The sequence below is a fragment of the Stenotrophomonas sp. 62841_Sma genome, from assembly GCF_056482945.1.
This window is the reverse complement of the sequence record NZ_CM151224.1, coordinates 2,394,027-2,507,742: the sequence shown is the minus strand read 5'-3', so window position 1 is coordinate 2,507,742 and position 113,716 is coordinate 2,394,027. Positions and strand designations below refer to the sequence as shown.

General features: G+C 65.5%; 96 protein-coding genes (1 of these 96 running past the window's edge). 41 read left to right on the top strand and 55 right to left on the bottom strand.

Annotated elements, in window-relative coordinates:
- Positions 1-111 precede the first annotated feature (111 nt).
- Both ACZK5G_RS11675 and ACZK5G_RS11670 read left to right on the top strand, forming a co-directional pair.
- A complete protein-coding gene (locus tag ACZK5G_RS11675) occupies positions 112-1,293 on the top strand; it encodes an efflux RND transporter periplasmic adaptor subunit (protein WP_478463376.1) in 1,182 nt (393 codons plus the stop codon).
- Positions 1,294-1,295: 2 nt separating this feature from the next.
- Complete coding sequence (locus tag ACZK5G_RS11670) at positions 1,296-3,239, top strand: MacB family efflux pump subunit (RefSeq protein WP_478463375.1); 1,944 nt, start codon at positions 1,296-1,298, stop codon at positions 3,237-3,239.
- Between the two features lie 77 nt (positions 3,240-3,316).
- On the opposite strand, the gene ACZK5G_RS11665 is transcribed toward ACZK5G_RS11670, so the two are convergent.
- A complete protein-coding gene (locus tag ACZK5G_RS11665) occupies positions 3,317-5,026 on the bottom strand; it encodes a sensor domain-containing diguanylate cyclase (protein WP_478463374.1) in 1,710 nt (569 codons plus the stop codon).
- 435 nt (positions 5,027-5,461) lie between these two features.
- Positions 5,462-6,103, bottom strand: coding sequence for a TetR/AcrR family transcriptional regulator (locus ACZK5G_RS11660; RefSeq protein ID WP_478463373.1), 642 nt, complete (start codon positions 6,101-6,103; stop codon positions 5,462-5,464).
- A gap of 123 nt (positions 6,104-6,226) precedes the next feature.
- Between ACZK5G_RS11660 and ACZK5G_RS11655 the strand changes: the two genes are divergently transcribed.
- Positions 6,227-8,515, top strand: coding sequence for a TonB-dependent receptor (locus tag ACZK5G_RS11655; RefSeq protein ID WP_478463372.1), 2,289 nt, complete (start codon positions 6,227-6,229; stop codon positions 8,513-8,515).
- Positions 8,516-8,532: 17 nt separating this feature from the next.
- Positions 8,533-9,429 (top strand): tyrosine-protein phosphatase, encoded by an 897-nt coding sequence (locus tag ACZK5G_RS11650; protein WP_478463371.1) that lies wholly within the window; start codon positions 8,533-8,535, stop codon positions 9,427-9,429.
- A gap of 54 nt (positions 9,430-9,483) precedes the next feature.
- Here ACZK5G_RS11650 and ACZK5G_RS11645 read toward each other — a convergent pair whose 3' ends face one another.
- From ACZK5G_RS11645 to ACZK5G_RS11630, 4 genes are all read right to left on the bottom strand, one after another.
- Entirely contained in the window at positions 9,484-11,148 is a 1,665-nt protein-coding gene (locus ACZK5G_RS11645) for a tyrosinase family protein (RefSeq protein WP_478463369.1), read from the bottom strand.
- Between the two features lie 276 nt (positions 11,149-11,424).
- Positions 11,425-11,682: a hypothetical protein gene (locus tag ACZK5G_RS11640; protein WP_032127215.1), complete on the bottom strand. Its 258-nt coding sequence runs from the start codon at positions 11,680-11,682 to the stop codon at positions 11,425-11,427.
- Entirely contained in the window at positions 11,679-13,031 is a 1,353-nt protein-coding gene (locus ACZK5G_RS11635; protein WP_049461047.1) for a membrane protein, read from the bottom strand. Before ACZK5G_RS11635 ends, ACZK5G_RS11640 begins: the two co-directional genes overlap by 4 nt.
- A gap of 21 nt (positions 13,032-13,052) precedes the next feature.
- The gene (locus tag ACZK5G_RS11630) at positions 13,053-14,192 is read right to left on the bottom strand and encodes an SPFH domain-containing protein (protein ID WP_478463368.1); all 1,140 of its coding nucleotides are present in this window, start codon (positions 14,190-14,192) and stop codon (positions 13,053-13,055) included.
- A gap of 183 nt (positions 14,193-14,375) precedes the next feature.
- Here ACZK5G_RS11630 and ACZK5G_RS11625 point away from each other — a divergent pair, with 183 nt between their 5' ends.
- A complete protein-coding gene (locus tag ACZK5G_RS11625; RefSeq protein ID WP_478463366.1) occupies positions 14,376-15,866 on the top strand; it encodes a hypothetical protein in 1,491 nt (496 codons plus the stop codon).
- A gap of 99 nt (positions 15,867-15,965) precedes the next feature.
- Here ACZK5G_RS11625 and ACZK5G_RS11620 read toward each other — a convergent pair whose 3' ends face one another.
- The 6 genes from ACZK5G_RS11620 to ACZK5G_RS11595 form a co-directional block, all read right to left on the bottom strand.
- Positions 15,966-17,258 carry a transporter gene (locus tag ACZK5G_RS11620; RefSeq protein ID WP_032127219.1) on the bottom strand — a complete coding sequence of 431 codons (1,293 nt, stop codon included), beginning with the start codon at positions 17,256-17,258 and terminating at the stop codon, positions 15,966-15,968.
- Between the two features lie 46 nt (positions 17,259-17,304).
- The gene (locus ACZK5G_RS11615) at positions 17,305-18,054 is read right to left on the bottom strand and encodes a hypothetical protein (protein ID WP_049461055.1); all 750 of its coding nucleotides are present in this window, start codon (positions 18,052-18,054) and stop codon (positions 17,305-17,307) included.
- A 13-nt stretch (positions 18,055-18,067) separates the two neighbouring features.
- Positions 18,068-18,772, bottom strand: a complete 705-nt coding sequence (locus ACZK5G_RS11610; RefSeq protein WP_478463364.1) for a C39 family peptidase — start codon at positions 18,770-18,772, stop codon at positions 18,068-18,070.
- A 99-nt stretch (positions 18,773-18,871) separates the two neighbouring features.
- The gene (locus ACZK5G_RS11605; RefSeq protein WP_012511147.1) at positions 18,872-20,188 is read right to left on the bottom strand and encodes a hypothetical protein; all 1,317 of its coding nucleotides are present in this window, start codon (positions 20,186-20,188) and stop codon (positions 18,872-18,874) included.
- A gap of 43 nt (positions 20,189-20,231) precedes the next feature.
- Entirely contained in the window at positions 20,232-20,849 is a 618-nt protein-coding gene (locus tag ACZK5G_RS11600) for a hypothetical protein (protein WP_180837205.1), read from the bottom strand.
- Positions 20,846-21,376 carry a hypothetical protein gene (locus ACZK5G_RS11595; protein ID WP_164079503.1) on the bottom strand — a complete coding sequence of 177 codons (531 nt, stop codon included), beginning with the start codon at positions 21,374-21,376 and terminating at the stop codon, positions 20,846-20,848. The genes ACZK5G_RS11600 and ACZK5G_RS11595 overlap by 4 nt, the downstream gene beginning before the upstream one ends.
- A gap of 396 nt (positions 21,377-21,772) precedes the next feature.
- Between ACZK5G_RS11595 and ACZK5G_RS11590 the strand changes: the two genes are divergently transcribed.
- Entirely contained in the window at positions 21,773-23,128 is a 1,356-nt protein-coding gene (locus ACZK5G_RS11590) for a sigma-54 interaction domain-containing protein (RefSeq protein ID WP_478463363.1), read from the top strand.
- Here the strand turns inward: ACZK5G_RS11590 and ACZK5G_RS11585 are convergent, their stop codons facing one another.
- The 4 genes from ACZK5G_RS11585 to ACZK5G_RS11570 all read right to left on the bottom strand — a co-directional run bounded on the left by ACZK5G_RS11585 (position 23,129) and on the right by ACZK5G_RS11570 (position 25,953).
- Positions 23,129-23,437 carry a DUF6958 family protein gene (locus ACZK5G_RS11585; protein WP_049401493.1) on the bottom strand — a complete coding sequence of 103 codons (309 nt, stop codon included), beginning with the start codon at positions 23,435-23,437 and terminating at the stop codon, positions 23,129-23,131.
- Entirely contained in the window at positions 23,430-23,972 is a 543-nt protein-coding gene (locus ACZK5G_RS11580; protein ID WP_478463361.1) for a GFA family protein, read from the bottom strand. The genes ACZK5G_RS11585 and ACZK5G_RS11580 overlap by 8 nt, the downstream gene beginning before the upstream one ends.
- Before the next feature lie 62 nt (positions 23,973-24,034).
- The gene (locus ACZK5G_RS11575; RefSeq protein WP_478463360.1) at positions 24,035-24,916 is read right to left on the bottom strand and encodes a TolB family protein; all 882 of its coding nucleotides are present in this window, start codon (positions 24,914-24,916) and stop codon (positions 24,035-24,037) included.
- Positions 24,913-25,953, bottom strand: coding sequence for a hypothetical protein (locus ACZK5G_RS11570; RefSeq protein WP_478463359.1), 1,041 nt, complete (start codon positions 25,951-25,953; stop codon positions 24,913-24,915). The genes ACZK5G_RS11575 and ACZK5G_RS11570 overlap by 4 nt, the downstream gene beginning before the upstream one ends.
- A 91-nt stretch (positions 25,954-26,044) precedes the next feature.
- Between ACZK5G_RS11570 and ACZK5G_RS11565 the strand changes: the two genes are divergently transcribed.
- From ACZK5G_RS11565 to ACZK5G_RS11550, 4 genes are read left to right on the top strand one after another with little or no spacing between them, the layout of a single operon-like run.
- Entirely contained in the window at positions 26,045-26,971 is a 927-nt protein-coding gene (locus ACZK5G_RS11565; RefSeq protein WP_329913428.1) for a LysR substrate-binding domain-containing protein, read from the top strand.
- A complete protein-coding gene (locus ACZK5G_RS11560) occupies positions 26,968-27,429 on the top strand; it encodes a helix-turn-helix domain-containing protein (protein ID WP_049401498.1) in 462 nt (153 codons plus the stop codon). The genes ACZK5G_RS11565 and ACZK5G_RS11560 overlap by 4 nt, the downstream gene beginning before the upstream one ends.
- Before the next feature lie 10 nt (positions 27,430-27,439).
- Positions 27,440-27,865: a VOC family protein gene (locus ACZK5G_RS11555; protein WP_478463358.1), complete on the top strand. Its 426-nt coding sequence runs from the start codon at positions 27,440-27,442 to the stop codon at positions 27,863-27,865.
- Entirely contained in the window at positions 27,862-28,092 is a 231-nt protein-coding gene (locus ACZK5G_RS11550) for a hypothetical protein (RefSeq protein WP_121503346.1), read from the top strand. The genes ACZK5G_RS11555 and ACZK5G_RS11550 overlap by 4 nt, the downstream gene beginning before the upstream one ends.
- 7 nt (positions 28,093-28,099) lie before the next feature.
- On the opposite strand, the gene ACZK5G_RS11545 is transcribed toward ACZK5G_RS11550, so the two are convergent.
- A complete protein-coding gene (locus ACZK5G_RS11545) occupies positions 28,100-28,795 on the bottom strand; it encodes an HAD family hydrolase (protein ID WP_478463357.1) in 696 nt (231 codons plus the stop codon).
- Between the two features lie 34 nt (positions 28,796-28,829).
- Entirely contained in the window at positions 28,830-29,759 is a 930-nt protein-coding gene (locus tag ACZK5G_RS11540) for a LysR family transcriptional regulator (RefSeq protein ID WP_478463356.1), read from the bottom strand.
- A gap of 116 nt (positions 29,760-29,875) precedes the next feature.
- On the opposite strand from ACZK5G_RS11540, the gene ACZK5G_RS11535 reads away from it, so the two are divergent.
- On the top strand, positions 29,876-30,913 hold the full coding sequence (locus tag ACZK5G_RS11535; protein ID WP_032127236.1) for a zinc-dependent alcohol dehydrogenase family protein: 1,038 nt from the start codon (positions 29,876-29,878) through the stop codon (positions 30,911-30,913).
- A 77-nt stretch (positions 30,914-30,990) separates the two neighbouring features.
- Here the strand turns inward: ACZK5G_RS11535 and ACZK5G_RS11530 are convergent, their stop codons facing one another.
- A complete protein-coding gene (locus ACZK5G_RS11530) occupies positions 30,991-31,731 on the bottom strand; it encodes a DNA/RNA non-specific endonuclease (RefSeq protein WP_478463355.1) in 741 nt (246 codons plus the stop codon).
- A gap of 289 nt (positions 31,732-32,020) precedes the next feature.
- Positions 32,021-33,325, bottom strand: a complete 1,305-nt coding sequence (locus ACZK5G_RS11525; protein ID WP_478463354.1) for a hypothetical protein — start codon at positions 33,323-33,325, stop codon at positions 32,021-32,023.
- Between the two features lie 152 nt (positions 33,326-33,477).
- Here ACZK5G_RS11525 and ACZK5G_RS11520 point away from each other — a divergent pair, with 152 nt between their 5' ends.
- The 3 genes from ACZK5G_RS11520 to ACZK5G_RS11510 all read left to right on the top strand — a co-directional run bounded on the left by ACZK5G_RS11520 (position 33,478) and on the right by ACZK5G_RS11510 (position 36,792).
- Positions 33,478-35,052 carry a S15 peptidase family protein gene (locus ACZK5G_RS11520; protein WP_478463353.1) on the top strand — a complete coding sequence of 525 codons (1,575 nt, stop codon included), beginning with the start codon at positions 33,478-33,480 and terminating at the stop codon, positions 35,050-35,052.
- A gap of 87 nt (positions 35,053-35,139) precedes the next feature.
- Positions 35,140-36,591 (top strand): S41 family peptidase, encoded by a 1,452-nt coding sequence (locus tag ACZK5G_RS11515; RefSeq protein WP_478463352.1) that lies wholly within the window; start codon positions 35,140-35,142, stop codon positions 36,589-36,591.
- 48 nt (positions 36,592-36,639) lie between these two features.
- Positions 36,640-36,792, top strand: a complete 153-nt coding sequence (locus tag ACZK5G_RS11510) for a hypothetical protein (RefSeq protein WP_478463351.1) — start codon at positions 36,640-36,642, stop codon at positions 36,790-36,792.
- Between the two features lie 12 nt (positions 36,793-36,804).
- Here the strand turns inward: ACZK5G_RS11510 and ACZK5G_RS11505 are convergent, their stop codons facing one another.
- The 6 genes from ACZK5G_RS11505 to ACZK5G_RS11480 are packed head-to-tail and all read right to left on the bottom strand — an operon-like array spanning position 36,805 to position 44,815.
- Positions 36,805-37,824, bottom strand: a complete 1,020-nt coding sequence (locus ACZK5G_RS11505; protein ID WP_478463349.1) for a sugar kinase — start codon at positions 37,822-37,824, stop codon at positions 36,805-36,807.
- Positions 37,825-37,834: 10 nt separating this feature from the next.
- Positions 37,835-39,022 carry a GDSL-type esterase/lipase family protein gene (locus ACZK5G_RS11500; protein WP_478463347.1) on the bottom strand — a complete coding sequence of 396 codons (1,188 nt, stop codon included), beginning with the start codon at positions 39,020-39,022 and terminating at the stop codon, positions 37,835-37,837.
- A gap of 14 nt (positions 39,023-39,036) precedes the next feature.
- A complete protein-coding gene (locus ACZK5G_RS11495; RefSeq protein ID WP_478463346.1) occupies positions 39,037-39,789 on the bottom strand; it encodes an SDR family NAD(P)-dependent oxidoreductase in 753 nt (250 codons plus the stop codon).
- Positions 39,790-39,849: 60 nt separating this feature from the next.
- Complete coding sequence (locus tag ACZK5G_RS11490) at positions 39,850-41,154, bottom strand: MFS transporter (RefSeq protein WP_478463344.1); 1,305 nt, start codon at positions 41,152-41,154, stop codon at positions 39,850-39,852.
- The gene (locus tag ACZK5G_RS11485; RefSeq protein ID WP_478463343.1) at positions 41,151-43,379 is read right to left on the bottom strand and encodes an oligoalginate lyase; all 2,229 of its coding nucleotides are present in this window, start codon (positions 43,377-43,379) and stop codon (positions 41,151-41,153) included. Before ACZK5G_RS11485 ends, ACZK5G_RS11490 begins: the two co-directional genes overlap by 4 nt.
- On the bottom strand, positions 43,376-44,815 hold the full coding sequence (locus ACZK5G_RS11480; protein WP_121503334.1) for a polysaccharide lyase 6 family protein: 1,440 nt from the start codon (positions 44,813-44,815) through the stop codon (positions 43,376-43,378). Before ACZK5G_RS11480 ends, ACZK5G_RS11485 begins: the two co-directional genes overlap by 4 nt.
- 241 nt (positions 44,816-45,056) lie before the next feature.
- Here ACZK5G_RS11480 and ACZK5G_RS11475 point away from each other — a divergent pair, with 241 nt between their 5' ends.
- The 3 genes from ACZK5G_RS11475 to ACZK5G_RS11465 all read left to right on the top strand — a co-directional run bounded on the left by ACZK5G_RS11475 (position 45,057) and on the right by ACZK5G_RS11465 (position 49,464).
- A complete protein-coding gene (locus ACZK5G_RS11475) occupies positions 45,057-47,948 on the top strand; it encodes a TonB-dependent receptor (RefSeq protein WP_279911831.1) in 2,892 nt (963 codons plus the stop codon).
- Positions 47,949-48,050: 102 nt separating this feature from the next.
- On the top strand, positions 48,051-48,794 hold the full coding sequence (locus ACZK5G_RS11470) for a FadR/GntR family transcriptional regulator (RefSeq protein WP_032127248.1): 744 nt from the start codon (positions 48,051-48,053) through the stop codon (positions 48,792-48,794).
- 178 nt (positions 48,795-48,972) lie between these two features.
- The gene (locus tag ACZK5G_RS11465; RefSeq protein WP_336683609.1) at positions 48,973-49,464 is read left to right on the top strand and encodes a hypothetical protein; all 492 of its coding nucleotides are present in this window, start codon (positions 48,973-48,975) and stop codon (positions 49,462-49,464) included.
- Positions 49,465-49,608: 144 nt separating this feature from the next.
- On the opposite strand, the gene ACZK5G_RS11460 is transcribed toward ACZK5G_RS11465, so the two are convergent.
- Positions 49,609-51,255 carry a fatty acid--CoA ligase gene (locus tag ACZK5G_RS11460; RefSeq protein WP_478463340.1) on the bottom strand — a complete coding sequence of 549 codons (1,647 nt, stop codon included), beginning with the start codon at positions 51,253-51,255 and terminating at the stop codon, positions 49,609-49,611.
- Positions 51,256-51,384: 129 nt separating this feature from the next.
- Between ACZK5G_RS11460 and ACZK5G_RS11455 the strand changes: the two genes are divergently transcribed.
- Complete coding sequence (locus ACZK5G_RS11455) at positions 51,385-52,059, top strand: response regulator transcription factor (RefSeq protein WP_032127250.1); 675 nt, start codon at positions 51,385-51,387, stop codon at positions 52,057-52,059.
- 4 nt (positions 52,060-52,063) lie between these two features.
- Here ACZK5G_RS11455 and ACZK5G_RS11450 read toward each other — a convergent pair whose 3' ends face one another.
- From ACZK5G_RS11450 to ACZK5G_RS11435, 4 genes are read right to left on the bottom strand one after another with little or no spacing between them, the layout of a single operon-like run.
- Positions 52,064-55,393, bottom strand: coding sequence for a hybrid sensor histidine kinase/response regulator (locus tag ACZK5G_RS11450; protein ID WP_478463338.1), 3,330 nt, complete (start codon positions 55,391-55,393; stop codon positions 52,064-52,066).
- Positions 55,394-55,429: 36 nt separating this feature from the next.
- Positions 55,430-55,906: a MaoC family dehydratase gene (locus tag ACZK5G_RS11445; protein WP_478463337.1), complete on the bottom strand. Its 477-nt coding sequence runs from the start codon at positions 55,904-55,906 to the stop codon at positions 55,430-55,432.
- On the bottom strand, positions 55,903-56,781 hold the full coding sequence (locus ACZK5G_RS11440; RefSeq protein WP_478463335.1) for an alpha/beta fold hydrolase: 879 nt from the start codon (positions 56,779-56,781) through the stop codon (positions 55,903-55,905). Before ACZK5G_RS11440 ends, ACZK5G_RS11445 begins: the two co-directional genes overlap by 4 nt.
- 32 nt (positions 56,782-56,813) lie before the next feature.
- Positions 56,814-58,976: a TonB-dependent receptor gene (locus ACZK5G_RS11435; RefSeq protein ID WP_478466516.1), complete on the bottom strand. Its 2,163-nt coding sequence runs from the start codon at positions 58,974-58,976 to the stop codon at positions 56,814-56,816.
- Between the two features lie 221 nt (positions 58,977-59,197).
- On the opposite strand from ACZK5G_RS11435, the gene ACZK5G_RS11430 reads away from it, so the two are divergent.
- From ACZK5G_RS11430 to ACZK5G_RS11410, 5 genes are all read left to right on the top strand, one after another.
- Positions 59,198-60,202, top strand: a complete 1,005-nt coding sequence (locus ACZK5G_RS11430; protein WP_478463333.1) for an extracellular catalytic domain type 1 short-chain-length polyhydroxyalkanoate depolymerase — start codon at positions 59,198-59,200, stop codon at positions 60,200-60,202.
- Between the two features lie 270 nt (positions 60,203-60,472).
- On the top strand, positions 60,473-61,270 hold the full coding sequence (locus ACZK5G_RS11425; protein WP_478463332.1) for a DUF4198 domain-containing protein: 798 nt from the start codon (positions 60,473-60,475) through the stop codon (positions 61,268-61,270).
- A 30-nt stretch (positions 61,271-61,300) separates the two neighbouring features.
- Positions 61,301-62,206, top strand: coding sequence for an EF-hand domain-containing protein (locus ACZK5G_RS11420; protein WP_478463330.1), 906 nt, complete (start codon positions 61,301-61,303; stop codon positions 62,204-62,206).
- Positions 62,207-62,239: 33 nt separating this feature from the next.
- Positions 62,240-63,691: a DUF2271 domain-containing protein gene (locus ACZK5G_RS11415; protein ID WP_478463329.1), complete on the top strand. Its 1,452-nt coding sequence runs from the start codon at positions 62,240-62,242 to the stop codon at positions 63,689-63,691.
- Between the two features lie 126 nt (positions 63,692-63,817).
- The gene (locus ACZK5G_RS11410; RefSeq protein ID WP_478463327.1) at positions 63,818-66,187 is read left to right on the top strand and encodes a TonB-dependent hemoglobin/transferrin/lactoferrin family receptor; all 2,370 of its coding nucleotides are present in this window, start codon (positions 63,818-63,820) and stop codon (positions 66,185-66,187) included.
- 192 nt (positions 66,188-66,379) lie between these two features.
- On the opposite strand, the gene ACZK5G_RS11405 is transcribed toward ACZK5G_RS11410, so the two are convergent.
- From ACZK5G_RS11405 to ACZK5G_RS11385, 5 genes are all read right to left on the bottom strand, one after another.
- A complete protein-coding gene (locus tag ACZK5G_RS11405; protein WP_110712403.1) occupies positions 66,380-66,754 on the bottom strand; it encodes a MerR family transcriptional regulator in 375 nt (124 codons plus the stop codon).
- Between the two features lie 56 nt (positions 66,755-66,810).
- Positions 66,811-67,302 carry a carboxymuconolactone decarboxylase family protein gene (locus ACZK5G_RS11400; protein WP_228756364.1) on the bottom strand — a complete coding sequence of 164 codons (492 nt, stop codon included), beginning with the start codon at positions 67,300-67,302 and terminating at the stop codon, positions 66,811-66,813.
- A 137-nt stretch (positions 67,303-67,439) separates the two neighbouring features.
- Positions 67,440-68,291: an AraC family transcriptional regulator gene (locus ACZK5G_RS11395; protein ID WP_239496461.1), complete on the bottom strand. Its 852-nt coding sequence runs from the start codon at positions 68,289-68,291 to the stop codon at positions 67,440-67,442.
- A gap of 15 nt (positions 68,292-68,306) precedes the next feature.
- Positions 68,307-68,696, bottom strand: a complete 390-nt coding sequence (locus tag ACZK5G_RS11390; protein ID WP_478463325.1) for a hypothetical protein — start codon at positions 68,694-68,696, stop codon at positions 68,307-68,309.
- Positions 68,697-68,941: 245 nt separating this feature from the next.
- Positions 68,942-69,868 carry a hypothetical protein gene (locus ACZK5G_RS11385; RefSeq protein ID WP_478463324.1) on the bottom strand — a complete coding sequence of 309 codons (927 nt, stop codon included), beginning with the start codon at positions 69,866-69,868 and terminating at the stop codon, positions 68,942-68,944.
- A gap of 205 nt (positions 69,869-70,073) precedes the next feature.
- On the opposite strand from ACZK5G_RS11385, the gene ACZK5G_RS11380 reads away from it, so the two are divergent.
- The 3 genes from ACZK5G_RS11380 (at position 70,074) to ACZK5G_RS11370 (ending at position 72,865) form a co-directional block, all read left to right on the top strand.
- Entirely contained in the window at positions 70,074-70,235 is a 162-nt protein-coding gene (locus ACZK5G_RS11380) for a hypothetical protein (RefSeq protein WP_012511114.1), read from the top strand.
- 75 nt (positions 70,236-70,310) lie between these two features.
- Positions 70,311-71,012: a lasso peptide biosynthesis B2 protein gene (locus tag ACZK5G_RS11375; RefSeq protein WP_478463322.1), complete on the top strand. Its 702-nt coding sequence runs from the start codon at positions 70,311-70,313 to the stop codon at positions 71,010-71,012.
- Positions 71,013-71,023: 11 nt separating this feature from the next.
- Entirely contained in the window at positions 71,024-72,865 is a 1,842-nt protein-coding gene (locus tag ACZK5G_RS11370) for an asparagine synthase-related protein (RefSeq protein ID WP_478463321.1), read from the top strand.
- Here ACZK5G_RS11370 and ACZK5G_RS11365 read toward each other — a convergent pair.
- Genes ACZK5G_RS11365 through ACZK5G_RS11350 form a run of 4 tightly spaced genes read right to left on the bottom strand, consistent with a single transcriptional unit; the run spans position 72,862 to position 78,797 of the window.
- A complete protein-coding gene (locus ACZK5G_RS11365; RefSeq protein WP_182266092.1) occupies positions 72,862-73,572 on the bottom strand; it encodes an ABC transporter ATP-binding protein in 711 nt (236 codons plus the stop codon). The two genes, ACZK5G_RS11370 and ACZK5G_RS11365, sit on opposite strands and share 4 nt — an antisense overlap.
- A gap of 12 nt (positions 73,573-73,584) precedes the next feature.
- On the bottom strand, positions 73,585-74,940 hold the full coding sequence (locus ACZK5G_RS11360; RefSeq protein ID WP_478463320.1) for an ABC transporter permease subunit: 1,356 nt from the start codon (positions 74,938-74,940) through the stop codon (positions 73,585-73,587).
- Positions 74,937-76,400 (bottom strand): DUF3526 domain-containing protein, encoded by a 1,464-nt coding sequence (locus ACZK5G_RS11355; RefSeq protein WP_478463319.1) that lies wholly within the window; start codon positions 76,398-76,400, stop codon positions 74,937-74,939. Before ACZK5G_RS11355 ends, ACZK5G_RS11360 begins: the two co-directional genes overlap by 4 nt.
- A gap of 6 nt (positions 76,401-76,406) precedes the next feature.
- A complete protein-coding gene (locus ACZK5G_RS11350) occupies positions 76,407-78,797 on the bottom strand; it encodes a TonB-dependent receptor plug domain-containing protein (RefSeq protein WP_478463317.1) in 2,391 nt (796 codons plus the stop codon).
- 113 nt (positions 78,798-78,910) lie between these two features.
- Between ACZK5G_RS11350 and ACZK5G_RS11345 the strand changes: the two genes are divergently transcribed.
- Together ACZK5G_RS11345 and ACZK5G_RS11340 are read left to right on the top strand one after the other, a co-directional pair.
- Entirely contained in the window at positions 78,911-80,557 is a 1,647-nt protein-coding gene (locus ACZK5G_RS11345; RefSeq protein ID WP_478463316.1) for an ABC transporter ATP-binding protein, read from the top strand.
- Between the two features lie 111 nt (positions 80,558-80,668).
- Entirely contained in the window at positions 80,669-81,820 is a 1,152-nt protein-coding gene (locus ACZK5G_RS11340) for a serine hydrolase domain-containing protein (protein ID WP_239669804.1), read from the top strand.
- Between the two features lie 26 nt (positions 81,821-81,846).
- On the opposite strand, the gene ACZK5G_RS11335 is transcribed toward ACZK5G_RS11340, so the two are convergent.
- Positions 81,847-83,094 (bottom strand): arsenic transporter, encoded by a 1,248-nt coding sequence (locus tag ACZK5G_RS11335; protein WP_478463314.1) that lies wholly within the window; start codon positions 83,092-83,094, stop codon positions 81,847-81,849.
- A 244-nt stretch (positions 83,095-83,338) separates the two neighbouring features.
- Here ACZK5G_RS11335 and ACZK5G_RS11330 point away from each other — a divergent pair, with 244 nt between their 5' ends.
- The 3 genes from ACZK5G_RS11330 to ACZK5G_RS11320 all read left to right on the top strand — a co-directional run bounded on the left by ACZK5G_RS11330 (position 83,339) and on the right by ACZK5G_RS11320 (position 85,241).
- Positions 83,339-83,551 carry a hypothetical protein gene (locus tag ACZK5G_RS11330; RefSeq protein ID WP_478463313.1) on the top strand — a complete coding sequence of 71 codons (213 nt, stop codon included), beginning with the start codon at positions 83,339-83,341 and terminating at the stop codon, positions 83,549-83,551.
- Between the two features lie 91 nt (positions 83,552-83,642).
- Positions 83,643-84,098 (top strand): hypothetical protein, encoded by a 456-nt coding sequence (locus ACZK5G_RS11325; RefSeq protein WP_478463312.1) that lies wholly within the window; start codon positions 83,643-83,645, stop codon positions 84,096-84,098.
- Positions 84,099-84,212: 114 nt separating this feature from the next.
- A complete protein-coding gene (locus ACZK5G_RS11320) occupies positions 84,213-85,241 on the top strand; it encodes an SEL1-like repeat protein (RefSeq protein ID WP_478466471.1) in 1,029 nt (342 codons plus the stop codon).
- A gap of 55 nt (positions 85,242-85,296) precedes the next feature.
- On the opposite strand, the gene ACZK5G_RS11315 is transcribed toward ACZK5G_RS11320, so the two are convergent.
- Genes ACZK5G_RS11315 through msuE form a run of 3 tightly spaced genes read right to left on the bottom strand, consistent with a single transcriptional unit; the run spans position 85,297 to position 87,987 of the window.
- Entirely contained in the window at positions 85,297-86,331 is a 1,035-nt protein-coding gene (locus tag ACZK5G_RS11315; protein WP_478466469.1) for a methionine synthase, read from the bottom strand.
- A 38-nt stretch (positions 86,332-86,369) separates the two neighbouring features.
- Positions 86,370-87,347 carry a DUF1852 domain-containing protein gene (locus ACZK5G_RS11310; protein ID WP_478466467.1) on the bottom strand — a complete coding sequence of 326 codons (978 nt, stop codon included), beginning with the start codon at positions 87,345-87,347 and terminating at the stop codon, positions 86,370-86,372.
- Between the two features lie 58 nt (positions 87,348-87,405).
- A complete protein-coding gene (gene msuE, locus ACZK5G_RS11305; RefSeq protein ID WP_134951244.1) occupies positions 87,406-87,987 on the bottom strand; it encodes an FMN reductase in 582 nt (193 codons plus the stop codon).
- A 175-nt stretch (positions 87,988-88,162) separates the two neighbouring features.
- Between msuE and ACZK5G_RS11300 the strand changes: the two genes are divergently transcribed.
- Positions 88,163-89,077, top strand: coding sequence for a LysR substrate-binding domain-containing protein (locus ACZK5G_RS11300; protein WP_121503309.1), 915 nt, complete (start codon positions 88,163-88,165; stop codon positions 89,075-89,077).
- On the top strand, positions 89,077-89,946 hold the full coding sequence (locus tag ACZK5G_RS11295; RefSeq protein ID WP_478466464.1) for a methylenetetrahydrofolate reductase: 870 nt from the start codon (positions 89,077-89,079) through the stop codon (positions 89,944-89,946). The genes ACZK5G_RS11300 and ACZK5G_RS11295 overlap by 1 nt, the downstream gene beginning before the upstream one ends.
- 31 nt (positions 89,947-89,977) lie before the next feature.
- Here ACZK5G_RS11295 and ACZK5G_RS11290 read toward each other — a convergent pair whose 3' ends face one another.
- Positions 89,978-90,256, bottom strand: a complete 279-nt coding sequence (locus ACZK5G_RS11290) for a hypothetical protein (RefSeq protein WP_459001106.1) — start codon at positions 90,254-90,256, stop codon at positions 89,978-89,980.
- A 190-nt stretch (positions 90,257-90,446) separates the two neighbouring features.
- Between ACZK5G_RS11290 and ACZK5G_RS11285 the strand changes: the two genes are divergently transcribed.
- Both ACZK5G_RS11285 and ACZK5G_RS11280 read left to right on the top strand, forming a co-directional pair.
- On the top strand, positions 90,447-91,280 hold the full coding sequence (locus ACZK5G_RS11285) for a S1 family peptidase (RefSeq protein ID WP_478466462.1): 834 nt from the start codon (positions 90,447-90,449) through the stop codon (positions 91,278-91,280).
- An 88-nt stretch (positions 91,281-91,368) separates the two neighbouring features.
- A complete protein-coding gene (locus ACZK5G_RS11280; protein WP_478466461.1) occupies positions 91,369-91,896 on the top strand; it encodes a DUF6622 family protein in 528 nt (175 codons plus the stop codon).
- A gap of 74 nt (positions 91,897-91,970) precedes the next feature.
- On the opposite strand, the gene ACZK5G_RS11275 is transcribed toward ACZK5G_RS11280, so the two are convergent.
- From ACZK5G_RS11275 to ptsP, 4 genes are all read right to left on the bottom strand, one after another.
- The gene (locus tag ACZK5G_RS11275; protein WP_478466459.1) at positions 91,971-93,224 is read right to left on the bottom strand and encodes a carbohydrate porin; all 1,254 of its coding nucleotides are present in this window, start codon (positions 93,222-93,224) and stop codon (positions 91,971-91,973) included.
- A 14-nt stretch (positions 93,225-93,238) separates the two neighbouring features.
- A complete protein-coding gene (locus tag ACZK5G_RS11270) occupies positions 93,239-94,945 on the bottom strand; it encodes a PTS fructose transporter subunit IIC (RefSeq protein WP_478466457.1) in 1,707 nt (568 codons plus the stop codon).
- Between the two features lie 74 nt (positions 94,946-95,019).
- A complete protein-coding gene (gene pfkB, locus ACZK5G_RS11265) occupies positions 95,020-95,976 on the bottom strand; it encodes a 1-phosphofructokinase (RefSeq protein WP_478466456.1) in 957 nt (318 codons plus the stop codon).
- The gene (ptsP, locus tag ACZK5G_RS11260) at positions 95,973-98,483 is read right to left on the bottom strand and encodes a phosphoenolpyruvate--protein phosphotransferase (RefSeq protein WP_478466454.1); all 2,511 of its coding nucleotides are present in this window, start codon (positions 98,481-98,483) and stop codon (positions 95,973-95,975) included. The genes pfkB and ptsP overlap by 4 nt, the downstream gene beginning before the upstream one ends.
- A gap of 156 nt (positions 98,484-98,639) precedes the next feature.
- Here ptsP and ACZK5G_RS11255 point away from each other — a divergent pair, with 156 nt between their 5' ends.
- A complete protein-coding gene (locus ACZK5G_RS11255; RefSeq protein ID WP_478466453.1) occupies positions 98,640-99,623 on the top strand; it encodes a LacI family DNA-binding transcriptional regulator in 984 nt (327 codons plus the stop codon).
- A gap of 145 nt (positions 99,624-99,768) precedes the next feature.
- Here ACZK5G_RS11255 and ACZK5G_RS11250 read toward each other — a convergent pair whose 3' ends face one another.
- Positions 99,769-101,331, bottom strand: a complete 1,563-nt coding sequence (locus ACZK5G_RS11250) for an MFS transporter (protein WP_478466452.1) — start codon at positions 101,329-101,331, stop codon at positions 99,769-99,771.
- Between the two features lie 151 nt (positions 101,332-101,482).
- Between ACZK5G_RS11250 and ACZK5G_RS11245 the strand changes: the two genes are divergently transcribed.
- Both ACZK5G_RS11245 and ACZK5G_RS11240 read left to right on the top strand, forming a co-directional pair.
- Positions 101,483-102,364 carry a LysR family transcriptional regulator gene (locus ACZK5G_RS11245; RefSeq protein WP_478466450.1) on the top strand — a complete coding sequence of 294 codons (882 nt, stop codon included), beginning with the start codon at positions 101,483-101,485 and terminating at the stop codon, positions 102,362-102,364.
- Between the two features lie 128 nt (positions 102,365-102,492).
- Positions 102,493-103,797, top strand: a complete 1,305-nt coding sequence (locus ACZK5G_RS11240; RefSeq protein WP_478466514.1) for an NADH-quinone oxidoreductase subunit D — start codon at positions 102,493-102,495, stop codon at positions 103,795-103,797.
- Between the two features lie 9 nt (positions 103,798-103,806).
- Here the strand turns inward: ACZK5G_RS11240 and ACZK5G_RS11235 are convergent, their stop codons facing one another.
- From ACZK5G_RS11235 to ACZK5G_RS11215, 5 genes are all read right to left on the bottom strand, one after another.
- A complete protein-coding gene (locus ACZK5G_RS11235) occupies positions 103,807-104,400 on the bottom strand; it encodes a TetR/AcrR family transcriptional regulator (RefSeq protein ID WP_478466449.1) in 594 nt (197 codons plus the stop codon).
- A 119-nt stretch (positions 104,401-104,519) separates the two neighbouring features.
- The gene (locus tag ACZK5G_RS11230; RefSeq protein WP_478466447.1) at positions 104,520-105,095 is read right to left on the bottom strand and encodes a TetR/AcrR family transcriptional regulator; all 576 of its coding nucleotides are present in this window, start codon (positions 105,093-105,095) and stop codon (positions 104,520-104,522) included.
- Between the two features lie 76 nt (positions 105,096-105,171).
- Positions 105,172-106,701, bottom strand: a complete 1,530-nt coding sequence (locus tag ACZK5G_RS11225; RefSeq protein WP_478466445.1) for a TolC family protein — start codon at positions 106,699-106,701, stop codon at positions 105,172-105,174.
- 2 nt (positions 106,702-106,703) lie between these two features.
- The gene (locus tag ACZK5G_RS11220) at positions 106,704-109,751 is read right to left on the bottom strand and encodes an efflux RND transporter permease subunit (RefSeq protein ID WP_049401549.1); all 3,048 of its coding nucleotides are present in this window, start codon (positions 109,749-109,751) and stop codon (positions 106,704-106,706) included.
- Positions 109,748-110,836: an efflux RND transporter periplasmic adaptor subunit gene (locus tag ACZK5G_RS11215; protein ID WP_223276796.1), complete on the bottom strand. Its 1,089-nt coding sequence runs from the start codon at positions 110,834-110,836 to the stop codon at positions 109,748-109,750. Before ACZK5G_RS11215 ends, ACZK5G_RS11220 begins: the two co-directional genes overlap by 4 nt.
- Positions 110,837-111,182: 346 nt before the next feature.
- On the opposite strand from ACZK5G_RS11215, the gene ACZK5G_RS11210 reads away from it, so the two are divergent.
- The 3 genes from ACZK5G_RS11210 to ACZK5G_RS11200 form a co-directional block, all read left to right on the top strand.
- Positions 111,183-112,301, top strand: coding sequence for an AraC family transcriptional regulator (locus tag ACZK5G_RS11210; protein ID WP_478466443.1), 1,119 nt, complete (start codon positions 111,183-111,185; stop codon positions 112,299-112,301).
- A 175-nt stretch (positions 112,302-112,476) separates the two neighbouring features.
- Positions 112,477-112,887 carry a hypothetical protein gene (locus ACZK5G_RS11205; RefSeq protein WP_012511082.1) on the top strand — a complete coding sequence of 137 codons (411 nt, stop codon included), beginning with the start codon at positions 112,477-112,479 and terminating at the stop codon, positions 112,885-112,887.
- Positions 112,888-113,152: 265 nt separating this feature from the next.
- Positions 113,153-113,716: the 5' portion of a DUF3313 family protein gene (locus ACZK5G_RS11200; RefSeq protein WP_478466441.1), read on the top strand. The gene runs 117 nt beyond the window's last position; the window shows 564 of its 681 coding nt (coding positions 1-564); it begins with the start codon at positions 113,153-113,155; its stop codon lies off the right edge, out of view.

The window sequence follows — 113,716 nt, the reverse complement described above, 5'->3', positions numbered from 1 at the left end:
TGCCGCGCCTCCATGCAATCTCCACAGTGGCTCCAAGAAACGTCCATCCGCGGCTTCCAGACTGCGGTTTCGGCGGTCGCACTGGGCGACTGCACGCAGCCGGGCGTTTCGATGAGCAACGGCAGGACCTGGATCATTGCCGCTACGGTGGCCACATTGGCCGCCGGCGCTGGATGGTGGGCGTTTGCCGGCGGCGATGATGCCGCGCTGATCACCGCACCGGCAAGGGTGGCGGATCTGGAGAAGACCGTACAGGCGGTCGGCCGGGTCCATCCCAAGGAGCTGGTGGCGGTGGGTGCGCAGGTGTCCGGCCAGGTCAAGCGCCTGCATGTGGTGCTGGGCCAGCGCGTACAGGCCGGTGACCTGATCGCCGAGGTCGATTCGCAGCCGCAGCGTATCGCGCTGCGCAGTGCCGAGGCGGCCACCAACACGCTGCGCGCCCAGCATGCCGCCAGCCAGGCCCGCTATGCGCAGGCCAGTCGTGCTTACCAGCGGCAGTCGCAGCTGGTGGCGTCGCGCCTGGTGTCACAGGAAGGTTTCGAAGCCGCACGCGTGGCGCGCGATGCGGCACGCTCAGAGGTGGCCGCGCTGCAGGCGCAGATCGACCAGGCCGTGACCCAGGTCGAAACCGCACGGATCAACCTGGGCTATACCCGCATTGTTTCGCCCAGCGACGGTTACATCGTGGCCATCGTCACCAAGGCCGGGCAGACGTTGAACTCGATGCAGACCACGCCGACCATCGTAATGCTGGCGCAGATGGATACGATGACCGTGCGCGCCGAGATCGCCGAGGCTGATGTCGAGCTGGTGGCACCGGGACAACCGCTGTGGTTCTCGACACTGGGGCCGAGCGGCCGCCGCTATGAATCCCACCTGCAGCAGCTGGAACCGGCGCCGTCCTCGATTGCCGACGTCGCCACCGGCAATGCGGGTGGCTCTGCGCAGACGCCGAAGGCGGTGTACTACGCCGGCCTGTTCGACGTGGCCAATCCCGGCCTGAAGCTGAAGCCCTCGATGACGGTGAAGGTGACCCTGCAGCTGGCACGGGTTGCCAACGCGCTGCAGGTGCCATTGACGGCGCTGGTCGATTCGGATGGCAAGGACGGCAGCCGTGGAACCGTGCGCGTGGTGGACACCAAGGGCCGCCCCCAGCAGCGTGCAGTGACGACCGGCCTGCGCACCGCCACCGCCGTGCAGATCCTGTCCGGCCTGCGCGAGGGCGAGAACGTGGTGGTCGGCCAGGCGCCCAGCGGCGCTGAGCCGGAAGCCGCCAGCCTGTTGGGGATGTGAGCATGGCCGACGCACTGCTGGAACTGCATGGCGTATCGCGCGCCTATCGCTCCGCCGCCGGTGAGGTGGTGGTGCTGAAGGATGTTTCGCTGCGCATCGATGCCGGCGAGTTCATCGCCATCATCGGCCCCTCGGGCTCGGGCAAGTCCACGCTGATGAACATCCTTGGCTGCCTGGACCGGCCGACCGAGGGCAGCTATCGGGTGAACGGCGAGGCCACCGAGCAGATGGCGCCGGACGCGCTGGCACGCCTGCGCCGCGAGCATTTCGGCTTCATCTTCCAGCGCTACAACCTGATGGAGAACCTGAGCGCCACCGAGAACGTGGCGCTGCCGGCAGTCTATGCCGGCGTGGAGGCGGACGTGCGCACTTCCCGTGCACGCACGCTGCTGGAAACGCTGGGGCTGGGCGAACGCATGGCGAACCTGCCGAGCCAGCTGTCCGGCGGCCAGCAGCAGCGCGTGTCCATTGCCCGTTCGCTGATGAACGGCGGCGCGATCGTGCTGGCCGATGAACCCACCGGCGCGCTCGATCACGCCAGTGGTCAGCAGGTGATGGCCGAGCTGAAGCGCCTGCATGCACAGGGCCACACGGTGATCCTGGTGACACACGATGCGGCGATTGCCGCCAACGCGGCGCGGGTGATCGAGATCGCCGACGGCCGGGTGGTGACCGACCGCGGCGAGCGGGGATCGCGTGCTGTGGCTGAAACACCCGGGACCGAACGCGGCGTGTCGCCGGTCACCGAGCGCCGCGCACGCATGGATGCGATTCGCGAAGCCGCGCGCATGGCCGTGCGCTCGATGCTGGCCCATCGCCTGCGCACGCTGCTGACCATGCTCGGGATCATCATCGGCGTAGCGGCCGTGGTGACCGTGGTTGCGCTGGGCAAGGGTGCACAGGCGCAGGTTGAATCACAGATCAACGAACTGGGCGCCAGTACGCTGGAGATCTTCCCAGGCTCGGATTTCGGTGACCCGCGCTCGGCGGAGATCGAGACGCTGGTGGTGGGCGATGCGGAATATCTTGCGGCGTTGAGTTACGTGGACAGCGTAAGCCCGAACCTGAGCGGATCGGTGGCAGCGCTGCAGGGCAACCGGCGTGCCAACACCCAGGTGCTGGGCGTGGGGGCCGACATGCCGCGCGCGCGTGGGCTGCGGCTGAAGGCCGGCCGCTTCTTCACCGACGCCGAAGTGGATGCGCACCGTGCCGTGGGCGTGGTCGACCAGAAGGCGGCCAAAGCGCTGTTCAGCGGCAGCCCGATCGGCAGCACGGTGCTGCTGGGCGGCATGCCGGTGGAGGTGATCGGTGTGGTCGGGGCCAATGCGTTCGCTGGCGGTGCAACCCCGACGGTCTACGTGCCGTATACCTCGGCGGCCTCGCGGCTGCTGGGCAGCGAGCGCCTGGAGAGCATCACGGTGCGTGTGCGCGACGACGTGCCCACCAACGCCGCCGAGGCCTCGCTGGGGGCCGAGCTGGAGCGGTTGCATGGCCGTCGTGACTTCTTTATCTACAACGCCGACCAGATCCGCAAGGCGGTGATGAAGTCCAGCCAGACCATGGCAGCGTTGGTTTCGGCCATCGCAGCAGTGGCGCTGGTGGTCGGCGGGGTGGGGGTGATGAACATCATGCTGGTCTCGGTGAAGGAGCGCGTGCGCGAGATCGGCGTGCGGCTGGCGGTGGGCGCGCGGCAGGGCGACATCCTGCGCCAGTTCCTGATCGAGGCCGTGCTGATCTGCCTGTTCGGTGGCGTGCTGGGGGTGCTGTTCGCATTCGGCGTGGGTGCGCTGTCCAGCCTGCTGTCGCTGGGTGTGCCGTTCCTGTTCACGGCGGGCCCTGTGCTTGCCGCGCTGGCATGCTCGTCTGCGATCGGGCTTGGCTTCGGCTACTTCCCGGCGCGCAGCGCGGCACAACTGGATCCGATCCAGGCGCTGGCAGCGGAGTAGGTGCAGGCCCGGTGCGGGCATTTGTGGAGCCGAAGGCAACGGCAGGAGCCGTTGCCTTTGGCTCCATAGGAGCAGCCTCAGGATGAGGGGCGCGGATGCGTGCGCACGCGTGCACGCTCGCGATACAGACGGCTGTCGGCGCGCTGCAGGGTGTCGGCCACCGTCTCGCCGGGTGCATGGTGGGTCGCGCCCAGCGAGAAGGGTGTGGGTGACTGCCCGGCATGCTGCGCATACCACTGCTCCAGCGCGGCCAGCCGTCCCGGTTCCGGTGCAGTCAGCACCACCATGAACTCGTCGCCACCCATACGCACTACGCTTTCCATTGACCCCAGTGGAGCGCGCAGGAAGGCGGCGAACTCGACCAGCACCGTGTCACCCCGTGCATGGCCCTGGGTGTCGTTTATCTGCTTGAAATGATCCAGATCGAACATCAGGCAGGCCCAAGGCTGGTCGATCAGTTCGTCCAGGCGGGGCAGGAAGCGGCGGTTGTAGCTCTGGGTGAGGGGATCCTTGAAGGACATCTCGCGCAACTGCTGTTCCTGCATCCGCAGTGCGGTGACGTCCTGAGCATGGCCGAGCACGTAGGGTGGGGTGGCCTCGTTGTCGAGCACGTTGTGATACGCCCAGAAATGCCGGGTACCATCGGCGGCGATCAGCTCGATGACGCCGGCATCGGTGTGGTTGACTGCGATGCGTTCCAGATACGCCTTGAACGCGGCCCGCTTCTCCGGCGGCATCAGGTCGCACAAGCTGCGCCCGATCATGTAGCTCTCATCGAAGCCCAGTGACTGCACGGCCGCTGGGTTCACCGAGGTCAGCACGCCCTCCAGCGTGTGGGTGCAGATCAGGCCAAGGCTGTAGTGGAACAGCCGCCGGTAGCGGGTTTCGCTGGCTTCCAGTGCATCCAGCGCGGCGCGCTCCTCGGTGATGTCCTGTATGGCCCCGACCAGCCGCGGCCGGCCATCGACCTGCTGCCGGCCTCTAACCACGCGGGTCCAGATGGCTCGTCCGTCGGCGGTGGTCATCGGCAGCTGCACCTCCCACGACGTGCCTTCATCGATGCAACGCTGCACCGCCGTGCGGATGATGTTTCGGCTGTCCTCGCGATAGAACGAGAGCGCAGTTTCGAGCGTCGGTTCGAAGTTGCTGCGCACGCCGTGGATCTGCTTGGTTTCGCGGGTCCAGCGGACCTCGTTGCTGACCAGGTCCATTTCCCAGCCACCCACCCGGGCCGCGCGGTTCGTGCGCTCCAGGAAGTCCTCGCTGCGCTTCAGCTCACGATGCAGGGCCTTGGCCTGGCCGACCTGGGCCATCAGCGTGCTGCGCTGCTCCAGCACCTGGGTGGTGACCCGGGCCAGATGCACCATCAATTCGCGCTGGGAGGGAGACAGAACGCCCGGCATCGGGTCGAGCAGGCACAGCGTTCCTATGCGCGCGCCATGCGCCGAGCCCAGCGAGATGCCCGCGTAGTGACGGATGCGCGGGCCGCCGGTCACCAGGGGATTGGTGGAGAAGCGAGGGTCCTGGCGCGCGTCCGGAATCTCGAACAGCGCGTCCTGCTGGATGGCATGCGTGCAGAAGGAAATCTCGCGCGCGGTTTCGCTGACACCTTCCAGCCCGATGTTTGCCTTGAACCACTGGCGCTCGTCGGCAACAACTGAAATCAGAGCCATGGTCATGCCGGTAGCGGCACGCGCGGCGGCGACGATCGCATCGAAAACAGGCTCTGGTGGCGTGTCGAGCAGGTGCAGGCGGTCGAGTTCAAGCAGTCGTTCGGCTTCGTCCATGGCGCTTTTCAGGGCAGGGTGGCGAGGGCGGCTTCGGCTGTCGGGCACTACGCTAGTGCGTGCCGCGTTATATATCGCCAGCGTCGGGTGATGCCGGTGTGACGCGTTGGCATCAGCGTTTCGGTGTGCCGCACGTGGGTCGAGCCAAAACGCGACGGCGGTCGCGGACATGCAGCGCGTGTCGAACGACGGGGTAACGACGGGGTAGTGCCGGCCGCTGGCCGGCAACCTCATGACATCCGGATCATTGCAGATGCCGGCCAGCGGCCGGCATTACCGGTCGATTGGCCGGCAGGCGACGCAACGCGCAACGCACGCATCACGGGGCGTTCCGCCAGCAGCCGCAATGGTGGGCCGCATAGGCTGGGTAGTGCCGGCCGCTGGCCGGCAACTTCGTGACGCCGGGGTACTGCAGATGCCGGCCAGCGGCCGGCACTACCCCATCACACGACCAATCGCATCGGCCAGCAGCGCCCGCACGCGTTCCGGAGGCAGGTCGGGATCGCGCACGGCGCGCATCGCCAGACCTTCCACCAGCAGTCGCAGCAGCAGGGTTCGGCTGGCAATACGCTCTTCGTCCACGGCGCGGCCCAGATTGACGTCACGCTGGCGCAGCCAGGCATGGATCGCGGCGCTGGTCTGTTTGTCATGAGTACGCAGCACCTCGGCCAGCATCGGGTCGCGATGCGCCTCGGCATTGATCTCTGCGTACAGGGCCACGCTGGCGATGGCATTGCCGTGGATCGGCAGCACCTCGCCGCGCGCCCATTGCTGGTAGCACTCCAGCAGCCCATCAATAAGATCGGACGCCACCGGCATCTCGCTGATCGAGGCCTGGTCGTGGCGCAGCTGGCGCTCGATCAGGGCCAGGATCAGGGCGCGCTTGTTGGCGAAATAGCGGTACATCAGGCCCTGGCTGATCTCGGCCTCGGCAGCGATATCGCCGATCGAACCGGCATGGAAACCACGGGTGATGAAGCACTTCTGGGCGGCGTCGAGGATGCGCCGGCGCTGGGCTTCGGCATGGGCGGCGGCAGGGGCGTCAGCGGGTGCAGCTACGGCGGTTTTCGGCGTCATTGCATGAAGTCGGGGCGTCCAGAGGCGGGATAGTACGTCACAAAAGGTGTGAATGAACGGTCATTCATTTGTAATTCCCGCCTCCCAGACTGCGCCGGCCTTCTCCTTCCGCGAATGAGTCCGATGCGCCACGCCCTGCTGCACCGCCCGCTGCTCACCCTCGCCATTGCCGCCGCACTGCCGGCGCTGGCCCAAGCCGAAGACAGTCCCAGCGCCGACGCCGAGGCATCCGCCGATGCCGCGCGCACCGTGGTCGCCCTTGACCAGGTGATGGTGACTGCGCAGAAACGCGCCACCAACCTGCAGGAGACCCCGATCTCGGTATCGGTGGTCGATGCCGAAGCGCTGAAGGACCGCAGCGCGATTTCGCTGGGCAGCTTGTCCGATGGCTCCATCCCATCACTGCGGGTCACGCCGTTCGCTACCCGCAGTTCTGCGCTGAACATCGGCATCCGTGGCATCGGTGCCTCCGGCGACGCCAACCAACCGGCCCGCGATGCCGGCGTCGGCATCTACGTCGACGGGGTGTTCATGGGCCGCGCGCAGGGCCTGGGCAGCATGCTCTACGACGTGGAGCGCATCGAAGTGCTGAAGGGGCCGCAGGGCACGCTGTTCGGCCGCAATACCGAAGGCGGCGCGGTGAGCATCGTCACCAAGGCGCCGACCGGCGAGTTTGGCGGCAACGTCAGCGCGGGCGTGTCCAACTTCAGCGGCTACAACAGTGCGCTGCACCTGGATCTGCCCAAGGTGGGCGATGTCAGCTTCAAGATCGACGCCGTGCAGGCCAAGCGTGGCGGCACCACCGACAATCCGATGCGCGGCGAGCGTGACTTCAACAGTTACGACAAGCGCGGCGCCCGCCTGAGTGCGCTGTGGCAGCCGAGCGATGACTTCTCTTTGTTGTACGCGTTCGATCGCTCCTATGATGCCACCACGCCATATCACACCCAGGTGCTGGTGCCAGGCGCCTACCTCAGCCCCCTGCAGAAGGCCGGCGCCAGCCAGGATCGCCGCGACAGCGCCATCCTGGGCGGGCCTCAGGAAGACAACATCGGACGGACCAGTGGCCATCTGTTGAACCTGTCGTGGACGCTGAACGACAACCTGGAGTTGAAGTCGATCAGTTCCTACCGTGAACTCACCCAGGGCCAGTTCGACATGGGCCTGGTCGATGCGATTTCCGCTTACGGTGGTGCAGGGACGCCGTTCGGTCGTTACAGCCTGGCGCAGGTCTACCAGCACCAGTACAGCCAGGAATTCCAGCTGATCGGCAATACCTCGCAGGTGCAGTTCCTCGGCGGAGCGTTCTACTACCACGAGACTGCCGGTGACAATGCGCAGACCCCGAACATGCTGGTCTGGGGGCCGGGTGGCAACAGCTACACCGTGAATCCGGCGACCAACCCGCTGGATCTCTCGCGGGTACGCATCGACCGCGCCAGCAAAGCGTGGACGGACAGCCTGGGCGTGTTCGGCCAGGCCACGTGGACGCCGGAAGCACTGCAGCGCCTGCACCTGACTGCCGGCGGTCGCTACACCCGTGACGACAAGAAGGGCAGTCTGTACACCGTCAACGGCGCGGCGACGAATCTCGCTTTCAAGGACCGCTGGAGCCGTTTCGACCCGATGGTCAACATCGCCTACGACCTCGGCGAGCACGCGATGGTCTACGCCAAGTACAGCACGGGCTTCAAGGCCGGCGGTGCCAATTCGCGCTCGACCAACTACACCGCGTTCGGTCCGGAAGAAGTGACCGCCTACGAGCTCGGCTACAAGTCGCAGTTCTGGGACAACCGCGCCCGCCTGAACCTGGCGGTGTTCGATTCGACCATCGCGCACAAACAAATGGACTTCTCGCTGCCGTTCGACCCGAACAGCGGCGAAACCCGCACCACCATGGTCACCACCAATGCACTGAGCGATGGCAAGTCCCGGGGTGCGGAGCTGGAGTTCAACGTGATGCCGGTTGACAACCTCACGCTCGGCCTCAACTACGCCTACACGAAGATCGATGCGCAGACAGCAACCGACCCGTTCGGTGCGGGCGTGCAGGTGACCGTGCAGCCGCTGCTGGCGCCGAAGAACGCCGGCAGCCTGTCGGTCGACTATCTGGTCCCATTCGCCAACTTCTCGGCGCTGAAATTCCATGTGGACGGCAACTGGTCCGATGGCTACTACACCAGCGAGTACGACCAGATGCTGACCGACAGCTCGTTCGTGGTGAACGCACGGGTGGCGCTGGTGGATGTGCCGGTCAACAGCACTGGCACCACCATGTCGTTCTCGTTGTGGGTACGCAACCTGCTCGATGAGCAGCACCTGTTCTACAAGATCAACAGCGCGGCGCTGGGCCAGAGCGGCATCTTCAACGACCCGCGTACCTTCGGCCTGGAAATGGCCGTCAACTTCTGATTCGAACGGAGAATTCCATGAAGCACCGCTCTACCGAACTTGTCCTGGCCCTGATGCTCAGCCTGCCGATGGCTGCGACGGCTGCTGCCGCTGATGCGCCGCAGGTCGCCGCCGCGAAGCCGACGGCCGTTGCGAACGTGAAGCCCGTCGCTGCCGATGCGCAGCGCGTGATCCCGCTGCAGGGCGCCTGGAACGTGCGTACCTTCGCCGGCCTGCAGGGCCGCCACGGTCCGATTCCGGCCGATGCGTTCGTGCGCACCGCAGACCTCGGCCGCCTTACCGATGCCGACCGTGATGCCCTGGCCGCGGCCGGCGTGAAGCTGGATATCGACCTGCGTACCGCCGATGAAGAGGCGCAGTCGCCGGACCTGCTGGCCAGGGATGATCGCTTCGCCTACCAGCGCATCTCGCTGATGGGCACCGAGAAGATGGACCTGCAGAAGATGATGACCAGTTTCCCGGATTCGCTGGGCGAAGCCTATGTGCAGTGGCTGGGCCACAGCCAGCCGCAGTTCAAGCAGGTGTTCCAGCGCATCGCCGCGCAGCAGGACGGTGCCGTGCTGTTCCATTGCACGGCCGGCAAGGACCGCACCGGCATCATCGCTGGCCTGCTGCTGGACCTGGCGGGCGTGCCGAAGGCCGAGATCGTGCACAACTACGCGATCTCCGCGCACTACCTGGAAGGGCAGCCGAAGGACAGCGCGATGAACGCGCAGATCATGGCGCTGGTCAAGCAGAACCCCGAGATCGCCCGCAAGATGGCCGGTATGGCCGGTACCGCACCGGACAACATGGAGCAGTTCCTGGCGGCACTGCACAGCCAGTACGGTGGTGCGGAAGGGTACCTGAAGTCGATCGGCGTCAGCGAACAGGAAATCCAGCAGTTGAAGGTGCGGTTGGGGCAGGCCGGCTGAATCCTGCCAGGCCGAGGGCAGGTGCCGGACAGCGCCGGCACCTGCCGTGCTTCATCACGGCTGCAGTGGTGCCACCAGGATGGCGGCGTCGAGCACCGGGAACGTCTGCGGTGCCTGGCCGGACGATGCGACCAGGCGGATCTCCAGCGTGGTCGTTCCGCCATCGGCCGCACTGAGTGCCTGCAGGGCCCCCAGTTTCTGCGGCAGTGGTACCGCGAATGTGGTGGGATGGCTGTGGTCCATCCCCGCCATGGTCGGCCCAAAGAACGATACCGTGCCGGCGTAGTACGGGCTGTCGGCAGCCACGGAGGTGGTGCCGGCCGGCGCGTTGATCAGCACGTCGAACTCACGCGTATTGTTCAAACCGCGTGGTCGCTCCAGGGTCACTTCGGCAATCAACTGGCGCGGGCCCGATGTGGTCAGGTGCGCGCGCACCGCCTCATTGGGGACAGCCACGCGGACGGCGCCATCGGAGCGTGTGCCGCGCACCAGCCGCACCGCGCCGGCAGCTGCCGGCAGCGTGACCGCCTCCAGCATGTCGTTGCGGCGCGCGTAGACGTAGTCGTAGTCGAAGGCCGTGGTGGAGAAGAACGCACTGGCCGGACGCTCGCCAACGGGCTTGCCCTGTGCATCGACGAAGAACCGGAACGGTTCGTTCATGAACTGACGCCGCTGGTCGACGTTGATGGGCATGATCGGCTTGCCGCGGGATTGCTGCAGCTGGTTCCACACATCCCACAGGCGGTCCATGTTGGCGTGGTGCAGGTAGAAGATCGGATCGAGTGGTGACAGGAAGTTGGTCATGTTGCCGTAGGGGCCGGGATCGACCGCGCCGACGCCACCGATGCAGTTGTGCACCTTGTTGTGCGGGAATCCTTCCAGTACCGAGAATTTCGTGGCGCCGTCAGGCTGCACCACGTGCGAGGCCGTACGCGAGCTGGTGAAGCTGCGGCTGACATCGTCGTTGTAGAACTCGACCGGCGACAGCCCCGCGTGGATGGTGTCGGGAGACACGGCCGAAGCGGTCTTTGCATCGAAGCCGGGATTCTCGCGCCAGAGGTAGCGGGCGCCGCAGGTGATCGCATAGGCCGCATTGCCCGAGATGCCGGTCTTTTCCGCGACGCTGTAGCCGGTCACATCGTTCCAGACATCGTCTGCAGTGAGGTAGCCGCGGAACTTGAGCTGGCCGCGTTGGCCTGCATCCAGCGTGTCCCAGTAGCGCTGCAACGCCGGGCGCATGAACCGGGTGAAGACCGCCAGGTTGCGCGTATACGGCGCATAGGCGCTGTCAGTGGGCGTCAATACGCCGTCGAACATCGCCGGGGGAATCCGTGGCAGCTCGGTCCAGTCCCAGTAGGGCATGGCGAACTGCGGATCACCGCTTAGCGTACGGATGGTCTGTTCGAAGTAGCCGACATAGCCCCGGTGCCAGACATAAAACCACCAGTTGCCGTGCGGGCAGTCCATCAGATGCACGAAGGCGTTGCGGAACCAGTTGCGTGGATCGTCTGCCGGCAGTGCCAACATGGCCTTGATGCCACGCGCGTAGCTGGCCAGCATGCGCTGGCCTTCGGGGCTGGTGACGTTGTAGCGGTGGTAGCGCGCCTGCGCGGCCTTTCCGGCCGGTGCGGCGCCGCTGGCCCAGGCTCCGGGCGCCACCAGTGACGCCAATGAAGCGCTGGCGGTGGTGGCAAGAAAATCACGACGTGTGTAGCGCATAGCCTTCCCCCTGGTGATTGGTTGAACCGCGTTGGGTTACAAATCACTGGCAGGACCGGCGGCAGCGTGGCGGCCGGCCCGACGGGGACATCCAGCCCCGCCGCTTCCACCGGCAGGTGCAACGATGGCAGGGGTGGAAGCGGCCGTAGCATAGGCATGGCAAACAGAGCTGATCTGCGAAGCAGGCCACAGTCGCAGGCGCGTACACATCTGCCCGGCTGAAGCTGTTCACCGTCGTCGTTGCGGCGTTGTCGATCAGCCAGGCATGGCCTGGCTCTACTGGTCGGGTTTCACCCTTGCCACCCGTTTCCGGTACTCGTACACGTTGTCACCGCGTATGCGCTTTTCCTCGGTGCCGGTGACCCGGCCCACCTGCTGGTCTGAACCGGTCACGGGCTGCGCCTCGATTTCGGTCTCGTGCTCGAAGGAGTGCGATTTGTCGGTGTTGCGGTAATAGCGGTACAGCGCCCAGTACAGCGCGGTTGCGCCGGCCGGACCTGCCGCCAACAGCCAGAGGCCACTGTCGTCGCTCATGTCGATGCCACCAGGAAGGCAATTGCGAGGGCTTCAATGACGGTGCCGGTGGCAAGGGCCGCCAGCAGCATCTTCCATTGCTGCACGGGCACGCTGCCCATGGTTTCGCCGGTACGGCCGTTCACCGCGATGTAGTGCAGCATGCCGCCGTTCTTGCCAGGCTGATGGTACGAGTACAGCCAGACCGGCAGGTACATCGACACCCAGCGGGTGCCATGCACCTCCAGCTGTTCCTGCTCCCAGCGCACGCCGCGGTTGTAGCGCTTCACCGAGCCTTCCACCTGTGCGCGGGCAATCGACAGCAGCTGGTCTTCCAGTCGCGGTCGCAGCTTTTCCACATCCAGGTTGCGCTTCTCCGAAGTGAAGCCGGCCAGGTAGGAGGCGTTCCATTTCACCGCGTTCTTGGTATCGAACGGCAAAATGGTGTTGATGATGTTGTTGGTGTTGGCGCGGGTATCCAGATTGCCGCGCTCGGCCGAGGATTCCAGCGGAAGATCGTCGACGGTGAAATCGACCTGGCGTTCGACCTGGTAGACATCGGCGTCGTAGAGGGTGCGCTTGTTCTTCTCGCTGCCGACCGTGTACTCACGGGTCTTGATCTCGCCTTTGCCGGCCACCGCAGCGCTGACATTGCTGTCGACGATCATGTAGGGCAGGAACACGCCCACCACGTTTTCAGGGGTGAACTGGTCCTTGAACGCCTTCAGCGCGAACATCCGGCGCTTGTCGACGAACTGGCGGATGCGCGCGACCGCATCGTCCTTCTTGATGTGGAAGGGCAGCACCGCATCGGGTACCGCGCCATTGGCAATCTGCTCGTTGACGCCGAAGACGTGGCGGCACCAGTGGCAGCGCGCCGTCATCGTGCTTTCGGTGTTGACCGTGACTTCTGCGCCACAGCCCGTGCACTTGAAGGTCATCAACGCCGAGGTGTCGGCATCGATGTCGCGTGCGCCGGAGGCGATGACGGTGCCGCGCAGCTGGTCGATGGCCTCGCCCAGCCCGAACTCCTCCTCGACGCGTGCGCCATGCCATTCGTGACGGCAGTACAGGCAGACCAGGATATCGGTACCGGCCTTGGGCCGGATGTCGGTGGCGCCGCACTTCGGGCAGCGGTTGAGGCCGTCTTTCAGCTCGCTGGCCGACGTATCGATGGCCACAGGATCCGGCGCTTCCACTTCATCGCGGATGGCCTGCGGCAGCTTCGAGGTGTCCAGCGGGAAGCTGCCGGGCAGGGGAGGGACGTCCTGCGGCGAACCGGGCCCGTCCAACGACGCCGCCGGCAAGGGCGGTGGCGTCGCGGGCGCGGATCCGGGCAGCGGCGGCGGGCCGTTTCGGGGATCGGACATAGGGATTGTGCGTCCTGCCGGTTACAGGCCCAGTGCCTTGGCCTTGAGCGCGTCATAGTCGCTCTGGGTGATCAGGCCCAGGTCCAGCATTTCCTTGGCCTTCTTCAGCTTGGCGACCGGGTCATCCGCGGCCGGAGTGACCGGCTGCTGCATGCCACCCACTCCGAACATGCCCGAGGCCATGCCGACGCCGACCAGGCCGGCCGCGCCGCCGTTCTCGCCGGCCGACTGGATGCCCTGGGCGACACTGGCCTGCAGGTTGGAATTGCCGCGCGAACCGGACAACGCATCGGCGCGCTGCACGGTCTTCAGCAGTTCGCGGGTATTGGCGTCGTATTCAATCGAGACGATAGCGGTCTTGACGATGGCCAGGCCACGGTCGGACTTCCACTGGTAACCCTGTTCGACCGCAGCCGACAGGCTCTGCGCGAAGCCCAGCGAGTCCTGCTGCAGCTTGGTGATGCGGTTGCCCTTGCTGGGATCGTTCGTATACAGGCTGAAGGCCGGCGCCAGCGAACCGACCACTTCATTGAACAGCTGGCTGGCGGCGGCGTTGTCCAGGTCGGTGAAGTCGAACACCTGGCCCGGCTGCAGGTAGCTGGCCGGTACGAAGTTCTTCACGAACAGGATCGGGTCGACGATCTTCAGCGTGTACGAACCACGCGTGACCGCGCCGACCTGGGTATTGAGGAAGCCGTCGTCCCAGTAGATTTCCGATTGGGTGCCGAAGCGGTTATCCGGCAGTTCCTTCAGCGAGACGAAGTAGGCCGCCTGCTGCGAGCCCGGCTGGCCGCCGAACTTGAAGCGCTCCCAGCTCTGCTTGATGAAGGTGCTGACCAGGCCGTCACCGGCGAAGATCGACTGCGAGTTCAGATCGTCAGAGCGCCACTCGTAGCCGCCCGGTTCGGCGACGAACGCGGTGATCGCGCCGTCCTGGAACAGCAGCAGGCCATAGCCCTCCGGCACGATGATCTTCGAGCCGTTGGTGATGATGTTGGACGAGCCGCTGGTGTTGGAGCCGCGGCCGGCATTGGTGCCCTGCGGCACGGCCGCGAACAGCGCCGCCGTGGGCGGCAGGCCCGCCGGCACGGTGTAGAAGTCCTTCCACTGGTCGGCCAGCACACCGCCAACCGCACCCTTCACCGCCTGTACCAGACCCATGACCAACTCCCTGTGATTCGAGGGCAGGCACCATGCCTGCCGAGCTGGACTGAATATAGCAGTAGGAATACGAGCAAGGGGGGCACAGGCTGGGGCTGCGCAAGCGTCCGTGTTCAGGTTGCGGTTGCGGGCTGGGTCCGGGCATGATCGTGGCGTCCGACCACAATTCAAGGAAGAGTATTCATGGTCAGTGAAGTTGATTTTCGAGTGCTGATGCCCGGGGTAGCGGTCAACTTCGGCCTGAGCCCAAGCAAATTCGTCAATACCCAGTTCCACACCGTGGCGCTCGACCCTCTCCTGCCACCGAGTAACGCTTGGGTAATTGCTGCGGCCGAGGATTGTGGCTACGGAACGAGTGGGCTTGGCAAGGCGAGAATCAATGCGTCGCCAGCGGAATGGCTGGCGCTGGCGATGCACCTGGCACGCCGTCGTCAGCTGGTGCATTCCACTCTTGATGTGGTTGCTCCGATACCGGGTGTCGGTTCTATCAAGAAGGCTCAGTTTGCAAAGTTCCTCGAGTCATCGGAAAAAACCAACTGTGCGTTCGTGCTGGGAATGCTCTATGCAAGGTTGGCGGCGGAGCGGTGGTTCATGTTCAACGGCATGGGGGACGTCCTCATGCACTTCTGGCACTACTCGATTCTGCATAACCCGGCGGTTTCCCTTCAAGGATTGATGCCAGCACCAAGTACGATGAACCCCGACTTTGTCCTCGGCAGCCAACTGGGCAAGTGGTCCACACTCGAGTCGAAGGGCACCTTCGGCACGGCCGACCTTGAGAAACTACGGGATGGCCTGGAGCAAGCCAACAAATTTTCGGGAATTTCCATCACGTGGCCCGGCGCTGTTGTTTCTACGCATCCTATTGGTGAGCGTTCCTGCACGCTGACTTACTTCAACGCGCTCGACGAGCTGCAGTCGATGCAGTTGACGCTTCCCCCGCCTCTTCCTGCCCTGGCCCCTCCCGTGGCGCTTGGAGCCGTGCCGGGCCCGGTGATCTTCGCACCCGCTGCTGAATTTGTACGTTACCTCGACGCCTTGGGGCAGCTGGATTGCCATCGAGGTGAGACCGACATAGTCGAGACCGACGAAGCTGGCATCGCCTGGTATCGCTCGGTGCATGTGCCGGGCTTCCTTTTCGGTGTATCGCCCGAGCATCGCAATGCAGAAGGACAACTGAAATGGGCCGTGGCTGCCCTGGGTTTGATCATGCCGGTGGTTGCAAAGCTGCGAAGCAGCGAGATGACAGGACGCGCCTTGCGGACCGTCGTGACTGGGCTGCTTTACGAAATTGGCCAGCGTGCTGCCAGTGTCGATCTGACCGAAGCCGAATCCTCTGCATGGAGTGGGCTTGTCGAACACCTGCAGGAACTGATGCAGGCTGACGCGCGCGTACTGTCCTGGACTACGGTGCTCGACCAGGTGTGGAGTGCCCCCGTGCTGGGGGGATTCAACTCGGGCATGCTCGGATCGCCGATCGCAAGTCTCGACGACTTGTGGAACTACCTGAACGTGAAGGTCACCCCCCTGCGCCTCAACAAGGTCAGAGAAGCAAGGCTTGGGAGGATCTTTGATGCGCCGGGCGCGGCAGGAACCGGCGTTACGACGCATGGCCTGTTTGTGAAAGAGTGCAGGGAGGCCGCACAAAAGGGTCCACACGTGCCACGCTTTTGAGTGGGTCGCTGCAAGTAGACGATCCCGCCTGCCTGGCGAGGCCCAGGCAAAGCGGGAAGTGGATGAGCGGCTGCAGCGGCGTTTGGGTCCGGTCCGGCGCTACAACATGTACGGAATCTTGAACGCCAACGTGAAGTCCGGCGCATCCGGGGTCAACCCGATGCCCAGCAGCGTCACCAGCGTGGTGTGCTGGTTCAGCGCATAGGTCACGCCCAGGTTAAGTGATGCCGCATTGGCATCACTGCCGATTACCTTCATCCACTTGCCGCCCTGGAAGCGGGTGGAAGCGCGGGCGCTGATGCGGTCACTGAAGGACAAGCTCAGGCTGGTCCGCTCGTTGAATGCGAAGGCCACGCCTGCGCCGAAGTACACCGAGCCGCCCAGCTTCACATCGCCCGGGTTCACCGTGTCCGGATTACTGTCGATGTCGTTGAACCCGCGCGGGATGGAGTGCACGTAGCCGATGTTGGCAAACAGGATGGCCGGGTCGGCGGTCTTCACCATCGACAGGCCCAGGTTGGCCTGCCATACGCCATTGCCAGTGGGTTGCTCGCGCGGCACGGCGAAGCGGATGTAGTCGTCGTCATCGCGCTCGATCACCTTCCAGTCCAGGCCGTAGGGTGCGCGCCCGGTGGGGGCGGTGACGCCGGCGGTAAGCACGGTCTCAGGGCGCCAGCCGCGTTCGCCGAACAACCGGTAGTTCGCACTGAGCCCGATATCACCCAGGCCGTTGCCGTTGGTCTCTTCCTGTGCAATGGCGGCCGCTGCTCCGCCGGCGCCGCCCTTCTGGTATACGGTGCGCCGGGCCAGGTAAGGCACGTCCAGGTTGAGCGTCAGGTTCGGGCTGACACCCCAGCGGGCCGCCACGTTGTAGGTCAGCGAGTCGGACTCCACGTTCTCGATGGCGATATTGCCGAGGAAAATGGCGTCCAGCGCGAGGAAGCCGTTGAGGGTGAGCTGCTTGCGGTCGTAGCGGGCGTAGGTGAGGCTGTTCTCGATGGTGAAGCGGCGGGAGAACAGGGCCGATTGCTGTTGCTTCACGTCGTCCACGCTGCGCCGCGACTCCTGCTTGGCCTGTTGCGCCTCGGCGGCGGTACTGGCGTAGCCCTCGCTGCTCGGAGGGACCGCGGCGGCGGCCGCCTGCGCCAATGGCGCGGCCGGTGGGGCTGTGACCGGGCCAACCCGCCCGCTCAAGCGCGCCTGCATGGCCTGGACCTGCATGTCCAGTTCGCGCAACCGCCGCACTTCCTGTGCGTAGTTGGCCTTCAGCTGTTCCAGCTGGTTGGCCAGGGCCTGCACGTCAGCGCCATCGTCGGACGTCGGCGGTGCGGCAAGGGCGGTGCCCGCCAGCGCCGCCAGCGCCAACGGGGTGATCCTCATCAGGGTGTGCATGTTGGTGTCCTGCGTTGTGGAGCGTTTCCCCCAATGCCAGGCCCTGTTACTGGCCTGGCCCCATGCCGCGGTTCAACGCAATCGCCTGGGCCACGTTCTGGCTCAACGGCAGGTTGCTGCCCACGGCGTTGCGCACCAGCTCCAGCCGTAGCTGGTTACTGGCGATCTGGCCGTCACCGGCGAGGGCGATACCCTGGCCGACGCTGCCATTGCGGATCCACTGCTGCACCAGCCCCTGGCCATCCACCTGCAGCAGCAGGCGTGCCTGGTTGCCTTCCAGCACGGCGGTCGCGCTGGCGCCGGCCTGCTGCGCGGTGACGTTGCCTGCGCCATCTGAGAGAACGGCTGGCACGCCACCCTCGCGGACGGTCAGCGTGGTGACGTTGCGCGCGACATTGCCATCGCCGGCCACCTGCACGCTCTGCACCAGGCCGCTGGCGTTGGCCAGGCCGCTGCTGTCGATGCTGCGTCCGTGGGTATCGGGCAGCGGCGCATCGGCTGCCGTGACATGCACGCTGGGCTGGAAACTCAGCTTCGGCGCGCCACCACCACGGAAGTCCATGCCCAGGGTGAGGCTGCCCTGCAGCGTCGCGCCGTTGCTGGCCTGCCACTGCGACACCATGGTGACCCCGAACCAGGCAACGTTGTTGCCACCCACGGTGTAGCGCCCCCGCATCAGGCTCAGTTCCGGGTCCGGAATTTCCTTCAGGCCGCGACCGGGAGCACCCTCTGCCGCCTGCAGAGGCAGGGAAGGGAAGGCCAGCAGCAGAGCCATCATCATCGGTTGGCGGAACATGGTCGAACCTCCTTCAGAACAGGTCGGCGTGGCTGAAGCCGAAGTCGACCAGTTCGGCATCGGTGATCGGCCCTTGCCGCGCGTAGAGCGCGCGGGCGCTTGGCCGTTCGCTGGGTTGCAGAAGAGCGGTGTTGCGATCGAAGTCGCTGCCGATCACCACGAAGACCGCGCGCGATGGCCAGGCGGCCAGGAACTCCGGAAGGCCCAGGCTGCGGTTGCCCAGGATCGGGTCGGCCACTTCCACGATGCCGTTGCGCACCTGCTTGAGCACCACGAAATGGCGGAAACCGCGCACGTCCATCAACACCAGTCCTGGCACGCGAAGGGTGCGCAGTCGTGTTTCATCGATGCGGTAGCCCCGACCGCGCATGCCCAGCGATTCCACGTAGCGCTTGATGTCGAGCAGCGAGAAGCCGCGCTCGGCTACCAGAGCGGGATCGGAGACCCCCATCATTCCCTCGATCACCGTCGCCTCGTCGGTATCAAGGTGGTAGGCGTGGCGCAGGATGGTGGCCAGCGCGGCGGCCCCGCAGCTGTAATCGGTGTGCTGCCGCACCACGTTGCGGTAGCGCCGCTCCTGCATGCTCTCCACCTTCTGCTGCAGCAGCGCGCCATTGGGCAATACCCCGCTGAAGCGCACCTCGCCCGCCCACGCGGAGGCGGTACCCAGCAGCAACAGCATCGCCAGCAGGCGCATCGAGAGGCGGCAACGGATCATCACGTTCTCCGGCAGCAGGGGGGAGCCCCTGTCCCAAGGGGGAGGAGGAACAGGGGCTCCCGGGGACCCGGCCATTGGCGGACGGCCGGGGTGTTGCGCTTACTCGCCGCTGCCGCCACCGCCGCCGGTGCTGGGCTGGGCGACGGCCAGGGCCAGGCTGTTGGCCTGCAGGTTGCCGGTGCCCGCAGCAACGTTCACGCCGATGTTGCCGGAGGCGCCGGAGAAGGCACTGCCGGACAACGCCGAGGTGTTGGTGGCGTTGACGTTCACCCAGCGCGTGGTGCTGACCGTGCCGCTGAGGCTGGCGTACAGATCGGCCACGCCCAGTTCGACGAACTGGCTGGTGCCACTCTCACGCGTATCGAAGCCCAGGCCGCCCACTCCCGGCCGGTTGGGGTTCATCGTGGCGTTCTGGATCTCGTTGTCCAGGTCGATGTGGCCGGTGCTGTTGCCACCCGGATGTGGAAGCTCGCCATTCCATGTATCCAGATAGTAGTTGGCCATCTGGTAGGCGTTGCCGGTGCCGCGGTAGGTGCCCGCGCCATAGGCCAGGGTCAGGCCGCTGACGCCGCCACGCATGCCGACCTGCACGGTATCCGTGTAGGACTGCACGAAGCCGGCATTGCTGACCGTGTTGCCGGTGGAGACCTGGTTGGAGCTGATGCTCGACTGCGCCACCGCGGTGGTCGCTACCGAGGCCGCGAGCGCGTTCTTCTGCTCGTTGTTGTTGCCCGAGGCGATGTTCACGCCGATGTTGCCCGAAGCACCACCGAAGGCGTTGCCGCCGAGACCTGCGGCGTTGGTGACGCCGGAGTTCATGGTGGCGTTGCCGAAGCCGGCCTGGTTGACGAACACCTCGGCGTCGGCCATGCCGAAGCTGAAGGACGCGTCGGCAGCGGACAGCGACGCGGCATTGTCCTGCGCGTTGTTGTCGCCGGAGACAACGTTGAAGCCGAGATTGCCCGAGGCGCCGGCACCCACGCTGTCACCGATGGAAGCACTGTTGGTGACCAGGCTGTTGCTGGTGGCGTTGTTGCTGATCGACTGGCGGTTGTCGATCACGGCAATGGCCGCCGAGTCGAGGTCGATGTCGCCGGTGATGTTCGGGTCACCGGAGAAATTGATGTCGGTGCTCAGCCGCAGGTCCTTCTCCAGGTTCACGTCGACGCCGTGGTTGTTCTTTTCCTTGCGTTCGTCGGCCTGGATGTTGCTGTGTTTCTGCACATTGACATTGACGGTGCGGTTGCGTACGTCGTTGTCGGTGTGGTTGTGGGTGTCGTTGCGGGTTTCGCTGACGGTGTGGTTGTGATTGATGTTCGCGTTGGCGTTCTGGTTGTCCCAGCCATTGGCCGCAGCGGCGGTCGAGGCAGTGGCAATCGCCATGGCGAGCATGGTCTGTTTGACGGTCGCTTTCATGGTGCCCTCTCTCTCATCAGGTGGTGCATCGGTTGGGTGGTTGTCACGGGCGGTCCTGCACGACCAGGCCCAATACGTTGGCCGTGTCGTTGCCGTTGCCCGCGATCTGATTGAGTTGCAGGACCCCGTCGAATCCCCGCAGTGCGGTGCTGGCTACACCTGCGCTGCGGGTGCCCGTCGCGACGCCGTGACCGGTGTCGTCCCGCCCCCCTGCCAACGCGGAACCCTCGGCGGCCAAGACCGTATCGTCGGTTTCGCGTATGCCCTGTCGGGCCAGCGTCGCGCTGACGACGTTGAGCGTCGTGTTGGCGATGCCGCTGGCCTGGTTGATGGATGCGATGCCACTGGCACCGGCCAGTGCGTCACCGCCAATGAATGCAGTGGCCTGCAGCGGCCCGGACAGCACGCGGTTGCCCTGCTGCAGTTGCCGCGCATTGATCGCGACGTCGGCGCGATCACCCTTGGCGATACCCCGTAGGTTGGCCTGCACGTTGAGGTCGCCGGCGGCCTGGTTCACGGCGATGGCGCCATTTGTTCCGGCAAGTGCGTGGCCGTCGATGCGGGCCACGTCGAGATAGGCGAGCATGCCGCTGTAGTCATCGGCCCGGGTCGCCCAGGGCGCGGCAGCGAGCAGCAGAAGCAACCCGTGCAGCGCCTTCATTTTCCACCTGCCGGGGCCGTGCCCTGCAGCGGGAACTGGGCCAGTGCGCCGCGCACGGTATCGGCGATACCGCGGGTGCTGCTGCCGACCGCACCGAGCGGCCCACTCATGGCTCCCCCCAGATTGCTGCCGACCATGCCGTCGCCACTGCGGCCCAGCGTGCCGCCCAGGGCCTGCTGGGTGACCCGTTCAACGGTGGTGCCACCCGGCGCCGCGATGGACGCGGCCTGGCCGGCGCCCATGCCGGCATAGTCCTCATCGCTCAACTCGTCCATGCCGGTTGTTGTGCCGCCGGCACCCAATGCGGTGGCGATCTCGCGCTGCGGCTTCGGGTCGGCAATCAGTGCCATGCCCGGCGGTGCCATGCGGTATGCCGGGCGCGCGGATACATCCCGCAGCAGGACGATCTCGCCCGGTTGTGCCTTCACGCCTTGGCGGGCGCCGGATGCGGATGCGCCCGCGCCAACCGACAGCAGGGCCACTGCCAGTGCTGCGGCCAGGCCGCGAATCAGGGTGGAGCCGTCCATGCCGATCTCCCGCGATGGGTGCGGCGGAACCACGCATCAACCGTGCCAACTTCGAAGTGCCCACCGGCCAATGTCGGCACCGTGCCGCACCTGACCGGGCTGCTGCCACGCTGTTACAGGCACGTCGTGGAATTGTTGGGATTTCGAAGCCCCAGGCACCGCAGGGCAAGGGCCGCGGGCGACTGTCGCATTCGTGTTACAGGTGGCGTCGCGGTCTGCAACGGTGCCGCTTCAGCCAGGAATTTCTTGACGCACTGCTCATTGCGCCGCCGTTTAGGGAAGCGCTAGGATCCGCCCAACAAAGGCCGCCCCGGTGGCCGTAGAGGTCCCGGCGGGGGGCGGCACGCCGGTGATTGCCTGACAGTCCGCCGACGGTGTCCGGATGCTGGGGGAAGCATGGCAGCGGTCCCGGAGGCTTCAACGTCACGTTGCGTGCTCTGGTTTGGCGAGCCGTTGGCGAACGAGCGCAGTGCGCTGGCGGCAGCAGGCTGGTATGTGCGCAGCATCCGTCCCGATCCCGCCATGGCGATTGGCCTGCGCGGGCGCGATCGCTTGCTCGCCGTGCTCGATCTGCGCCACCTCGATGCGGTCGCGCTGCAGCTGCTGGTACCGTGGATCGAGCAGCACCAGCATCTACCCTGGCTGGCGGTACTGCCACCGGGTGCCGGACCTGATTCAGCGGCCTGGCTGCCGTTGCTGCAGCGATGCCGTGCCCGCTTCACGCTGCCGTTCGGCCTGCAGGATCTGGTCTGCGCAATGCGCCAGCAGTTCGACGCAGATGATCCGCCTGTCGACGCAACCTGCAGCGGGCAGGGACCGCACGCATTGATTGGCGAAAGCGCTGCGCTGCATGCGGTGCGCACGGTGCTGCACAAGTTCGCGCCGGTGGAGCTGCCGGTGCTGGTCACCGGCGAAACCGGTACAGGCAAGGAACTGGCCGCACATGCGCTGCATGCGTTGTCGGGGCGTGCTGGCAGGCCTTTCATTGCGGTGAACTGTGGTGCGATTCCGGCCAACCTGGTGCAGTCGGAGCTGTTCGGCCACGAACGTGGCTCGTTCACCGGTGCCGACAAGCGGCAGATCGGCGTGTTCGAATCCGCGCACGGCGGCACGGTGTTTCTGGACGAAGTCGGTGACCTGCCGTCGGAGGCACAGACCAGCCTGTTGCGTGTACTGCAGGAAGGCACCTTCGAGCGCGTCGGCAGCAGCCAGCCGTTGCGGGCGGATGTGAGAGTGCTGGCTGCCACCCACGTGGAACTGGAACACGCGGTGGCGCAGGGCCGGTTCCGCAGCGATCTCTACTACCGTCTGAACGTGCTGCGCCTGCTCATGCCACCATTGCGAGAGCGCGATGCCGATGTGCAGCTGCTGGCCGAACACTTCCTGCGCTGTTTCCGGCAGCGCCACAGCGTGCGTGCACGCGGCTTTGCGCCGGCCGCACTGCAGGCCATGCGGCGTTTCGAATGGCCCGGCAACGTACGCGAACTGCTGAACCGTGTGCAGCGTGCAGCGATCATGGCCGAGGGCGAGCTGATCAGCGAGCGTGACCTGGAGCTGGGCGCATCGGTGGCGGTCCTGCCTGGGGCGATGCTGCACGATGCGCGGGGCCAGGCCGAGCGCGATGTGCTGCTGCAGACCCTGCGCCAGACCGGCTACAACGTTTCCGAGTGCGCGCGGCAGATGCAGATCTCGCGGGTGACGGTGTATCGCCTGTGCCGCAAGCACCGGCTGGAGCTGCCTGCGCAGCGCTGATCAGCCGGCCGCCAGGTGCTTGAACAGGCGCAACGGCTTGCCCGTGACGCGCTCGATCACACCCTTGGCTTCCAGGTCCAGCTGCACGGCCTTCAACCACCAGCCGGCGGTGGCGCCTGCCGGGAACAGGGCGGTGGGCAGGTGCGGCAGCAGCGCCTGCTTGGCCTGCGCAACGGTCAACCCTGGCGGTTTCGCAGGCAGGGTCTGCAGCAAGGCATGGCGCATGGCGAGATACTTGGCACGATCCACGCGCTGGATGTGCCCGGGCGTGGTGATGCTCTCGATCTCGATCCGCTCGGGCTCAGACATGGCTATCTCCCGCGACTTCGATGCGTGGGCTGCGGAAGCCCATGGCGATCCACGCCTTCATCAACCGTGCATGGAACCGCAGCGACCGGGTCTGCAGGTTCGGCACATCGTCCGGAAGGACAGACGCATCAGGAAGATCACTGACCATCGTCCGCATCTCCACGGCGGGTCTTGCCGATGCGGGCCACAGCAGGCCATACAGGCTCAGCCAATGGCCGCCACTGAACTCCAGGAACAGCGGCGTATTGCAGCAGCCCGCCAGGACGCGGCGGCTGCCGCCCCTGCTGGACAAGCGCAACGCACGCAGCATGGAATGTCCGGCGTCGATGCTGACGCGATCCTTGCGGTGCATTACGAAAAGCGTCTGGCCATGCGGGCCCAGTACTTCGGGTGCTCGGGGCAGCGACTGCAGCATGGCGCCGGCCTTGCGGCAGCTGTCGCAGCAGCATTCGACGGTGGCAATGGGTTGGCCCGTGGCGGTCAGGCGGACCTGGCCGCAGGCGCAGGCAAGGGACTGATGGGAGGGCATCTGCATTTTCTCCTGGGGTATTCATCCTCTCGACGAACCGGGGTGCCGGGCATCGACAACATCCGCCTTCAAGGGCGCTTCATCCGGTAGCGGATGCGGTACAGGTCCAACCCTGCACCGTCCGCACGCCGCGCCGAATAGGTCAACGTGCCGGGGTGCGAGCCATCCAGCATCGCGCCGTAGCTGTCGCCGGAGGTTTCGTTCAAGGGCGAGGGCAATGCATGGCCCGCGTCATAACGGCCTCCACGTTCGTAGGCAATGAACTGGCGCACCGGTGCGCTGCCGAAGTCGAGAGCGCGGGCAAAGACCACAGTACGGCCATCCCCGAGGAAGGTGGCATCGAACTCCTGCGCCGAGGTATTGAGGTCTCCGGGCAGCGGCCGCGCGGGCTGCGCCACGCCACGGACCATCGCTGCGACGTAGAGGTCATGGCCACCCGCACCGCCTGCGCGATCGCTGGAGAACAGCAGCGTGGCTGCGTCTGGTGAGAGCATCGGCGCGAACTCATCGGCCGCGCTGTTCACTGCGGGGCCAAGATTGACCGGTTCCCCGAATCGGCCGTCGCTCCCCACGCTGACCCGATACAGATCGTCGCCGCCTTGGCCGCCTGCTCGATCCGAGCAGAAATACACCGCGCGGCCATCGGCGGAAAAGGCGGGATCGAAGTCACGTCCCGGCGTGTTGAACGGCACCGGCGTCGCCGGCCGCCAGCGCTGGCCGTTGTGGCGCGAAACCCATATGTCATACCCGCCCGGACCGCCGGGCCGGTTGCGGCTGAACCACAGTGCGGTCTTTCCGTCCGGGCTCAAGGTCAGTCGAATCTCGTCGTACTGCGTGGATGCAATGCCCGGAGCAAAGCGCTCGGCCGGGCCGACGATCTGCAGCACCCTGGATGGAGACGCGCCAGGCGACGCAGACACCAGCAGCATCACGGCCAGCAGCGCCTTCATGCCTGCCGCTCGAAGTCGCTGACCCAGTTGGTTTCCCAGCTGCGTCCACCATCGGTCGAGGCCGCCTGTTCCCAGCGCGCCGAACGCGGGGTAATGCGTGACCAGATCACCCGCGTCTGGATCGCTCGTCCGTCGTGCTGGTCTTCGCCAAAGAAGCGACCGACACCGGCCTCGAAACCACCGCGCAGCGGCGCGCCGATCCGGGTCGGTTCCCGGCCATCCAGCCACCAGCTCAGCCAGTGCCGCTCAGCCGCATTCCAGGCGCGGATGCCCATGCCGCGCAGCGGCGCTCCTGGCATGTCCATCAGATTGTCACCTACGTTGCCGAATCCTCCCAGTACCGGCCAGTTGTGCAGGGTGCCGTTGAACGCGTCCCACGCATCGCTGCCTGCCAGTCGGGCGCGCAGGCGACGATGGCGCACGTTCCAATTGCCCACCAGAAAATCAAAATCGCCCGGTGCATCCGGCAGCTTCGGAAGCGGCGAGGGGGCCGCAGCCGTGCGGCGGAACCAGTTGCGCCAGTTCACCTCCCAGTGCGCACCGGCGTCGTCGGAGAATGCCTGTTCCCACCACGGCTCCTCGCCGTGGATGGCGTGCCACCGGAACCACACGTCGATGGGGCGTCCGTCGATCCGGTCGGTGCCGCGAAAGTTGCCGGCATCGCCCTTGAAACCGCCGCGTACGGGGGCTTCGATATGGGCAGGATTGCGGCCATCAATCCACCAGATCGACCATGTGGAAGACACCGGATCAAAGGCACGCACGCCCAGGCCCCTGTAGGGACCCGAAGGCAGTGCCATGACGTTGTCATCGATGGTGCCGAGCCCGCCCAGGGTGAGCCAGACCGCGCTGGCGCCGGTGAAGGCTTCCCAGCGGGTATCGCCCACCAGCCGCTCCTTCAGGCGTTGGTGCCGGACCTGCCAGGTGCCCTGCAACCATTTCCAGTCTTCGCTGTGACTGGCCAGGGCCCACCCGGAGGGCAGGGTGGTGGACGCGGCCGTGGCGGCCAGGGTGACCAGGAACTGCCGTCGATCCATATGCGTGATCCCCTACCGAAGGTGCCCCCATCGTTGCGGGTACGAAGGGGATTGACCACGCAGATATCGGGGCTCAGGCTAAGCCACACTTATGGTCACCCAACGCCAGCTGCCATCGCTTGCCGCCATCCGCGCCTTCGAGGCGGCGGCGCGGCTGGGCAGCTTCGCGCGTGCTGCCGAGGAGCTCGACACCACTGCGGCATCGGTGAGCTATCACGTGCGGCGGCTGGAGGCCCAGACCGGTACCTGCCTGTTCCTGCGCCACGCACAGCACGTGGAACTGACGGTGGTGGGTGCCAGCGTCGCGCAGGAAGCCACCCGGGCATTCGACGCACTACGCGCCAGCTTCATGCGCGCCGCTGGCATGGATGCGGCGCGACTGCGCCTGTCCGTACTGCCAACGCTGGGCACCAGTTGGTTGACGCCGCGGCTGGGTACGTTCCGCGCCCGCCATCGGCAGCTCCTGCTGGAACTGGATCTGTCGGCAGAGCCGCAGGATCTTGCCGCCGGCCACTTCGATGCCGCCATCCGCAACGGGAATGGCGAGTGGCCTGGGCTGCAGGCCACGCCCTTGTTCCCCAGCGTTTTCATGCCGTTGTGTGCGCCGGCGCTGCTGCCGGCGGCCCGTGGACTGGGCAGCACCGCGCTGGAGATTCCCCTGCTCGGTCGGCCGGACTGGTGGGCCCTGTGGTTCGCCGCGCACGGGCACCTTCCACCGCCGGCACCAGGGAGTCTGGTCACGCCCTTCGCCGTCGAGCATCTGGATGTCGGTGCCGCGATCGCAGGGCAGGGCATCGCCATCGGTTCGCCGATCCTGTTCCAGGCCGAGCTGGAGAGCGGGCGCCTGGTGCAGGCGCATCCGGGTGTCGCCAGCGACGGTCGCAGCTTCTGGTTCGTGGCGCCCTCGGCGCGGAGTGGGAGCGCCAAGGTCATCGCATTCCGTGACTGGGTGGTCGAACAGGCCGCCGAGGCACGGCACGCAGCACGCCATCATCTGGCGCAAGCGGTGACGCCGTGAACCAGAGCCCCGAACTGCTGCGACGACTGCTGCGTGCCAAGGACCGGATGGACCGGGCCAGCCATGAGGAATGGCCAGTCACACGCCTGGCCGAGGTCAGTGCGGTGTCGCCGGCGCACTTCGCCCGCTCGTTCAAGCAGGCATTCGGGCTGCCGCCGCACCGGTATCTTCTCAGCCGGCGCATCGAACGGGCCGTGGCGATGTTGCGTGACACCGATCTGCCGGTCACCGAAATCGCCGTGCAGACCGGGTGGAGCAGCCTGGGCACCTTTGGCCGCATCTTCCGTGACATCACCGGTGACAGCCCGGGCAATGTGCGTGAGCGTGAGCGTGCAGGCCAGGCGGCGTCGGCCAGCGTGCCGGAATGCCACGCACGTGCCGCACAGCGACCGGACCTTAAGATCGCAGTTTTGGAGAAGCGTCGCCGCGAGGCGGTTGCTAACGTGGACCCCACCTGAGGGAGGTCCCATGACGAACACTGTGAACACGGTCGGCCTGTATGTGCGCGACCAGGATGAGGCGCTCGCGTTCTATGTCGGCAAGCTCGGCTTCGAAGTGCATACCGATGTACGCAACGGCAGCTACCGCTGGCTGACGGTACGCAGCCCGGGCCAGGACGGTTTCCAGCTGGGCCTGTTCGTGCCTGGCCCGCCCACCCACGATGCGGCCACCGCGCTTTCGCTGCAGCAGCTGGTGGCCAAGGGCGCAATGCCGCCGCTGGTGCTGGCCGTGGATGACTGCCAGGCGTGCTACACGCAATGGCTGGCGCTGGGCGTGGAATTCACCCAGGAGCCGATCGAGCGCTATGGCGCCGTGGACGCCGGATTCCGCGATCCATCAGGCAATGGCTGGAAGATGATCGAAGCCCGCTCCGTGACGAGGCGCCGGCAATGAGCCGCGGTGGCTGGGCACGGCCCGTGCACCGTTGGACCTCGATCGTGTTCACCCTGGCGGTGATCGCCAACTTCGTAGTGCGCGCGATGGGACAGGGCGAGCCTGCGGCGTGGCTCACCTACTCGCCGTTGCCCCCCCTGTTCCTGCAACTGTTCACCGGCCTTTACCTGTTCGTGCTGCACTACGCCGGAAGGCGCCGCAGCGCCGCACTCGGCGCTGCGGGCTGAGGCGAGGTCAGGCGACCGCGTCGACCGCATGGGCGGCAAGCAGGGCGGGCAGGTCTTCCATGCGCTGGAAGATCACCTGTGCACCCGCTGCACGCAGGGCCTCCGGCGTACTGTGGTGCGGACCGCCTTCACTGAAGCCGAACACGGTTGCACCAGCGGCCACACCCGCCGTTGCACCGGTAACAGTGTCCTCGATCACCGCGCAACGCTTCGGGTCCACGCCCAGTGCAGCGGCGGCGGCCAGATAGACATCCGGATGCGGCTTGGTGTGCGGCATGTCCTGGCCGCTGAACACGTGGGCCCCGAAGGCATCAAGGATGCCGACCTTGCCCAGCTGCAGCTTCACCTTGTGCAGATCGGCGCCGGACGCGCATGCAATCCGGCCGTCGGTGAGCACCGCGATCGCACGCACCGCCTCGGGCGCACCCTGGATGGCAACCAGGTCACGTTCCAACGCGCGGTTGCGCTGCTGGCGGAACTCTTCCAGCCATTCCTCGGTGAACGGCTTGGCGGTGCGTTCTTCGATCAGGCCGGCCAGATGGGCCACGGACTGGCCCAGGAACACCTCACCGGCCTGCGCCGGGGTCAGCGGCCAGCCGCGCTCGGTCAGCATTTCCGAAAGCACGCGGGCGACCAGCGGCTCGGAATCAACGAGTACGCCATCGCAGTCGAACAGCACGGCATCGAAGGGGAAACGGGACATCTACAGCTCCTTGAAACAACAGCCATGGGGGCGATCAGCGGGTATTTTCCCACGGTGGAGACGGAACGAAGGCCTCGACCAGCGCATCCACTGCGGCACGCACCTTGGGAGCAAGGTCGCGGGTCGTAGGCCAGAGCGCATGCAGGGGCGTGCCCGCGCTACCCGTGGCAGGGAATACGGCCACCAGTGCGCCGCTGCGCAGCGCGTCCCCCACCAGCCAGGTGGTCGCTTCTGCAATGCCCAGCCCGGCCAGCAATGCGCTACGCAGCGCATCGCCGTCACTGATGCGGTGGCGCCCTTCAATGCGGTGCTGGACAAGCCCGCCGGAGCCGTCCGGCACCGTCCAGGGCAGCGCGTGCCCCTGCCGGCCGAAGGTGATGCAGTCGTGTCCGGCAAGATCCTCGGCGCGCACCGGGACGCCACGTGCCGCCAGGTATCCGGGTGCAGCGCATATCACGGCATGCTGGCGGCCGAGCGCCCGGGCAGAGAGCGAGCTGCTGTCGTCAAGCGGCCCCAGGCGGACGGCCAGATCGACGTTTTCCTCGAGCAGATCAACCCTGCGGTCGGTGAAGCTGACATCGAGCTGCAGCCGCGAATGGCGTTGCGCCAGTCCGATCAGTACCGGCATCACCCAGCGCTGCCCGAACGCTACCGGCAGGCTGACCCGCAACAGGCCGGAAACCTCTTGCCGCCGCGACGCTGCGTTGGATTCGGCTTCGTCCAGTTCGGCCAGGATGCGCCGGCAGACCTGGTAGAACTCGGCGCCCTCGACAGTGAGCGCCAGCCTGCGCGTGGTGCGATCCAGCAACCGGGTGCCCAGTCGCCGCTCCAGCGTGGCCACACTCTTGCCAACGGCCGATTTGCTCAGCCCCATGCGCAGGCCGGCTGCGGTGAAGCTGCCGGCGTCCACGGCCTGGACGAACACACTGATGCCCTGCAGGCGCGCCGCACTGTAGCTGGTCATATGCGTCAATTGGGGAATTTATGGATTCAGTGTATCGACAATATCCCGTCACTGAACACCTCCATGCGTCAATAGACTTTCCTGGCGCACTTCCGCGCGCCAATGAGTGATTTCCCATGTCTGTTTCGACCATGAAGGTCTGGGAGCTCGATGCCCCGGGCCTTGCTCACCTGCGCTGCGTACGGCGCCCCATTCCCAGGCCAGGCCCTGGTGAGGTACTGGTCAAGGTCGGTGCCGTGTCGCTCAACTACCGCGATCGCCTGGTGATCGACGGCGGACTGTTGTCCGGTCCGCTGCCACACCCGTTTGTTCCCGCTTCGGACATGGCCGGCGTCATTGTCGAAACCGGAAGCCCAGCGCGACGCTTCAGCGTTGGCCAGCGGGTGATGGGCAATTTCTGGACGCAGTGGCTCGATGGCGCGCCTCCGCCCGAGATGCTGCAGCACGGACTGTCCCTGGGCGGTCCGCTGCCGGGCGTGCTGGCGGAGTATGTGGTGCTGCCGGAGGACGTGGCAGTCGCTACGCCCCCCTCGTTGTCTGACCTGCAGGCCAGCACCTTGCCGGTGGCGGCGCTGACGGCCTGGTTTGCACTGGTCGAGGCCGGCCAACTCGCTCCTGGCCAGACCGTGCTTGTGCAGGGTACCGGTGGTGTTTCCTTGTTCGGGCTGCAGTTCGCCCAGCGGCTGGGAGCACGGGTAATCGTGACTTCACGCAGTGACAGCAAGCTTGCCCTTGCAGAACGGCTGGGTGCATGGGCATCGATCAACACGCGGCAACATCCTGCATGGGGCGCGCGAGCGATGGAGCTGAGCGGAGGGCAGGGCGTCGATCATGTGCTTGAGCTGCTCGGAGGCGGCAACCTCGCCCAGAGCGTGGAGGCGCTCGCAGTGGGCGGGCACATCCTGCAGATCGGCTTCCTCGAGGACCCCGACCTGCACATGCCGGCGGTTCCTCTCATGCTGCGCCGCGCGACCCTGAAGGGGGTTTCGGTTGGCCATCGCCAGGCCTTCGAGGCGATGAACGTCTTCATCGAACGCGAGCGCCTGCAGCCTGTCATCGACAGCGTGCATTCGTTCGCCGGCCTGCCTGCGGCACTGGCAGCACTGCAGCAGGGGCCGTTCGGCAAAGTGGTGGTGCAGGTGGCAGAGCACTGAATCCAACTGCGCCGTACCTGTCCAGGCGAAGTGCGCCTGTGCGGCCGGAATCCCGACCGCACGGGCGTCCTGGCAGCTCAGCTCAGATCACAGCCCGCCGGCTGCGGCCAGGTGGTGGCCGGCAGCATGTTCTTCAGCGAAGCGGGCGCGTTGATCGCCACATAGCTGGCGCCCAGCAGCTCCTCCAGGTCGGCGATGGTCACCAGGTAGCTGTCCAGGCTGCCCAGGTTCGCTTCATTCGGGATGATCCAGCTGATCGCCTTGGCGGTGCCGGTGTTCGGGTCGCGGGTGATGATCGTCTTCCAGAAGAATTCCGGGGTCGGAATGCCGTGACTGGCGAGGAAGTAATCGTTGGAGGCATCGCCATAGACCACGCCGCCGTAGACATCCACCGGCGCGATGTCGCGGTAGCACTCGGCCACGTTTTCGGCTTTGACCCAGACGCCCTGATTGAAGCTGGAAACCTGCGGAACGATGTTGGTCATGTAGTTGGCGCGACGGATGTAGGTCGCGTTGTAGTCCATGTGGTTGGAGGTCACCAGATGGCCGCGGTCATAGCCGCTGCGGATGCTGGCATACGACGCGGTGCTGTTCTGGCCGAGGCAGCCGGCCGGCAGGTCCGGGTCTTTGTAGAAGCTGGACGGGCGCGCGGCGGAGCCGGTGTCGGCGGTGAGCGTGTACTCATAGCGGGTGGCGCTGTGGATGTTGCAGTCGTAGGTGAGCACGAAGCCGCCCTTGTTGAGGGTGACGAGCTGGGCCTGGGCGGCACCGGCGAAGGTACTGAGGACGAACGCGAAGAAGAAACCTGCAAGGCGCATTGCGATTCTCCAGCAGAGGATTCAGGACGCAGCCGCCCGCCACGACCGGGCCGGAGCGAGGTCATGTGAGGACACTGCGGAGTCGGGTAGTGCGGAATGCGTGGGACGTGACCGCGATGACAGGGCCGCGGAGGCCGTGCGGTGTCGTAAGCGTCACAAGCTGTCGTCTTTCGGTCAATGGCGAAACGACGAAGCTGTGACAGCGCGCAAGCACTGGAGAAGTGTCAGATCATGCGGCGCGTGGATGAAACGCAGGCGTGCTAGGACATCGCGCTGCCTGTAGCGATGGTCAGGGATTCGTCTTCAACACGTAGTCGCCCTTGCGTGTTCCCGGCACCAGCGACCATTCCGGCTTCAGGCTCAGCGACCACCCCGGCCCCTCCAGTGGCGGTTCAGCACTTGCCGGGGCCTGCACGAATAGGACCTTCCAGTCGCTCTGCAGCAACGCACCGTCGGTGACATCCAGGCTGCCCCAGATGTCGGACAGCCGCATTGCTGGATACACCATGCCTTGGCCTGGCAACGGCTGCATGGTGTTGGGATCGAACTGGATGCGCATGTTGCGCAGATCCAGGCGCACGACCGGGCCTGTCACGAAGCGCGCACGGTTGTGTTCCAGCTGCGCAAGGCGCTGCTGCTCGCGCAGCGTTTCGGCTTCGTGCAGCTCCGGCCCGTCATAGCGCGCGGCAGCCGCTCCCAGCGTGGTCGCGTCCAGCTGCAATGGGGCCTGCGTCACTTCGGCCAGTCGCGTGCCGAGATCGCGAGCCTGGTGGGCGAGGTCGCCGCGCCAGCCAGGTGCCGCCTGGTCCAGCAGCAGGCCATAGGCCGGGCCGGTGGCATAGGCGAAAGAGCGGACGAAGCTGCGATCACCCACGTGTGCGCGAAGGTCATGCAGTGCCGCCTGGATACGTGTCGACGGCGTCGGATTGCCGACGAACACGCCGGTGTACTCGGCCAGGCCCTCGTTCAATTCCAGCGCCGCTTCTTCCTGCGCGGCCGCAGGGAACCGGCGGTAGCGCTCGGCGCGGAATGCGAGTGCGTCCGTCATCGCAGTGTGCTGCGCTACTGCATCGGTGGATTCAAGTGCGTCCGCAAGCGCGCGCCATTCCAGCTGCAGCCAGTAACGTCCTTCAAGCGTGTCGAGGTGTTCGTTTCCACCCTCCGCCGGCGCGATGATGGGCAGCGCCGGCTGCAGGCGATGGAACATTTCGTGAGCCAGCAGCGTGCTGCGTCGGGACGCGTCCTGCGGCAATGGCCAGAGCAGCTGCGTCCAGCGTGTGCCGGACCAGTCCACGGCGGTGTTGGCGACGATCGCATCAGACGGAAGCTGGCCTGCGAACACATCGCCGCGCTCCATCAGCGCACCATGTGCGTCTGCCTGCGAGGCGATGACCTGCCGGCTCTTTGGATCCACCAGCATCATCGGCCCGCACAGGGATTGACCCCACAATCGACCCCGGTCTCCGTTGCAGAGCTGTTCGGCGCGCCGGAAGACCTCGCGGGCCGCCGCATCGGAGAACGCCTGCTCGTTGGCCATCACGGTTCGTTGCGCACATAGCGCCAGTACAGCGAAGAGCAGGAAGCGTGACCTCATGACGTCCATTCATCCTTGGGGCCCAGCTCTCATAGCATCGATCCCATAGGCCGGCAATGCAGCAAACGTCATGTTGCGTCGCAAGGTGCCACCCACCATTCGCACTGGTACGGTCCAACCCGTTGCACCACCACCGACGGGGACAGACGACGATGCGCAAGGTATTGCTGCTGTTGATCCTGCTGACCGGACTGGCGCCCACCGCCTGGGCCGCTACGGTCAAGACCACCCACCGGACCATTCCCAGCTGGGATGGAACGCCTCTCGGGGCCTTCGTCATCGAACCGCAGGACGCGGGCAGCGGGCGCTATCCACTGCTGGTGATGCCCAGCAGCTGGGCGGTACCCAGCGTGGAGTATGTGGGGGTGGCGCAGTCGCTGGCGCGGCGCGGCTATGTGGTGATCAGCTACAGCTCGCGGGGTTTCTGGGAGTCCGGCGGCAGCATCGACATCGCAGGGCCAGCCACGGTCGAAGATGTCAGCGCCCTGATTGATTGGGCGCTGGACAACACCCGCGCCGATCCGGCCCGGATCGGCGTTTCGGGCATCTCCTACGGCGCAGGCACCAGCCTGCTGGCGGCGGCGCGCGATCCACGCATCAAGGCCGTGGCGGCGCTGAGTGGCTGGGCCGATCTGCAGGCCTCGCTGTACAGCAACGACACCCCCAGCGCGCAGGGCATCGCCTTGCTGGTGGCAGCCGGCCTGGCCACCGGCCGCCCGGGACCGGAACTGACGACCATCAATCGCAATGTACTGGTCGGCAACTACCAGGGCGCGGTGGATTCGCTGTTGCCGGTGGCGGCGCAGCGCAGCCCCGGGTCCAGCATCGATGAGATCAACGCCAACCAGCCAGCGGTGTTCCTCGCCAACGCCTTCAACGACAGCCTGTTCCCGCCGGGCCAGCTGGTCGATTTCTTCACCCGGTTGAAAGGCCCCAAGCAGTTGCAGCTGCGCCATGGCGATCATGCGCTCAACGAAGCCTTTGGCGCTCTGGGTGTTCCCAACGAGGTCTACGATTCGGTGGGCGACTGGTTCGACCATTACCTCAAGGGTGAAGCCAATGGCATCGACCGCCAGCCTGCAGTACAGCTGAAATCGCAGAAGGGCAGCTGGAGTACCTATCCGAACTGGCAGGCGACCAATGCCGGCGCTGTCAGCTATGCGCTGAGCGCACCCAAAGGACTTCTGCTGCCCACGGGCGGCCTGGTCGCGAGCGGCAGCAGCACCGGCTGGAGTTACCGGATCGGCAGCGGGCTGCTGACCGCCGCCAATTCCGGCGTGGCGATGGCCTCCGGTGCATTGCAGATGATCAACCTGCCGCCCGGTGCCTATGTGCCCTTCGTGGGCCGCAACGCCGCAGGTGTCTGGCAGGGGCCGATCCAGTGGAGTGCGCAGCGCCTGGATGGAACGCCAGAGGTACGCTTGACCGTCACGCCCAGCCGCGCCAACACCACGCTGTACGCCTACCTGTACGCCGAGGATGTGCTGGGCAACGGCCAGCTGATCAGCCACAAGCCCTATACGCTGCGTGGTGCCACGCCGGGGCAGGCGAAGGCCATCGACCTGCGGTTGGAAGCCAGCAGCTGGAACCTTCCGGCCGGCAGCCGCCTGACCCTGGTGGTGGACAGCGTGGACCTGCGGTATGCGGGCATCAGCCAGCTGGGTGGCACGGTGACCTTCAGTTCGCCGGCCAATGCGCCTTCGGTGTTGAAGGTGCCGCTGCATTGATGGAAGGCCGCGCCCGTTGCGGCGGGCGCGGTACGCCAGGCAGTAGAACTGCGAGACTGGCGTTTGTTCCGGGGAAGGGAGGAATCCATGGTCATTGCATGGCTGTTGCTCGGTGCAGCGCTTGCGGCACCTAACGCGCAAGGCGCGCCGATCGACTGGTCGGATACGCTGTTGAAGGATCTGGACGCTGCCGACGCCGCCATGCGCGGCAGCCATCCGGGCGCCGTGGACCTGCGCAATCCTGGTTTCGGCGCACAGCTGGACGATGCCCTGGCGCTTGCACGCTCGCGCGCCGAACGGGTCGCCAGCTACCCGGGCTACTGGTGGGCGATGAAGGGCTATGCGGCCTCCTTCAACGATGGCCATGTCAGCCTCAACGCGCTTGCCGATGCTCCCGATCTTCCAACGCAGTGGCCGGGCTTCCTGACCGGCTTCGACGGCGATGCGCAGGTGGTCATGACCGTGGATGGTGGTCCGGGCCATCCGCCGCTGGGCGCGCAATTGCTGTCGTGTGACGGCATTGATGCGCAGACGCTGGCTGTACGCCGGGTGGGTGACTTCAGCGGTCGCTGGAACCTGCAGGCCAGCCGCATCCAGGGTGGTGGTGAAGTGCTGCTCGAACAGGGCAATCCATACGTGCCTGCATTGCGTACCTGCGTTTTCCAGGTGGGCGGACGTGAGACATCCTATGCACTGCGGTGGCAGCCGCTGCAGGCAGCACAGCGCAAGGAGCGCTTGGCTGATACCCGGCGCAGCTTCCGTCCCCCCAACGGCTGGCACGCGATGCCCGATGGCAGTTACTGGATCACCACCAGCAGCTTCAATGCCGACCCTGCGGAGCAGAACTTCAAGGAACTGACCGCGCTGCTTGAGCAGCTTGCACCGCAAGCCGAAGGGTTGCAGCAGGCACCGATGGTGGTGCTGGACGTGCGTGGCAACACTGGCGGTGCTTCGCAATGGAGCATCGAACTGGCGCGATTGATCTGGGGCCGGGCCGCTGTCGACGCGCTGCCCGACCGCAGCTGGGTAGAGTGGCGGACCTCGGAGGGCAACATCGCCCGGCTTCGCGGCTTCCTGCAGAAGCTGGAACAGGCGCCCGACGCGTCGCCTGAGCTGCGTCGCATGCTGGAATCGGTGACGGCAGGCATGGCGCAGGCTCGCGGCCGGGGTGAGGCTTTGTGGCGCGAGCCATCCGAGGCCAGCGCAGATCCAGCATCCGCCGCAAGCCAGGCCGGACCTGTGCGCAAGGGCAGGGTCCTGGTTGTGGCCGATGCTTCCTGTGGCTCGGCCTGCCTGGATGCATTGGACCTCTGGAAGCGGCTGGGCGCGGTGCAGGTGGGCGTCGAGACCTCCGCCGACAGTCTGTACATGGATGTGCGGCCGGAGCGGTTGCCCAGCGGGCTGGCCAGGATCTCGGTGCCGATGAAGGTGTTCCGTGGGCGGGTACGTGGTTCGAATGAACCGCATGTGCCCGATCATCGCTATACGGGCGACATGCGCGACACCCGGTCGCTGGAAGCGTGGCTGCTGACGCTGTAAGTGCGCGCAGGACCTCGTGCAGGGCTGAATTCCGCAGGAGAGGATCGCATGAACATCCCGCCACCCAGCGCTGCCAGGCCGCCATCGCGGGCAGGAGCCTTCCGTCGTCGGATGCTGACACCCGGTGCATTGCTCGGCGTGGCGCTGCTGATGTACATGGTCGGCGTACGTGTGCCGCTGGCCAGGCTGAGCGGCCTGTAGGGCGGAGCGAGATCAGCGCCGGACGTCGAACTGGTCACTCTCCAGCAGCGCCCAGACCTCGGCCTCGCACACGGGACTGAAGTCTCCGGGAATGGAGTGCTTCAGCGCACCTGCCGCCAGACCGAAGCGCACGGTGCTCTCTGCATCGAACCCGGACGCCAGCCCGTGCAGGATGCCTGCCGCGAATGCATCGCCGCCGCCGATGCGATCAACGATACCGGGCAATGGCCGCGAGGGGGCCTGCGCACGGGTACCGTCGCGTCCCAACAGCAGCGCGCCCAGGATGTGATGGTCTGCACTCACCACGTCGCGCTGGGTGCAGGCCAGCCACTGCAGGTGCGGGAGCGCCGCGAACGCTGCCGCTGCAGCCGCCTCGGTCCGCGCGATGGGGCTGTCCTCGGCGAAGCGCAGTCCCAGCACCAGTTCGATATCGCGATGGTCGGCAAAGACGATATCCGCCTCTGCGAACAGTTCCCGCAGGATGGCGGCGGCGTTGCCGCCCCAACGCTGCCAGAGCGAAGGTCGGTAGTTGCCGTCGAAGGACACACGCACGCCTGACCTGCGTGCGGCCCGTGCAGCGCTCAAGACGGATTCGGCCACATTGGCACCCAGTGCCGGACTGACGCCGGAGAGGTGCAGCCACTGCGCATCACGCAACAGCGTTGGCCAATCATGGTCGGCAAGTGCAGTGTTGGCGAATGCCGAACCTGCCCGGTCATACACCACTTCACTGGCGCGCTGCAGCGCGCCGGTGGCCAGGAAATACAGGCCCATGCGGTCTCGGTCGACTTCACGCACACCTGCCACGCCCACACCATGCCGCCGCAGCTCGGCCACGGCATGCCGGCCCAGCGCGTTGCCGGGCACCGTACTGACCATCTGCACATCGTGGCCGAGACAGGCCATTGAGACCGCCACATTGGCCTCGGCGCCCCCCACGTGGACCTGCAGCTGCGGCGTCTGCAGCAGCAGTTCCCGACCGGGTGCGCCCAGGCGCAGCAGCAGTTCACCGAAACAAACGACGCGGCTCATCGGTTCTCTCTCACTCGGTGGGGATGCAGCCCAGCATGCGCAGATCGATGGCATCGGCCATGCGCCGGTAGCCTTCGTCATTGGGATGCAGGTGGTCGCGGGTGATGTCGTTGGGCAACGATTCCACGGCCTTCGGGTCACGCAGCGCGGCATCGAAATCGATGATGCCATCGAACCCGGTCTTCCCACCGCGTGCCCACTGGTTGATCGAGGTGCGGGTCGCTGCGGACACGGGCTCGTAGCGCTCGGAACCACCGAATGGGGTCAACGTACCCAGCCAGGCGCGGATGCCGTGCGCATGCAGTCGCGCTGCAACCTGCTGATAGCCCAGCAGCATGTCCGCCGCACTGCGTCCAGGCAGCGGCTGCGTGCCACCACCGTGGCGGATGTCATTGATGCCCTCGAACAGGATGACCTGATCGGCATCGGCCACCGCGATCACATCGCGATCCAATCGTGACAGGGCGCTGTGGCTGCGGCCATGGTCAAGCAGCTTGTTGCCGCTGATGCCCTGATTGAGTACCACGAACCGGTTCGGGCAGGCTTGCTGCAGGCGCTGCGCCAATCGCTCCGGCCACTGGTTGAAGGTTCCGCGACGGGCGGTGGCACCTTCCGTGATGGAATCGCCGAGTGCCACGATCACCTGGGGACGATCAGCGCGCTGCACCATCACGGCCGAGAACACGTTCTGCTGGTAGCTCAGCCGCACGCTGTCGGCAACCGATGTCTGCCTGCCGTCCGCTACCCGCACTTCGGTGCGACGCACCGCCGGGCGGGTCGGCTGCGGAAAATAGGCCGTTACGCTGATCTCCTGCAGCGGCGTCACCGGCATCGGTACCGGGTCGCTCAGCAGCGCGGCACCCACCGGCACCTCGATGACCGCGCGGCCATCCACCGTTACCGGCAGAGGGGCGGAATCGCCGTTTTTCACTCCTGCGCGCAGGTCCTCGACCCGTAACGGCGCCGTGCCGAGTTCGTTGCTGATGCGCAGCCGCAACGCGTCGCCACGGCTGCCGATGCGCATGTCCTGGCGCACGGTCTGCGCGGCGAACTGTACGGGGGCCTCGGCGGTGCCATCCTTGCGGTCCGGTGCCGGCGAGGCGGTCCAGGCGGTGACCCAGACCGGTGCGGCCAACGCGCCAGGCGCAGCTGCGGCGGAACAGATCGTCAATGAAAGCAGGAGCGTCCAGCGCTGCATGGTCAGGATTCCAGTCAGGAGAAGTAGGTGCCGCCGTTGACGTCCAGATTCGCACCGGTGATGAACGCCGCCGCATCCGAGGCCAGGAATACCGCAGCGTCGGCGGCTTCGTCCGGTGCCCCTTGGCGGCGCAGCGGGGTAGCGCCAGCAACGGCCGTGCGTACTTCCGGCTTGGTGAACTCATCATGGAAACGGGTGGCGATCATGCCGCAGCACAGTGCATTCACGCGGATGCCCTTCGGCCCCAGCTCCTTGGCCATGGCACGGGTGAAGGTCATCACTGCCGCCTTGGCGGTGGCGTAGATCGATGCCCCCGGGCCGCCGCCATCACGACCTGCCTGCGAGGCGAAGTTGACAATGGCTGCGCCGTCGCGCATGTGTGGCACCACCGCGTGCGTGGTCAGGTAGGTCGAGGTCAGATTCAGGTCCATCACGGCGTGGAAGAACGCCGGGTCGATGTCGGCCAGCGGCCGACGCTGCACCATGCCACCGGCCACGTTCACCAGCAGGTCGATACGCTCGCCGAACGCGGCCTGTACCGCAGCGACCAGGCCGGCCACGGCGGCGGCATCGGTGACGTTGGCGCGATGCACGATGGCCTGGCCACCGGCCGCCTGGATCTGTGCCAGCGTTTCCTGGGCACTGGCTTCATCATGGGCGTAGTTGATGCAGACGCGTGCACCGGCGGCAGCCAGTTTGATCGAAACGGCGCGGCCGATATCGCGGCCACCACCGGTGACAATGGCCACCTTGTCCTGGAACGACATGCGGAAAACTCCTTGGTTTGCGGGGGAATGGATGTACTTGGAAAAGAAGGAGACCCAGGCTCAGCCGCCGCGACGGTCGAGCTTCTGGATAGGTCCGGTCCACCACCACAGCGCAGCCAGAGACAGCGGCACCAGCGCGGCAACGAGGATGAAGATCGGGGCGTAGGAATGGCGGGTCAGTACCGGCACCAGCCAGGTGGTGATCAAGGTGCCGGCGACCGCCGCCAGGCCGCCCAGGCCTGCCAGCGTGCCCACCGAACGGCCGTCGAACAGGTCGCCGGGCAGGGTCTGGATGTTGCCGATGGCTACCTGGAAGCCGAACAGCACCGCCGCGATTGCCAGCACTGCCAGCAGCGGCTGATTGGCCAGCACAGCACCCAGCAGGGCAGGCGCCATGATCACGCACCCCAGGGTGATGGCCAGCTTGCGGGCGCGGTCCACGCTGTGTCCGGCGCGGATCATGCGACCCGACAGCCAGCCGCCACTGAGGCTGCCCAGCATCGCGCCGACGAAGGGTACCCAGGCGAACAGGCCGATCTGCTTGATGTCGAAGCCGAAGGTTTCAGCGAGATAGATCGGCAGCCAGGACACGAACAGCCACCAGATAGGATCCAGCAGGAAGCGGCAGGCGAGCATACCCCAGCTCTGGCGATGGGCCAGCAGCTCGCGCACGCTGGCTTTGGGCGCCGCCTCTGTCTGTTGCCCGGCCTGGTCTTGCTGGATCAGCCGGCGCTCGGCATCGCTCACCCACGGATGCTTGTCCGGCCCGGCGCGGTAGACAAACAGCCACGGCAGCAGCCACAGGAAGCCGATCGCACCGACCAGCACGAAGGTGCCGCGCCAGCCCAGCCACAGATAGAGGCCGGCGATGGCGGGTGCGGAGACGATCGCGCCGATCGATGCACCCGCGTTGAACACGCCCTGCGCCAACGCGCGTTCGCGCGCAGGGAACCACTCGGCATTGGCCTTGACCGCGCCGGGCCACGCACCCGCTTCGCTGATGCCGAGCATCGCCCTTACCAGGCTGAAGGAGAGCATCGAATGGGTGATCGAGTGCAGCGCGATGGAGATCGACCACACGCTGATCGACAGCGCGAAACCCAGGCGCGTGCCGATCATGTCGAACAGGCGCCCGAACAGGAACTGGCCGGCGGCGTAGAACAGCATGAACACCGTTACCAGCAGGGCATAGTCGTCCTTGGTCGCGCCTACTTCCCTGGCGATCTCCGGCCACATCACCGCCAGTGCATTGCGGTCGATGTAGTTGATGACCGTAGCGACGGCGATCAGGCCCACGATCAACCAGCGCACTGCTGAATGCACCGGCACCTTGCGCAGGTTGGCCACCACGGCAGGGCCGTTCATTTTCCGTCACCCTTGCTGCGGTCCATGCGTGCATGGCTGCCGCTCCAGCGGTAGGCATGGCCGTCCACGGTCACGCTGTGCTCGCCCTTGGCGCTGCTGTCGTCGGCCACGCCGAGGGCGATGCGTGCACCGCTGGCCAGGCGCAGTTCGATCACCTCTGCATCGCTGCTCCGGCTGCGCACGATGTCCTTGATGCGGCTGTCCGCGCCGTGCACGTACTCGGCGGTGCCGTTGTACTCGCCATGCGGCTCCAGCACACTGAAGAAGGTCACGTCCTTCTGGCCTTCCACGCGCTGCAGCAGGGCCGGTTCACGGCGCAGGTTGAACTCCGGATCGTTGGCACCACTTTCCACCAGCAGCGCCTGTGCCGGCGCACTGCTGCCGAAGCGGTAGGTGTAGAAGCGCCCATCCAGCAGCCACGCCAGCGAACGCGATTCGCTGCCGGGCGTGCTGCGTGCATCCAGCCACAGGTGCTGGTAGCCGTTGTCCTTGCCTAGCACCGGGCGCTGGGTGGGGAAGTGTTCTGCCTCGAAGCCGGTGGTGACGATGTGGCCGTTGAAGTGCAGCGGCAGGTCGTAGCGCGCGGCCTTGTCGCCGTGCACCTGCAGCAGGTCCAGCACCACCGGCAGGCCCAGGTCGGGGTGGCGCAGCAGCGCCTGGGTGCGGGTGAACACCACGCCGGGGTAGGCATCGCGCATGGTCGCCGAGGCAACCTGGGTATCGGCATCGGCCTGGAAGAAGCGCACCTGCGGGGCATGCTCCTCGCCGCGCTTCCAGTCGCCCTTGAAGTGGCTCTGTTCGTCCACCACCAGGGTGTTGTGGGCCACGGTCTGTTTGGCCCAGCTGCGGTTCTCGGCCAGGTAGATGCCACCCCGCTTGGCTTCCACGTTGAGGAAGCGGGCAGCGCCGTAGTCAGTCACCACCGGATTGCCGTTGTCGTAGAACAGCCAGTTGAGTTTGTCGAAGTGGCCATGGCCCATGCCCTGCATCGTGTCCTTCTGCACCAGCGCCTGGCCGCGTTCGCCGTTCATGCGCAAGATCGCCAGGCCACCGCGGTCGCCGTCCGGACCATCGCGCAGCAGCATCGGACGGTAATCGAAGGGCCTGGCCTTGTTGGCGGCCAGTGCTTGCGCCACCTGTAGTCCCTCGGGGGACAACAGCAGGCGTTTCTGCTGCTGGGCCACCGACAACAGGCGGTCGTCAGCGGTGCGCGCATAGGCAATGCCGATACCGGCCACCAGTTCCTCGGTATCGATGCCCTTGTCCAGGATGGCATCGTTGATCGGGAAGAACAGGCCGTCATAGCTGGACTGCACCAGCACATCCACGGCCTTCAGCAGCACGCCGTCGCGGCGCGCGAAGATCCTGCGCTGCGGCTCGTTGCGTTCGATGGCGTTGGCGAACAGCAGGAACGGTGCCAGTGCGTAGCGCTGGTAGTACGGGCCTTCCTCGTAATAGCCATCGGGCGAGAACAGCAGGTCGATCTGGCGAAGGAAGCCGAACTGATCGTTCTTCTGGCTGCCGCGCAACGATTTCTCCACCAGCTCAGGGTCGCGCAGCACGTAGCCGGTCATGCCAGTGGCGGCCACCGCCCAGGTGGCATGGTTGTGGATCTGGTCGTAGTTCTTCGGCTCGCTGACGAGGAACTCAGCCATCGGCCGGAACACCTTCGATTCGATGGTGTCGCGGTCCTCGGCGGACAGCGCGTCGCGGATCGCGTCGTAGCCCTGGATGGCGTTGACCAGCCACACCGAATCGTTGAGCACCTGCCAGAACACGCGGCCTGGAATCTGTCCGCGGCCTTCGGGGTGCGGGCCCAGGGTGGGGTAGAGCCTGGCGTACTGCAGCAGCATGTCGCGCGCGTAGTCGACATAGACCTTGTCGCCGGTCAGCCGGTACAGGGTGCCGGCCGCCATCAGGGCCTGGTAGTTGCGCTTGTGCTGTTCATGGGTGCGGCCGCCGCCCTTGTCCTTCGGTACCGGCACGTCGATGCCGGCCTTCATCATCTTCTTCAGCGATTTTTCCGTGCGCGCCTGTTCCTTGGCGAACCACGGGTAGCGGCCGCCTTCGCTGGCCATCCGCTGCCACTGCGCTGCGGTCACCAGCACCGGCGCGGTGTCGGCCTGCCTCGCTGCGGCAGCGGGGGCTGCGAACAGCGGCGCGGCCGGCAGCAGGGCAAAGGGGGTGGCCAGGGCCAGGGAGACGAACAGCGGCTGCAACCTCATCGATCAACTCCATTGCGGGTGCGTGACAGGGCAACTTCGCCCACCTTTGGATACCAGTCGATGCCGGTCGCCTCGCGCGCGGTCATCGCCAGGGCAGGATCGGCGCCCACGGCGGGCAGGGCAGGCGCGGCCACCCACAATCCGCTGGCAGCCTGCTGCAGGCTGACGCCACGCCCCTCTACGCCGCCCGGGAATACGGTGCTGGCTGCCGGTGACTGCACGTTGCCACTGAAGTCGATGCCGGCCAGCGAACTGGCGGCATTCGGCGGGTTCCTGCTGGTGCGGTTGACGATCAGGTTGGCGCTGAAGCGGCTGTTGCTGGCGGCGACCACGATGCCCTTGGCTTCATCATGGCCGACGCCGAAACTGATCTTCGCCACGTCCACGAAGGTATTGCGGTTGATCGTGGCATTCACCACCGGCGCATAGCCGGACAGCGGCGGATCGGCCTGCGCGTCCATCACCGCCAGCGCGGAACGGTTGCTGGAGCCGGCCAATCGTTCGAAGTAATTGTTGCTGACGGTCTGGTCGGCATTGATGATGCGCACGCCGCCGGTGCCGGCCTTGTCGTCGCCCAGGAACACGTTGTCGATCACCCGGTTGCCGTTGCCATGGCGCAGCGTGAGCGCGCCGGCCGAACGGTAGAACACGTTGCCGCGGTAGGTATTGCCGCCGGACTTGTTGCTGATGATCTCGGTCTCGCCGTCGCAGCCTTCGAACCAGTTGTTCTCCACCGTACTGTTGGAATCGCTCAACGAAGTGTCGCTGGTGCCGACGCGGAGGGTTTCGCCGCCGTTGACGCCCAGCGCCGGGCGCGGTCCGAACCAGTTGTGGTCGATGCGGTGCTGGTTGTCCAGGCCCTGGGTGGCATCGCGCACCACCACTACCGTGGGCCCGGCGTTGGTCTTGCCGCGCAGCTGGCTGTGATCCAACCGGTTGTTGCTGCCATACAGCGATACCCAGTAGTCCTGGTCGCTGGCATCGGGGTTGGTGTAGTCATCGATCACCAGGCCGGTCACCCGGCTGTGGCGGGCCACCGCCTTGCTGGATTCGCGGAACGCCACCACCGCATCACCCGGCGTATAGCCGTTGCGGAACACCAGGTTGGACACCTGCAGGTAGCTGCCCGCCAGGCGCAGGTCCGAACGTCCGCTGAGGACGACCTTGCCGGCGGTCTGCGCGCGCAACACGATCGGCGCGGCTGCCGTGCCCTGGCCTTTCAGCAGCAACCGCGCGTCAGTCCAGGTGCCGTCAGCCAACACGATCTCATCGCCGGGCTGCAGCGCCGAGGCGGCGGTGGTGAACTCAGCGACATCGTGGACGAGCCAGCTGGCTGCACTTGCCGCTGAAGTGGTCAGGCACATGGCCAGACCAGTGGTCAGGCAAAACAGTGATGGATTGTTGAGCGGATGTCGAGCAAGCGGACGAATGCGCATGAAATCCTTCCAGAGACGGCCGGGCCGTCGTTTCAGGGTGGGTCTGCATACCACTTCCGGGTCCGTTGTAAGCCAGCTTTCGCGCAAAGTCATGCTGCATGAGCACATTAAATTGCATTCAACTGGTATGGAGTAAAGGCTTTTGAACATTCGCATACCAATTGGTTGACATTTTCATCTCGCCGTGCCGAAGCTGCGTCCCACGCCTGGCATGCAGGCGATCCTTTGGGAGGAGGAAACCATGCGGCGACCCGCCGGAGCAGTGCACAGCATCTCGTTGTCCCCCACACCCCTGATCGTGGCGCTGCTTGCAGTGCTGGCGGGCATGCCCGCGGCCCAGGCGCAGTCCAGCAAGGACGCGTCAGGGCAGGATCCCACCACGCTGGACCAGGTGCAGGTCACCGGCATCCGCGAATCAATGCAGAGTTCGATCAACAAGAAGCGCGACGACACGGTCATCGCCGACGTGCTCTCGGCCGATGACATCGGCGACCTGCCGGCACCGTCGCTGGCCGATGCGATCGAGACCTTGACCGGCGCCGCCTCGACCCGCGACAAGACCGGCGCCTCGGAGATCTCCATCCGGGGCCTGGGCGCCTTCCTCAGCAGCACCAACTTCAATGGCCGCGAGATCACCAACGGCAGCGGCGACCGCTCGGTGAACTTCAACATGTTCCCGGCCGAGCTGATCAACACGGTGGCCATCTACAAGACCCAGCGCGCCGACATCATCGAAGGCGGCGTGGCCGGCACCATCGGCCTGGAAACAGTGCGCCCACTGGAGTACGGCAAGCGTGCAGTGCAGCTGGACCTGCGCGGCAGCTGGGCGGAGTACGACAGCAAGTACCGTGACAAGGACGGCATCGGCTATCGCGGCACCGCCAGCTACATCGATCAGTTCGAGTTCGGCAACGGGCAGAAGCTGGGCATCTCGCTGGGCTTCCAGCGCCTGGACGGCACCGATCCGGAAGAGAGCATTACCAGCGGTTCCACCTGGTATGCCTGCGATGGCACGCAGAACGTGGGCAATGCCAACTGCAACGAAGTGTCCGCGCAGGCCATCGCCAACGGCGCGCCGTACTACCTGGTGCCGAGCAGCCGCATCTACCGGCTCAAGCAGGAGCGCAACGACCGGCAGAGCGAGTTCGCCGCGCTGCAGTGGCGGCCAAATGATGTGGTTGAAGTGAACCTCGATTTCGAGCACACCGAGCGCAACTGGTATGAGAACCGCAGCGATCTGAGCCTGTCCAACGCACGACGCGGCATCACCCAGCGCGAGGTTGACGAAGACGGTATCGTGCGCCACCTGCACGGCAGCACCTCGATTGATTCCACCTCCAACCGCTACTGGCGTGGCGAGGAATACACCGGGGGTGGCCTGAACCTGATCCTGCGCCCGACCCCGGCCTGGGAGCTGTCTACCGATCTTTCCTACTCGCACACCAATCGCCTCGACAGCGAGCGCATGACCCGCCTGCGCGCCAACCAGCGCGACGTCAACAATGCCGTCGTGCCCGGTATCAGCAGTGGTGCCACCGGCTACGTGGACTATGACTGGGACTGGCACGGCGAAGTGCCCAGTGTTGCCCTGGCGCCGAACTTCGATCCCAACAACTGGGACGCCTATACGGGGGCGGCGCGGGTGACCTCCAGCGCCACCGAGAATGACCACAGGATCAAGGCCGGCCGCTTCGATGCCAGCTTCATGCCGGAGTCCGGTTTCTTCACCCGCATCAAGGGCGGCGTGCGCGCCAGCCAGGCCGACTACCGCCTGCGCGACAACACCCTGGTAACCGACTACGACCAGCGCGTGGCGGCCGACAAAGCGAAGATCATCGCCGCCAACCAGGCCTGCCGTGCACCCTTCCCGCAGGATGACTTCATGGATGCCGCCAGCGGCAACACGATCTCCTCGTGGGCGTACTTCGATCCGAACTGCCTGTACCAGTCGTTCCGCGGCAGCCTCGACAGCGGGCTGGATCCGGGTTTCCAGGATCCGAACAATGTCGATATCACCGAGAAGACACGCGCGCTCTATCTGATGGGTGAGTTCAGCAGCACCCTGTTCGGCTTGCCGGTGACCGGCAACCTCGGCCTGCGCTGGGTCAAGACCGATGTTCGTTCTGAAGGCGTGCGTACCGGGCTGCGCATCGAGGACAACGGTGACGGGACGATCCGCCTGCAACCCACCGGCGAGTACAGCACGCAGGTGTTCAAGGCGGGCAACGACAAGCTGCTGCCCAGCCTCAACGCGGCCTTCGAGCTGCGCCCGGACGTGTTGCTGCGGGTCGGTGCATATCGCGCGATGTCACGGCCGGACATTGCCGCGCTGGGTGCCGGGCGCACCATCAACGTGAGCAGTGATGCCACCTACGGCAACCTGGCCGACGCGCTGGATGACATCAGCGCCAGCGGCAACCCCGCCGCGCAGCCGCTGATGTCCTGGAACGGCGACCTTTCCCTGGAGTGGTACCCGAACCCGGACACGATGCTGGCCGGGGCGGTGTACTGGAAGCAGTTCAACGGCGGCACCGCCACTGCGCTGGTGCCGGAGACCTACACCATCGACGGCCAGAGCGTGACCGTGCCGGTGCGGCAGCAGGTAACCACCGACGAGAACAGCACGCTGACCGGCTTCGAGTTGACCGCTACCCATCGACTGTCGTACCTGCCCAAGCCGTTCGACGGGCTGGGTTTCAAGCTGAGCTACAACTACGCCGATGCCGACTATCAGACCCAGGACTCGCGACTGGGCGAGCAGCTGGCCAGCGATGGCACGATCATTCCGGCCATCGTGCCACCGGCTGGCCTGAGTGGTTTCTCGCGGCACGTGCTGTCCGGCTCGATCTACTGGGACGTCGGGCGCTTCAACATCCAGGCCATCGGCAAGTTCCGCTCGCACTACTACCAGGACTTCACCGGCAACACCGCGCAGCAGAACCGCTACTACGATGACAACACCAGCGTGGACCTGCGCCTGCGCTACCGGGTGAACAAGCAGTTGTCGCTGTCGCTGGAGCTGATGAACCTGACCAACGAGCCGCGCGTGGCCTACCAGCCGCTTTATGGGAACTTCCGCGAAGTGGTGACCTACGGGCGGCGTGCGTATTTCGGTGTACGATACAAGTTCTGAACAGGGCGGCGCGGCCAGTGGTCGCGCCGTCGCTCCAACCGGACCCTTGCCGGCCGCGGTGGCAGGGCAGGGACCCGGAAGGAATCGCCAAGGGTCAGCCGCATGTCCGCCAACCGCCTTTACCAGACCATCGCTGCCAAGCTCCGCAAGCTGATCGAGGACGGCGAATTTCCGCCGGGCTCGCGGCTGCCGGGCGAGCGTGAGCTGGCCGAACGGTTCGGTGTCAGCCGGGTCACCATCCGCGAAGCCGAGATCGCACTGGAAGCGCAGGGGTGGATCGCCATCCGCATCGGCTCGGGCGTGCATGTGAAACCGCGCCCGACGCAGGCGTCCGGCGGGCTGCCGGATGTCAGCGCCTTCGACCTCACCGCCGCCCGCGCGGTATTCGAGGCCGAGGCCGCCGCTCTGGCTGCCAGCAATCTGGATGATGCCGGCATTGCCGAGCTGCAGGCGTTGGCCGAAGCGCTGTGCCGTCGCGACCTGAGTGACGCGGAAGCCGGCGAGTACGACCGCCGTTTCCACCTGGCCATCGCACGGCTTTCCGGCAACCCGGTGGTGGAATTCTTCGTGCAGCAGATCTGGCGCATGCGCAGCGAACTGCCGCGGGTGACCGAGGTCTATGCCCGGGTCTGCCATGATGATGGCGCCAGCCGTGCGGACGAGCACATGGCGATCTTCGAGGCCCTGCGCGCGCGTGATCCGGTGGCCGCGCGCAATGCGATGCGCCATCACTTCCAGCGCCTGTTTGAAGCCATGCTGCAGGCGACCGAAAGCCAGGCGCTGGAGGAGATCCGCCGCCGTACGCAGCAGGACCGCGAACGGTTCATGGCAACGACGCGGATCTGAGCGCCGCGTTCAACACAATCGGCGCTGCGACCTTCAGCAGGGCAGCTCGCGCTCGAAGCCTGATGGATATGAGAAATGGGCATGACTGCGCCGATGCCCAGCCTGTCCGCAATGCCTACACTGCCCGCGGGTCATAGACGGCCCGTTGAGAAAGCTGCATACACACAAGGAGCAGGGTATGAAGTTCTCGCTGTTGGGCGCGGCGCTGCCATTGGTGCTGGCACTGAGTGGAGTCCCCGGTGGAAGCGTCAATGCAGGACCGATCGCGGGCACCGCGACCGCCACTGTAGTTACGAAGGCCACGTACGCGCCGGATTCGCTGGAAGCCGGCTACATCGTCGATTGGATCAAACGGAATTCGCCCGCCTACGCACCGGCGTTGCAGACGGGCGAACTGGCCATCTCGCACAGCTATCAGTCTGCTGGCAGCCTGAAGCCGGCCGGTGCGGCGGGCCCGCCTGTTCCATTGCCTGCACGCGGTGTGGAGGGCGAGGTCATCTCGATCTCCAATACCTTGCCGAGCGGTGCTTCCGAGTCGTGGACATACCGATGGTCGAGTGGGTCGTGGAAGCTGATCAAGTACAGCTTTGATGCATGCCAGGGCCCGGCCAGCATCGGTGCGAAGGGATCCGGCACGGAGATCGCTGCGAAGGGACCCTGCATCGACTGAGGGTGACCGGTCCTGGCAGAACTGAACCAGGTCTGCTGCAGAGCAGTGGTACCCCGGGAGATCATCGTCCCGGGGCGCCGCTCCATACCTTGGCGTGCCCTGCATCGTGTCCTTCGAGCATTGACCTCGGCGATCGGGCGGAGATCACCCACGGCCCGAGCCAGTCGCTGGGTCATGCAACCCACGCAGCTTCTTCTTGTTGATCTTGCCCACGCTGGTCCGCTCGATCGATTCCACGAAACTGACCCGTTCCGGAATCGCATACCGTGAGATGTCCCCTGAGCGGCTTCGCGCAGCGACCAGTTCGATGATCTCCGCTTCGGTCACCTCACTGCCAGGCTGCCTGACCACCAGCGGCAACGGCCGCTCGCCCCATTTCGTGTCGGCGATGCCGATCACCGCGACTTCGCTGACCGCCGGATGCAGGGCGATGATGTCCTCCAGGGCGAGCGAGGAGATCCACTCACCGCCGGTCTTGATCACATCCTTGATCCGGTCGGTCACCCTCAGGTAGCCGTATTCATCGATGTTGCCGATGTCCCCGGTATGCAGATAGCCTCCTGCCCACAGTGCTGCAGATGCATCCGGATCGTGCAGGTAGCCCTGGGTGAGCCAGGGTGCGCGCACGACGACCTCTCCGGTGGCGATGCCGTCGTGGGCGACATCCTTCATGTCCGGATCGACGATGCGCAGGTCCACCAGCGGTACCGGTATGCCGGCCTTGGTGCGCAGCGACAGCACCTCATCGGCATCGGTCACGCTGTCCACGTCGATCTGGGCGATGGTGAGCAGAGGGCAGGTCTCGGACATGCCATAGCCGCCGAAGATGTCGATGCCCCGCGCCAGTGCACGCTGCGCCAGCGCACGCGGCAGGGCGGCACCGCCGATGATCACCTTCCAGCCCTCCAGGTCGGTCTGCGCCGCGTCCGGATGCTCCAGCAGCATGTGCAGGATGGTTGGCACGCAGTGCGAGAAGGTCACCTTCTCACGGGCGATCAATGCCAGCAGCGTCGCAGGCAGGTAGCGCCCCGGATAGACCTGCCTGATGCCCATCGCCGTAGCCACGTAGGGCAGGCCCCACGCGTGCACATGGAACATCGGGGTCATGGGCATGTAGACATCGTCGCGATGCAGGCGGCCTTGACGGGGTGCACCGCCAAGCGCGGCCATCGCCGCCAGCGAATGCAACACCAGCTGCCGGTGGCTGAAATGCACGCCCTTGGGCAACCCGGTGGTTCCGGTGGTGTAGAACACCGTGGCACGGGCGTTCTCGTCGAAGTCCGGGAAGCGGACGATCGGCGTGGCATCGCGCAACCCCGCTTCGTACTCGGTGGCGAAGCCTGGCGGCAGTGGACCGCCTGCATCGTCCAGCAGGATGCGCGTGCGCAGGTCCGGCAGCTGCTCGTCGATGGCGTCCAGCAGCGGCAGGAACTCGCGGTTGGCCAGGATCACCCGCGCCCCGCTGTGGTTCAGCGTGTAGGCGATCTGCTCTGGGGCCAGGCGCACGTTCACCATCATCAGCACCGCACCGATCATCGGCACGGCGAAGTAGGCCTCCAGGTAGCGGTTGCTGTCCCAGTCCATCACCGCCACCGTGTCGCCGTGGCCGACTCCCAGCGAGGTCAACAGGCCGGCCAGCTGGTCGATGCGCGCCTGCAGGGTGCGGTAGTCGAATCGGACCTGGTCGCCGTAGACGATCTCCTGTTCAGGGCTCACCGCCAGCGGCATCAGCAGCAGCTGCTTGATCAGCAGTGGATAGGCATTGGCATCGGGAGTGGGGGCGGATGACATGGCATTTCCTCGTGGGCGGCGTTGCGGTCGCCGGCCTTCTCCGCACCACACTAGCAAGCCCTTCCTGCTGCACCAGCGTACCTAGGTACCTGTTCGCGCGCGCACCCGATTTGATAATCTCGCCAGGACATGCCCACCCTGCTCATCGCCGACGATCACCCCTTGTTCCGCGCGGCACTGCATCGCGCGGCGGAAGAGGCGGTCGCCGATCTGCAGATCAGCGAAGCTGATTCGCTGGACAGCGTGCTGGAGGTGATCGAGAACCAGTCGATCGATCTGATGCTGCTGGACCTGCACATGCCGGGCAACCACGGACTGGCCGGGCTGGCCACGATCCGTGCGTTGCAGCCGGGCCTGGCGATCATCATCGTCTCCGCCAACGAGGAGCCGCAGGTCATCCGGCGTGCCATCGACCTTGGCGCCGCGGGCTATCTGCCGAAGAGCTCGGGTTTGAACGAGCTGCAGTCCGCGCTGCAGTCCGTGCTGGAGGGCGAGCGCTGGATCCCGGCGCTGCTGCGCGAACCGGTGGCACGGGTGGCGACGTTCAGCAGGGATGCCGACCTGGCCGCACGCCTGGCCAGCCTGTCGGCACATCAGTACAAGGTGCTGGGGCTGGTGGCCGAGGGCCTGCTCAACAAGCAGATTGCCGACCGGCTGGGCGTACAGCTGCGCACGGTCAAGGCGCACATGACACGCATCATGGAGCGGCTGGGCGTGCGCAACCGCGCGCAGGCCATCCGCGTGTTGCACGAAATGGGATTGGCCGATCCGTCCCGGCAGATCGAAGAACTGCCTGAGCCCTGACCGGTCAGGGCGTGGTGCTGGCCGCCAGCAGGTGGTTGATCGCCCAGCGCAGCGCCAACGGTTTGAACGGCTTGTTGAGCAGGGACAGCCCAACGCCGCGCACCGCCTCGCGCGTATCGCTGCCGGCATCCGCACTGAGGATCACCGTCGGCCGCGGCCCATGCATGCCTACCAGCCGCTTCCACAGCGCAACACCGGTATCGCCATCATCCAGGTGATAGTCGAACAGCCACAGCGCCGCCTCGTGCGCTGACGGTCCGATGTCATCGGCTTGGCCTGCCGCGATGACATCGCAACCCCAGGAAAGCAGCAGCTGCCGCATCGCCTCCAATGCGTCCGGGTCGTTGTCGACCACCAGCACACGGACTCCCTTGAGCGCGCTGCTGCCGGCTGCCGGCGGCGAGCTGCGCGGGGTGGCAGGGGGGGCTGCGCGTTGCACGCTGATCGAGAAGGCCGAGCCGTGCTCGGGCACGCTGCGCAGGTGCAGGGGTGCGTGCAGCAGGTCGGCGATGCGGTGTGCGATGGTCAAGCCCAGGCCCAGTCCCTGGCCGTTGCTGCGATCGACCCGGTGGAATTCCTCGAACACCACCGCCTGCTGCTCCGGAGCAATGCCGGGGCCGGTGTCTTGCACACCGATCAGCAGTGCCTGTCCCTGGCGGCGCACACCGAGCAACACACCGCCATGGCGGGTGTAACGAATGGCATTGGCCAGGAAGTTCTGCAGCACCCGGCGCAGCAGCAGGGGGTCGCTATGGACCCAGGCCTGGCTCCGCACATGGCGGAACTGCAGGCCGCGCGCCGCCGCCAGTACCGCGAACTCCTGCGCGAGCGGATCCAGGACGGTCGACAGCGCGAAGGGGCGCGGATCGGCGACCAGTCCACCCGCCTCAAGCCGGGAGATATCCAGCAGCCCGGACAGCAGGTCGTCGGTGGAGTCCAGCGCACCACGGATCTGGCGCAGGAAACTGTCGAGGAACTCCGATTCGATGTGCTGCGACATCGCATCGGTCAGCAGCTGCGCCGCATGCAGCGGCTGGATCAGGTCGTGGCCGACCGCCGTCAGGAAGCGTGTCTTGGCAACGTTCGCGCGCTCGGCTTCGTGCACTGCCTGTTCCAGCCGTGCGGTGCGGTCCTGCACGCGGCGCTCGAGGGTTTCGTTGCTGCGCTTGAGCGCTTCCTCGGCACGCCGGAAGGCGGTGACGTCGGTGAAGGTGGCTACGTAGCCACCGCCGGGCATTGGATTGCCACGGATCTCGACGATGGTGTTGTCGGGGAAGATCCGTTCGGACAGATGCGGCGTGCCACGCCGCATGTGTGCGGCGCGACGCTGCAGGGCCTTGTCGCGAGAGTCACCAGGGCCGTCGCCGATCTTCAGTTCGGCCAGCGCCCACGCTGTCAGATTGACCACCGGCTGCCCGACCTGCAGCAACTCGGGCGGAAACTTGAACAACGCGGCGTAGCGGCTGTTCCAGGCTACCAGCTGCAGCTGCGCGTCGACCACGCTGATGCCCTGGCTCATGTTTTCCAGCGCCGCTTCCAGCAGGCGCTGGTTGAAGCGCAGCGCCTGGGTGGCTTCGCCTACAGCACGGGTTACCGCATCCAAGGGCGCGGCACCGCCATCGCGAGCGGCCTCCACCAGCAGGCGCGCCATGCCCGCGCCGACCACGGCGCTCAGTTCGCGTTCGATGGTGATGACCCGGTCGTCGTCCAGCAGCTGCCCGGCATGCCCATCCATCAGTTGCCGGGCCCGCTCCTGGCCGAGGAAGCGTCCGGCCGTCCTGCGCAGCGAGGCTGCCGCCACCGCATCCCGTCGTCGCGGCAACGAGGGACGCACCGCGCGCGACACCAGCGCAACCGTCAGCAGGTTGACCGCCAGACTGGCGCCCATGCTGATGGCGATATGGCCCGACTGCAGGCGCAGCGAGACCAAGGACAGCCAGTGCAGGTCATCGGGGCCTGAGGCTGGGGGCGTGGCAGGGATCACCATCGGCAGCAGCACCAGCCACAGCCAGGCCAACGACCCCAGCACGATGCCGGCGATGATGGCCGGAGAGGGCGTGCGCGGGCGATACACCGCCAGCAGGACCGCCGGCGCCAGCTGCGAGAGGGCGGTGAAGGACATCAGGCCGAAATCGCTGAGTGCCTCGGTATCGCTCATCGCCCGGCTGTACAGCCACGCCATCAGGAACACGGCGAGGATGCCGGCACGGCGGAAGGCCAGCACGCGTGGACGCAGGTCGGCCGCTGCGGCACCGCCGGCTATGCCGTCCAGCAACCGTGAGCCGAAGCCATGGTTGCCGAGCATGATCGACAGGGTCAGCCCGGACAGGATCATCATGCCGGTGGCGGCGCTCAGGCTGCCCAGATAGGCCAGCAAGGCCAGCAGGTGGTGGCCACCGGCCTGCGGCAGCGCCAGCACGTACAGGTCAGGCGACACCGATGCGGGCAGCTGCGCGGCACCGGCCAGCGCCATCGGCACCGACGGCAGCCCGATCAGCAGCAGGTAGACCGGGAACAACCAGCGTGCCGTCCTCAGGTCCGAGGTCTGGCGCAGTTCGACCACGCCGACATGGAACTGGTGCGGCAGGGTAAACGCGGAGATCGCCCCCAGCGCGACCATGGTCAGATAGTCCGGCATGATGGCCGGTGGCGGCAGCTGCGCCATCTTTTCCAGCAGCGGCGTGTCCGCCTGGCGCACCGACAGCGCCGCATAGAGGCCAATGGCGAGCAGCGCCACCAGCTTCAATACCGACTCCAGCCCCAGGGCGACCACGATGCCACGATTGGGCTCGGTGGCCGATGCCTTGCGTGCACCGAACAGCAGGGTGAACGCCGCCATCGTCAGGGCGAACCAGAACGACATGTCCAGCTGCGCGGCAGCAGGCGCGAAACGATCGCCCAGCAGCGCGCCCAGGCCCTGACTGACAGCCTTCAACTGCAGGGCGATGTAGGGAATGATGCCGAACAGTGCCACCAGGGTGATGGTGAAGCCGAGGCCGCGATCGGCACGCAGTCGTGCGACGACCAGATCGGCGATGGTGGCACTGTTGTGCTGCTTGGCCAGCCGCCCCAGGCGGAGCAGGAAGGGCAGGCCGAACGCAAAGATCAACGCCATGCCGGCCAGGGTGGGTGGAATCGGGAAGCCCCATTGCAGTCCCTGCGAGGCCGCGCCGTAGTAGGTCCACGCGGTGCAGTGCACGGCCAGCGACAGCGCATAGATGAGCGGCCATGCCTTCGAAAGCCGGTGCCCCCGGCGCTCACCCCACAGCGCCACGCCAAACAGCAGTGCGGTCCATGCAATGCAGGCGAAGAGGACGATGGAGGGCGTCAACATCGCTCCAGTGTAGGGAGAGAACCGGGCAGCGTGGTGCTAGGGAGCGACCACGATCAGTGACAGCTGCTCAGCGACCAGTGCCAGCTCGCCATCGGCAACCCGCTCGACGGCCTTGCGCTGGGTCAGCAGCCACTGGCCGGGCTGGCGCGCCTCCAGTGACACCAGCTGCGAGCGTACCCGCACCCCGGACCCGCTGGGTACCGGCGCCAGGAAGCGGATCTTGTTGAGGCCGTAGTTGAGCACATGGGCGATGCCGGGGAAGCCGGTGAGGGCGGCCACATCGTCCTGCACGGTGAGCGAGAGCAGCAGGAAGCCGTGCGCGATGGTCTGCCCGCCCGGCAGCTGCGTCTGCGCGCGGCCTGGATCGACGTGGATCCAGTTGTGGTCGCCGGTGGCGTCGGCAAAGGCATCGATGCGCGCCTGGTCCACGTGGGTCACACCACTCACCCGCTCGCTGGCCGCCCACTGCTGCAACGCCTGCAGCGCGGGAGGCAGGTTGCTGTCTGCACTCACGCCACACGCTCCAGCAAGGTCAGGATCGCGTCACGTGCCTCTGGCTCGGACAGCATCGGAGCGTGTCCCACATCCGGCACTTCCACCAGGCGGGCACTTTCCGAGGTGGCCGCCATCTGCCGCGCGACATCGGCCGGCAGGATGTCGGACAGCGCACCGCGCACCACCAGTACCGGCACCCGTGCGGTCAGCCCACGAACCGCACGCCACAGCACTGGCCGCAGCAACCACAGCAGCCAGGGACGTGTCGTTCGGATCACGGCCGGATCGTAATCCAGCTCCAGCAGTCCATCGCTGCGCGGGCGGAAGGTGCGCACCGCCATCTGCCGCCAGTCGTCGGTACTGAAGCGAGGGAACGCGGCCTTGCCGATGGATTCCACGTAAGCGGTGGCCTGCACCAGGTCCATCGGCGGCACCGGCTTGCCGGCGTACTTGCCGATCCGTGCCAGCGCCTCACGCGGCACCTTGGGGCCGGCATCGTTGAGCACCGCGCCCGCGATCCGCTCGGGCGCGCGCGAGGCGAGGGTGATGGTCACCAGCACGCCCAGCGAGGTGCCGACGAATACCGCCTTGGCGATGTTCTGCGAGCGCAGCAGCGCAACCATGTCATCCGCATAGGCACGCGGGTTGTAGCTGGACGGGTCATATGCGCGTTCCGACCCTGCGCGACCGCGCAGGTCGACCGCGATCACGCGCCAGCCCTCGGCGGTAAGCACATCGGCAAGCGCATCGAAATCGGCGCCATTGCGGGTCAGCCCGGGAATGCAGACCACCGTGCCACGCGCTGCCTGCCCCGCATCGGGTGAATGGTCGCGCGCGTGCAGGCGCAACCCATCATTGCTGTTCCAGTACAGGTCGTCGTAAGACTGCGTCATGCAGAAGCTTCCTGGAGATCGTAACGGATGCGCTAGAAATCGTAACGGACGCTGAGGCTATATTGGCGTGGCGGACCATAGAAGCCAATCAGCGTGCCGACCGCCGGGATGTTGTAGCCGGTGGTGCGGTATTCCTTGTCGGCCAGGTTGGTGCCCTGCAGCGAGAAGGTCCACGCATCATCCAGGCGCCAGATGACGCCGGCATTGACCAGCCCGTAACCCTGCTGGCGGATCACCGGGCTGAGATCAGTGGTCGGCCACACTTCGCTCTGGTAGCTGTAGCTCACCCGTGCCGACAGGTTGCTGCCGTTGGCCAGGTCGGTGCGGTACTCCACGTTGAATGCACCGGAGAATTCCGGTGCATTGGTGAACTTCATCTGCCTGGCAACGTTGACGCCACGATCCATGTACTCGTCGTACTTGGTATCCAGCCACGCCAGGTTGCCGGAAATCAGCCAGTGCTGGCTGGGCAGGTACTGGTACTCGACTTCCAGGCCTTTGACCGTACCTGCGCCGGCATTGGTGAAATCACCGAAGAAGGAGTCATCGACGCCATCGCCATTGGTATCCAGGCCGGTGAACACCGACAACTGGATGTCCTTGTACTTGTTGTAGAAGGCCGACAGATTGAGGAACAGGCGCTGGTCGAGGAAGGCCATCTTGCTGCCGACCTCGTAGCTGTCCACGGTCTCGTCGTCGAACGGCTCGGCCGAGCGTGGCACGGCCACAGCGTTGGCGCGGATGTTGTAGCCACCGGACTTGAAGCCACGCGTGGCCAGGCCGTAGACCATGATGTCCGGAGTGATCTGGTAGTCCAGCGAGACCTTGGGCGAGACGTTCTTGAAGTTGGTCTTCTTGTCGAAGTCCGCGGTCACCGCCACTGGCCGGCTGAAGCCCGGGTCGGCGTAGAGGCGGTTCAGCACGATCGCGCGCTTGTCCTCGTCTGTGTAACGGGCGCCTACATCCAGCTTGAGTTTGCTGGTCAGGTCGAAGGTCCAGTCCGCGTACAGCGCGATGCTGTCGGTCAACACCTTGCCCTGGTTGTCGGCGAACTGCGCACTGAAGTAGTTGTTCTGGATCTGGCCGCCCGCCTCGCCACTGAACTGGTACAGGCCGACCACACCGCGCACCCGGCCGCCGGCATCGTAGTTCAATTGCACTTCGTTGCTGACCTGGTCGTCGTGATAGGTGCCGCCCACGTCGGCCAGCTTGACCGGCGCGGTATCGAAGTCGATGTTGGCCTCGCTGTCCGATTCACGCTTGGCGACCACGTACTTCAGCGCAATGTCCTCGTTCGGCCGCCAGTTCACCGTGGCCGAGGCACCCTTGCTCTCCACGTTGTTGAGGTTGCGCATGCCCGAGCGGATGTCATAGCGGCTGTCCATCGGCGGGTATGCGCGCAGGAACGGATTGGGCGCCAGCATCTTCGAACCGCGCATGCCGGACTGGTCATCGATCCAGTCCAGTGCGAACTGCACGTCGAAGTCATCGCCCGCGTACGCGCCGACGTTCAGTCGTGCGGCATTGATCTGCTTGTCACTGACCGGCTGGCCGTTGAAGATGTTCTCGCCAAACCCGTCGTGGTTCATGCTGGCCACCGCCACACGGGCGCGCAGGCCACTGTCGGCGCCGCCAATCGGGCCACCGATGGCCGCCTTCGCATCCAGCTGGCTGTAGTTGCCCACGGTGATCTGGGCGAAGCCCTCGGTCTGGGTGGGCAGGCCGCGCGAGATGTACTTGATCGCGCCGCCGATGGTGTTCTTGCCGTAGAGCGTGCCCTGCGGGCCGCGCAGCACCTCGATACGCGAGACATCGAACACATCCAGCAGCGCACCCTGCGGGCGCGCGATGTAGACGTCATCCAGGTAGATGCCTACGCCCGGATCGGCGCCCCAGGTGGGATCGGACTGGCCGATGCCTCGGATGTAGGCGGTGACCGTGCTGCTGGCGCCGCGCGCCGCGTAGATGGTCAGGTTGGGCACCTGCGCGTCCAGGTCGCTGATGTCCTGGACATTCATCCTGTCCAGCGCCTCCGAGGTAAAGGCGGTGACTGCCACCGGCACTTCCTGCAGGGTTTCCTCACGCTTGCGCGCGGTGACCTTGATGCTGTCCAGGTTGGTCGGCGAAGCGGATCTGCCTGCCGTCGGTGATTCCTGTGCCAGTACCGGCCCCGTGGCCAGCAGCGCGCCGATCATGAGACTCAAACAATTCCGTTTCATTCGGTCCTCCCCCAGGCATGAGCGTGCGGATGGCCCATTGCCACCCCTGCAGCCAAGGCTAGCGGTGTCATCGGCCAGCAGCGAGTGGACCTAGGTCCAGTCGGCAGCGGCCGGTGGATGCGGATACTGGGCGCGCCCCCAACCGGAAGCGGTCCCCGGTACTCCTTCATCCACGACTCACGCACGAGGATCTGGCCATGAAATCCGGAATCGATTCGATCAAGGCGGTACTGCTGGTGTTGTGCAGCTGGCTGGCGATGGCGGGCAGCGCGGTTGCCGCTGGCCCGGCCGGTCATTGGGATATCGGCCTGTACGGCAATCTGTTCGGCGCCCGCGAGTACCAGGTATGGGTGCCGGCCGGCTATGACGACAGCCAGCCGCTGCCGCTGCTGCTGGTGCTGCATGGCTGTGTGACCGGACCGAACCTGATGGGCGAGGCATCAGGCTTCAATGATGTGGCCGACACGGAGGGGTTCATCGTGGTCTACCCCCGGCAGAACGTCACCTCCAATCCGGCCCGCTGCTGGAACTGGCAGCTGCCGATCAACCAGGCCCGCGACAGCGGCGAAGCATCGATCCTGGCCGGCATCGTGGACAAGGTGAAAGCGAGCTACAGCGTGGATCCGCACCGGGTGTATGTCACCGGCATTTCCGCGGGCGGCGCGATGACCTCGATCATGCTGGCCTGCTATTCGGATGTGTTCGCTGCCGGCGCGATCCATTCCGGTGGCATGTTCAAGGGTGCGACCACGATTTCCGGTAGCGCCTATGCGTTGCTGGCCGGCAGCATCTATTCGCCGGACAGCAATGGCCGTCTGGCCTGGCAGTGCTCGGGATCGCCGTCGCCCCGACCGCTGCCGGTGCTGGTGTTCCATGGCAGCGCCGATCTCACCGTCAATCCGTTGAACGGCCAGCAGGCGGTGCGCCAGTTCCTGCAGACCAACGATCTGGCCGACGACGGCCTGGACAACGACTCGGTGAAGTACGTGCCGACCAGCACCTATCACGGCCAGGTGCCGGGTGGGCGTGCGTATACAGTGGATACCTACGCCTACGGTGGCAGGACGCTGGTGCAGCACTATGTGGTGCAGGGCATGGGCCATGCGTGGAGCGGCAGCCAGTCCGGCCTGCCGTTCACCGACCCGAAGGGGCCGGATGCCACGCTGATCACCTGGTTGTTCCTGAAGGACTACCAGCGCTGAGCAGACCAGCGACCGGATTTGGGAGTACTTGATCCGCAACGACTCACCAGGCGCTGGAAGGTGTCTGGTGTTGTTGTTGCCCGGCAGCTGTTGTGGCGGCTCTGTGCCATTGCGGCTGCAGAACCCGTCCATTGCAGCAAGCTGCATACGGAACGATACAAATCGCAGAATTTCACCAATTGATAACGAATCGCATTTGGCATAGCATTCCGCTCGCCAGCACCAGACCTTCGTCTCGCCAGCGCTCCTGCTCACCGATACGAAGGCACCATGAAGATCCTGACCCTGCTTGCCTCCGCGGCATTGGCCCTGGTGGCCGCGCTGCCAGCTTCCGCGCACACGCCCTATCTGGTGCCCAGCGACTTCGCGCCGCGGGCAGGGCAGACGATTGCCCTGGACGCCTCGTTCGCAGAAACCTTCTTTGTGCCGGAGACCGCGTTCGACGGCAGCCACTTCAGTGTGGTCGCGCCCGATGGCACTGAATCGCCGCTGGATTCGCAGGCGATGAAGACGCGCACCGTGGCCGAATACACGTTGCCGGCCGGCAACGGTACCTACCGGCTCAGTACCGGATCACGCCTGGGGGCGCTGTTCCGCACCTGGGAGATCAATGGCAAGCGCGAAAGCTCGCGCGATCCGGCGGTAAGGATCCCCGGCGGCGCCAAGGTCATCGCCGACTTCCAGTCGCTGACCCAAGCCGACAGCTATGTCACCGTCGGTAGCCCGGACCGTGCTGCGCTGAAGCCGCGCAACAAGGGAATCGAACTGGTGCCGGTCACCCATCCCAATGATCTTTACGTGGGCGAGACCTTCGAATTCATCGTCCAGTACGACGGCGTGCCGCTTGCCGGGCACGCCGTCGAGATCACCGAGGCGGTCTGGAGTTCGGATCGCAGTCCCCAGGTGCTCAGCCTGAAGACCGATGGCAAGGGCCACGTTCGCTTCCCGCTGAGGGTGGCAGGCACCTGGATCGCGCTGGCCCGCCACCGTACGGCGGCACCGGCAGGTTCGCCGGTGGCCGAGTTCAGCAACAGCATCACGCTCAGCTTTCGCGTGCTCAACCCCTGATTCCTCCGCAACAACACCTTTGAGGTCGACATGAAAACCACCGTCCTTGCCAGCGCCTGCCTCGGCGCGCTGCTGCTGTCCTCTGCCGTGTCCGCGCAGAGCACGCCCGGTCCGCGCCCACTGGTGGGTGGCCACGGCAACAACGTGCTCGCCTTCATCGCCGAGCACGACGACAACGGCGATGGCCGGGTGACGTGGCAGGAGTTCGAGACTTTCCGTCGCACCCGTTTCGATGCCACCGACAGCAACAAGGACGGCACCGTGGATGAGGCCGAGTACGTGGCCGAATTCGATGCCCGCGTGGCCGCAGAGATCGATCGCGAGCGCGCCGCCCAGGTCGAGCAGACCAAGGCACGCTTTGCCGCGCTGGATACCAGCAAGGACGGTTTCGTGTCGCGCGCCGAATTCGATGCCGCTGGCGAAAAGACCTGGCAGGCAGGGAAGCAGGCGCTGGCCAGCAAGGGTGCCGGGGCAAAGGCCGCAACGGGTGGCGAGGCAAGGACCGCCGCCGGTGCCCAGCGCTTCGACAACCAGCGCCGCAGCCGGCTGGGCATGCCGACCAGCCACACCGCCGCCGGCTTCCTTGAGCTGTATGACGAGAACGGCGATGGCGAGGTCGATCTGGCCGAGTACCGGCGCGTGCGCGACACGCAGTTCGCGCGTACCGACAGCAACGGCGATGGCCGGCTGGCGCTGGACGAGTATCTGGCCGAGTTCGAGACCCGCGTCGACCGACGCATCGCCGCGCTGGGCCAGGGCAGTGACCGTCAGGTGCATGTGCGCTTCGGCGTGCTGGATGCCGACAAGGATGGCCGCATGACCTTCGCCGAGTACCAGGTCTCGGGCAAGCGCCTGTTCGAGACCGCCGACCGCAACAAGGATGGCGTGGTCGACGCCGCCGACGCCAAGGTGCCGGCACCCACGCCTCGTCGTTGATGTCGGCCGCCGCCGCACCTGATCGAGCCCTTGATGACACGATTCCGCACATTGCTGCGCGTTGCCTGCGCGATGCTGTGGTGGCTGCCAGCGCTCACCGCGAGCGCGGCAGCGCTGCACCACGACGATGTACTGGGTACGTCACTGGACCTGCACATCGACGCGCCGCCAGCACAGACAGTTGCGGGCGAGCAGGCCGTGCTTGCGGAAATCGCACGCCTGGATGCGGTGCTGAGCCGGTGGCGTACGGATAGCGAGCTGAGTCGCTTCAATGCCAGTACCGGGCCGCAGGAACTGTCCAGCGATCTGCGCGCGGTGCTGACGCTGTGTGAGCAGTGGCGGCTGCGCACCGACGGGCTTTTCAGTTGCCGGCTGGGCAGTCTGGCGCAACGCTGGCGGCAGGCGCAGGACAGTGGCGTGCCGCCACCGCGTGATGAACTACGGGCGATGGCCGCTGCCGCCGCCGCGGCGGAGTTCACGATGGAGGACGGCATGCCGGTGCATCGTCCTGCGGACGTGGTGTTCGATGTGGATGGCCTGGCCAAGGGCTACATCATCGACCGTGCGCTGGAGGCGGCCCGTGCGGCGGCACCGGCAGCTCGCGGCATCCGCCTCGATATCGGTGGAGATGCGCGCTACTGGCAGGCAGACGGGGCAGGGCAGGCATGGCAGGTGGGCGTGGCCGATGCCCGCGCACCGCGCGACAACGGTCCGGCACTGGCTACGGTGGCGCTGCGCTCGCACGCGATCGCCGCCAGTGGCCATGCCAGCCGGGGCTATGCGATCGGTCCACGCCGCTACAGCCACATTCTGGACCCCTGGTCGGGCTGGCCCATGCAGTTCGCCCCCGCCGCTACGGTGGTGGCCGCCGATGCCAGCAGTGCCGACGCGCTGGCCACCGCGCTGTCGGTGATGCCCGTCCGCGCCGGGCTGGAGCTGGCCGACGCACTGCCGGGCGTTGCTGCATTGGTCCTCAGTGACACCGGTATCGCCTTCACTTCGCAGCGTTGGCCGTCGTTGCTGTCGCCCGGCGCGGCCGGAACCACGCCGCCAGAGCAACTGGTCGTCGAGTACCAGATTCCGCACCTGGCCAGCGAGCGCTATCACGCGCCGTATCTGGCGCTGTGGATCGCGCGCGACGATGGCAGCGCGGTACGGCAGTTGCTGGTGCTGGGCGAACGTTCGCGCTACCTGCGTGATCTGCCGCAATGGTGGCGCAACTACGGCCGCGACGACCTGCCGGCCATCCAGGCCATTGCCCGGCCGACCCGCCTGCCGGGCCGCTATTCGATTGCATGGGATGGTCGTGATGACCGCGGCCTGGCGATGCCTGCGGGCCGCTACCGGCTGCAGGTCGAGGCAGCACGCCAGGGCGGCGGCCATGAACTGTTGTCGGTGCCGGTCGATACCGGGCAGCCGATGGACCTGAAGACGCAGGGCGCCAGCGAGATCGGCAGCCTGCAGGTGTCCAACGCAGGCAACTAGCGACGCACCTTCTTTCCTCATTTCCCAGCAACGCAGAAAGCGCCGCATCCGGCGACCCGCAGCCAGGAACGCCCAGGGCCCTGATCCGCCCTTGGCACCACCACTTCCACAACTGCGGAGTCTGCGATGAAACTGAAACCCTCCCTGCTGGCCCTGGCCGTCGCCACCAGCCTTGCCTTGCCGGCGATTTCCCATGCGGCCGCGCTCGAAGCCGACAGCACGCTCGATACCATCAAGGTGGTCGAGACCCGGAAGAAATCCGAGAACCAGAACGTCACCACGCTCTCCGCGAGGGACCTGCAGCAGCAGGGTGCCCAGAGCATGGAGGATGCGATCCGTTACGTACCCGGCGTGGAAATGGTCGACCTCGGCCGCGCAGGCTTCAACGGTTTCAACATCCGTGGCCTGGAGGCGGATCGAGTGTCCATCACACTTGATGGCCTGAGCTTCCCGCAGAGCATGGACCCGGGTTCCTATCAGCCCTATGAATTCTTCCGCTCCGGCCGTGGCAGTGTCGATCTTGAAGCGGTGAAGGCGGTGGAAATCATCAAGGGCGCCGATGCCATCACTGCGGGCAGTGGTGCGCTCAGTGGCGCGGTGATGTTCACCACCAAGGATCCGGCCGACTTCCTCAACGCCTCCGGCAATGACAGCTTCGGTTCGATCAAGTACGGCTACACCGGCTCCAGCGGCGAGAACATGGGCTCGCTGACCCTGGCCAACCGCACCGGCCGCTTCGAGTCACTGCTGGTCTACACCCGGCGCGATGGCCACGAAACCGAATCCTGGTACGACTCCAGCCCTGCCAAGCTGGGGCCGGGCCGACGCACGCCCGATCCGGTTGATCGCGAAAGCAACAACCTGCTGGCCAAGGTCAACTTCCTGGCCACCGATACGCAGACCCTCGGCGTGGTCTACGAGCGCGCGCGCGCCACCAACAATGTCGACAACTGGACCCGCAGCGACGGCACAGGCTCGTATTTCTTCCGCAGCGCCGAAGATCGCAGCGACCGCGATCGCTACGGCCTGAAGTACACCTGGCGCGCCGGCAATGCGCTGTTCGACACCCTGGAAGCCACCGCCGACCACCAGAAGAACTACATCCAGGGTCAGACCAACGTTCTGGTCGCCAACGGCACCGCCGCGGTCTACGGCACCCGCTGCTCGACCACCGCGCTCTGCTCGCGCCAGGAAGACCGCTGGGACACCCAGAAGCGCGACCGCTTTGCACTGTCCTTCGACAAGAGCGTGGACGTCGGCGGCATCCGCCACGACATCATCTACGGCGCCGCCTGGCAGCGGGCCAGGATCCATTGGAATTCGGTCGATTCGCGCTGGGGCAGCACGGGCACGCTCTATAGCTGCGAGACCGATCCGTCGCTCTGGCCCGACACCCGCGAGACCGACTTGACTGCCTACGTCCGCGACCGCGTGCGCCTGCTCGATGATCGCCTGACCCTGACCGGTGGCGTCCGCTACGACAGCTACAAGTACACGCCGGAAACATCCGCCGGCGGCAACGGCCAGTCCGGCTATGTGGACAAGGGCGGCAGCGTGGGGGTCTCGAAGTTTGCCTCGCCCACCTGGAACCTCGGCGCAGACTTCAAGTTCACCGACACCCAGTCGCTGTGGGTGCAGGGTGGCCGCGGCTTCCGCGCACCGGGTGTGAATGACATGTATGGCACCTCGTCCACTACCGACGTCACCCGCGTGTCCGACGGTGCGACCGTCACCGTGCCCGATGGCAGGAGCAACCCGGACCTGGATGCCGAGCGCAGCCTGAACCTGGAGCTGGGCTGGCGCTACCAGGCCGAGCGGCTGCGCGTGGGTGTATCGCTGTTCCGTGACAAGTACAGCAACTTCATCGATACCGCGCAGTTCGTGGCGGACGAAGGCACCCGATACAGCACTACCAGCCGCGGCGTGACCACGGTAACCAACGGCTACACCTACACCATGCCGATCAATCGTGGCGAGGTGGAAGTGAAGGGCGTGGAAGTGGAGGGCATGTGGCTGCTGGCCGATGACTGGCTGGCCCGCGTGGCGTACTCCTACAACGAGGGCACCGACAACGACGGTGCGCCGCTGGCCAGCATCATCCCGGCCAAAGCGGTCGGCGGCCTGACCTACAACGCACCGTCGCGGCGCTGGAGCGTCACCGCCAACCTCACCCACCAGCAGCGCAAGGACCCGTCCGACTACGGCAAGAGCGTGACCAACGGCAGCTACGGTGTGGAAGTAGTTCCGGTCTATGCCTACAAGGCGCGCGAGTACACCTTGCTGGACGTGTTCGGCAGCTACGCGATCACCCCGAAGCTGCACCTGACCGCAGGCGTCTACAACGTCTTCGACAAGGAATACTACCTGTGGAACCGCGTGCGCACGGCCGGCGCCGGCAGCGCGATCTTCCAGGGCGCGACCAGTGCGGAGGGCATCGGCCGCTGGTCGCAACCGGGTCGCAATGTGCGCTTCACGCTGAGCTACGACTTCATGTAAGCGCCTTCTCCCGCACGAGACGGGGTATCGATGGGCCGCAGGCGTATCGCGCCTGCGGCCCTGCATGCCCTGCACAACTTCACCTGGCTGCCCTGCGAACCGGCTGAAGATCGCCGCACGCGTTGGCACGTGCATGAACTGACCGGACCTGGGGACCGGGCTGGCGTGGTCATCGTGAGCGACGCATGGAACCTAGATCAGGGACGTCTCGAGCGAACGGTAGTAGTCAATTTTCGCGCGTAGAACTTCGACCGACCGGTCCATCGCTTCGATCTTTGACAGCACCTCTATCAGGTATTCTTCCAGGAACCTGCGTCGGTCCGCCACCGTCGAATCTCCGGCGCTACGCAGCTTGGCAAATGCCTGCATCTTCCCGATGGGCATGTTCGTCATCCGCAGGCGCAGCAGGAATTCAATCCACGCAAGGTCCGAGGTGAGATAGCAGCGCCGTCCTCCGACGGCACGACTGATCGGTGCGATCAAGCCGATGCGTTCATAGTAGCGCAGGGTGTAGGCCGACAGGCCGGTTCTCCTGGAGACTTGATCAATCGTCAGATGTGATTCCATCGCTTGGCCCTGGGAGTGGGTGAGTTGGGCTGGCCCGGGAAACGCTGGCCTGCACCTCAGCGTTCACCGGTCCTCGAATTGGCCGTAGTGACGCCTACGCCTCTATCCGCGAAGACCTCCCTGGCCGCGCTTACACCATTCAATGCGCTTGGAAAGCCCGAGTACACTGCCATCTGAATGATGACAGCCACAATGGCATCCGGACTGCAACCAACATTCAACGCTCCGTCGATGTGGACCTTGAGCTGGGGGCGCGCATTGCCCAGCGCAGTCAGTGCCGAGACGGTCGCAAGCTCTCGCGTGCAAAGTGACAGCTCAGTGCCCGAGAAGACGTCGCCGTAGGCGAACTCGATGATCCAGTCTCCCAGCTCGGGAGAGATGTCGCTCAACGATTCAACGACCATCCTGCCTTCATCAGCTGTGATTCTGTTCAACATGGCCTCGCCGCGTTCGCGGCGCCCGTCCGGCTCTGCTGCCGAAGCGGGAATACCGAAAACCATGGCCACCAGCAGGACGCCGAGTGGCGCCCTGCGGTTCTGGATGTTCATGACGCGCTTCATCAGCCTGCACCCTTGGTGTCGAGTCACATGACGGGAGTGGGAACTCAGATCCCGGGGTCACGCTACGACCTGGAGCGCGCTCCAAGTCAAGCTGGAGAATCGAACAGGGCTGAAGCCGTTGGGACTTACCGGGGCACTCCTCCAGGCGGCTGAATGTCTGCGCCGGATGCGGGTAGCCGCCCCCCTCGTTCGACAAGGAAGCGCTTGGGGGGCGCTCCGACCGCCTTCCGGAACATGGTGACGAATGCACCTGAACTGTCATACCCCAGATCATCGGCCACGGCCTGTACCGTCCGGCCCTTGGCAAGCATCGGCAAAGCGACCACCACGTGCAGCTGCCTGCGCCATCGCCTGACACTCAGGCCCGTTTCGCCGGAGAACAGGCGCGACATGTTGCGCTCACTCATCCCGATCCGGCTTGCCCACACCCCAAGCGTTGCCCGCTCCGCCGGCGCGTCGAGCATCGCACTGGCCAGCTTGCGCAGCCTTGGGTCGGAGGGCATGGGCAGGTGCAGCCACTCCGGCGGCGCCGCGATGAGTTCGTCGAGAAGCACAGCCATCAGGCGGGAATCGGCGCTCCCGCTTTCATACTGCTGGGGAAGCCGTGCCGTGCGTTCGAGCAGGGCATACATGAAGGGCGTGATCGCCATTGCGAAGCAGTGTGTTGGCAATCCTGGAACTACCTCGGGCTCAACGAAGACAACGAAGCCGTGCGGCTTTCCGCTGCTGCTGGCGCGATGGAGCAGGCCTCCCGGAATCCAGATCGCCCCCTGGGGCGGAACTACCCATAGGCCTGCGCTGGTCTCCAGCGTGATCAATCCGCTCGTTGCGACCAGAAGCTGGGCTTTGCGATGCTGATGAAAGGGCATCTCCCAGGCATCTGTGATGGGATCGACCCCAAGCACCATGACAGGGCTATCGACGAGATCAGGATAGTCCGGCCCGACTCCACGTTGCCTCATGCTCGAGGTTGTCACTCCGCCTCCTGCATGTCAGGCGTCAGTCAGAAGTGAAAGCGCCTTGGCAAGCCCGGCATCCACATCCGCAACAACGTACATCGGGTAGCCCCAGAACTTGAAGAATGCAACGGAAAAAGCCTCCATCGCCTCTCGTTCCTGCGCCTCCTGGACGATCTGTACATGGCCTCTGATCTGCTGCTGGATGCTGTGGGTGTTCTGCTTCACCCAGGCCGCCAGCGCTCGCCGCTCGTCAACGTCATTCCCGCTACTGCTGCGTTGTGGAGCATCCATGGCGATGCATACAAAGGGCTTCTGCAGGGAAAGCAAAGAGGACAGGTCAGAAAGGACCTGATCCAGGGGCTCGGCAAGGGCGGGATCGTTGCGCATCCAGACAATGGGAAAGTGCGCGTGGTCAATCTTCATGTTGCACCTGCCGTGGTTCACGCCTGTGCCATACACAAATGAATCCCATCAGGACGTGGATGACGGGCGGATCGGTTTTTCCTGCTGCGGCAGCCAGTGCTTGTTCATTCACGTTGGCATCCTCTCTGGTTGAGGATGGGAAGCGTATGCGGCAAGCCCGCAGGCGTCATTCGACAGTTCCGCCAGGTGATTCACCAATCCGGCCATATCGACCGCACGACATCGAAGCGGCTGGACAGCCTGGCCTACAAGGCCGGAACCGTGAGCCTCTGCAGGTCGAGCTTGGCCCTCAGAGCGTAGTGCTTGCGGGTGACCGGCACGACGCAGGTCAGGCGAGGATCGACATAGTCCTTGAACAGCGGCGGACGCGGGGAAGACAGGTAGAATCCGCGATCCTGCTTGACCGCCGCCGGCAGCAGAACCTCGCTGAGGTCGCTGTCGGAGGCATCGGTGACGAGGCAGGGCGCATGGCTGAACCTGAGCCGGCGCAGCAGGTACAGGCGATGGGAGCCATTGGTCAGCACCATGCGCTTGCCAAACCGGGTGGCGCTGATCAGGTTGTCACTGAAACCCAGATAGATGACGACGGCGTGGCTGGCCGCGCCGAACGGCTCGTAGTCGGCGATGGCAGCCGGATCGAGGGTCGCCACATCGAGGAAGCGCAGGTCGTTCGAGGTGGACGCGAAAGTGTAGCTGCCATCGGACTGGGTGAAGCGCACTTCCGGATGTGCATGGCTGCCGCTGCGCGCGACAAGCTGCATGACCTCCTGCGCGCTGGGCGAGGCGGTCAGGGATGCCGCCAACTGATCGATGTGACGCAGGTTGATGGACTCCTGGAAGATCACCAGTCGATCGATCTCGACCATCTGCCAACTGCGTGGCAGAACACTCGTCATCCGGTGCATCGAGGGTTGCCGCAGCGCCTGCTCAGCCAGCGGCAGCATCTCATCCGGTAACGCATGGACATTGATGGCGTCGGCCTCACCGGCTTCCTCCTGCTGCAGCCTCAGTACCTCGGCACGTGCCGTCCGCCATTCCTCCACCAGCGCAGCCTCGTCGAAGCGTCCCGGGGGGCAACGCTCCCGTACGAAGCGGATGAGCTTCGGCAGGGGAAACATCCCCTTCAGCAGAAGCGTGGGATCCAGGCCGTCGTCTCTGATCTCGCTGCTCATCCCTCTCGCCTCTCGTAGGTCGTATCGACAACGGGCCGCTGGCGTCATTCGTCACGCCAAAATAAGATGTTATATCGTAACATTCAGGTGCCTTGGCGGCAATCGCCCTGCAATGTGGCGGCGATGGTGGCTTGGCTGCTCCGTATCCAATGCAACGCGATCCAACGCAATGCGCGGGTACATCCACTGACGATAGGAGATGTTCATGAACGAGCTGATTGAGCTGGGTGTAGTGGCAGGACAGCAGAACCCTGAGGATCAGGGTGTGGGTGGCGAACTGATCGAGCTGGGCTCGGTGGTTTCGGAAACGAAGGCGCACAACCACGGCACGTTGTGGGACGGCGTGTTCCCGACCACGTCGCCCTGATCTACCGCGCAATGTCGCATCTGCGGTGCATGCCCTGCATGCACCGCTTCTCCGGTTCCGGCGCAGGAGCGCATGATGGAGCAGGCTGCCGCCCCGTATTTCCTGTCAAAGCACGCCCACGTCTGTGTCACCGGCGATGCGATGGTGATTCTGGACCAGGCCACGGGAAAGTATCTTTCCCTTGAAAAACGCGGCGCCGCAGGCCTTGGCAAGCTCGTTCTCGATTGGCCCCTGCAGTCCGATGACGCAAGCACGCCCAGGCTTCTGCAGGCATTGATCGACCGCCGCCTGATCACCGCGGATCCGCAGCAGGGGAAATCCGCTGCCAGCCCTGCCATTGCGCTGCCTCGGTACTGGGCGCGCGAAGGCGCGCCACGTGGCCGTCCACCCATCGTGGCGCGTGACCTGCGTCGATTCATCGCCTCGTGCGCCTATGCCGCCTGCAGCAGAACGTTCCTTCCTTTCAGTTCCACGGTGTCGGCCGTGCGCCGTCGGGCGGATCGCGGCCACAGCCGGCCGGTAAGCGCTGAAGAACTGGCCCTGCGGGTGCGGGTGTTCGACTGGCTTCGACCCCTGGCCTTCAGGAAAACCGATGAGTGCTTTCTCTACTGCCTGGCGATGCGCGGATTCCTGTCGAACTACGGCATCGTTCCGGCCTGGGTGTTCGCGGTCAGAACCCAGCCGTTCGCCGCGCATTGCTGGCTGCAGCACGGCGATCAGGTGTTGACCGACATTCCCTTCAACCTGCGCCGGATGGTTCCCATCCTGGTGCTGTAACGAAACCTGCCATGTACCGATACATCGCCGTGCTCTGGAACACCCACTCGGAATCCGCGACGGCGCAGGCGGAACGCATCGTGGAAAGGATCGGCGCCAGGCTGCCCGGCATCGCCTGCGTGTTGAACGACAACGGCGCGGCGATCCATGTGCAGAGCGACAACCACGGCTATTTCGAATGCAATCGCTCGAACGCGCTGGTGGTACTGGGCAAGCTGTTCCACAAGACGTTCGGCGAAGGCAAAGTGCCTTGCTGCGTGAACCTGGATCCCGCCACAGCGGACGCCGCCTGCAGCAGCCAGGGCCGCAGCATCGTAGAACACTACTGGGGCCGCTACGTGGCGTTCGGCTTCCAGCAGGAAACGTCGAGCTGGTTCGTCCTGCGCGATCCCACTGCGGAGATCCCGTGCTATATGACCACGGTGGGCCAGTTGACGCTGGTCTTCTCCAACATGGAAGACTGCCTGATGCTGGGTCTGCGCGAATTCAGCGTTGACTGGTCCTTCCTGTCGTACTCGCTGCTGTACCCGTTTCGTGATGGCCTGCAGACCGGCTTCGAGGAGATCACGGCGGTCGAAGCGGGTGAAGCGGTTTCAATCCGCGATGGAGAGCCGGTGGGCCGGCACTGCCAGTGGGACGTGGTGCGGCTGGCCCGCGACGCGCCGATCGAAGATCTTCAGGAAGCCGTGTCGCTGGCGCGTTCCACGCTGCTGGGCTGCATCGGTGCACTGGCCAGCCCGCACCGGCGCATCCAGCTGCAGCTGTCAGGCGGGCTGGATTCCTCGATCATCCTGGCCGGCCTGTTGCAGGCGCCGTCGGCACCGGAGGTGACGTGTGTTCACCACTACGATGAGGGCATCGGCGCCGACGAACGGCTGTTCGCGCGGATGGCAGTGCAAGGGGCCAGTGATTCCTCGGGCAGGCGTTGCGAATACATCGAGTACCGAAGGCAACCTCACTGCGCGCTGGAAGAGATCATGACCTTCCCGTGTACAGCCCGGCCGGCGCATTGTTCCGGCTATCTTCTCCACCGCCGTGACGTGGCCTTCGACGGTGACACCGTGCAGTTCACCGGTGTTGGCGGTGATGCGGTGTTCCTGCGTTTCAAGGGCAATGCCGCTGCGATCGACTACGCCTGGCGGCGCGGCATCGACCGGGATTTCTTCCGCGTCGCCTTCGAAACCGCGCAGTCCGGCGATTCACTGTACGGGGTGCTGAAGGATGCGATGGTCCATGGTCTGCTCAAGCGGCCAGGCAGCATCAATGGCCGTTGGGGCAAGCCGTGCCCATGGGTGCGGGTGGACCGCGCCGAACAGGATGGCATGCAGCCGGCCTGGTTGCGGCACGCGCAGGCGCAGGGGCATCGCGTATCACCCTACAAGCTGGCCCATATTGGCCGCATGGTGTTTCCGACCAGCGTCCTTGATCCCTTCGAAGGTGCAGGCCACTGGCATGGCGTATCGCCGATCAGTGCGCAGCCGCTTGTCGAACTGTTCGCGCGCATTCCGCTGCACCTGCTCATCGCGGACGCGGAAGACCGCACCATCGCGCGGCGTGCAATGAAAGGCCTGTTGCCGGAGGTGCTGCTGTCGCGGAAGGTGAAATCCTATCTGGATGATCACTCCGTGGCGGTCACCCAGGGGCACCAGCAGTTCATCAGGAATCTTCTGGTCGATGGAATGCTGGCCAGGCGCGGCTATCTCGACAGCGCGCTGGCCGATGCGGGCATCCAGCAGGTCGGCCCGGACCACTCGTCGCAGGTGCTCGGCATCTTCGGCCCGCAGATCAACATCGAAGCGTGGCTGCGGCGCTGGTCCGGCCAGCGTGGCGCGCAGGCGGCCGCCGTGGCCTAGGCGCTGCGGCTCATTTCTTCCAGGTACAGGCTCTCAAGATCGTTCGCGGTGATCGTGCTGGCATCAAGCGTCCTGCGCAGGCGGCCGGCCCGCATCAGGCCGATCGTGGTCGCCACTTCCCGGGCGCGGAACAGATCGTGGGTGGCCATCAGGATCGCCGTGCCGCGATCGCGTTCCCGCACGATCAACTCATGGAATTCGGCTGACGCCGTTGGGTCCAGGCCCGAGGTGGGTTCATCCAGCAACAGGGCGCTGGCTTCCTTGACGATGGCCAGTGCGATGCCGACCTTCTGCCGCATGCCCTTGGAATAGAGGCCCACGCGTCGCCCGAATGCGTCGGTCGCCAGGCCGGCGGACCTGAGTGCGTCCTTCAACCGCGCTGGCGAGCGTTCCTCGACACCGGCCAGGCGGGCGAAGTAGTCCAGATTCTCGTAGCCGGTCAGCTCGTCGTACAGCGCCACGGTCTCGGGGATGTACAGCAGCCGCCGGCGTACCTCCTGCGGCTGCCGGTGCGCACTGAGGCCGTCCACTTCGGCCGCACCGGAGGTGGGTTTCAGAAAGCCAAGGAACAGTTTGATGGTGGTCGATTTGCCGGCGCCGTTGGCGCCCAGCAGGCAGAAGATCTCGCCGGGCTTCACCTCGAAACTGACGTCGTCCAACGCCCGATGTGCGCCGTGTTCCATGACCAGGCTTTTTGCAGACAGCATGTGGACGTCTCCTCAGGGCGTTGCCAGCCGGCTGCGCAATGCACCGGCTGCTAGCAGGACAAGCAGGGTGGCAATGATCAGTGCGGCGAGATCGGCCAGGACACCACGTTGGGCGACGCCGGCTGTTTCGTGGAACTGGAAGCGGGGCAGGGTGTCGTACTCTTCGAAGGTCTGCGGCGCGTCACGATCCAGATAGGCCTTGTGCAACAGCCGCCGCGCCTGCCAGAAGGAGTGGACCTGTCCCTGGAAGTCGAGCGCGCGGTCGGCATCCGAGCCTGCGATGCGGTCGAGCGCGTCCTGTGTCGCGACGGCCGGCAGCAGCAGCCGCACCTTGTCCAGAACCTGGCGATGTGCGGCCTCGGCCTGCGCATGCGAGGCGATCAGGCGTTCCAGTTCCCGGTCAGCTGCAACCCGATCGGCGTAGGCCTGGCGCACAGTGTCGGAGATGACGGGGGACGGCGAATTCACTGGCGCCGACCTCGCATGCTCGCGCCGCTGGCGCGTGGCGATGTCGGACTGCATCGCCTTTACTTCGGTGGCGAACTGCATCTGTGACGGCGGCGGCGCGATCAGATTCACCGTGGCCAGCGCCAGCGACGGCGCCATGACCACGATCAGCAGCCACAGCGCGCCGGCGGCGATGGCCGCCTCGGTGGTGCGCCGGGCAAGGCAGCCGATCAGCAGTGCAAGGGCCAGCCAGAACGCGCCGTACAGGAGGACAGTCAGGGCCAGCATGGCCAGGCCCGCAGGACTGCGCGCGCCGGCCCCGATCGTCACCGCCAGGAGGATGACCAGTGCGGGCAGCAGCACCATCAGGCCACGGGCCAGCACCTTGACCACCAGCAGGCGCGTTGCCGACACCGGCTGTGACAGCACCAGCGCCGCGATGCCGCGCTCGCGCTCACGGGACCACAGATCGTGGGTGGCCACGAGAATGACCAGCGGCAGCAGGAAGACGATGACGAAGGCGAGGTCGAACCGTCCCGCAGCCCGTGCCGCTGGATTGCCGATGTCGGCCCAGACGTGCTTGAGCAGCTGGGTCGGATCGCCCAGCGCGACCACATCGGCGGTGTAGGGGTAGGCGTCTGCCTGGCCGATCGACAGCGGTGCCATGGCGGCGGGCGCAAGCACCGGCTGAGTGCGGGGCAGCACCGAGGGCGCCTTGCCGACGAATGCCCGGCTGCGTTCCTTCGTCTGTTGTTCTTCCTGCTTGATCAGGGCGATGGCCGCCTCGCGCTGGTCCACCCATGCGCGGCCGTTCCACGCGGCGTAGGCACCCAGCCCGAGCAGCAGGACAAGCAGCACCGGCAGCGCTCGATCGCGCAGCAATCGGCGGATCTCATAGCGGGCAATCGACACAACGTTCATGGCGATCTCCCCAGCTTCCGTGCGGAGATGAGCACCACCACGCAACCCAGCATCAGCCAGGCCAGCAGAATGACGAGATTTCCGCGCTGCGCGGCAGCGGTACCGGCCAGGGTCTGTTGCGGCGGCCGGTAGTGCACTGAACGGGTGATGCCGGCGATGTCGGCCACATGCTTCCCGCCTTGTGGTGCCTTGTGCAGTTTCACTTCCTGGTTGAGTGCCTGGATCAACCGATAACGGTAGTCCTCCACGCCGCGCAGGAACGCCAGATGCGCCGGGAAATCCGTGCCGGCGAAGGCGCGCGACCAGGACTGCAGCGCCAGCGTCGGCGAGGCAAGGCCAAACAGGCGCTGGGTGGCGTCCTGCTGCTGGTAGGTGGCATGCAGGCGATCGAAATGGCGGTTGTAGACGCGCGTCGAGTTGGCCTCGGCAAACTCCAGCGCCACACCGCGGAAGTTCAGCGGCAGGTCGTCAACGCTGTCGACCCGGTAGCGCGCCATCAACGCCGTGCGCAGGGCATCAAGGCGTTTGTCGGCCGGGTCATGGCCATCCGCGCCGTTCTCCGCTTCTTCGGTCACGCCGGTCCTGAACGCCGGTGCCGAAGGGGTCGGGTACAGGGATTCGGCAACCGCAGGCGCCACCCTCGGCAGCAGCAGTGTGGACACCACCCAGAAGCCGAGCAGCACGACCAGTGACGTCCGTGCCGAGCCGGCAAGTGCCGACACCCCCACGGTAAGTGCACAGAACACCAGCAGATAGAGCAGGTAGGCGGCCGCCAGTGCGAGCAGGGCGGCAAGATCCGTGGCGTCGCCGTACTGGATGGACAGCCCCGGAAGACTGATCAGCAGCATGGCCATCACCAGCAGCAGCGAGGCGGCCGCCAGGGCAATCAAGCGTCCACAGATCAGCACGCCGGCCGAGGCGCCGGTACCGAGTTCCTGGCGCAGCGTCTCGCGGGCGACGTCGCCGGACAGGGTCGCGAACCCGGCGAGGATGATCAGCAGCGGCGCCACCACCTGCAGCGCCCACGCCGCAGAGAAGCCCTCGAAGCGGCTGAGTGCGGTGCCACCATCCACGGCACGGTGCCGGGCCGGGTTCTGCGCGTGGCCTTCGATGAACACCGAGGTTCCCAGGTAATCCGTCAGCCCCGGGTCCAGTGCAGCCAGTGGCCGCACGGGGGCAGCAATGGCACGCCCCACATGTGCGGCGCTATGCGGGTCGATTGTGCCCTGGCTGTCCCAGAGCCGCGCCTCTTCCTCGCTCATTGCCTGGCGCTCCTGCGCCTGCAGGGACAGGCGTGCAGCACCACTGAGCACCGATGCTCCCGCAATCAGCAACAGGGCAAGGGCAAGCCACAGCACGCGCCGCTCGCGCCACATCAGCGTGAGCTGGGTTGCCGCAACAGCAAACGCCTGCTGGATGGCCATGACGGACCGGGACAGGGCAGGGGCTTCGGCGCGCATGGCGGCTTACCAGCGGTGCGTCAGCGTCATGGACAGGAAGCGACCCAGCGCTGTTGCATTGGTGGGGTCATAGCCGGTGTTGATGCTGTTGACGATGAACGGCGGATCCCGGTCGAACAGGTTCTGCACGTTGAACGCAAGCGATGTGCCACGCTGCGGGTCCGCCGATGCACCGAAGTGGTAGGCGAGGTTCAGATCTACGGTCGTCCAGGAGCTGACGTGGGGCCGGGCGACATTGGCGGGGTCGCGATAACTGTCCACGTAGTTCACGAAGATCCCCGCCGCGGCCTGCTGCCGGCTCAGCGCGATGCCACCGCGCATCTTGAGGTCCACCGGGTAGTAAACCGAATTCACCGCATCCACCTCGGGCGACGTACTGGTCACGCGCCGCTTCGACTCGATGATGTACTGCCCGGCCAGGTTCAGCCCGATGTGGGTCTGGCCGGCATCGAAGCCATACGATCCGCTGAAGTCGACACCACGCTGCCGGGTGAAGGCGTTGTTGCGGAAGCGGTTGTCGAGGATCACCTGGCTGTTGGTTTCGTCCATGCCTGGCGGCAACGCATACGGCCCCACGCGCGAGACGAACAGGCCCAGCCCCGATACGCCCAGCTGGCGTGCCTGCTGGATCTGCTGCTGCGTGGGATTGGTGGTCAGGATGTCTGCGTAAGGTGCGGTGGACTGCAGGAACAGCGACGGGAAGCTGCCGCCGAAGCCGCTGCCGATACGGTCGGCGTATTCGATGTGGTAGTAGTTCGCATCGATCTTGAGCCCCGGCAGCGACGGCGGCGCGAACGAGAAACCGCCGGTCCAGGTCTTGGCCCGTTCGGGGCCCAGATCGGGATTGCCATTGGAGAGCATCATCAGGATGGTGTTGCCGTTGGCTGCGCTCGGATTGGGCACGTTCGCCACCACCACGGTGTTGTTCAACTGCATGTCCTGGTACACCGGCGCCCGGTAGGAACGACCATAGCTGGTACGGAACGAAAGCCCCTGGGTCGCCTCCCACAGCAGGCCGAGCTTGGGATTCAGCGTGGAACCGAAATCGCTGTAATCGTCATAGCGCGCTGCCGCAGTGAAGGACAGGCTGCGCACGCCCGGCATGTCCTTCAGCAGCGGGATGTTGAGCTCGCCGAAGGCGGACCTGATCGTTCGATGCAGGTCGAGTGGCTTTTCCAGGCCGCGATGATCGATCAGCTCATAGCCATCGCGGCGGTAGCCCGCGCCGAACGCCGCGCGTATCGGCCCGGTGGGCAGGCTGAACAACTCGCCGTCGGCGACCACATCCAGGTAGCGGGATTCGGAGTTGGTATTGGTGGGCGGCGCGGTACTGGCCGAACTGCCGGTGATGGTGGTGCGCTGATAGGACACATCGCTCCTGCCGAACCCGGAATTCAGGCGCGCCTGCCACCCGCGTGGAAGATCCAGGGTGAGTCCCGCGAACAGGTCGAACTGGCGCGTATGCGGGAACAACCGGGTTTCGTCGGCCGTGCCGGAAATGGTGGTGTCCATCTCGCGCTTGGCGAACGAGCCGGTCACGTTCAGGGTCAGCACATCGCTGAGCTGCTGCACGCCGTCCACGTACAGGCTGTGGCGCTTCGAACCGGGGTAGAGGTCGTACGGCTTGACCCGCACGTTCTTCGAGAAATCCTTGTCCACCGCCGGCAGGTTGCTCTGCTTCAGGAACTCGTAGCTGGCCAGCACATGGCCACCATCCCACGACCAGCCTGCCGACTGCGAGGCCTGGTATTCCTCCATGCCGCCGGTGGTCACGGCGCCGTAACGCACAGCGGTCTCATACCCGGTGAAGTCGCGGCGCAGGATGATGTTGACTACACCGCCGACCGCATCGGTGCCATAGATGGCCGAGGCACCATCGGTGAGGATCTCCACGCGTTCCACCGCACTCAGCGGTATCAGCGAGACATCCACGTACTGGTAGCGGTTCGACGAGGTCACGCGGTGGCCGTTGATCAGGGTCAACGTGGTGCCGGTTCCCAGACCGCGCAGGTTGATGGCGGTGCCCTGGCCGAAGTTGTTGCCGGTATCGCGGTCGACGCCAAGGTTGGCGACGTTGGCACCATTGGCGCCACCGCCGAAGTTCTGCGGCAGTTTCTCGAACAGCTGCTGCACGGTGGCCACGCCGGTGCGGTCGATGGCCTCCTTGTCGATCACGATGATCGGGGATGCGCCGCCGCCAATGGCATCGCGGATGTTGCTGCCGACCACCAGCACCTTGTCCAGGGTCGCGGTCGGCGCCTCGGGCGCTGCGCCTGCGGCCCGCGAGCGCCGGGCATCGCCGGGGTTCTGGGCGATCGCAGGCACGCTGGCCAACAGTGCAGCGGCAATGCTGAGGGCCATGAGCGCGCGTGGCATGGCAGCGGATACGTTCGTCATTCCCCGGTCCATCGATCCCATCCGAAAGTGGCCTGCGACGTGGCTACGTCGCTCCAGAATAGATATGTTATAGCATATCATTCCGGGGTTGAGTCCACGCCGGAACCAGGCCGATGAAGAAGACTGCTGTTCCGCCCCCCGTTGCTGAAATCCTGGGCGCGTACTGGAAGGCTGACCGCAGGCTGCTGCTGCTCATCGCCGGCAGTGTCGTGCTGTCCAGCCTGGCCAATGTTGCGGCGCCCTATCTTTTCTCACGTCTGATCGACCGTCTGCCCATCGACGGGGTCGGCGCTCTCGCGGGCGGCTTCCTGCTGTATGCGGTCATGCTTGGCGCTGGCAGCGCCCTGCAGAACACCGTGCAGTACCTGTCGTTCCTCAGTGGCGAGAATCTTGGCTTCATCACCAGTACCCGCTACTTCGCCCGTCTGCTGAAGAAGACCAACAGCTTCTTCCTGGAGTACAACGCCGCCGAGCTGCAGGCTGCAGGGGAGAAAGGCCGTGGCGCGCTGAAGATCGTGGTGCAGCTGGGGCTGGTGGCCTTCATTCCCAGTGCGCTGCAGATCCTGCTGACGCTGATAACGCTGGGTGCGTTGATCAACCTGCAGGTGGTGGCCATCGTGCTGGCCTACGGCACGGTAGCCGTCACGCTTTCCGCCATCGCTACCCGGCGCGCACGCATCCATCGCGAAGCTGCGGTCGAGGCCGGCCAGCAGAACGCGCGCTTCGTCGGCAATGCCATGAATGCCATGGAGACGCTGCGCCAGTTCGGCGGCAGCGGCTGGATGGTGCAGCGCTTCGAGCAGAAGGCCCAGGAGGTGCGCGACAGCTGGCGCGCCTACGTACTGCAGCGGATCGGCTTCATTGCGCTGCTGGGCATCGGCCTGGCGGTCGAGTTCATCGTTACCTTCCATCTGTTGCTGCCGCGCTACCAGAGCGGCGGTCTGAGCGTCGGCGACATCGTCCTGTTCAATCTGCTGCTGCTCCAGCTCAACATGCCGTTCGAGATGATCGCCCGTTCGATCGATGACGTTGCGCGCTCGTGGAGCATGCTGGCTCCGCTTTCCACCTTGTGGGCGGCGCCCGAGGAGCAGCAGGTGGCCGATGCCCAGCGCTTTGCGGGTGAAAGCGGCCGGCTGGCGTTCGAGCGGGTCAGCCACCGCTATGGCAACGGTCGCGGGGTAAGCGATGTGTCCTTCGAGGCCGAACGTGGCGGCATCAATTTCCTGATCGGGCCGACCGGGGCAGGGAAGTCGACGCTGTTCAAGCTCGCCCTGAAATCGATCGATCCCCAGCGTGGCCGGATCCTGGTCGATGGCCTTGACCTGTCCCGGATCGACCGTGCGGCCTGGCATGCCGCTGTCGCGGTGGTTCCGCAGGATGTCATCCTGCTCAACGAAAGCCTGGCCGACAACATCCTGTTGGGGCGCGCGCGTGATGATGATCGGCTGCGGCATGCCGCACGCAAGGCTGCGATCCTGCCGTTGATCGAGGCGCTGCCCGAGGGGCTGGAAACCACGGTGGGCGAGCGGGGCCTGAAGTTGTCCGGCGGGGAACGCCAACGCATCGCGATTGCCCGTGCACTGTATGGCGAGCCGGCGATCCTGTTTCTGGACGAGGCAAGCTCCGCGCTGGATGAGGCCACTGAACGCGAGATCATGGACCATATCCGCGCACTGGCGAACGATGTAACCGTGGTGGCCATCACCCATCGACGAGGCATCGTGAGCCCGACTGACCGGGTGATTGATCTCGGGGGGTGATGCTTAGGGCCAGGAGGCGCTCCGCAGCCAGCGTGTTCGTCTCGACAATCGGCTATCGTGAGCGCTCTTTCCTGATCGCCCTTCAAGCGCCAACGCATGGAAGCCACTTCGATGACCGTTCGAAACAGACGTTGGTTTCATGCCTTCGTCGTGTCCGTCGTACTCCTTGGTGCCGGATGCACGGGCGGGAAGGCGCCATCGAAGGAACCGGGGGCAGAGATCGACGAGGTTGCGCAGACCCTGATCGAGCAGCCCTTGCTGCACTCGGCCTCCATCGGCGTGGTGTACCGGGGCAGGACCTTCATCCGCCATCGCGGCGATATGGTGGCCGGTACAGCCGGCGCGCCGACCGATGCCACGCTCTATGAGATCGGCTCACTGAGCAAGACGCTGGCCGGCACCTTGATGGCCAATGCGGTGCTGGAAGGCAGGGTGGGCCTGGAGGATGACGTTCGCACGTACCTGCAGGGCGACTATCCCAACCTGCAGTACCAGGGCCAACCCATCCGCGTCCGCCACCTGCTGTCGCACACCAGTGGCCTGCCGAACATGCTGCCGGAGCGCGCGAACACGGTACTGGAGGACTTTACCGATCACCGCACGCCGGGCGAACTCAATGCGCTCTACGCGCACTACGGCAAGACGGATTTCCTCCGGGACCTGCACGCCGTACAGATCCCGCGGATGCCAGGCAAGGAGTACGCCTACTCCAGCGCAGGGACCGAGCTGGCGGCGCATGTTCTGGAGGTGGCCTACAAGACCGACTACGCGTCACTGCTGCGTGGCTTCTTCAGCGACTCCGCGGCGATGACCGGCCTCCGGATCAGGCTGGATGATGCCGAAGCGCCGCGGTTGGCGGCCGGCTATCACAGCGACAACCCCGTACCGACCACGCCGATGCCGCAGTTGCCATGGGGCGCTTCCGGAAACGTCAAAGCAACCGTCCCGGACATGGTGAAGTACCTTCAGTTCCAACTGGCCAATGGGCCGGTGGTAAAGCAATCGCATCGCGCCCTGGCCAGATTCGACGACGAGTTCAGCATCGGCTACTTCTGGAACATCGTCGCCGGCGATCGCCAGAAGGGCGTCTACTATGCCCATCACGGTGGCGTACCGCGCTCACAGTGCTACATCTACATCATGCCCGAGCACGATCTGGGCATCTTCGTGATCACCAATCAGAGTGGCGACCAGACCGCGCATGCCATGGAAGCGGCGATCGATGCCCTGGTCGGGAAGATTGCTGCAGGCAAGACCCCATAGTCCGGGGGGCGCCCGGCAGCCCCCGACTAGAGCAGCAACAACGCCCCGATCAGCGCAGGCGGCATCACCAGCGCGCCGACGCGCAGGAAGTCGAGCGCGCTGACATGCTCGCCCTCGCGGCGCAGCGCCACCAGCCACAGCATCGTGGCCAACGAGCCGGTCACCGACAGGTTGGGGCCCAGGTCCACGCCGACCAGCAATGCGGCGCGGGTCTGTGCCGGCAGGTCGGCCATCTGGCCCAGCGAGCCAGCGGCCAAGCCGACCGGCAGATTGTTGGCCACGTTGCTCAGCAACGCCGCCGCGCCACCGGCCAGCCAGCTGGCCTGGTGTGGCGATGCCTGCGCCACGGCCTGCAGCGCGCTGGCCGCCGTCTGGATGACACCGGTCTGTGCTACCGCTTCCACCAGCACGAACAGGCCGGCCACCAGCGGCAGTACGCCCCATGACACATGGCGCAGCAGCGGCAACGGGCTGCGTCGTTGGCGCATCGCCACCAGTGCCACACTCAGCGTGCCTGCGCAGAACGTGGCCAGGCCGAGCGGGCCATTCAGTGCGGACGTCACCAGCAGCACGGTGCCGGTGAACAACACGCCCAGCGCGCTGAGCCGACCACCTTCGGTCAGCGGGCGATGCGCCGGTGCCGCCACCAGCGGCTGCGCGATCTCGCGCCGATGCACCCAGCGCAGCACCAGATAGGTGGCGCCGATCGCGGCCAGTGACGGCAACGCGAACTGTGCCAGCCACTGCATCAAGGGCGGCATGTGCTGGCCGTACACCACCAGGTTGGCCGGGTTGGAAATGGGCAGCACGAAGCTGGCCGCATTGGCGATGAAGGCGCAGACGAACAGATAGGGCAGGGGGTTGGCGCGGGCGGCCTTGCAGGCGGCGTAGACCGCCGGGGTCAGCACCACCGCCGTGGCATCGTTGGAAAGGAACACGGTCACCAGCGTGCCGACCAGGAACACCAGGTCGAACAGGCGTCGTCCCGAGCCTCCCGCATGACGGACCGCGTACAACGCCAGCCAGTCGAACAGGCCTTCGCGCCGGGCCAGCTCGGCCAGCACCATCATGCCGACCAGGAACAGATAGACATCGCGGCCCTCGGCCACCGCGTGCAAGGTCGTGCCGACCGACATCGCTCCCAGCAGCGGAAGCAGAAGGGCAGCCCCCAGTGCCCACACGTACTCCGGAATGCGGAACGGCCGGAACAGCAGGCCGACGGTGGCAACGGCCACGGCCGCCCAGATGAGGAAAGAGGAGTAGGAAACGAGCATCGGGCGGGGTGTCTCAGCGGCGCCGACGCGTACCTCGCAGGAGCGCGCCCGCTGCAATCACGGCAGTTCGGGGAAGGCGGCATCATACTCCGTGAGCTGCGCCCGAGTTGTGGAGCCCAGTCCATGCTCGTCTGCTTGCCGCATGCCCCGGCACCCACGCTCCGCGAACGTTTTCTTCGGGCGCTCTTCACCGTCGCTCCGCTTAGAGTGAAGGCCACTCAAAGTGTCACGCATGGAATCAACGATGTCTGAATACCGGGACTGGATCTTCAATGCCAACGGCCGAACCCTGGTAGCCCGGGTGGAGCTGGATGGCGACGGCGGCGGCATCATCAACCGCTACCAGTTGACTCCGGGTCCCGCGCAATCCGGGCTGTGCATCAAGGTGGCCTCGCAGGCCGAAGCCGCAAAGAAGCTCGAAACCGAGGTGGAGAAACTGCTCGGCCCAGAGTGGTAAAGAGGGCTTCGCTGCGGCAGAAGCGTTGTGAGGTTGCCAGCGCCACTCCGCAATCTCATTCCATGCGACGGCCGACCGTATTCTTCGGGCCATGCATTCACCCTCCAGCCCTCCCGATTTCATGACCGCTACCCGGCCCTCCGGCTGGGTGCAGAGCGGTGACCGCTGGGACCTGTGGTGGAACGGCCGCTGTGTGGCCAACGTCGTGCCGCATGCCGTGCTCGGTGTCCGCCTGTTCCTCGACGCGCGGAAAATGTCACAGACCAAGGTGGTGGCTGCCGCGAATGCGCGGCAGGCCAAGCGCTACGCCGAACGCTGGTGCGCCGCCCGGCTCTGCCCGCAGTTGCGGCTGCGCGATGCGGTGGCGCGGCTGCTGGATGCCGGTACTCCACCACCTTCCGCGCTCACGCGGGAGCAGCGGCAGCAGGCCCGCCGCCTGGCCGAGGCCGGGGCGCGCGAGATGGGCCGGATCAAGGAGGCGCTGGCGCTGAGACGGACCCCTGCGATGTCGCGAGCGCAGGAGCAGGCACGCCCGCTACCCAGATAGAACCTCGGCCACGTGGTCCTGCGCGCACCTATAATGCCGCCCCCGGCCCCGATCACTTGCTGATCAAGGCACCTGCCGGGTCTACCTGCGGCATCCATCTGGAGTTGATCAAGAATGCAGACGTTCACGGAAGAATGGATTGGCGCCCTGCGGCGCGTCGCACTCTGTGCGGGACTGGCTGCCCTGGCCTGCAGCACGCCTGCGCTTGGCAATGACAACGCAGCCGAGCGGGATCGCGTGATGGCTGCGGCGAAGACCGGCAACGCGGAAGCCCAGAATGAACTTGGAGACAGGTATCTGCGCGGCGCAGGCGTCGACAGGGACGCAGCGAAGGCAGCGGACTGGTACCGCAAGGCGGCCGATCAGGGCTATGCGCCGGCACAGTCCATGCTGGGTGTGCTGTATCTGCGAGGCAATGGCGTGCCGAAGGATCCCGCTCAGGCCCTGCACTGGGTACGCAAGGCTGCCGATCAGGGCAATGCGGACGCACAGTCCGATCTCGGGATCATGTACCTGCAGGGCCTGGGCCCGCAGCAGGATGATGCCCAGGCTGTCCTGTGGCTCCGCCGAGCCGCTGAGCTCGGCTCGCCAGCCGGGCAGTACAGCCTTGCCAATCTCTATCAGAAGGGACGCGCCGGCCTCACGAAAGACGAGGCCCAGGCCATGCAGTGGTATGCCAGGGCAGCCGTGCAGGAGCTCGGCCTAGCGGGAGTCAAGGAGGCCCGTCTGGAGCTGTGCCTGAATCGCAAGGAGAACGAGGTGTGGTGTGCCGAGATGGACACGCCCGGCGCATTTGGCCCGGTTGAAGCACTCACAGCGGCTGCCGATGGCGGTGATGTGGAGGCGCAGACCAGGCTCGCCCTGATGTATGCCAAGGGTATCAGCGTACAGAAGGATGAGGCACGATCCGCCGACCTCTATCGCAAGGCGGCTATGGCGGGCTACGCGCCTGCACAGGCCGAGCTGGGATACCTGTACTCCATCGGGCATGGGGTGCCCAAGGACCAGGAAGAGGATATCTACTGGACCTGTGAGGCTGCAGCGCAGGGAAACCGCAGGGCGATCCGCAATCTGACCATCAAGCAGACCTACGATCTGTTCGATCCGAAGGAGTGCCCCGAGCGGCGCGCGCGCAAGCGCTGAGTGCCGATGCGTCCGGACCCCGCACAGAGGTCCGGACGCAGATCGCTTGCAGCGGTTACGCCGAGAGCTCCTCGCGCACGATCCTGGCCCCTTCGCTGAGCGCACGCAGCTTGCCCCGTGCCACGTCACGGGCCAGCGGCGCCATGCCGCAGTTGGTGCTCGGGTAGAGCTTGTCGGCATCCACGAACTGCAGCGCCTTGCGCAGGGTGTTGGCCACTTCCTCAGCCGTCTCCACCGTGCTGGAGGCCACGTCGATGGCGCCCACCATCACCTTCTTGCCGCGCACCAGCTCGATCAGGTCGATCGGCACGTGCGAGTTGTGGCATTCCAGCGAGATGATGTCGAGGTTGGAGGTCTGCAGCTTCGGGAACGACTCTTCATACTGGCGCCACTCCGAGCCCAGCGTCTGCTTCCAGTCGGTGTTGGCCTTGATGCCGTAGCCGTAGCAGATGTGCACGGCGGTCTCGCACTTCAGTCCTTCGATCGCACGCTCCAGTGCGGCCACGCCCCAGTCGTTCACTTCGTCGAAGAACACGTTGAAGGCGGGCTCGTCGAACTGGATGATGTCGACGCCAGCGGCTTCCAGCTCCTTCGCTTCCTCGTTGAGGATCTTCGCGAATTCCCAGGCCAGCTTCTCGCGGCTCTTGTAGTGCGCGTCGAACAGGGTGTCGATCATGGTCATCGGGCCGGGCAGGGCCCACTTGATCGGTTGCGTGGTCTGCCGGCGCAGGAACTTCGCATCCTCCACGAACACCGGCTTGGGGCGGCTCACGGCGCCGACCACGGTCGGCACGCTGGCGTCGTAGCGGTTGCGGATGCGCACGGTTTCGCGCTTCTCGAAATCGACGCCGTTGAGGTGCTCGATGAACGTGGTAACGAAGTGCTGCCGGGTCTGCTCACCGTCGCTGACGATATCGATGCCGGCGTGCTGCTGTTCCTGCAGGGACAGGCGCAGGGCATCCTGCTTGCCTTCGGTCAGTCCTTCATCCTGCAGCTTCCAGGGCGACCAGAGCTTTTCGGGCTCTGCCAGCCAGGAGGGCTTGGGCAGGCTGCCGGCGGTGGAGGTAGGGAGCAGTTTCTTCGTCGACATTGCGTTCTGTGTCCTGGGGCGAATGGAGAATCGATGGATCAGCGGGCAGCCCACTGCTCAAGCACGGCGCGATACGGCTTGATGAAGTGCTCTTCGGTGAACCTGCCCTGCTTGACCGCCAGCTGGCTGCGCTCTTCGCGGTCGTAGACGATGCGGGTGGAGGAGTAGTCCTGGTGCTTCAGGCTGGGCTGGTAGACCTTGCCGGCCACGGAATTGGCGTTGTAGATCTCCGGCCGGTAGATCTTCTGGAATGCCTCCATCGTGCTGATGGTGCCGATCAGCTCCAGGTTCGAGTAGTCGCCCAGCAGGTCGCCCTGGAAGTAGAACGCCAGCGGCGCGACGCTGCCCGGCGGCATGAAATAGCGCACCTGCAGGCCCATCTTGTCGAAGTACTGGTCGGTGGGGGAGAACTCGCCCTGGCGATACTCCACGCCCAGGATGGGATGGTGGTTCTCGGTACGATGGTAGGTCTTGCTGCTGGAGACGCTGATGCAGATGACCGGCCCCTTGCTGAAATTGGCGCGGTAGGCCTCCGATTCCAGGAAGTGCTGGAACAGCTTGCCGTGAAGATCACCGAAGCCTTCCGGAATGCCGAAGGTGGCCTTTCCCTCGTTGCTGGCCGGCAGTACCACGCTGAAGTCGTAGTCGCGCACATAGGACGAGAAGTTGTTGCCGACGATGCCCTCGGTGCGCGCGCCGGTGTGCGTGTCGACGATGGTCGGGCGCAGCACTTCGATCAGCGGGAATGGATCGCTGCCGTCGGCTCCATCGATGTGCATCTCCACCGAGATGATGTCCAGCTCAACGGCGTAGCGGTCCGCACTCGGGTTGTCCCAGTGCGCCAGATCGTTGAAGCGGTTGTTGATCATGCTGATCGTGTTGCGCAGGTTCTCCCGGCGGGACTCGCCGCGAGCGAGGTTGGCGAAGTTGGTGGTGATGCGCGTGCCGTCAGCGGGCTGGTAGTCCTCGTTGAAAGGGATGCGCGTGATGCTGAAGGTGAAGTTCTCGGTCGTCATGGGCGGCGTTCCGGGTTGCGGAGGTGACATCCGAATGCGGGTCGCTGGCATTCGGCATTCAAAGGACTGCAGCGGTCTCGGCAGTGGCAGGCGCTATGCGATGGGACAGGGCAAGCAGGGGCATCGCCCGCTGCACCGCCAGCCGTGCGCGCTGGATCAGAGCGTCGTTGTGCACGCGGCCCTCGGCGAAATCGCGGTCGGTGGCGTAGACGCCGAGGGGCAGGGTGCGCGCCTGGAAGAAGCTGAAGAGCGGCCGCAGCTGATGATCGATCACCAGTGCGTGGCGCTCGCTGCCGCCGGTGGCGGCCAGCAGGATGGGGGTGTCGACCAGCGCATCCTGGTGGATGAAATCGAAGAAGTGCTTGAACAGGCCGGTGTACGAACCGCGGTAGACCGGCGTGGCCACCACCAGTACGTCTGACTGTTCAACGGCCACCAGCTGCCGCTCCACAGCCTCGGGCAGCTGCGAGCGCCACAGCGCACCGGCCAGCTGCGGCGCCAGTTCGCCCAGCTCGATCAGGTGCGGCTCGCAGGCAACGTCCTCGCCGATCAGGTCCAGCAGGTGCTCGGCCAGGGTTGCAGCCCTGGAGGGGCGCTGCAGTCCGCCTGAAACGGCGACGATACGGAGGGGGCGGGTCATCTGTTCGCTTTCAGCAGGGGAGGGGCTCCTTCGGGCAATCTGCGGGGGCGCAGTCCTGCAGGCCGGCGAGGTGACCGGGCTGGCAGGCAACCGAAGGCATGACCCGATCCTAGTCATGCCCTTCCATGACGTAAAATGGTATTACTTCACCAATCCATGAGCGGTATTCATCGTCATGTTGGAACGGATCCACCTCAGCATCGTGCAGCAGGTCGAGCAACAGGGCTCGCTGACTGCTGCCGCCGGCGTGCTCAACCTGACCCAGTCAGCCCTCAGCCACAGCATGAAGAAGCTGGAGCAGCAGCTCGGCACCGATGTCTGGCTGCGCGAAGGCCGCAGCCTGCGCTTGACCCAGGCCGGGCAGTACCTGCTGGCGGTGGCCAACCGCGTGCTGCCGCAGCTGGACCTGGCCGAAGAGCGGCTGGGCCAGTTCGCACAGGGCGAGCGCGGCGCACTGCGCATCGGCATGGAATGCCATCCCTGTTACCAGTGGTTGCTGAAGATCGTCTCGCCGTACCTGGCCGCGTGGCCGGACGTGGATGTGGACGTCAAGCAGAAGTTCCAGTTCGGTGGCATCGGTGCACTGTTCGGCTACGAGATCGACCTGCTGGTCACGCCGGACCCGCTGCTGAAGCCGGGCCTGAAGTTCGTGCCCGTGTTCGACTACGAGCAGGTGCTGGTGGTGGCCAGGAATCACGCCCTGGCCAAGGTGGATCACGTAAAGCCGCGCCAGCTCGGCCAGGAAGTGCTGATCAGCTACCCGGTGCCGTTCGAGCGCCTGGATATCTACAACCAGTTCCTGCTGCCGGCGGGCATCACGCCGCGGCGCCACAAGACCATCGAAACCACCGACATCATGATGCAGATGGTGGCCAGCGGCCGTGGCGTGGCCGCCATGCCGCGCTGGCTGGTGGAGGAATATGCCGCACGCATGGACGTGGTGCCGGTGCGCCTGGGGGCGAAGGGCATTCCCAAGCAGATCTACCTGGGCGCGCGCGAGGCCGATACCGGTATCGACTACCTGCAGGCCTTCGTCGAACTGGCGCGTAACAGCACGCCGATTGCCGGCAATGTGGGCGGAGCGCGTTGATGCCTGCACCTGGATCGCAGCGGGCGGAAGCCTTCATCAACGCGTTTTCTCTGGAAGTGAGCGCGAAGGCCATGCCGGCACTGCGCGCGGAAGCGGATCGCATCGCTCCGGGAACGACGATCTCGATCCCTTACCTGGCGAGCGAGGACGACGACGCCCGGCTGGCGGCCGCGCGCACGGTGCGCGAACTCGGCTTCGAGCCGATGCCCCATCTCTCTGCCCGCCGCATCGCGTCGCGTGCGGCGCTTGCGCGGTTCCTGGAACGCGCCGCCAGCGAAGCGGGGGTAGAGAAGTGCCTGCTGATCGCCGGTGATCTTTCCGCGCCCGCAGGGCCGTTTGCCGACAGTACCTCGATCATCGAGACCGGCCTTCTTGAGCGTTACGGCATCAAGGTTGTGGCCATCGGCGGGCATCCGGAAGGCCATCCGGTGATGACCGCCGAGGACCGGTGGCACGTGTTGGAACGCAAACGCCAGGCCATCGAGGCGAGAGGCATGGCACCGCTGATCATCACCCAGTTCGCCTTCGATGCCGATATCGTGCTGGCCTGGCTGGATGCGCTGCGCGCCCGTGGCATCACGGTTCCGGTACTGGTGGGCGTGCCGGGCCCGGCCAGCATTGCGCGGCTGGCGCGCTACGCCGCGATGTGCGGCGTGGGTGCCAGTGCATCGATGCTGGCGCGGTATGGCATCTCGATCGGCCGGCTGCTCGGCACGGCGGGGCCGGAGGTGTTTGTGGATCGGTTGGTGAGTGGGCTGACGGATGCCCACGGCGCAGTCAGCCCGCACTTCTTCCCGTTCGGCGGCATTGCCCCATCACTGGACTGGATCGAGCGGTACCGGCGGCGCACGTCGGCCGCCAGCGTCTGATGCTCTATCGATGATCGCGTGGCCGGGCCCTTCAGCCCGGCAGTTCGCACTTCATCTTGCCATCTACGTAGTACGGCTTGGGTACGTTCGGGTTCTCGCTGGTCTTCTCGAAGACCACCTCGAACGACGCCGCATCGGGCGAGCCCTTGCGGTCGGTGCACGCGTCCTGCAGCTTCTTCTTGACCGCAGCGATGCCCGCATCGCGATTGGCACCGTCGGCGCTGTTGGTCAGGTTCACGGTCTCGGCGGAGGCCAGCGGGCTCAGGACCAACAGGCAGCCGGTCAACATCAGGGTGTGCAGTCTGGTCATGCCGCGTACCTCATGGGTCTCCAATGATGCTCCAGCATAGAGCGGGGCTGTTAACGGCCTGTGGCCGCCCCGGCTTCGGGGCAGGTTCACCCGCATTCGTCGTCGAACACGGGAGTCTGGTCGGATGCCTCCCCTTGGCCCGGCGTGTTCGGCTAGGCTGCAGCGACTGACCGCAAGGATGAAGGCCCCCATGATCCGCTGGCTGTTTCTGGCGCTTGCCGCGCTGCCGCTCGCTGCTGGGGCCGTGGTCATCCGCCACGATGTGGACGATGCCCGCTATCGGATCGAGGGGTCAGAATTCCCCGCCCTGGCCGACATGCCGGGTGAAGGGCAGGGCATTCTGATCGCCCCACAGTGGGTGCTGACGGCAGCGCATGCCGCACCAATGGAAGGGATGGGGCTGGCCATCGCCATCAACGGCAGGGACTACGGCGTGGAGCGCGTGTTCGTGCACCCCGGCTACAGGAGAATGCCTGACGCATTGGGCAATGAGGCTATGGCAACGGGAAGCCCGGCGAAGATCCACGCGTTCCTGGCCGGATCGGATGACATTGCGCTGATCAGGCTCACAGCCCCAGTGAGCGACGTGCAGCCCGTGGCGCTGTATCGCGGCAGCGCCGAGGTCACGCAGATCGCCGCCTTGATCGGGAAGGGCGCCACTGGCAATGGTGCGATGGGACTGGTGCCGGGCGGACCGCATCGCACTACGCTGCGGCGGGCATACAACGCGATTACCGGCGGCAATGATCGCTATCTCTGGTATCGGTTCGATGCCCCGCCACAGGGCCTGCCGCTTGAAGGCGTGCTCGGTAACGGGGACAGCGGCGGCCCATTGGTGATCAAGGATCACGGCGTCTGGCAGCTGGTGGGGCTGGGCTCCTGGATCACCGCCGTTCCCGAGCATGCCCTTGAGGCCGGCTTCTACGGGCAGGTGGTGCACAACGTTCGGGTATCGCGCTATGTGGGTTGGATCGAGAGCGTCCTGAGTGCGCCCGATTACCGCCCAGTAACGCCCGAAGACTGACAGCTGTCACTGGTTGCAACCCGGGCGGAAGCGAATAGTGGGCGCCAAGGCGAGGGCACCTCGCCACCACCCACCAAGGCGACCGCTCATGAACATGCTCCAGCAACTCACCTCGCAGACGCCGATCTGGGTCTGGCTGCTCCTGGCGTTCCTGGTCACGCGTGGCATCGCCGCCATGAAGCCGGGTGAGACTTCGTTACAGAAGCTGGCGATCGTGCCCGTCCTGTTCGCCGTGTGGGGCGCGTGGTCGATCAGTCATCGCTTCGGCGCCTCGCTGACCGCCTGGGGCGAGTGGTTGGCCGGCATCGGCACCGGGGCGGCACTGGGATGGCTGCTGCTGGGCCACGTGAAGCTGACCCTGGAGGGCGCTACCGGAAAGCTCTGGCGCAACGCGGACTTCAGCCTGCTGCCGCTGCTGCTGATCACCTTCCTGGTGAAGTACGGCTTCGAAGTCGCATTTGCGGTGTCGCCGTCGCTGACCGCCAACGCCGGCTTCAGTGCCGCCTACCTGCTGCTGTCAGGCGGATTCACCGGCATCTTCGTCGGCAAGTACTGCCGCTATCTGGCCTCGTTGCGACTGGGTGAGGCAGGTAAAGGGGTTGGGGTGGCAGGCTGAAACCAGCCCCGTCGTGACGCGTCACATTAATAGCCCCAGCGGGTAGTGCCGGCCGCTGGCCGGCACCGATGTCCTTACAGGCTCCAATCAACCCGCATGCCCGCAATCAACGCATTCGGCAGGTCCCGCTGGCGGGCAGGTTCGTTGAACTGGTCCGGATGCACGATGTAGTGCAGGTTCGGTGCGATCCGGAGCTGCGGGGTGACCTGGATGCCATAGCTCAGTTCCATCATCACCTGGCTCCCGTGCGGCGTGCCGCTACCGCCGGCCGCGGCGCGGGCAAGGCGCAGGTTCTCCAGCGCGATGCTGCTGTACTTCTGCTGGGTCACAACGAAAGCGATGCTGTCCTGCGGCCGGCTGGCGAACGTGCCTTTCTGCACCATTCCAGCCTGCAGGAAATGATCCTCGATCAACTGGCCGGAGGTGCCCTTGAGCGCCGCACCGAACAGGGTCAGGCCGCGGCCGCCACCATCACTGGTGAGCTGTTGCTCGAAGCGGGCGAACGCACCGGATCGGCCGCGACGGGACGCATAGTCCTGCCCGCTGAGCAGCGCCGGGCTGCCGTTGGCATCTCGCAGCGGATCCAGATAGGTCGAGTTGTCCTGCCAGCCACCGAGTTCGTAGCGGGCTTTCAGGCGTGCCGAAGCAGGGCTGCGCCAACCGAGCGTGTAGGGCACGATCCAGCCGGTGGCCTGGTGGGTACTCCATTTCAGACCGTGCTGGCCGTCCTCGGCCTGGCTGGGATCGACCTGGTAAGCGCCAACGCGCACATAGACATCGGGCGTCACCCAGGCCGTGGCATCGGCCATCCAGCTCGATACCGGCCACCAGGTGAAACTGCTGGTGCGGAACACGTAGGTCGGGTTGCCGCAGGCCGAATTGCCCTGGAAGTACTGGCACAGCTCCGAACCGAGGTGATGGATGTTGGCGACGCTGCGCCCCGCCTCCAGCACCAAACGGTCGTTCAGCAGTTTCTGTTCAAGCGTCAGGTTGGCCAGGCGCGTGCCCTGGCCGCCGTAGATTTCCTGCACCGAGGTGCTGTTGCCAGTGCTGCTGTTGGCCAGGTTGGTGCCATGGCGGTTGATGCCGTAGGCCTTGATCGTCGCGCCCCGCCAGCCAAACGCAGCATCCAGGTTCACGTCGGCGCCGAACATCAGCTGGCCGGCATACGCCGTGCCGCTGCGCTTGCCGCCGTCGAGCGTGGCAGCCGCTTCGCCGGTGTACGCCAGCTTGGGGGTGAAGACGTCGCTCGCGTCGGCGGCTGCGGCCACGGACGGCAGGGCCAGCAGGATCGCTACCGGCAACAGGCGGCGGGAAGAGCAGGTCATGGGCGAGATTCCGTTTACAGGGTGGGAGCCGTGACCGGCTTCTTCAGGACGCGCAGCGCGACCGCGGTGACGGCCACGCCGGCCACCAGTGCCAGCAGGTAGACGCCAAGGTGGGTGACCGCGTTCGGGATCGGCAGCACGAACACACCACCGTGCGGCACCTTCAGCTCGACGCCTGCGGCCATCGAGATCGCACCGGCCACGGCCGAGCCGAGAATCAGCGCCGGAATGGTGCGCAGCGGGTCGCGCGCGGCGTAGGGAATCGCACCCTCGGTCACGAAGCTGAGGCCGAGCACGCCCGCGGCACCGGCCGTGCCGCGCTCCTCGGCAGTGAAGCGGTTGCTGAACAACCACGTTGCCAGCGCAATGCCCAGCGGCGGCGTCATGCCGCCGATCATCGTCGCAGCCATCGGCGTGTAGACCTGGCTGGAAATCAGTGCGGTGGAGAATGCATAGGAGGCCTTGTTGACCGGCCCGCCCATGTCCACCGCCATCATTCCGCCCAGCAGCAGGCCCAGCAGGATCGCACTGCTGCCCTGCATGCCGCGCAGCCAGTCGGTCAACCAGGCCAGCAACCCGGCGACCGGCGTGCCGATCACATACATCATCAGCAAGCCGACCAGCAGCGTGCCCAGCACCGGCAGGATCAACACCGGCTTGAGGCCTTCCAGGCTGCGCGGCAGGCGCAGCGCACGGTTGATCCAGTGCACGCCGTAGCCTGCGATGAAACCGGCCAGGATGCCGCCGATGAAGCCCGCATCCATGTTGACCGCCACCAGTCCGCCGATCATGCCCGGCGCGATACCCGGGCGATCGGCGATCGAGTAGGCGATATAACCGGCCAGTGCCGGCACCATCAGCATGAAGCCGGACTTGGCGCCGATCTGGAACAGCGACCAGGCCAGCGTGCCCTTGTGTGCATCGTCGAAGGCATAGATGCCGCCGAGCGCGAACGCCAGTGCGATCAGCAGGCCACCGGCAGTGACGAACGGCAGCATGAACGACACGCCGGTCATCAGGTGCTTGTAGGGACCGGTGACCTTGGCCTTTTCGCTGGTGCGGCCTGAAACCGCCGTACCCGCCTGCACGCCGGCCTCGGCCAGCGCCTTGCGGATCAGGTTCTGGCCGTCATTGATCGCCGGCTTTGTGCCGCTCTTGAACAGGCGTTTGCCAGCAAAGCGTGACAGATCGACTTCGCGGTCGGCGGCGATCAGCACCAGGTCGGCGGCAGCGATTTCTTCGTCGCTCAATGCGTCCTGCGCGCCGACCGAGCCCTGGGTTTCCACCCGGATCGCGTGGCCCAATGCCTTGGCGGCTTGCTGCAGGCCTTCGGCCGCCATGAACGTGTGGGCGATGCCGGTCGGGCAGGAGGTGACGGCGACCATGTGCTTGCTGGCGTCCGCGGCGGGCGCGGTTCCGGACGTCGCGGCAAGCTGCGCCAGCACGGCAAGCGGGTCGTCCAGCACCTCACCGAGGCTGGCGCGTACGATCTGGGCGCTGCCGAAGCGCGCGGGATCCGCCTCGCCGTCACCCACCAGCAGCAGCTGCGTTGCGGCGGCGGCCTGCGTGGCGGGCAGTGCCCCGGTCACGCCCTGGTCGCTGCGGATTTCGATCGCCAGTTCAGCCCCTTGCTGGCGGGCAGCGCGGCGCAGCGCTTCGGCGGCAAGCACCGCCTCGATGCTGCGTTCGCCTGCGGCGATGACTACGGTGGAAGCTTGCATGGGCACTCCTGGAATTCTTCGGGTTCGTCCTTGCAGGAGGGGGCGGGCCAGCCGCAGCTCCCTCTGCAGGGGTTTCAATCCAACCGCTCGATCAGTACGTGGCCGGTCCACGCGCGCACCTGTGCCGGATCCAGCTGTCGCGCGTCGCCGCTCTCCAGCCGGCTCATCGAGAACGCCGTCGCCAGTCGTGCGCAGGCAGCCAGATCGAGGGAGGGCTCCAGCAAGGCGGCGGCGATGCCGGCGACCATGGCATCGCCAGCACCGACCGTGCTGTCGCGTGCCAGTCGCGGCGGTCGCGCGATCAGGGCGCCGCTGCGATCAATGAACAACGCGCCGTCGGCGCCCATCGAGATCGCCACAAGCGCAACTCCGCGTTCAACCAAGGCGTGGCCTGCGGCCCGCAGCGCGCTGCGATCCGGCAGCGGCGTACCGGTCCAAGCCTCCAGTTCGTGGCGGTTGGGCTTGATCGCGTAGGGCAGTGCGCCCTGTGCGCCGCTCAACGCCGCGGCCAGCGCGTCGCCACTGGTATCCAGCAGTACGCGCGCACCGGCGGCGCTCGCCTGCGCCTGCAGTCTCGCCCATGCATCGGCTGGCAGCCCGGACGGCAGGCTGCCGGACAGCACCACCGGCAGGTCCGGCTGGAGCAGGGCGTCGAGTCGGCGCGATACCGCGTCCAGATCGGCATCACGCAGTGACAGGCCGGGCAGGTTGATGTCGGTGGTCTCGCCGTTGGCCTCTTCGACCAGCTTGATGTTGGTGCGGGTGCGGCCCGCAATGCGCAGGCAAGCGTCTGCGATGCCGCGCTCGGCGAACAGTGCGCTGAACACGCCGTCGTTGCCATCGCCGAGCACGCCCAGCGCGGTGGTCGGCACACCCCAATCGGCCAGGCAGGCGGCCACGTTGATGCCCTTGCCGCCGGCGTCGTCGCGGGTGCTGCGGGCACGATGCACATGGCCCGGTTGCAGGTGCGCCAGCCGCACGGTCTGGTCGATCGCCGGATTCAGAGTGATGGTGACGGCGCGGGCGCTCATGCGCGCACTCCATCGAGCGCACGTACCTGCTCGGCGGTTTCGCAGTCCAGCGCATTGTTGGCCAGTGCCTGCAGATCGGTCAGCGCGTTGCCACGCAGGCGTGCCTTCACGGCCGGGATGTCGTTCGGGGTCATCGACAGTTCGTCCACGCCCAGGCCGGCCAGCAGCATTGCACCAAAGGGATCGCCGGCCAGGCCGCCGCAGACGCCAACCCAGCGCCCATGCAGGCGTGCACCTTCCACCGTGGCGCGGATCGCGCGCAGCACGGCCGGGTGCAGGCTGTCGGCCTCGGCGGCGAGTTCCGGGTTCTGGCGGTCGATCGCCAGCACGTACTGGGTCAGGTCGTTGGTGCCGATCGAGAAGAAGTCGGCATGGCGCGCCAGTACATCGCTCTGGGCTGCTGCGGCAGGGACTTCAATCATGATCCCGATCGGCACTTCGGGTGCCTCAAGCGCGGCGCGCAACCGTTCGCAGATGGCGCGCAGTGCGATCAGCTCGGGCACCGAGGTGATCATCGGAAACATGATGGACAGGCGTGCGCCGTCCTTCGCCGCGCGATACAGCGCACGCAGCTGTGGTTCCAGCAGGTCGGGGCGGCGCAGCAGCAGGCGCGCGCCACGCACGCCGAGGAACGGGTTTTCCTCGCGCGGCAACTCCAGGTGAGCGACCTGCTTGTCGCCACCGATATCGAGCGCGCGCACGATCAGCGGGCGGCCGTCGAGTGCCTTGGCCATCGCCACGTACGTGGCGTACTGCTCATCCTCGCTGGGCGTGCTCCCGCGCTCGAGGAACAGGAATTCGGTGCGCATCAGGCCGACGCCTTCCGCGCCCTGCTCCAGTGCCAGCGGCACCTGCTCGGGCAGGTTGACGTTGGCGCCGATGTCGATGCGGTGGCCGTCAGGGGTCTGTGCCGGCTGCGCGCGTTGCGCCGCTTCACGCTCGCGGATCTGCTGCTGTTCGGCGATCCACGCACGGGCCGAGGCGAGATCGGCCTCGGACGGAGACAGATAGAGGCGCCCGCTGCTGCCATCGATGATCGCCTCGCTCCCCGCGCTGATCGTCAGCAGCTCCGCGCCCGCGGCGACCAGCGCCGGCAGGCCCAGCGTGCGCGAGAGGATCGCGGTGTGCGAGGTCGGCCCGCCCAGCGCGGTGGCGAGGCCAAGCACGCGACCGGTATCGAGGTTGGCCGTGTCGGACGGCGACAGATCAGCAGCGAGCAGGATGCAAGGATGTGCAGGCAGGTCGGCAAGGCCGCCACCCGCCGCGGACGGATCAAGCTGTGCCAGTACGCGCCGGCCCACGTCACGCAGGTCGGCGGCGCGCGCGGCCAACACCGGGTTGCCCAGGGCAGCCAGCCCGGAGGCGATCTGCTCGATGGCCTGGTGCCAGGACCATGCAACGCCATGGCCTTCGACCATCAGCTGGCAGGTACGGGTAATCAGATCGGTGTCGTCGAGCAGCGCGGCCTGCGCCTTGAAGATTGCCGCATCCGAGGCGCCGAGCCGGCGCTGGGTGTCGTCCTGCAGTGCAGCCAGCTGCTGGCGGGTACGGCTGAGCGCCTCCTGCAGGCGTGCGCCGCCTTCGCCGAGCGGGGTGGGGCGGTCAGCAACGTCGGCATGCGTGCTGGCCAGCACATGCACCGGGCCGATCGCCAGGCCTGGGCTGGCGCCGATGCCGACGATCGCCGCCGGTGCGTCGGGCGGATTCCAGCCCGCAACCGGCGCGGCCTTGCGCTGCGCCGCGCGCTCGGCATCGGCCCTTTCCTGTGCCACCAGCCCGTCCATGACCTGGCGCAGCGCGGCCAGCAAGGCAGGGGCATCGGCGCCCTCAGCAGACACGCTGACCGCGTCGCCTTGGCGCAACCCGAGCTGCAGCAGCGCCACCAGGCTCTTGGCATCGGCAGCCTGATCGCCCGCTCGGACCTGTACGCGGGCCGCGAAGCCGCGCGCTGTTTCGGCCCAGCGCGTGGCTGGGCGCGCGTGCAGCCCGTTGGGGTAGGCGATGGTCCAGTCGAAACGCTCGGCCAGGTCAGTCACCGGCGTACTGGGGGCCGTGGTCGCAACATCGCCGGTCAGCGCGCTGATGATCTCGCTCGCATCGGCCGTGGTGAACAGGCGCTGCAGCGTGGCCTCGTCCTGGATCAGCCGGGTCAGCCGGCGCAGCAGGGTGATGTGGGTATCGGACTGGGCGGCAATGCCGACCACCAGGCGGGTGACCTGGCCCGGATTCCACTCCACGCCTTCCGGAAACTGCAGCACGGCAATGCCATCGCGGCGCACCAGGTGACGGTCCTCGCCCAATCCGTGCGGAATGGCCACGCCATGGCCGAGGAAGGTGTTCGCCAATGCCTCACGACGCCCCATGCTGGCCTCGTAACCGGGCGCAACGCAGCCGGCGGCGACCAGCATCTGCGCCACCTGGGCAATGGCGTCGGCCTTGTCGAGCGCCCGCGCATCCAGGCGGATCAGTTCCCGGCTGACGGGGGCAGGGGTGGTCAAGGGCTGCAAGGCGGGCTCCGGGAAGGGGGTGCTGTGGCGTATTGGGAACGTTCCCACACATCATTTCAATGTGCACTGCACAAAAAGCCAATAGTCCTTTGGCGTTAGCATTGTCCTGAATGGCCATCCGGCCTCGAACAGCGACAGTTTCCGGGAACGGTTCCAATGAGCATCAGCATCAACGACGTCGCGCGCGTGGCGGGGGTGTCCAAATCCACGGTATCGCGGGTGCTCGGTGGCGGCCCGGTCAGTGAGGCCGTGCGTGGCCGGGTGGAGGCAGCGATCCGCCAGACCGGCTATCACCCCAACCTGCAGGCACGACGCCTGCGGGCCCGGCACACCGGCATCATCGGGCTGATCGTGGCGGACATCCGCAACCCGTTCTTCACTGCGCTGATCCGCGCGGTGGAGGAGGTTGCCTATCGTGAAGGCCTGCGCGTCACCCTCTGCAACACCGACGAGGACCCCGAGCGCGAGGCGCTGTATCTGCAGTTGATGCACGAGGAGCGCATCAGCGGACTGATCTTCGCGCCCACCCGGACCACGGTGGGCCGGCTGGAACGGCTCACACTGGACTATCCGACGGTGCTGGTGGACCGCGCCGCACCCGGCGGATCGATCGACAGCGTGGTGCTCGACAATCCGGCCGCGATGGCGGGCCTGGTCGAGCATCTGGTCGCGCGTGGCTATCGCCGCATCGGCGGCCTGTTTGGCAGCACCAGCACCACGGCGGCCGAGCGTCGTGACGGCTACCTGGCTGCAATGCGCACGCACGGGCTGGAGCCGGATTATCGCGAGGTTGAACCCACGGCTGAAGCGGCCATTGCAACAGTCGATCAGTGGCTGGCCGGGCCATCGCGGCCGGAGGCGCTGGTCGCCAGCAACAGCCTGCTGCTCATGGGGGCATTGAAGGCCGCTCGCAGCGCAGGTCTGGCAATTCCGGACGCGCTGGCGCTGGCGGGTTTTGACAACGAACGCTGGACCGAGCTGGTCGAACCGGGCATCACCGTGATCGAACAGCCGGTCGAAGAGATGGGGCGCGCAGCGATGTCGCTGTTGCTTGAGCGCCTGCGCGCGCCGGAGCTGCCGGTACGCCGGCTGGTGATGACCGGCCGGTGCGTGGTGAGGGGATCAACGGCCTTGCGATGACCTCGCGGCTGTGTGCGGCCGTCCATCGATGGATACCCTCGCGTACATGTAGGTCATGGCTGCTCCTTCGCCCGACCCCATTCCGCCGATGATCGTGGCCAGTTTTACGAACAGGCGTCGCACGCATGGGCGCAGCATGTTCAGCTCAATCCTCGGACGTCGTCTGGCAGTTTCGATTCCTGGCGGACGATGTGATCCCGGGATGACCGCCCCGGAACGTAAGCGCACTGACAACGGCCAGGGCACAGGCACAAGCGCCCGCGTAAACCATGGCCAGTCGGTAGCCGAAAAGCAGCGACTGATGCGCTACGTCAAGGGACACTGCCTGGTCAGTGGCCGCCAGCTCATCCAGGTGCGCAGTACCTGCGGACAATCCCTCCGCAAGCGACCGCAGATGCGAAGGGTCACCGCCGGGCAGGTTCGTTTCAAGTGCGTAGTAGGTACCTTTCACCAGAATCAACCCCACCACCGCGATGTTGATGGCCAGGCTGATGAATCTGGCGCTGGTGTCCATGCCGGATGCCATGCCGGCGCGATCGCTGGGCACGGAACTGGTCGTCGTGTTGGTGACGGGCGTATTGATCACGCCCAGGCCCGATCCCGCAAGAATGCAGCCTGGCAGCAGGGTCAACCAGCTCGCGTTTTCCGCGCCTGCACCGATCGCCATCATGAGCATCCCGCCGCCCATGGCAAACATCCCAGCCGGGATCACGCGCTCAGGCCCGAAGCGCACAGCGAGACGCTCGCCGTAAGGCGGCAGCAGCAGCGACGGCAATGTGTATGCCAGGACAGACAGGCCGGTCGCGATGCTTGAGTAGCCAAGTCCGTGCTGGAAGAACAGTGGCAGGTACACCATCAGTGGCCAGAAGCTGAAGTTCATGCCCATCGAGCCCAGCAATGCGCCCGAGAAGCGCCGGTTGCCGAAGATGGAAAAATCGAACATCGGGTCCGGCACCCTGCGCTCGACCGCGATGAATACCGCCAGGCTGATGACGGCAACCAGAGCGGCCGCCATGGAAGAGGCGCTTGCAAGGCCTGCAGGAATGCCCTGGGTGAGGTACCAGGTGAAGGAAAAGACGGCCACTGACAGCGAGACGATTCCTGCAAGGTCCAGTTTCCGCTGGCTTGGCGCCCACGATTCCCGGATGCCCAGAACGGCGAGAGCCGTCGCGCCCACTGCCAGGGGCGCATGCACCAGGAACACCCAGCTCCAGCTGCTGATGACAACAACGCCAGCACCAATGACCGGCCCGAAACCCAGCCCTATGCCAAAGACCACGCCCCAGATGCCAAAGGCCTTGGCGCGCTGTGCGGAGTCACTGAACTGATGGGAAAGCACTGTAAACACGCAGACCAGCATTGCGCCTCCCGCCGCACCCTGCAGTGATCGAGCCACGATCAACGCCGTTCCGCTTCGAGCAAGACCGCAGGCCAGGGATGTGATGCCGAACAGCAACAGGCTGATCACGAAGATGCGCTTGCGCCCGTACCGATCCGCCAGAGCGCCAGCCGCCATCAGCACCGTCGTGCAGGCGAGGGTGTAGGCATTCATGATCCACTGCAGGCCGCTGAAGCTGCTGCCAAGCTCTGTCTCCAGAATCGGCAGGATGACCGGCACGCTGGAGATTTCCAGCCCGAACATCAGGGAAGCCAAGCACGCCGCAGAAAGCGTCAGGCGGTCTCGAGCGGCAGGTGAAAGGGAAGTCATGGGTCTCCTCAGGCAGGTCCGGGATCTGGCGCACTGCCGGGTCGAATGCAGCTGCGCGTTTCAAGTGAGCGGCCATCTTGGAGGGACTTCCATGATGATAAAAATGATTTGATTTAATAGAATTGATCAATCCTCATCATGGATTGCCCCAGTGCTCTTTGACCCCGACCTGCTGCGCGCCTTTGTCGCCGTCGTAGAGACCGGCGGCTTCACCAAGGCGGGTGAGCGCATGAACCTCAGCCAGTCCGCCATCAGCCACCAGATCCGGAAGCTGGAAGAGCAGGCGGGCAGCGCCTTGCTGAAACGGACCACGAGAAGCGTGACACTCACCGAAGACGGCGAAGACTTCCTGCGACATGCCGAGCAGATTCTTGCTGCCCAGAGCCTGCTGGTTCGCCGGTTCCAGAGGGCTCCTGTTACCGGGGCAGTGCGACTGGGTGTGCCAGAGACCTATGCCGGCGACCGGCTGACCGCAATGCTGTCGCGCTTCTCGCGCAGGTTCCCCGCGGTGCGGCTGGATGTAGCCGTGGAGTCCTATGGGGCGCTGAACGAACAGATACAGGCGGGAACACTCGACCTGGCGGTGAACCTGTTCCTGCGGGAGGACGTTGAGTGGCCGGTTCTGAGGCGGACACGTTTCGTCTGGGCCATCGGTCCGGGATTTGAGCACGAACCGGAAAAGACGCTGCCACTCGCACTCGCGCCCAGCCCGTGCATGCACCGCGACGTGTGCATCGGAGCACTTGTTGAAGCCGGCCTGGAATGGCGCGTCACCTTTACCTCGGCGAACCAGCAGGGCCTGCGATCGGCTGCAAAGTCCGGGCTCGCCATCACTGTCGCTCTTCAGGATGACATCCAGGATGGCCTGATGATTGCGGGCAGTGGACTGGGCCTTCCTGTGCTCCCCGCAGCGAGCTTCCGGCTGATGCGCAGTGCAGCCGTGCGGACGCCTGCGATCGAAGCGTTGGAGGAACAATTGCTTCGCGCAGGCGATGGCGCGTGTTCGGCCCGTGCGCTCAGCGCTGTGGGCTGAAGCGCGGCGCACGCACATTCCAGACCAAGCAGTCCATAACCGGCCTTCCACGTCGAAGTAGCATCGACGCTTGGAGCATTGAGCACTTCCGCTGAATGCGTTCGGTCTACGGAAGCTATTGGATGAACATGAAGCGGACGACGGCGGGCGGCCCCGCTCCCATGCGTGGTAATCGGCGGGATACCGAGATCCGGAACTACGTGATGAACCTCGGCCCCCAACATCCTGCGGCACATGGAGTACTGCGCCTTGTGCTTGAGATGGATGGCGAGACCGTTGTGCGCGCGGATCCGCATGTGGGCCTGCTGCACCGGGGTACCGAGAAGCTGGCGGAGTCCAAGCCCTTCAACCAGTCCATCGGCTACATGGATCGGCTGGACTACGTATCCATGATGTGCAATGAACACGCCTACGTACGTGCGATTGAAACCCTTCTGGGAATCGAGGCGCCCATCAGGGCACAGTACATCCGCACGATGTTCGATGAGATCACCCGTATCCTCAATCACCTCATGAACATCGGAACGGGCGCGCTGGACCTGGGCGCCATGGCCGTGATGCTCTATGCATTCCGGGAACGCGAAGAGCTGATGGACTGCTACGAGGCGGTATCCGGCGCTCGAATGCATGCCACGTATTACCGGCCCGGCGGTGTGTACCGTGATCTGCCTGACCAGATGCCGAAGTACAGGGAGTCACGCTGGAAGAAGGGGAAGGAGCTGCGGCGGCTGAACGCCGCGAGAGAAGGGTCACTGCTCGATTTCATCGAGAATTTCACCCGCGAATTCCCAAACCGCATTGATGAGTACGAAACCCTGCTCACCGACAACAGAATCTGGAAGCAGCGCACGGTGGGCATTGGCGTTGTGAGCCCGCAGCAGGCCATGGACTGGGGCATGACCGGGGTGATGCTGAGAGGCTCGGGCATGGCGTGGGACCTGAGGAAGAAGCGCCCCTACGCGAAGTACGATGCCGTTGACTTCGACATTCCGGTCGGCAGCGCCGGTGACTGCTATGACCGCTACCTGTGCCGTGTCGCGGAGATGCGGCAGTCCAACCGCATCATCCGGCAATGTGTCGACTGGCTTCGCGCCAACCCCGGCCCGGTGATGGTCCAGAACTTCAAGGTGGCGCCGCCGTCCCGGCAGGAGATGAAGTCCGACATGGAAGCGCTGATCCATCACTTCAAGCTCTTCAGCGAAGGCTACCAGGTGCCGGCAGGTGAGACCTACGCAGCGGTCGAGGCGCCCAAGGGCGAGTTCGGTTGCTACCTGATCTCCGATGGCGCCAACAAACCGTTCCGGGTGCACCTGCGTGCTCCCGGCTTCGCTCATCTCTCTTCTCTGGATGAAATCGTCAGGGGCCACATGCTGGCGGATGTCGTCGCCATGATTGGCACCTACGACATTGTGTTCGGCGAAGTGGATCGATGAGGAACCGGCTCAGCCCACACATGGGCTGAGCCACGCTCCGGCGGCCGCGAAGGGAACAGCCATGTGCAGCCTGAGCAGGTCTTCCACGGTGCGGGCCCCGCCCATCTCCAGGTCGAGAATGCCGGGCTCCAGGATTGATCCCAGCAGAACACCGACCGCGATCGCATGAAGGCTACGCGCCGCAGTGGCTGTATCAACGCCCTCACGGAGCTGGCCCAGTGCTCCTGCACGCTGGTATACAAGCTCCAGCATGCGGACCTCCGGCATCGCGCACGCCGCGAGCACTTCGCCTATGCCGCCCAGCTCATGTGATGCACCAGAGCGCAGCAGAAGCTCAACCGTTCGGCGAACGCGTGGGGTGCGGCGCGTGTGATCAAAGACCCTGACCAGGTCCGCAAACAGAAGCTTGAACGGGTCATTACACTGCCGGATGGCGGCTTCCCGCAGTCCTTCGGGTGCATCTGGCCGCCCTCGCGCGGAAAGTTCACCCAGCAGGTTCTGACGGGACCCGAAGTGCCAGTAGATCGCGCCGCGCGAATAGCCGCACTCGGTGGCGATCAGCTCCAGCGTGGCGCCGGCGGGCCCATGGCGCAGCAGGCACACCAGTGCTGCATCGAGGATCCTCTCACGCGTGGCGTGTGCGTCCTCCCTGGTTCTTCTAGCCATGGCACGGTTGCATCCCTGCTGTTCGATGAGCGCGCGACCGCGCGTCCTGAGCGCCCTTAGACAAGGCGATGGGACGGACCGTGGCCACAGCGCTGCACCGGGATCTGCGGCGTTTGAATGTCGATCTTCGGTTCATTGGCGGGGGCAGGGCAGGACAGTGAGCCAAGCCACAGACCATCGGCGGCGAGACGCGCAGACCTCAGCGTGGGATCGTCGGCCTCGGACGGCTCGGTGGCCAGCTTCTTCTTCATCCACTCGATCCACTGCGACGCGGATACCTGGGTCAGGTCCAGGCGGATGATCAGGGCCGAGAGCATTGCAACGTCGTGCCGCCTGCAGCCCTCGACCACCGATTCCACGTAGGCGTTGGTGAATGCGCCGGGGCGGAGCCCGTTGGCACGCATTCTCCGTTCCACATCCTGATTGAAGTTCTGCAGCCAGCACGAGAAAGTGGCGTCGATGAGATCCTGCTTGCAGTAGAAGTGATGGAACATCGCGCCACGGCTGACGCCCGAGCATTCGAGAATCTCACTGACGGTCACCGAAGACCGGCCATTGCGGACGATAAGCGCTGCCGTTTCGCGGATGAGTATGCCGGGCACACGCACGGACGAACTGTGGGTAGCGTTCAAGAGAGTTTTCCTCATGTAGCGGGCGACGAACGATCCGCCAGGCCGGTACGGCCTGGCGGGTTGCCGTTCGGGCCAGTCAGTGATGCGCCGCGGATGCTTCGCTTTCGGCGCTCTTCCGGGAAGCGATGGGCCTGCCGATTTCAATCTCAGGGTCCCCCTTCTCGGGCTGCCATGCCCCCAGTGCCAGCTGCACCTGCACGTGGGCCATCAGCAGCCCGGCCTGTGCCGCGGCAAGCGCTCTGCGCGCCTTCTCGAGCAGCGCCTGCTGCTGCAGGCCGGCATCCTTCGGTTCGATTCCGGCGTCCACGCGGGAAGAGGCATAGGCCGAAGATCTGCTGCTGAGTGCCTCGGCATTTACTGCCTGCTGCATCCTGATCTGGGAACTCGTCCACGCATGCAGGGAGTCCTCACTCTCCTTCAGCGCCGTCAGCACGGTCTGCTCGAAGGCATGCCAGTTCTGATCACTGCCGGCGCGAGCGGCTTCCTCCCTGGCCTTCTTCCGGCCAAAGCTCAGCCACTCCCACTGAAGCTCCGGGCCGGCCGAGAAGCGCTTTGCACTGGAATCGCCCAGCGAACCGAACGGTGCAAGGATGCCGCCGAAAACATTCAGCGTGAGGCGCGGAAGGTGCGCGCGCTCGGCGAGTACGACGTTGCCAAGGCTTGCTCGCAGTAGTGCATCGGCCTTGGCGACGTCTGGCCGCCGCGCCAGGAGGTCGGTCGGCTGCGCAAGCGATGCAAGATCCGGTGGGGCCGGCAGTGGAGCCGGGGCCAGCAACGCCTCCCAGGCGTCATCCTGCGCGGTCGGCGAGCGGCCTGCAAGAACCGCCAATGCGGCCCTGTCCGCCTGCAGCCGGGTAGCGGTTGCCGCCTCCTGCGCCACCAGCTCGGCGTGTTCGGATTCGACCGCAAGTGCCTCCCTGCGATCGACCAGCCCGGCCGCATACCGGGCCTTCACACGCACAACGCGCGCCTTGCTCAGCTCAACCTCCCGCTCAAGAGAGGACAGGTTGATCTGGTCCATCCTGAGCAGGAAGTAGTTCTTCGCAACCTCGGCCTGGAGCACTGCGGCAGCTGATCTCGCGTCAGCCGCCGCCGCATCGGCCTTGCGATCGGCCATGGCTGCGGCGGTGCCAATGCGCCCAAACAGATCCAGCTCCCAGGAGAACATCTGTCCGGCGGACAGCAGTCTCTGGGAAGGGGGGCGGGGAAGATCCTGGCGATAGGGATCCGCTTCGATCTGGGCGGACTGCATGGCTTCGGCCTTGACCTGCAGCGCACCGCTCGGCAGATAGTCCTTGCGCGCTGCGCCTGCCAGTGCGCGCGCTTCCACCACGGCGGCAAGGGCAGACTTCAGGTCATGATTCCCGCGCATGGCCAGGCTGACCAGCGCATCCAGGTTGGGGTCGGAGAAGTCCTTCCACCATTGCCTGTTGGGCGTCCCGGGCAGGACATCCGCATCCAGCGCCGCCGGCGTGGGGGCCTGGCCCACATGATGCCGGGCTGCGGCGTCAGGGATCTCGGTCCTGGGAGCCACAGAGGCGCAGCCAGAAGACAGGGCTACAAGCACAGCAATCGACAGGCAGGCAACTCGATTTCCAATAGACATGATCATGCCTCCTCGGCCGGGTGAATGCGGTAGAGCGCGGCATACAGCGCTGGAATGAGACCCAGCGTGATCAGCGTTCCAAGGGCAAGGCCGCCGATCATCACGATCGACATGCTGGTCCACATGGAACCGCCAAACAGCAGCAGCGGGACAAGGCCGAGAATGCAGACCATCTTGGTCATGACGATGGGGCGCAGGCGCTTTGCTGCAGCCTCTTCAATGGCCTGGAGAGGAGGCAAGCCATCGCGCTGGCCTTCGTCGATCGCATCGATGAGCAGAATCGCGTTGTTGACGATGATGCCGGCAAGTGCGAGCAGCCCCAGTGTTCCGATGAAGGTCAGGCTGGTGCCACTCAGCTTGAGTGCCAAGGTCGCGCCGATGACCACGAACGGAATGCTCGCCAGGACGATCAGGCTCTTGCGGATGCTCTCGAACTGCCATACGAACAACAGGAACATGGCAGCAAGGCAGAGCGGGAGCAGCTTCTCGATGCCTTCGTTGGCACTCTTGCTCTCTTCGATCTCGCCACCGAGTTCAACCCGCACGCCCTGCTTGCGGAATTCGGAAAGAAGTGGCTCGACCTTGTCCGCGATCCCCTGGGCCGTCAGCTCGGAGCTCTTTGCAAGCACGGTGACCGCGCGCGTCTGGTTCACTCGCTGGATTGAAGACAGCTGCGGAGCCAACCGAAGCTTGGCCACCTGGCCCAGGGGCACGCTTCCGCTGCCATCCGCCTTCTGGATCGGGAGTGCCTCAAGCTGGCCGATATCCGTGCGCAGTGCCGCCTCTCCGCGGAGGATGACCGGGAGAACGGTGTCGCCCTCACGATAACGGGAGATCGTTGCGCCGGTCAGCAGCATGTCCATGCTCTTGGCGATGTCCGCGCTGCTGATGCCTGCGGCCTGGGCCTTGGGCTGATCGACGTCCACATCAAGCTGGACAACCTGGCGTTCGGCATCGCTGGATACATCCACCATCCCCGGCGTGTCCTGCAGCGTGCGCAGCAGCTTCTCGGCGGCAATCCGATGTGCGCCGTCGCTGCTGGAGATGCGGAACGTCGCAACGCCGGCATCCGAAGACCCCATCGAGAACCGCTTGGGCTCCACCCGCACATCCGGGAAGTGTGTTGCCATCACAGAACGCAGCCGCTCAATGGCCGCTTCATGCTTGACGCCCTTCGCAAGTGACAGCACGGCATACGCGCGGTGTCCTGCAGGAGTAGGGGGATTGAGTGCCAGAATGAAGCGTGGGCCACCATCGCCCATGTACAGGGCGTGGCTGGAGATCTCCGGAACGAGCTTCTCGTCCGCCAGTACCTTGCTGATCTGGTGAGCAACCGCCATCGTATTGGCCGGACTGGAATCCGGGGACAGCTCGATGGCCATCTGCAGCTGATGGCGCTCGGACGGCGGCATCAGCTCGTTGGGGACGGTGGTGAACAACCAGCCGGAGGTTGCCAGCAGTGCAACCATTACGCCGATGTAGATGGCCTTGTGCCCCAGGATCCAGCGGACCTTGCCGCGGTACCAGCCCGTCAGCCGCTCGACCGCGCGTGCGGTGCGGCTGAGTTCGGCATGGTGATGGGCAAAGTACTTGCACAGCAGCGGAATCAGGGTAACGCCGATGACCAGCGACAACAGCAGCGCGATGGCCATCACGATGCCGAGGCTGCGCAGATACTCGCCGGTTTCCGTGCTGGAGATGGCCAGCGGCATGAACGCGAGGATGATCGCCAGCGAAGAAACCAGAAGCGGCACGAACATCGTGCTGCCTGCGTGAGCGGCAGCCTGGTCCGGCGACTCACCCAGCGAGAGCCGCCGCTCCATGTCCTCGGCAACCACGATCGCGTTGTCAACGAACAGGCCCAGGGCAATGATGATTGCACCCACCGAGATCATGTGCAGATCGATGTTCAGGATCTTCATGATTGCCATCGTCCCCAGCACCGTGGTCGGCACGATGGCGCTGACAATCAGGCCGGTCCTCATTCCAAGGAACAGCACGACGACCGCCATGACGATGGCCAGGGTCTCCAGGAAAACCTTGGCAACACGCAGCAGCTGGGTGGAAACAACCTCTGCCTGATCCGTGATCTGGACAAGCTGCATGCCGGCCGGCAGCGTTTCCGAAAGCCGTTCAACGTCGCCGCGCAACAGATCGGCGAAGCTGACCACGTTGAGTCCTGGCGCCATGGAGACCGCTATCACCACGGCCGGCGTGCCATTCACGAATGCACCCGTCATCGGCGGGTCCTGGGTCACCCGTTCCACTCGCGCAAGGGCACCCAGCGGCACCGAGCCACCCTTCGGCAGCGGTATCGGCGTGCTCTTCAGCTGGGAGGGGTTGTCGGCGTCACCGCTCACGTTGAGCGTGATCTCCGAACCTCCGATCTCGACGTAGCCCGCCGGCGCAATCACATTGCGCCTGGAAACCGCATCGGCAATCACATTGGGGTTGAGCCCACGCGCAGCCAGGGAAGGCACGTCCAGGATGATCTGGACCTGCTCGTCCCTCACGCCGTGCAGCGAGACACGTTCCACCCCGGGCAGCCGGAACAGTTCATCGCGCAGGCGGCGGGCTTCTGCCCGGAGCTCGCCTGCGTTATAGCCATCGCCGGTCAGGCCCATGGTCATCACCGCAACCCGACCGAATTCGTCGTCCACGACCGGGCCAATCGTTCCCTCGGGAAGCTGGCTCTGGATGTCCCCCATGCGTGAGCGCAACCGTTGCCACACGATGGGAATTTTCTCCGATTCCACGGTGGGATAGAGATCAACGTAGGTGAACGCAAAGCCTGGACGGACAGTCGTCCGGATCCGCTTGACCTCCGGCATGCCACGAATGCTCTCCTCGATCGGGCGAGCGACCAGCTGCTCGACCCGGTCCACGCCGGCGCCCGGCATGAAGCTGAGTACCGTCGCCGTGCGAATGGTGATGGGGGGCTCTTCAGTGGACGGGAAGTCGAGCGCCAGAATGAGGCCGGTGAGGACGATCGCTACGATCGCCAGCAGGGTCAGGCGGGGACGCGCCAATGAGAATGACGAGAGGCTCATTGTTCTGACCCCATCTTCATGTCGACCGGTTTGATCTGCGTGCCCGGGCGGATGGCCTTGGCACCCGCAACCACGACGCGCTGACCGGCGGAAATCTGCCCGCTCACCTCGATCCAGTCACCGTGATACTGACCCAGATCTACTTCCGCCAGCTCGGTCGTCTTGCCATCCTTTGCCAGCCGAAGCACCTGGCCCTTGCCGCCAACGGCAGACGGCAGAACAGCCCGAAATGGCACTTGAAGCCTGGCTGGGCCTGTATCCGTTCCAGTGATCCGGACCGACCAGGTCGAACCCACGGTCGCCGCCTCGGGCACTGCGATGTATGCGGTACGCACGCCGCCTGCATCAACGCGGCCGTCGACACGGAGCACCTTGCTCGCCACGGTGTCCGAGCCGCTGATCAGGTTGACCACCTGCCCAACAGCCAGGGGAGCAGTGCCCGGAATCGCGACAGACAGCTCGCGGCCCGCACCATCGACCTGGATGGCAACAGCGCCGGGGCCCACGGACTGTCCAACTTCAACGTTTCGTGCAGCCACGACTCCGTCAAACGTTGCCTTCAGCGTGGCTTCGCCTTGCGACCAGCCGGCGAGTTCGTGCTGCGCGCGGGCATTGCGGACGGCCGCATTCGCAGCCGCCAGTTCGGCCTTCGCGGCGGTCATCTCCGCCGGGCTGAGCGCATCAGCCTTCTGCGCAACATCCAGTCGCTCGACGCGTCGCTGGACCTCGTCCAGTGCGGCCTGCGCGCGTGCGACGTCGCCGGCAGCGGACGCCTCCTGCGCTGCAAAGGGGACCGGATCCAGTCGAGCAAGCACCTGTCCCTTGCGTACAACGTCACCCGGTTCAACAAGTACCGCGGAGACCTTTCCGGAGACCGGGAAGGACAGCTGTCCTCGCTGCGTGGCACGCACGGTGCCGATGTAAGCGCGCTGATCGCCAGCAGCCTGTCGAACGGAGGCGACATACGCGGTGCGGGCTTCTGCCGTCCCGCTCTCTGGTGTATCGGAACATCCCGTCATCGCGGACAGGGCAATGGCCAGCGCGCTGAGACGAGGCACCAATGACCAGGTCATATGGGTTTTCACGTTCGATTCCTTGTATGGGTGGTCAGTTCCACAGACCAGCGCGGTGTGGTCAGGTCTGCAGGCGGCGTAAATTTAGGGGGACACCTGGACCACGAACAGGACACTTCCGGACATGCCGGGGCTCGTACAGGTCATCTGGGACAGGCGGCGCACTCAAAGCGGCCATCCGGACAACGCAGTCCCACCTGAAGCCAGTCAGTCACATCGACGCTGGATCATCATCCGGACCCATCAGGAGCATTACCGGACACGCGGGGGGCCGTTTAGGCCACGCGCGGTCTCCTGCATTGAAATCAGTCCCCCACGGGATGACTATGGGGACTGCGAAACGCCCCTTCGAAACGTGATGGCTGCCATCTCCAAGAATCTGCCGACCTCCATGGACTGGCGTGAGCCCGGTGAGGAACTCGCGTTGGACGCGACGTCTCTGAACCCCTCCGACGATCCAGGCTCAACGCACGAATCGCAGATCGCAGAAATCGTGCCGACCGGAGCCAGGGCCATCCTTGGGCTTGTTGAAGAACGGGGTTTCTCGCCGGAAGAGCTGTGCCGCGGGCTTGGTTTCACGTACCGCGATCTCTCGATGAGAGATGTAATGCTGTCCTACAGGCAGATGCGCAAGCTGTTCATGCGCGCAGAACGATTGCTGGACGAACCTGCATTGGGCCTCGCCCTGGGAGCCCGGCAGACACCCATCTCCTGGGGTGTTCCCGGCCTGGCGATGCTCACCTGCGAGACCTACGGGGAAGCCCTGAACTATGGGCTCAGCCACCAGCAGGCAATCGGCGCCATGCTGATTCACACGATCGAGGAAGCGGGTCGTGAAATCCGGATGGAGGTCCGATTCCGGCGCTTTGATATCCAGCTGGAATCCGTTCTTGTGGAGGATGCATTCGCGGGGTTCGTCGCCGTCAGCAGGTACCTAATTGGCCCCTCCTTTGCACCGCTACGGGTCGACTTTTCCCTACCCAAGCCCTCCGATCCGGACGTCTACCGGCGGTTCTTCCAGTGCCCGGTGCGCTTTGATGCAGGGATCAACCGCCTGACCTTCGACTCACACTGGTTGAGTGTGCGGCTGCCAGGCTTCGACCGGATCAACTCGAAGATCGTACGCGACCAGCTCGACACGCTGCTGCCAATGCGGGGCGTGCGCAATGAAATTGTCGAATCGCTGTCGAGCCACCTGCGGTGCGACATCGAGACGCCCCCCCGGCAGAGCGAACTCGCAAGCCTGATCAATGTAAGCGAGAGAACGCTCAGGCGCCGGCTCAATCGCCAGGATTCGAGTTATCGGGAACTCCGCGATGAGGCCCGGTATGAGCGGGCCCGCGATCTCCTGCTGAACTCAGAGTTGAGCATCGCCGAAGTTGCAGACGCGGTTGGATACTCCGACGCCCGTGCATTCCGCCGCGCATTCAAGCGTTGGGCGGGTTGCCTGCCAACCGAGTTCCGGGAATCCAGGTAGACAGCATCCACCCTGGTTCCAGCACGGCGGGTAGCCATCGGTAGAGACCGGGCCACCCAATGACGTCGGGGCTGCCGCCGGGCCGTGCTGCCGGTGGTGGTTGCGCGTCTGTAGTCCATTGCACCAGTGCGTGTGCAGTCCTCTCCAGCCACCCCTCCTTCACCTGGGTAGAACCATGAAGCGCATACGGCTGTTTGAATCGAAACTCGCGGCGAGATTCCTTGAGGTCGATCGATTGGCGCGCGAAGGCGCCACGTTGAAGAACGTGGCTGAGAACATGCGCACGATCACCATTGCGGTGACGATGCTGATCGTGGTGGGGCTGCTGATGGACGTTCCGGCGTCCGTCATTCGTGTGGCGGCCATCGCATGGGGGTGCTGGGCACTGGTCTATGCGCTGCTTGCCGCAGCACAAGCAGGACTTCTCTTTGTCCTGCTGCTTGGCGAGGTGGCCCTGTTGAAGCACATCCTCATCCGAATTGGATTTCTCAGAGGCGCCATTGCCACAGGATTCGCGGTGCTTGTCGTGATCATCATGGCAGTGTCGTGCGTGCTGTTCGATCCGAAGCACATGTTGCATTGGTGATTGCCGACATCCTGCCGACACCCTGCAATCGTCGGGCCCGGCATTCCGGACCGGCCAAGGCGAGCCCCGCACATGGGGGATGTTCGACCTCGATTGATTCCGTTCCACTCAACCTGCGAAAGTCATGCACTCTGCAATTCCCTGCTGCCGTAGTCATTCATCAGGCGGCGATCGAACTGCCACTCTGGCCAGAACATCCGGTTCCGGACGCGCCGCGAAAGGCAGCTTGTGGCGGCGGGTTCCGCGGCTCCTCGCAGGAGTGGGAATGCTGTTGCTGGCCGCATGCAGTCCGGTGCATGTGGTCAGGTCAAACCAGGCCAGGACCTATGCAGGTCTCAGCATCCACGGGGAGCGTCGGATGGAGATCGTGCCAGCGGGTAGCACGCACGGGCACTTCCAGACGGTGACTCTCGCCCCCGTCCTGCTGATGCCAGAGGTAGCTGCAACGCTGAGCCCGGGCGTCGGTGATCGCCTCAAGGCTGCCGTAAGCAGTCAGCTGCAGCGGCAGATCGACAGGCGCCTGGGCTGGAGTGGGGCAGGGCGGCCGGGAACGGGGCTGTTGCTGCTTGCAAGGATCACCTCGGTGAAGGAGGTGTCTGTCGGCCTGAACATTGCCACATCGGTCCTGATGGGACCGGTGAGCAAGGGGCAGCTTTCCCTCGAGATCGAGGCGATCGACGCAGGCACTGGCAGGCAGGTAGCACTGCTGCTGCTCGCCGACGAAGCCGATATGAGGGACATCCGGAAAAGCTACACCCCGGACGGTCACGCCAAGGCGCTTGCAGGCCGGTTCGCGATTGAGGCGGTGGAGTTCATCGCGCCAATGGTG

Excerpts from the sequence above, each read along its gene's own strand:
- ACZK5G_RS11595 (WP_164079503.1), bottom strand. The coding sequence starts at position 21,376 with ATGGACGGCTCCACCCTGATTCGCGGCCTGGCCGCAGCACTGGCAGTG.
- ACZK5G_RS11510 (WP_478463351.1), top strand. The coding sequence starts at position 36,640 with ATGAACATCCCGCCACCCAGCGCTGCCAGGCCGCCATCGCGGGCAGGA.
- ACZK5G_RS11555 (WP_478463358.1), top strand. The coding sequence starts at position 27,440 with ATGACGAACACTGTGAACACGGTCGGCCTGTATGTGCGCGACCAGGAT.
- ACZK5G_RS11340 (WP_239669804.1), top strand. The coding sequence starts at position 80,669 with ATGACCGTTCGAAACAGACGTTGGTTTCATGCCTTCGTCGTGTCCGTC.
- pfkB (WP_478466456.1), bottom strand. The coding sequence starts at position 95,976 with ATGAGCGCCCGCGCCGTCACCATCACTCTGAATCCGGCGATCGACCAG.
- ACZK5G_RS11285 (WP_478466462.1), top strand. The coding sequence starts at position 90,447 with ATGATCCGCTGGCTGTTTCTGGCGCTTGCCGCGCTGCCGCTCGCTGCT.
- ACZK5G_RS11345 (WP_478463316.1), top strand. The coding sequence starts at position 78,911 with ATGAAGAAGACTGCTGTTCCGCCCCCCGTTGCTGAAATCCTGGGCGCG.
- ACZK5G_RS11210 (WP_478466443.1), top strand. The coding sequence starts at position 111,183 with ATGGCTGCCATCTCCAAGAATCTGCCGACCTCCATGGACTGGCGTGAG.
- ACZK5G_RS11585 (WP_049401493.1), bottom strand. The coding sequence starts at position 23,437 with ATGTCTGAGCCCGAGCGGATCGAGATCGAGAGCATCACCACGCCCGGG.
- ACZK5G_RS11295 (WP_478466464.1), top strand. The coding sequence starts at position 89,077 with ATGCCTGCACCTGGATCGCAGCGGGCGGAAGCCTTCATCAACGCGTTT.
- ACZK5G_RS11465 (WP_336683609.1), top strand. The coding sequence starts at position 48,973 with ATGAAGTTCTCGCTGTTGGGCGCGGCGCTGCCATTGGTGCTGGCACTG.
- ACZK5G_RS11635 (WP_049461047.1), bottom strand. The coding sequence starts at position 13,031 with ATGTCCGATCCCCGAAACGGCCCGCCGCCGCTGCCCGGATCCGCGCCC.
- ACZK5G_RS11590 (WP_478463363.1), top strand. The coding sequence starts at position 21,773 with ATGGCAGCGGTCCCGGAGGCTTCAACGTCACGTTGCGTGCTCTGGTTT.
- ACZK5G_RS11495 (WP_478463346.1), bottom strand. The coding sequence starts at position 39,789 with ATGTCGTTCCAGGACAAGGTGGCCATTGTCACCGGTGGTGGCCGCGAT.
- ACZK5G_RS11275 (WP_478466459.1), bottom strand. The coding sequence starts at position 93,224 with ATGACCTGCTCTTCCCGCCGCCTGTTGCCGGTAGCGATCCTGCTGGCC.
- ACZK5G_RS11370 (WP_478463321.1), top strand. The coding sequence starts at position 71,024 with ATGTACCGATACATCGCCGTGCTCTGGAACACCCACTCGGAATCCGCG.
- ACZK5G_RS11645 (WP_478463369.1), bottom strand. The coding sequence starts at position 11,148 with ATGCGCTACACACGTCGTGATTTTCTTGCCACCACCGCCAGCGCTTCA.
- ACZK5G_RS11655 (WP_478463372.1), top strand. The coding sequence starts at position 6,227 with ATGCGCCACGCCCTGCTGCACCGCCCGCTGCTCACCCTCGCCATTGCC.
- ACZK5G_RS11475 (WP_279911831.1), top strand. The coding sequence starts at position 45,057 with ATGCGGCGACCCGCCGGAGCAGTGCACAGCATCTCGTTGTCCCCCACA.
- ACZK5G_RS11670 (WP_478463375.1), top strand. The coding sequence starts at position 1,296 with ATGGCCGACGCACTGCTGGAACTGCATGGCGTATCGCGCGCCTATCGC.
- ACZK5G_RS11325 (WP_478463312.1), top strand. The coding sequence starts at position 83,643 with ATGCATTCACCCTCCAGCCCTCCCGATTTCATGACCGCTACCCGGCCC.
- ACZK5G_RS11335 (WP_478463314.1), bottom strand. The coding sequence starts at position 83,094 with ATGCTCGTTTCCTACTCCTCTTTCCTCATCTGGGCGGCCGTGGCCGTT.
- ACZK5G_RS11520 (WP_478463353.1), top strand. The coding sequence starts at position 33,478 with ATGCGCAAGGTATTGCTGCTGTTGATCCTGCTGACCGGACTGGCGCCC.
- ACZK5G_RS11375 (WP_478463322.1), top strand. The coding sequence starts at position 70,311 with ATGGAGCAGGCTGCCGCCCCGTATTTCCTGTCAAAGCACGCCCACGTC.
- ACZK5G_RS11530 (WP_478463355.1), bottom strand. The coding sequence starts at position 31,731 with ATGCGCCTTGCAGGTTTCTTCTTCGCGTTCGTCCTCAGTACCTTCGCC.
- ACZK5G_RS11575 (WP_478463360.1), bottom strand. The coding sequence starts at position 24,916 with ATGAAGGCGCTGCTGGCCGTGATGCTGCTGGTGTCTGCGTCGCCTGGC.
- ACZK5G_RS11480 (WP_121503334.1), bottom strand. The coding sequence starts at position 44,815 with ATGCGCATTCGTCCGCTTGCTCGACATCCGCTCAACAATCCATCACTG.
- ACZK5G_RS11545 (WP_478463357.1), bottom strand. The coding sequence starts at position 28,795 with ATGTCCCGTTTCCCCTTCGATGCCGTGCTGTTCGACTGCGATGGCGTA.
- ACZK5G_RS11355 (WP_478463319.1), bottom strand. The coding sequence starts at position 76,400 with ATGCGCGCCGAAGCCCCTGCCCTGTCCCGGTCCGTCATGGCCATCCAG.
- ACZK5G_RS11565 (WP_329913428.1), top strand. The coding sequence starts at position 26,045 with ATGGTCACCCAACGCCAGCTGCCATCGCTTGCCGCCATCCGCGCCTTC.
- ACZK5G_RS11660 (WP_478463373.1), bottom strand. The coding sequence starts at position 6,103 with ATGACGCCGAAAACCGCCGTAGCTGCACCCGCTGACGCCCCTGCCGCC.
- ACZK5G_RS11405 (WP_110712403.1), bottom strand. The coding sequence starts at position 66,754 with ATGGAATCACATCTGACGATTGATCAAGTCTCCAGGAGAACCGGCCTG.
- ACZK5G_RS11310 (WP_478466467.1), bottom strand. The coding sequence starts at position 87,347 with ATGACGACCGAGAACTTCACCTTCAGCATCACGCGCATCCCTTTCAAC.
- ACZK5G_RS11630 (WP_478463368.1), bottom strand. The coding sequence starts at position 14,192 with ATGGGTCTGGTACAGGCGGTGAAGGGTGCGGTTGGCGGTGTGCTGGCC.
- ACZK5G_RS11615 (WP_049461055.1), bottom strand. The coding sequence starts at position 18,054 with ATGTTCCGCCAACCGATGATGATGGCTCTGCTGCTGGCCTTCCCTTCC.
- ACZK5G_RS11505 (WP_478463349.1), bottom strand. The coding sequence starts at position 37,824 with ATGAGCCGCGTCGTTTGTTTCGGTGAACTGCTGCTGCGCCTGGGCGCA.
- ACZK5G_RS11610 (WP_478463364.1), bottom strand. The coding sequence starts at position 18,772 with ATGATCCGTTGCCGCCTCTCGATGCGCCTGCTGGCGATGCTGTTGCTG.
- ACZK5G_RS11450 (WP_478463338.1), bottom strand. The coding sequence starts at position 55,393 with ATGTTGACGCCCTCCATCGTCCTCTTCGCCTGCATTGCATGGACCGCA.
- ACZK5G_RS11380 (WP_012511114.1), top strand. The coding sequence starts at position 70,074 with ATGAACGAGCTGATTGAGCTGGGTGTAGTGGCAGGACAGCAGAACCCT.
- ACZK5G_RS11675 (WP_478463376.1), top strand. The coding sequence starts at position 112 with ATGAGCAACGGCAGGACCTGGATCATTGCCGCTACGGTGGCCACATTG.
- ACZK5G_RS11600 (WP_180837205.1), bottom strand. The coding sequence starts at position 20,849 with ATGAAGGCGCTGCACGGGTTGCTTCTGCTGCTCGCTGCCGCGCCCTGG.
- ACZK5G_RS11515 (WP_478463352.1), top strand. The coding sequence starts at position 35,140 with ATGGTCATTGCATGGCTGTTGCTCGGTGCAGCGCTTGCGGCACCTAAC.
- ACZK5G_RS11320 (WP_478466471.1), top strand. The coding sequence starts at position 84,213 with ATGCAGACGTTCACGGAAGAATGGATTGGCGCCCTGCGGCGCGTCGCA.
- ACZK5G_RS11470 (WP_032127248.1), top strand. The coding sequence starts at position 48,051 with ATGTCCGCCAACCGCCTTTACCAGACCATCGCTGCCAAGCTCCGCAAG.
- ACZK5G_RS11300 (WP_121503309.1), top strand. The coding sequence starts at position 88,163 with ATGTTGGAACGGATCCACCTCAGCATCGTGCAGCAGGTCGAGCAACAG.
- ACZK5G_RS11255 (WP_478466453.1), top strand. The coding sequence starts at position 98,640 with ATGAGCATCAGCATCAACGACGTCGCGCGCGTGGCGGGGGTGTCCAAA.
- ACZK5G_RS11205 (WP_012511082.1), top strand. The coding sequence starts at position 112,477 with ATGAAGCGCATACGGCTGTTTGAATCGAAACTCGCGGCGAGATTCCTT.
- ACZK5G_RS11665 (WP_478463374.1), bottom strand. The coding sequence starts at position 5,026 with ATGGACGAAGCCGAACGACTGCTTGAACTCGACCGCCTGCACCTGCTC.
- ACZK5G_RS11250 (WP_478466452.1), bottom strand. The coding sequence starts at position 101,331 with ATGACTTCCCTTTCACCTGCCGCTCGAGACCGCCTGACGCTTTCTGCG.
- ACZK5G_RS11385 (WP_478463324.1), bottom strand. The coding sequence starts at position 69,868 with ATGAGCAGCGAGATCAGAGACGACGGCCTGGATCCCACGCTTCTGCTG.
- ACZK5G_RS11420 (WP_478463330.1), top strand. The coding sequence starts at position 61,301 with ATGAAAACCACCGTCCTTGCCAGCGCCTGCCTCGGCGCGCTGCTGCTG.
- ACZK5G_RS11280 (WP_478466461.1), top strand. The coding sequence starts at position 91,369 with ATGAACATGCTCCAGCAACTCACCTCGCAGACGCCGATCTGGGTCTGG.
- ACZK5G_RS11625 (WP_478463366.1), top strand. The coding sequence starts at position 14,376 with ATGGTCAGTGAAGTTGATTTTCGAGTGCTGATGCCCGGGGTAGCGGTC.
- ACZK5G_RS11640 (WP_032127215.1), bottom strand. The coding sequence starts at position 11,682 with ATGAGCGACGACAGTGGCCTCTGGCTGTTGGCGGCAGGTCCGGCCGGC.
- ACZK5G_RS11390 (WP_478463325.1), bottom strand. The coding sequence starts at position 68,696 with ATGAAGATTGACCACGCGCACTTTCCCATTGTCTGGATGCGCAACGAT.
- ACZK5G_RS11485 (WP_478463343.1), bottom strand. The coding sequence starts at position 43,379 with ATGAGGTTGCAGCCGCTGTTCGTCTCCCTGGCCCTGGCCACCCCCTTT.
- ACZK5G_RS11570 (WP_478463359.1), bottom strand. The coding sequence starts at position 25,953 with ATGGATCGACGGCAGTTCCTGGTCACCCTGGCCGCCACGGCCGCGTCC.
- ACZK5G_RS11535 (WP_032127236.1), top strand. The coding sequence starts at position 29,876 with ATGTCTGTTTCGACCATGAAGGTCTGGGAGCTCGATGCCCCGGGCCTT.
- ACZK5G_RS11455 (WP_032127250.1), top strand. The coding sequence starts at position 51,385 with ATGCCCACCCTGCTCATCGCCGACGATCACCCCTTGTTCCGCGCGGCA.
- ACZK5G_RS11490 (WP_478463344.1), bottom strand. The coding sequence starts at position 41,154 with ATGAACGGCCCTGCCGTGGTGGCCAACCTGCGCAAGGTGCCGGTGCAT.
- ACZK5G_RS11270 (WP_478466457.1), bottom strand. The coding sequence starts at position 94,945 with ATGCAAGCTTCCACCGTAGTCATCGCCGCAGGCGAACGCAGCATCGAG.
- ACZK5G_RS11365 (WP_182266092.1), bottom strand. The coding sequence starts at position 73,572 with ATGCTGTCTGCAAAAAGCCTGGTCATGGAACACGGCGCACATCGGGCG.
- ACZK5G_RS11360 (WP_478463320.1), bottom strand. The coding sequence starts at position 74,940 with ATGAACGTTGTGTCGATTGCCCGCTATGAGATCCGCCGATTGCTGCGC.
- ACZK5G_RS11425 (WP_478463332.1), top strand. The coding sequence starts at position 60,473 with ATGAAGATCCTGACCCTGCTTGCCTCCGCGGCATTGGCCCTGGTGGCC.
- ACZK5G_RS11605 (WP_012511147.1), bottom strand. The coding sequence starts at position 20,188 with ATGAAAGCGACCGTCAAACAGACCATGCTCGCCATGGCGATTGCCACT.
- ACZK5G_RS11440 (WP_478463335.1), bottom strand. The coding sequence starts at position 56,781 with ATGACGCAGTCTTACGACGACCTGTACTGGAACAGCAATGATGGGTTG.
- ACZK5G_RS11500 (WP_478463347.1), bottom strand. The coding sequence starts at position 39,022 with ATGCAGCGCTGGACGCTCCTGCTTTCATTGACGATCTGTTCCGCCGCA.
- ACZK5G_RS11550 (WP_121503346.1), top strand. The coding sequence starts at position 27,862 with ATGAGCCGCGGTGGCTGGGCACGGCCCGTGCACCGTTGGACCTCGATC.
- ACZK5G_RS11540 (WP_478463356.1), bottom strand. The coding sequence starts at position 29,759 with ATGACCAGCTACAGTGCGGCGCGCCTGCAGGGCATCAGTGTGTTCGTC.
- ACZK5G_RS11525 (WP_478463354.1), bottom strand. The coding sequence starts at position 33,325 with ATGAGGTCACGCTTCCTGCTCTTCGCTGTACTGGCGCTATGTGCGCAA.
- ACZK5G_RS11650 (WP_478463371.1), top strand. The coding sequence starts at position 8,533 with ATGAAGCACCGCTCTACCGAACTTGTCCTGGCCCTGATGCTCAGCCTG.
- ACZK5G_RS11225 (WP_478466445.1), bottom strand. The coding sequence starts at position 106,701 with ATGTCTATTGGAAATCGAGTTGCCTGCCTGTCGATTGCTGTGCTTGTA.
- ACZK5G_RS11400 (WP_228756364.1), bottom strand. The coding sequence starts at position 67,302 with ATGAACATCCAGAACCGCAGGGCGCCACTCGGCGTCCTGCTGGTGGCC.
- ACZK5G_RS11430 (WP_478463333.1), top strand. The coding sequence starts at position 59,198 with ATGAAATCCGGAATCGATTCGATCAAGGCGGTACTGCTGGTGTTGTGC.
- ACZK5G_RS11315 (WP_478466469.1), bottom strand. The coding sequence starts at position 86,331 with ATGTCGACGAAGAAACTGCTCCCTACCTCCACCGCCGGCAGCCTGCCC.
- ACZK5G_RS11220 (WP_049401549.1), bottom strand. The coding sequence starts at position 109,751 with ATGAGCCTCTCGTCATTCTCATTGGCGCGTCCCCGCCTGACCCTGCTG.
- ACZK5G_RS11415 (WP_478463329.1), top strand. The coding sequence starts at position 62,240 with ATGACACGATTCCGCACATTGCTGCGCGTTGCCTGCGCGATGCTGTGG.
- ACZK5G_RS11580 (WP_478463361.1), bottom strand. The coding sequence starts at position 23,972 with ATGCAGATGCCCTCCCATCAGTCCCTTGCCTGCGCCTGCGGCCAGGTC.
- ACZK5G_RS11330 (WP_478463313.1), top strand. The coding sequence starts at position 83,339 with ATGTCTGAATACCGGGACTGGATCTTCAATGCCAACGGCCGAACCCTG.
- ACZK5G_RS11460 (WP_478463340.1), bottom strand. The coding sequence starts at position 51,255 with ATGTCATCCGCCCCCACTCCCGATGCCAATGCCTATCCACTGCTGATC.
- ACZK5G_RS11620 (WP_032127219.1), bottom strand. The coding sequence starts at position 17,258 with ATGCACACCCTGATGAGGATCACCCCGTTGGCGCTGGCGGCGCTGGCG.
- msuE (WP_134951244.1), bottom strand. The coding sequence starts at position 87,987 with ATGACCCGCCCCCTCCGTATCGTCGCCGTTTCAGGCGGACTGCAGCGC.
- ACZK5G_RS11435 (WP_478466516.1), bottom strand. The coding sequence starts at position 58,976 with ATGATCGGCGCGCTGCTGGCCACGGGGCCGGTACTGGCACAGGAATCA.
- ACZK5G_RS11410 (WP_478463327.1), top strand. The coding sequence starts at position 63,818 with ATGAAACTGAAACCCTCCCTGCTGGCCCTGGCCGTCGCCACCAGCCTT.
- ACZK5G_RS11290 (WP_459001106.1), bottom strand. The coding sequence starts at position 90,256 with ATGACCAGACTGCACACCCTGATGTTGACCGGCTGCCTGTTGGTCCTG.
- ACZK5G_RS11240 (WP_478466514.1), top strand. The coding sequence starts at position 102,493 with ATGAAGCGGACGACGGCGGGCGGCCCCGCTCCCATGCGTGGTAATCGG.
- ACZK5G_RS11350 (WP_478463317.1), bottom strand. The coding sequence starts at position 78,797 with ATGACGAACGTATCCGCTGCCATGCCACGCGCGCTCATGGCCCTCAGC.